Consider the following 115,343-nt stretch of genomic DNA (forward strand, 5'->3'; position numbering starts at 1 on the left):
GCGTATAGGCTGTAGATCTGATTGCCACTGGCGTATAACGTATGTAATCGGGTGAAGCCACGAACCACTTCTATGGAAGAGATGGAGTTGTTGCTGATGTACAGCCGGCCCAGTTCCTTCAGGTCAGCGAGTGCATCAATGGATGTAATATAATTGTTGCGGACATCGATTTCCCGGAGTTGTCCCAGATGCTTCAGCGGGGTCAGATCCTCTATCTCATTGCCGTATAGGCGAAGGTGAGTCAGGTTAGTCGCATACTCCAGTCCCGACAGGCTCTGTATACCTGCATTACTCAGATCAACAACGGTGAGCTGTTCCAGGTCGGACGTAGTTAAGGGTGAATCTACCGGTTTGTTCAGGATCAGTTTAAGTCCGTTTTCCAGTGCAGGATCTTCTATGATGCCTTTGCCTGAGTCCATCGTTGCGTAGGCCATGGCTTGCCCAGACGCGCCGATACTTAGAATGAATACTAGAAACAATAATGCCATTCTTCTCATTGCATGCATTCCCTCCGATACTTTTAAAATTCTCCTTGCTTTTATGTAGTCCATATCCAAAGTTAAAGTCAGAACAACAGGAATGAATCCTCAACATTTCTCTAGTTATTAACCCATCAGCCGAGAAAAGGAACATCAATTTCAGGGGACAGGTAATAACGCTACTTCTATTCTATATGAAACAAGCCTTGATCTGTACTCCTTCAGGTGAACTTTACCAAAAAAATCTTTTGGCCTGCGAGCCTTATTCATCCTACCCCGAGAAAGGGTATAGAAGAAGTAAATATGCAGGTGGAGGGGAGAGGCGGTTATGCGTCAAGCCATGATCATTAGCAATCCGTCATCGGGAAAAGAAGAGGCTCAGCAGTACGTGTCTGAAGTTCAGGCGATTCTGGAATCACAGCAATATCAAGTGAAGATTAATGAGACAGCTGGGGAGGGTGATGCAACCAGTTACTGTCTGGACGCCTGCCAGGGCGGCTGTGATCTGGTCATATCGATTGGGGGAGATGGCACGCTGCATGAAACCATTAATGGCATGATGGACCAAAATCATCGTCCCCGACTGGGTATTGTACCACTGGGTACAGTGAATGATTTTGCCCGTGCGCTCCAGCTGTCTCTCGATCCTGAAGAAGCCATTAAGCAGCTTGGTTCCAATCAGATTCGCAAGGTGGATCTGGGTAGAATTAATGATCGTCTCTTCGCCAACGTGGTGGCAGCCGGTTCTTTGGCTGAAGCATTATCTTCCGTCTCATCGGAAGACAAGTCGAAGCTGGGCTCCCTGGCTTATTTGAAGGAAGGATTGAAGGACCTCGTGTCCTCACCCGTCTATCCTTTGAAGATTGAATACGACGGGCTGACGTGGGAGGGTGAATCTCCATTGTTTCTTGCTGCGCTGACCAATTCTGTTGGGGGATTTGAGAAGCTGTCTCCAGACGCAGCGGTGGACGATGGACTGATTCATTGTTTTGTGATCCGCAATATCAGTGTGTTCAACAGCCTGACACTGGGAACCTCCTTGTTGTTTGGGCATCTGAAGGACCATAAGGATGTGGATTATTTTACGGCAAAAGAGGTTCGGGTAAGCTGCACTGAATCGGTTCGCACCAATGTGGACGGGGAGGAAGGGCCCGCATTGCCAATCCAGATCAGCGTTCTGCCTCAACATATTGAAGTGATTGTTCCTCAAGAAACGTAAGCCTGTCGGGAAATTGAGAAAAAACGACCATTTTTCCATATAAGATGTCTAAAAATCCATTGAAACCGATTGCAGATCTGTGTCACAATCAAAGCTGGAAGACAAGTATATACAATCTATCCGAATATGGAGGGAAATCACCTTGAGAACAATAAAACTTGGCAGCAGCTCACTTGAAGTACCAGTTGTGGCCGTAGGCTGCATGCGAATCAACTCACTCGGCAACAAAGAGGCAGAACAATTTGTTCATTCCGCCATGGAAGTCGGTGCGAACTTCTTCGACCATGCTGATATTTATGGAAATGGGGCATGTGAAGAGATTTTTGCAGAGGCGGTACAGATGAATCCCCAGGTTCGTGAAAATATGATTTTGCAATCCAAATGCGGTATCCGCAAGGGTATGTTTGATTTCTCCAAAGAGCACATCCTGAATTCAGTAGATGGCATTCTGCAGCGTCTGAAAACCGAGTATCTTGATGTTCTACTGTTGCACCGTCCAGATACTCTCGTGGAGCCGGAAGAAGTGGCAGAGGCGTTTGATCTGCTCGAACGCGAAGGCAAAGTGCGCCATTTCGGTGTATCCAACCAGAACCCGAACCAGATCGAACTGTTGAAAAAATACGTGAAGCAGCCGCTGGTAGCCAACCAGCTGCAGCTGAGTATTACCAACACAACAATGATCTCCAGCGGGATCAACGTGAACATGGAGAACGATGCAGCCGTGAACCGTGATGGCAGTATTCTGGATTATTGCCGTTTGCATGATATCACGATTCAGCCATGGTCTCCGTTCCAGTATGGTTTCTTCGAAGGTGTATTCCTGGGCAGCGACAAGTTCCCGGAACTGAATGCCAAGATTGATGAGATTGCAGCCAAGTATGATGTGAGCAACACCACCATCGCGATTGCCTGGTTGCTGCGTCACCCGGCTCAGATGCAGCCTGTAACTGGCACAACGAATATTGAGCGCCTGAAGGACTGTGTCAAAGCCGGAGATGTTCATCTTACACGTCAGGAGTGGTACGAAATCTATCGTGCTGCTGGCAACATCCTGCCTTAAATCTAGTTCACAAACAGAGTCGTAGAGTCTACTCTCTTCTACGAAAACACGAGCGTTTATTCTGCTCGTGTTTTTTTGTTTTTTCCTGATTTGATGCGAGTTAATTCCCGGTATAAAATAGAGAAACGGGGTTTATTTTATCAAAAGGATTAAATTGTAAGTAATACAAATTAGTTGAATTTATTATGTTGACCCTTTCTTTTGGATTACATATAATTACTTTTGCATACCGTTAATCCTGTATATGGCTTTTATTTGGGAGGGTGGTGTTCGTTTGGAGCCGACAACCACGATTCGCGATCATTTAGAGAATTACTTGAAGCGCGAGCAGATGTCCATCAGTTTTTTTTCGGAAACGTCAGGTATTAATTCGGGTACGCTGAGCAATATTTTGAACAAAAACCGCCCGATTGCGATGCAGCAGTTGGACCGAATCACTTCAGCCATGAAGCTTGAAGAAGGCCATTTCTATGAATTGTATATAGATGAGTGTTTCGTTCATGCCACCCCCGACTGGCGAAGACTGGGCCCCTTCCTTCACCGTTGTGCGGAGTTAGACAAGCTAAATTGTATTGAAGAGGTTATCCAATTAATGATGGATAATCTATCGTATATTCCCCTTTTATTTGATCTGGCCGAGGAGTTCTACCACGAAGGTAAATTTAAACCAGCCATTCTCTTATATGAAACGATCGCCGAGAGTGAGAAAATGCAGCATTCGGAGCGTCTCGCTCTATGTCAGTATCGGCTGTTCAAGCTGGGTCTGACCAATGACCAGCAGAGAAACCTGATCATCGCAGCCAAATTCGAGTATTATGTCGATCGCCTGGATGAACGATATCAGTTGGACGCTCTTAATGAACTGATCAATGCTTTTGGAGCATTACACCGATGGAGCAAAGTGCAGGAGCTGTCCGAGAAGCTGAAGGTGAAGGCAACCATCCATTATGAATTGAATGGCAGAAGAAAACAGGAAGAAACAAAAAGGCCTATTGTGTTCTACATCCTTTATTCCGATTTGGCTGCTGGAAGTGCATGCTATCATCTCAAGGATTACGATAATGCTTTAAAATTTGTTTCGTTATATGCAGATAACAGCTGGGTTAAAGATCCCGACCAGGATGAGATTTTGGTTATTAATCAGTTCCAAGAATGGGCTGAAGCAAATCGTTATATCTATCAATTAATGGCTGGGCAGTTCGAGGTACTGTCCTCCTATTTAAAATATATATCTACCAAGGAAAACGAAATTTTCCCTGCGCTTTGCGATATAGTCACCGCTGCTAATCGTTATGGTGAAGATATTGATTATGTTCTTGAACAGTATCAGTCCTATTTTACGTATCAGGAACAGAGTAATCGAATCGGGAAGGTTAGCAAGCAGGTTACAGATGATCGTTATTTACGTCTTTTAGCTGATCTTGGAGCGTATTATCTAAAGAAAGATGAGTATTTTAAAGGCTTGGGATATGTGCTTGATAGTTTGAGATTTTCTATTGAAATTAGCAGCGGCAGGGGTATGCTAAGAGGTATCGGACTGTTTGAACAGTATAGGGATTATGCGACCGATACAGCCAAGCAGCAGTACAAAATGATCATTAGTGAGGTGCAGAAACTCAATGAAGAGAAAGTTGGCTTTGCTGATAGCTACATGTAGCATTGTGGTAAGCATACTAACTCCTGCAAGTGAGCCTGACTTAAGTACGGATGCTCCGAACCCTGCAATTATGAGAACCGCTGATCATGGATTTGGCACTTAACCCCATTAGAAAATTGGAATGCTTCTGAATATTCATTCAGAGGCGTTTTTTTGTTTGTGTTTGTCATGAACTAACCGAACCTGCAGATTCAAAAAAATCAAGATGCGGGATATTCGGCTATTTACTTTTGGATATCTGTGTACTATAGTTAGTTGCATGAGTAACTAACCAATTAACCAATTAACCTAAATAACGAAAGTTGGATTGGCATGAAATCGACTTTGGATGAATCACAGCCCATATTTCATCAGATTGCCATGATGATTATGGATGATATTGTGGAAGGCAGATTACAAGCGGAAGAGCAGGTTCCATCGACCAATGAGCTCTCGCGGTTCTACAATATCAATCCGGCAACAGCGCGCAAAGGGCTGCAGGAGCTTGTGGACAGAGGAATCATTTATAAACAGCGAGGTGTTGGGATGTTTGTTGCCAAAGGAGCAAGAGATGCACTGTTGGTCGAGCGAAAACAGCATTTTTACGAAGAATACATTATGCCACTGCTCGAGGAAGCCAGACGGATTCATATGAATGAAGACATGATTATTGATCTGATTAAAGGCAAGAGAGACAAGGAGAGTGAGTCATGATTCGTATAGATCAGGTAAGTTATGGTTATCATCAGACACCTGTTTTGGACCATGTCACATTGCATGAAAGTGAGCCGGTCATTAGTGCGATCTGGGGGAGGAATGGCGCCGGAAAAACAACACTTATGAGTTTGCTTGCAGGGCATAATCGTCCTGATCAAGGCAGCATTCAGGTTATGGGGGAGGACCCCTACAATAATCTGGCTGCCCAGAAGCATCTCTGTTATGTTCAGGAGAATCATCCGCTGGGCAGGAATTGGACGATAAGTGACCTGGTACGATTCGGTCAGTATTTCCATCCGGAGTGGAATCAAGAATTTGCAGAGCGGTTAATTGACCTGTTTGAACTGCCATCCAAAAGGAAGATCGTCAAATTCTCCAAAGGGATGAAGACAGCAGCCCAGATGGTTCTTGGCCTCGCGAGCTATGCGAGTGTTACCATTCTGGATGAGCCGACCAACGGACTGGATGCAGAGAAACGCAAATTTTTCTATAATGCCTTACTTGAAAGTTATGAAGAGCATCCCCGTTTGATTTTGGTTTCTACCCATCATATTGAAGAGATTCAGCCGTTATGTGAGTCACTCATCGTGCTCCATCAAGGCGGCGTACTGTGTCATGAGCAGATGGAAGAGATACGTGAAAAGGGAATTCTTCTAACAGGGTTAATTCGTGATGTTGATCAGGTTACCCAAGGTGAAAAAATCATTGAGTCTGCACAGCTCGGGTCAACGAAAAAGGTGATGATTGACGCCTCTTACTCCAAGGAATGGAGAGATATTGCGCAGGCGCATGGTCTTTCCATCGAAAAAGCCACACTGCAGGACTACTTGGTCAACCTGACGCGGAAACAGGAGGTGCTTAAGGGATGAATGCAGTCAAAGGTACAAATCGATTGATTTTGGATGACATGCGCTGGTATCTCATGCTCTTCTCACTCATTACACTTATGCTTACGGCAGTATATCTGGCAGTGGGTTTCATATTTGATGTTGCGTTTACCACTCAGCTGTTCGGGCCCATGTACGGAGGGATCTGTGCATTTGCCGTGGCAGGCCTCATTACGCTGTATCCCGTTGCAATTGGACTTGGGAGCACCCGAATTCAGTTTCTGAAATCCTTCTACCTCATCTCTGCATGGATGGTGGTTGGTACCATTACCATTCTGAATGTGATCTATCTCATCATGCATCTGCTTCATGAAGCTGGATGGCTTGGAGTAACCTTTTATCAGCTGGGTAGGCTGCATTCAAGTGATTATCAATTCCTGTCCTATCTCTGGATTGACTTGATGATTGGATTTTTGGTCCTCGGGTTATCCATCTTTTTGACGGTTTGCTGGATACGGCTTGGGATGCGAAATTTCCTGATCCTGTTCTTCGGCTTGGGTCTGATTCTTACGCTGGCTTTCGTTTTGTCTGACCTGAGTGTTCTCGTAAAATGGTTTACGAGTATAAACATCCTGTTGTTTGCCACGGTCTTGGGGGCTGTGAGCTGGGGATTGATTCTATGCACCTATCCCATGATGAAGAATGCACCGCTTACGATGAAGGGCAGAAAAGAGTAGCAGAGTTACCCGTATACGTTAGAAGGCTATGTGGATCTATGGAATCAAACTTGAACAAACACGAGTGCATTCCTGCCTCGTGTTTTTCTGTGTATATAACTACGCCTGCAACTGTAATCTTCTTAGCGTGTTTCAAGTAAAATGCTTCGTCCGAGTTCCTTCAAGTGTTCCATGGCACTCTGATAAGGATAAGGTCCATAGCTTACCCGGGCTACCCCGAATCTCGCGAGCTGTGCTGGTGTTGGCTCATTAGATGTCACCATTACGTTTACTGGAAGCGGAGAACGTTCACATAATTCCTGAATGAGTTGTGAGTCCAGCAGACCTGGAACGAATAGCCCGCTGGCTCCTGCCTCTGCATAAGCGTGGGACCGTAATAGGGCTTCTTCCAGATGGAATGAGGTATGCTGCGCTGGGGCCGTTTGCAGAAATATATCCGTGCGAGCATTAATGAATAGGGGAATGTCCATCAGTTCAGCGGCTTCCCGAGCGGCTCTCAAGCGCAGAACGAATTCCTCAATGGCATAGAGGCCTGTTTCATCGGGAAGTTGATCTTCAATGTTAATGCCGATAGCACCATGCTCAATTACCCGGAGGACATTTTCCTTCACTTCTGACGCATACCTGCCATGCCCTCCCTCAATATCGATGGTAACAGGCAGTTTAGTGCTGGATGTGATTCGAGCCAGATTGGAAAGTACCCATTCAAACGGCATGTTCTCTCCATCCTGCTCACCATGAGCCGCAGCAACAGACCAGCTACCGGTGGCTATGGCTGCGGCTCCAATCGATTCAATGACTTGCGTGCTTCCAGCATCCCACACATTGATTAGCACGAGTGGATTACCTTTGGTGTGTAGCTGGTGAAATAGCTCTGCTTGTTCTTTCAGATTTTGCATAGGATGATTCTCCTCCGTTATAACGTTATAAATGGATTAAGTGAACTGACCATATCTCAATGATTTTGTTCATAAGTATTCTTCTCATGGGTTAACAGCCAGTTCTTGCGAGTCAGGCCACCGCCGTACCCACCAAGATCACCACTTGCATTAATGACCCTGTGACACGGGATCACAATGGCCAGTTGATTCGCTCCATTGGCCTTTGCGACTGCACGGCATGCGGATGGTTTACCCAGCGCGACAGCGATATCTTGATATGACCTTGTTTCGCCTAGCGGAATCGCCATAAGCTGTTCCCAGACGCTCTTTTGAAATGGTGTTCCTAAATAGAACAACGGGGTGCGAAATGTCGTTAAAGTCCCGTCAAAATACGCTGCCAGTTCCCTTTCTATGGAGCGAATGGGTTCAGTTACTCCAGGTACGATGGCGGACTTGGTTCGTTTCCGAAGGCGCTCCACTTCCCGCTCCAGACCTCTGCGATCCACAAATTCAAGCAAATATAGAGCTGTATCATCTGCCACAGCCATTATGGGTCCAAGACGTGTATCAAGCCAGGAAGCCTTTAATACTTGTCCGTCATGCACTTGAGTAGGAGCGGCGCCCATAATTCGGGAGAAGGCATCCCTGAAACCGCTGCTGGACTCATAACCGGTCGACAACTGGGCATCGATAATGGTGCGTCCTGAGCGGATGTTCTTCAAGGCCAGTCCCATGCGGCGTGCACGGGCGTACTCCACGAAGGTCATGCCGAACCGTTTTTTGAACTGGCGCCGTGCCGTAGACTCATCGATGGACAAATCCTTGAAATCCTGACCTTTCCAGCGCTTTTCAGGATTGTTCTCCACGGCCTCGACCAGAATTCGGACTACATCCGAAACCTGGTTAGGGTGGGATAATGGACGGCAGCGCTGGCAGGGACGAAATGAAGCGAGCAGTGCCTGCTGTGCAGTCTCGTAAAATTCACAGTTTTCAAATTTGGGCTTCCGTGCAGGGCAGGTAGGACGGCAGAATACACCTGTCGTTTTGACACCGACATAGAATAAACCTTCGTATTCCGAATCTTTGGCAACCAGCGCCTGATAATATTGTTCTTTCAGTTCAGCAGAGATCATTAAACGCACGTCCTTACGATTTTTGTTCCAGCCAGCAAGATGAAGTTCTTTCTGAAGTCACATCTTTCCTTGTTATTATAAAAAAACGATGCGCAGGGCATCGCCGAAAATCAGGCATGAATATTTTTATTTTGGTGCAATGTGTTTCTTTCCTCCAGTCCAGTTTAACAAAAAGATTCCCAGGAATATAAATAATCTGCCAATAGTACATTTCAGAACTCAACGAAGTGTGACTGTAACGATCATTTTTGGAGGGTTTACATATTATGGAGCTTCATGAGGGACGATATGGTGTAGTGATTAATAAGGCATATGTCGTTTTGATGGATTAGACCAAGATGGAAGGAGCTCCAATGATGAAGAAGAACACTAATACATTTGCTCTTTGGGCATCCGTGCTTTGCGTTCTGCTGCTGATCAGCGCCTGTGGCGCAAAAAATAACAATGAATCGGTTCAGGAGCATGCTTATCCGCAATCCAAGCAGCCTATTGAAGAAGCGGGAAACAGTTCGATTCCCAACTCGGATGCCAAGCAGGGCAATGAGGACCCGGCGAATACAGCGGATGGCGATGAAGGAAAACTGTCGGCTCAATCGAATTCATCCTCGGATGAAAAGGAACAGATCACCATTCAAATTGATCAGTCGGACAAGCCGACAGAGAATAACAACAGCTTTGACTTCTCCGTCAGTCAGGTGCCAGAGGGCTACACCCTCTCTGAATTGCGTTGGACATCCAACCAGATTACCATTATTAACTCGCCTGCAGAGGCTATTCAGCATGGTGGTGACGGTAAAGAAGGCTTCTATATTAGCGGGAACGGACAGTTCTCCGGCTTTATGTACTCGGATGAGATGAAGGGTGAACGGGGCAAAGTCACACTTGTCTACAAGAATGAAGCAGGCAAAGAGATCCTGGCAGAGCAGGAAGTTAAGTTGAAAAAATAAAGAAAAAGCAGTCGGAAACGGCTGCTTTTTGGTTTGCTTAGAGAGGGTGTTGAACACACTATCCATCTACATAAAGTCGAAGAAATAACGAACGACATGAAACATGACCGGTGACGTATAGGTCAGGCTGTCGACCCGGCTCAGATAGCTTTTTTTGAGTGCATCGAATTTATTGTCGTCCCCGATTAACAAGTCCCGCTTGAGTACAGACACTGTCAGACTTCCGAAGAAACCGGCAAGGCCGATCAATACACCGATAAAGATTCCGAATTGCCAATCGAACGGAGTCAGATAAGGGTGGATGAAATAGGAGGCTGCCGTTGTTATTACGAATGCACAGGCGAATCCTTCCCATGTCAAAAATGGATTGGCTGTGGGCACCACTTTACGTTTCCCCAGATAGAGGGAGACCAGATAGTGGACCACATCGTTAAGCTGTGTCAACACCACCAGGAACAGGACCAGCTTCGACCCATACTCCGGTGTTGCAAACGGAAAGTAGGCTAGATGGCTGAGCCCGAATACCATCAGCATCAACCCCCATTGCGTGGAACTTACACTTCGCAGGAAGCCGACCGTTCCCTTATTAATCAAGCGAGGAAGCGGCAGCACGAGGAAGACATACAGCGGAATAAAGACGATAAACATCCCATACCATCCAATATAGATCCAATAAAACTGCACCGGTATAGCGAGATAAGCCCACAGGAAAAGCCTGCGGTCAGCCTTTCGGGTGCTGCGAATCATGGAGAAATACTCCTTGAGCGCGAAGAACGCGAGTACCATGAGCGAGATGAGGGAAACAATCGGATTGAAGAGCGTAGCGAGACAGAAAATGACGAGCATGCCCCACCAGGTCTTGATTTTGTTGCCGATGCCCGAATAATCCTTATCCGGCTGAAGCTTGGCAATGATTTTATACACGATATGTATGACGAGTAATGCTGCAAAAATGAGCGTTAATGTGAAGAGCGAGCTGCTCACGAACCAATCACCTGCTTATTCCAGAAGTAAGATCCCATAATTGGGTACCTATGTTATTATGAAGGAATAGTGCCAACTTGATAAGGGGAAATTTCGTTATGACAGCCGACCGTTCAATCTACATCCTGCTTACGAATACAGGGACACTGTTTACCAAGGTTATTCAGAGTTACACCAGAGCACCCTATAATCATGCCTCGATCTCTTTCAACCGGGAATTATCCGAGCTGTACAGCTTCGGCCGCAAGCACCCGAACAATCCGCTGAATGGCGGTTTTGTGAAGGAGGATATTCAGACGGGTACATATAGCAAATATCCAAATACAACATGTGTCATTTATGAGCTTCAGGTTACGGACCGCGAGGTGGAAAAAATGAAACGCGTGCTGCAGATCTTCATCCGCAGCCGTCAAAAGTACATGTACAATCTGCTGGGAGTCATCGGCATTACCCTGAAGGAGCCAGTGGAATTCAGCAACTCCTACTTTTGCTCCCAGTTCGTGGCTGAAATTCTCCAGCGTTCGGGAATTAAGCTGTGGAATAAGCTGCCTGCACTGGTGACCCCGGATGATTTTCGTCAAAGTGATCGTCTGAAGCTGGTGTACGAAGGAAAGTTAAGCGACTATGAGCCAGTCACTTAAACGCAGAACAGCCTGCTGCCTCGGATCATTGAGCAGCAGGCTGTTCTTGTATATTACAGGGAAGATCTCACTGACTGATCAAAGTCCACTTCTTCAATAAACTCAATGACTTCGCCGTTAGGAGTATGAACCAGAGCATTTCGGACCTCCAGCGGGGGCTCGCCAAGAGAGATCCAATCTGGTTCAACATAAGCCTTGGCACCATGATTAAGCGCAAGCTGGTATATGGCATCAACATTTTCTACATAAAAGGCCAAATGCAGCAGTGCTCCATGTCTGACTTCCTCGGGGGAGGCTGCTGGCTCCCCTTCAGCGGGGATGACGGCACCGGGATCAAACAGTTCGATACAGGTTCGCTGATCCGGAGAGATCAGCATGCTCGCCTCAGTAATAGAGAACGATGGCAAGCTCCAGGAGTGACCAACCTTGAAACCGAGTACCTGGGTATAGAACGAAAGGGTTTCTTCATAATTACGTGCTTGAATGGCAACATGGGCAATACCTTTTACACTCATTCTGCATGACTCCTTTTATCTGTTGTTTCTTAAAGTATAAGGATATTGCCGAAGTGGATACATGCCATATCGAAGGATATAATGAAGAATGAGTTAGAGATTATAAGTTATTTTGTAGAAAAAAACTTAATAAACAAGCCTATATCGGAGGTCTGGCTTATGAATTATATCCCAGATGAGATTGATCAACAGATCATGCATCTGCTTCAGCATCATGCACGTATGCCCATAGCACAGATTGGTAAGGAGATTAACATGTCCCAACCCTCCGTCAAGGAGAGGATCCTCAAGTTGGAGGAAAAAGGCGTCATAACGGGATATTCGACCATCTATGATTTGGCTACGTTAAATCGGGGAACGACTACCTTTGTCCTGTTCAAAACCGAACGCTGCGAAGAGCTGGTCCGTTTCTGTGAACAGGCCCCAGAGGTTACGGATCTGCACCGCATTAGCGGTGAGTATAACTATTTAATCAAAGTAAGAACCGCATCCATCGAAGAGCTCGCCTCGTTCCAGGATGAACTTGTGAAGCTGGGCACATCCAAATCCCATATCAGTATGAAGACCATCATGGAGAATCGTGTACTCCTCTAAATGCAGATGGTGTAATCGTTGAACATAGCAGGGCAACATGTCTGTCCTGCTTATTCATTGTGCATATGCACAATGAATTTCGTCCTTTCATCAATATTTATTTGATGCGCTAGCCTCTATAATGAAAGCGTGTTCAACAAGAGCAAGGGGGCAATCACAATGGAAGCTTTAACTATTAGTTGGATTGGCGCACTGGCAGGACTTGCTATTGCCATCATATTGATCTTAAGGAAACTGAACCCGGTCTACTCTTTATTTCTGGGAGCAATTGTAGGCGCTTTAATTGGTGGAGCAAACCTGGAAGAGACCGTAAATATATTGGTGAATGGCACGCAAAGCGTCATGGGCACCGTGCTCCGCGTTCTTGCGGCAGGGGTTCTGGCAGGTGTCATGATGGAGTCTGGAGCAGCGGAGACCATAGCTCAGGCTATTGTGCGAAAATTTGGCGGAAGCAAAGCGATTTTGGCGTTGGCACTGGCCACGATGATTATTACAGCCGTTGGCGTATTCATCCCGGTTGCCGTACTTATTGTGGCACCAATCGCACTGTCTGTGGGTAACAAAATGGGCATCTCTAAGCTGGCCCTGATTCTTGCTCTATCTGGCGGTGGTAAGGCAGGGAACATTATATCCCCGAATCCCAATACGATTGCAGCGGCACGTGGGTTCGATCTGGATCTCAGCAATGTCATGCTGGCAGGTGTGATTCCAGCCATCTGCGGTTTAATTGTAACCGTTATTGTCGCTTCAATGCTCAAAAATAAAGGCGTAATGGTTACTGATCAGGAAGCGGAACAGGGTGAAGTGGATACCTCACAGTACCCGCCGCTGAAAAAAGCAATTGTTGCACCTCTGGTAGCCATCATTTTGTTAATGATTAACCCGATTGGTTCAATAACCGGGGTAGAGGTACTATCCACGTTCAAAGTGGATGCAATGTATATTCTGCCGCTTGCCGGCATCATCGGCATGCTGGCAATGGGACAAGGTAGAAACATCGTGAAGTACACAACTTCCGGATTAAATAAAATGACAGCGACCGTGCTTATTCTGATCGGCGCAGGTGGAATCGCAGGTCTGATCTCTGCATCCGACCTATCAGGTCAGGTGGTTAGTTTAATTGAAGCATCCGGCATATCAGGCACCTTCCTGGCACCGATTGCGGGTATTCTGATGGCAGCAGCTACTGCCTCTACATCAACCGGTGTCATTCTGGCAACGGGCTCGTTCGGCGACGCGATTCTGAACATGGGAACGGCTCCGCTTGCAGCAGCGGTTATGGTGCACACCGGGGCAACCGTCATTGATTCTTTGCCTCAGGGTAATTACTTCCATGTTTCGGCAGACAGCATGAAGATGACGATCCGGCAGCGGATGGGCGTTATTCCTTATGAAGCAATTGTAGGTGGGACGATGGCGATTGTAGCCACATTACTATACGGATTTATCCTCTAATAACAAGGATGGGGTGAGAAGAATGGGAGAGAAGACATTTGTACTGGCACCGGATTCATTCAAGGAGAGCATGACGGCGAAGGAAGTCTGTATTGCGATGGAAAAAGGATTGCGTAAAATCTACCCAACCGCCAGTTACATCCATGTGCCCATGGCAGACGGCGGAGAGGGGACCGTGCAATCATTGGTGGATGCTTCGAATGGTGCCATTCACCAGAAAGAGGTAAGTGGGCCGCTTGGTCAACCGGTCATGGCGCAGTATGGCATTCTGGGCGACGGCACAACGGCAGCCATTGAGATGGCATCAGCAAGCGGCATTCATCTGGTAAGCCCGGACAGCAGGGACCCGCTCCGCACGACCACTTACGGAACAGGAGAACTGATTCGGGCATGCCTGGATCTTGGCATCCGCAAAATCATTATCGGAATTGGTGGCAGTGCCACCAACGATGGCGGCACTGGCATGGCTGAGGCGCTCGGGGCGAGGTTTTTGGATGCCCAAGGGCAGCCACTTACCCGTGGCGGTGGGGCTCTGAACGAGTTAACCCATATCGATGTGTCGGGGCTGGACCCGCGTTTGCAGGAAGTGGAGCTTATTGTAGCCTGTGATGTGACCAATCCGTTATGCGGAGAGCATGGTGCTTCAAGGGTATTTGGGCCGCAGAAGGGGGCTACACCGGAAATGGTACAGCTGCTGGATGCCAATCTTGCTCATTATGCCGAAGTGGTGAAACAGCAGCTGGGCAAGGATATTCGGGATGTTCCGGGTGCAGGGGCAGCGGGTGGACTCGGTGCAGGATTGCTGATTTTTACCCAGGCTATTCTGCGTAAAGGCATCGAGATTGTCATCGAGTACACAGGTTTGCAGGGCAAGCTGGATCATGCAGATGTGGTGTTTACAGGTGAGGGCGGTATCGATTTTCAAACGAAATTCGGCAAGACTCCGTATGGCGTTGCACAGGCTGCCAAGAAAGCGGGCAAACCGGTCATCGCCATCGCAGGGTACGTTGGTGAAGGCATCGATACGCTGTACACGGAAGGTATTGATGCCGTATTCGGTATTGTACCGGGCGCAGCAGATCTGGGTAAGCTGCTTCGCGAAGGGCCGGAGAATGTGGAGCGGACCATGGAGAATATTGCGAGAGTGCTGAGGTTGGGTTTGTGATTTAGATGATCTGTAGGGATGAAATGATAAACGAGAATATAACGGAGACGGGTTGCGGATCTGCCAGAGTGCAGATGCTGCATGCCCGTCTCTCTTTGTTATGATGGCTGGTGTCACTGATGAAGTGAGAGCAGGCCATGTGTAAGCTCGATCAGTTCCAGCCAGTTGTGAGGGTCTCTGCCCGTAATGCTCTCTATGCGTTTGAGGCGATACTGCAGCGTATTGCGATGAATGTTGAGATCAGCAGCGGTTGTGGTCATGCTGCCGCTATGGTGGATGAAGCTGCGCAAGGTTTCCAGCAGATCTGCGTAATCCTCCAGCCTACTAATGATATTGGCTTGAGACGTCAGGCGAGCTTTGCTGAAACTTACCAGAAAGTGCACATCATCATAATAGAGGAGAGGAGTAGCTGGCTGAAGTGCCATCAAAATATTCATGACGGATCTTGCCTGCTCATAACAAACGGCGACGTTGGGTTCTTTTCGGCTGACCGAAATATAGCAGTGAGGCTGTTCTTGACGTATTCGCACAAGGAGTGAATCAAGATCTGTTTCACTTTGAATCATGATAATCTGTGCATCACCTTCGTCCTCTACGGAGAAAGAGGGAAACTGCAGCAATATTTTGCCTATACTTTCATTGAATTCAGGAGCATTTCCAGTAGCCTTGATGTGGAGGAGGACAGTTGGAAGCTGCAGATCGAGGTTGTACTGCAAGGCTTCCTTCCTAAACTTCAGGGAATAGGAGCCGTAATGATTCAGCAGGCGTTCCAGAAAGGCCTTCTTGCGCGATGTTTCATGAGCCAGGCTTTCCAGTTGGTTGCGTTGTTCAATAAGGAGTGCAACTGTTGTCCGTACAATATTACAGAACGGACGGACCTCGTCCGGATGGCCAGAGATTCCGATGACACCCACATGCTGGTTGTTGATCGTAATCGGTTCATTAGTGCCCATTTTCTCTAATTTCCCGTCCTTCCAGACCTCAATTCGGCTTCCTGTTGTCAGTGCCCGAACAGCGCCCTGATGAACAGTTCCGACCCGCTCTTTCTGGCCGCTTCCAATAATAATGCCCTGTTCATTCATGATATTGATGTTATACGGAATGTCCTGCATCATTTTATCGACGATTTCCTGTGCCTGTTTCTCGGTAAGCTGCAGCAACGCTATCCCTCCTTCCCATTCATTCATATCATCCACATTGTGCATATGAACGAAATTATAAATGATTGATAAGGCTTACACAAATGCTTCGAGTTACTATACGTATGCTCAGTCGTCATTTTGAGGAGATGGTTGCACATGTAATTCTTCACTGGCCGAACCTATAGTTCCGTTTAAATAGTCCATATGTGCCTTCCCCCAGCCGCACATGCCATCCAAAAGTGATCCGATCGTCTGTCCGTGTTCAGATAAGCTGTATTCAACTTTTGGTGGCACATCCCCATAAAGTGTGCGAACGATGATGTGATCCTGTTCCAGCTCTCGCAGCTGTTTCGTTAAGGTTCCTTGAGCTACATCGGGAATCAGGCGTCTTAACTCCCCGAATCGCTTCGTTCCTTCTTTCAATAATATAAATAAAATTAGCGGTTTCCATTTCCCGTTGATCGTCTCCAGGGTAGTCAACACACCTTGTAATCTTGGTTCCTGTAAATTCATAGTATTCACCTCGAAATATAGACCAATGTATAACTCCATCATACCTGAATTTTTTGTTCATGACTTGTCTCCACGTACAAATTAATGAAGTGATGTATCCATTGGAACGCCTCAATAGTACGAATATTCGTACTAGGTACGATTGAATTGCGTACTATTCAGCCGCGTGCATTTCCTCAATAATGGACAAAAACGTCGAGCAGACAAGACATTCCGACGAAGAGAAGGGGAAGATGAAGAATGGATTCATTCACATTGAAGAACAAGCGTGTCGTAATTATCGGGGGAAGTTCAGGCATTGGACTGGCTACGGCGATTCGTGCGGCTGAGTCTGGAGCTCATGTCATCATAGCCGGGAGATCCGCTGCCAGACTGGAGGAAGCGGAAGAGCAAAATTAAACGCGTTGTAGAGAGAGTTGGAGAGGTGACCATAGAAAGCTACGTATTGGATAATCAAGATGAACAGCAATTAGAGACATTCTTTGATCATATTGGAGCTTTCGACCATCTGTTTACGCCAGGGGCTGCTTATACTCGCGGACCACTGACTTCAGACAGAGAAACGGCTGAAAGCTCCTTCATCGGAAAGTTCTGGCCTCAATATTATGCAGCCAAATATGCAGCTCCATATATCTCGGCCACGGGTTCGATTACGCTGATGTCTGGAGGATTTAGTCAACGCCCGTTGGATGGAGGGGCCTCCTATGCAGCATGTAACGGAGCAATTGAAAGTCTGGGCAAAGCACTTGCGGTAGAATTGGCACCTGTCCGCGTGAACGTGGTATCTCCCGGAACCATATGGCGGGAAGGACAAGAAGGAACGCCGAGGGGCGAACATTTCGAAGATTATAAGCAGCTCTCCCTCTTAAAACGTGTTGGATATAACGAGGAGATTGCACACACGGTCACGTATCTGATGACCAATACATTTACGACAGGCAGCACGTTATTTGTGGATGGTGGCTACACGTTAATTTGATGGCTCGACAAAGAGAGAAGTAGGCCTTCAAGATTATATATTGATAAAAATATGATGAAAAATGACGAAAAATATAGAGATCCGACCTGATTTTTACCTTCAGGAAGGATCTTTTTCCATTTTTTAGATCGATTGTTCAGAATCCGTTCAGAGTTGTGTACTACAATAGACCTAAATTGCGGGCCATTTGAATTAAATGGAATAGAGAAGGGGAGGATACAGGTTTATGTTTTACAGAAAGCTAGTAAGCTGTTTATTAGTTGCAGTTCTGTTTTTGCAGGTTGTTGGTGTAGGAGGGGCAAGCGCGGATCTTGGTCCAACTCCATTGGAACAATTAAATGCAATCAGAAATTCAGTTCAGGATATTGAACAGGCTATTCCACAAGTTCAAAGTCTCATAGAGAACAGCAGTCTAATCGATGATAAAACAATGCTCTATGATGGGCTGGATGAAGAACAAAAGAGGGAACTGGCACGAGGAATGACTCTATTGCTGCCAATTGGGACAGATTATGTGAATCAAAATCAAGCTAACGACATTTTCTTCTTCTTATGCTTTCTAGTAGAATTGCCTAAAACGATGAATTCAAGTGAAGCACAGTTTTTTTTGGATAATATATATAATTTTTATTTTAGTCGGGCCAGAGATTTCCTACCTTCTGAACAAGCACAACCAATGGTTGAGGCGAGTGCTGCCTACAGCATGCTAAGAGGTGCTGATAAGGAAATATTCACAAATATTGTGATGTTTGGACCTGCTTTAGGTCAATACCAAACACCCATTGATTATAAGGGTCAGATTGAATTACTGAAGGAGCTAATGTCTGATTATCTTCCAATTAACAGACCCATCACTGGATCAGACATGGATGCTGCACTGAATAGTCTCTATGCACACTATCAAATGACTACAATGTTCGGCATGAGTCCCAATGCTACAGTTCAGCCTTTTCCAATCAACATGGAGGAGATGTCTACCATCCAGAGTAATGAGCAGAGACGGGCGGAACTGGCAGAATGGATGATTTATAAGAGACCCGGCGTTGAAGGATACAATACCGCAGCAGAAGTACAAGCCGCCTTCGACGCATTCTTCGCAGTGGCTGCACCAACAGTGACAGCGGATGATGAAGCCAATGCAATTGTAGGTGCGGACGATACAATGGAATACAGCACGAATGCAGGCTTAGTTTGGTTTGTTTACAGTTCTACTAATCCTCCTCAATTTGATGGTGCCCAAACGGTATGGGTACGTGTGAAAGCAACTGAAAGTACTCCAGTAGGTCCTTACGTGACATTGACCTTCACCGAGAATAGAGGAGCAGATCCACTTGAGGCACTAAACTTGGCAAAAAGTAATGAAGATGTAGCCGGCGTGCTCGCAGCAGTTCAAGACCCACAAGTCGGAGTAATTCTCCCTCAGGATTTTGGCAACTGGACCAAGGATGAGAAAGAATCCATGGCTGAGTTTCTAACGCTTATGAACGGCAGCAAAGGTTATGTAAGTAAAGATCAAGTGCAATATGTGATTGACCTGGTTGTTTACCCTCGGAACCTCCTTGAAACGCGTGATTTGCTGAGCGTGGAGCAGAGGATTACAACGTATTTTGACAAGCTGAGAGGTCTGCCTGACGTATTCAGTGGAAATATGGATTCCAGCATTCCGGAGTACTATAGCATCGGGAAAAAGTATAATAAGCTGTCGGCAGTAGATAAGCAGATTTTGGCGTACAATATTAAATTCGATATTATACGCAGTTCATTATCAGTATTTAAGTATAGTGAGCAGTTATCTGCTAATCTTTCAACGTATGGACCAATTAACAGTCTGACTAGTAAACCTCAAATGTATAGTGCACTGGTACGTCTTCGTTTATTACAGAAGGAATCAACACAGTATAACCGTGATTTGTCTACAACAGAATATATGGATGACTTCCCGCTTAACCTTAGTAAGATTGATGACATTACCAATGAAAAATATCAAGAACTCGCCCAGTGGATGATTGATAAACGTCCAGTGGAAGGTTACGCAGACTACCAGGCAATTCAACAAACTTTCAATGCTTTCTTTGGCCCATTATCACCATTGGAACAATTGAACGAGGCAGTGGATGCAGAAAATGTAGATGAGGTTCTATCTATTATCCGCAACAGCCCTGAGCTTGTAACACTTCCTGCAGGTTTCAATGATCTTACGCTTGAAGAGCAGTTAGCTGTAGCTCAAGCTGTGATCGATTTGCTTCCTGATAAGTATGATTATGAAAATGAAGGACAAGTAAGATATACCGTTGAGCTGGCATATGAAGCTGTGCTTGCCTATAAGGCAACCACTCAGGCCGAGATGCAAAATCATTTGGATCTTTTCTATTTGAAGCTTTCTCAAGTCAATGAATATATCTCAATAGAAGATTTCGAAGATTATGAAGAATTCAGAGTGCTTAGCAAAAAGTATGTAGATGGATCTGTTGTAGATCAGAAATTGATCGCTTATATGGCTCGCCTCATCTTCAAAGAAGAGGGTCTGTCAGTGGATAAGGCTGTGCTCGGCATGGTTATGATCTTGACCATTTCTCCGTCCCTTAATGTAAACACAACAGACGAGATGAGCCAGACCTTGTTTACACTTCTGATGATTCAACAAGAGGTGGAAGAGTACAACAAACAATCAGATCATGAAAAACTGGATGACTTCCCATTGAATTTCTCGAAATTAGCAGATGCATCGATTGATGAGTCTAAGATCGAAAAACTCGCACAATGGATGCTGGACAAAAAACCGGCTAACGGTTATGGAAGCTATGCCGAGGTTCAATCCGCATTTGACGAGTTTTTTGAACCTAAGACCCCGGTGGTCACTCCGCCAAGCAGTGGGGGAAGCGGCGGTGGTTCTTCATCCACACAGGTAACATCAACGCCTGCAACAAACCAAGAAACACTTACAGTAGATGTGAATGGTGCCAACGGAACCAATTTGGTGAAAACAACAATTACACGCACAACAGAACCAAATGGTAAAGTGAAGGACCTTGTAACGATGTCTGAAGCGACTGCCAAGGAATCCGTAGAAAAAGCGAAACAGCTTGGTATGGATACAGCGCGCATCGTGATTCCGGATGCCAAAGATTCCGTATCCGAGACTCGCGTTGAACTGCCAAAAGCAGCGGTAAAACAGCTGAATGACGGCGGACTTAAGCTGGAGATCTCGACAGAGAGTGCAATCATTTCGATTCCTACAGCTTCGACCGCTGGTTTCGACCAAGACTTGTACTTCCGTATCGTGCCAATGAAGCAGGAATCCGAGCGCAAGCAAGTGGAAGAACGCGCGAAGCAAGAGCAATTGATTCAGCAAATTACGCCTGATGCAAATGTAACCGTACTGGCTCGTCCAGTCGAAATCGAAACGAATATGCAGAGCCGTGAAGTAACCCTGACATTGCCACTGCGTGATAGTCTGCCGACAGATGCAGCAGCACGTCAGAAGGCCTTGGACAACCTGGCCATCTACATTGAACACAGTGACGGTACCAGAGAGTTACTTCAGGGCAAGCTGGTTCAGCTGAACGATGGCAGTGAAGGCATCGAATTTACAGTAAGCAAATTCAGCACGTTCACGCTGGTTGTGGTCGATGGACTGAAAGCGGCAGAAACGACGAACAAACCGTATATCAAAGGTTTTGGTGACGAGTTCCGTCCAGATGCATTCGTGACTCGTGCACAAATGGCAGCCATGCTGGCGCGTAACCTGACAGATCAATCTAAATCTATGATTTCCGGTAAATTTGCCGACGTAGCATCAACTCACTGGGCAAACAGCGAAATTGCACAAGCTCAATCCGCAGGCATCATGAATGGCATGAGCGCAACTCAATTTGTACCAGAAGGTTCGATCACACGTGCGCAGATGGCGACGATTGCATACCGCTGGATGCAGCAGCAATCGGGCAGTGCATCCGCAGCAGCGGAAGCCAGCGCATCCTTTACGGATGTGTCCACAGACTCCTGGGCTGCTGAAGCAATCGCGTATGTACAATCTTCTGGCCTGATGACTGGATACACAGATGGTACGTTCAAACCGGATAACCAATTAACCCGGGCTGAGGCAGTAAAAGTATTAAATGTATTGTTCAAGCGTACACCAGCAGCGAGTACAGGTTCACAATCGTTCTCTGACGTACCCGCGTCTCACTGGGCATACGCAGATATCGAAGCTGCAGCACAGCAATAATTAGCTGTACAATTGAAAATAAATAAGGCCACCCGAAAGGGTGGCCTTATTTATATTTAAAGAACGGAATGTATCTTATTAGTTAGATGCAAATTCTACATATTTACTGCTTTAATCATGTTCAACAGGAGCTTTGCCATAAAAACCACCATCCCGCAGCTGGTTCACAAATTCCTGCAGCCACTGATAATACTGCTCCGCATGCTGAAGTTTATGCAAGTCCCGCAAAGCTTCCTCCCGTTCCTCTGGCTTGGTTGTTCTGGCGAGGATAATCTCGGATAACTCCGGGATGACTTCCTGAAGACTCTCCTGCATAACGTCAATTTCCCGTTGGAGTTTGGCGCCAAAGAAGTTTTGAAATGTACGGAAAAAGTCTGTTTCCGCCAAATAAAGATCCTGCCGCTCGCGCTTTTCCTCCAGTTTGTAAACCATCTGTGACTCCGTAAGAGAACGGACCGCATAGCTCATATTGCTTTTGCTCATGTTCATCGACGTCTTCATTTCTTCCAATGTCATGGGCCGATCCTCGAAATACATAATGCCATACAGCTGGCCAAAGGAATGATTAACTCCGTATAAATCCATGGTATGGGCAATGGCGTCTATGACTTTCTCCCTGAGTTCCTGCCGATAGGACACCACCGTAGGCTCCTGTTCCCCGGCCAATTCTTTTCCCACAATCTCACCTCTGATATATGGATGGGATTTCCTTTTACGTCTTCATATTTTACATGACTTCCTGTGATTTTAACATAACCCGGAAATTGATTTTTCAAATGTATTATACAATCATTTTTGTACAGAAGAGAATAGAGAGCGTTTTTAACCGAATTTATCCCTAATGTTAAATAAAAATTGAACGACGAGGAGTGTGTGAATTGCGTGTGAAATTATGGAGGGAAACAGAGGCAATTCTGTTCACCCTTCCCGCTCTGGTCCCGCTGCTTGTTTTCTGGATGGGGCCACTGGGATACATCGTTTACCTAAGTTTTACGGATTGGGATTTTATGAGTCCGGACAAGCTGTTCGTTGGTTTGGAGAACTACAGTTATCTGCTGACCAACTCCGAGTTTTACAAGTCGCTCAAGGTGACCCTGCTGTTCGGATTAGGGAGTGTAATTCCTACTATCGTTGGCGGATTGGCACTGGCCATGCTCATGAACAGTCGAATCAAATCATCCGGTCTGTTCCGAACGCTGCTGTTTTCCCCTTGGGTTACACCGACGGTAGCCGTATCCATTGCATGGTCATGGATATTTGAACCCGAGGTTGGACTTGCCAACTTGATGCTGGGCTGGGTCGGCGTATCTCCCATCGGCTGGCTTAGGGATGCGGACTGGGCACTAGTGGCAGTGCTTATTGTAACGCTGTGGAAATCCATTGGCTGGTCCATGGTATTCTACCTGGTTGCACTGCGTAACCTGCCATCCGATCTGCTGGAGGCCGCATCCATTGATGGTGCAGGAAGCTGGGACAAGTTTCGAAGCATTACATTGCCATTGATCTCGCCAACCACGTTCTTCCTGTCGATCATTCTGACGATCCAGTCCTTACAGGCCTATGATCAGATCAATGTAATGACGCAGGGGGGACCTGCCGGATCAACAAGAACACTGCTCTATATGTATTATCAGTCTGCGTTTGAATCTTTCAATGTAGGCGAGGCATCGGCCATTGCTGTTGTCATTATTCTGATCTGCGTACTGCTGTCGGGTGTATCGTTCCTGCTCAGCAGACGCCTGGTGCACTACTAATGGACATGACCGCGATAAGTAAACAAACAAGTAAAGGTTCGAGTCGTGAAAATACGCAAAAAGAAAAGGCTCCCCGTGTGGGAAAAGTACTAGGTACCGCCATCCGATATCTGCTGCTGGCGTTTATCAGCCTGGCGATGGCCTTCCCTTTTTACTGGATGGTGATCAGCGGCTTCAAGACCAATGATGAGATCTGGCAATTCCCGCCGACCTTCTGGCCCGAGACGTTCCGCTGGAACAATTATGTGGATGCATGGCAGTCGGCCCCATTTGCCCGTTACATGCTAAACAGTACAGGTGTGGCGGCTGCGATCTGTTTATTCCAGATCATCAACTCCAGTATGATGGCTTACGCCTTGACTCACATGCGTTTTCGAATGAAGGGCATACTCACCGGACTTATTCTCGTCGGGTATATGATCCCGAGCACAGCAGTTTATCTGCCCAGTTATCTGGTTCTCAGCGAACTCAGACTGCTGGATTCCTATACAGGCCTGATCGTATCCAACTGTGTCAGCGTGTTTTCCATTTTCCTGATTCGTCAGGCATTCATGCAGGTGTCTCATGAGCTTGTGGAAGCTGGACAGCTCGACGGTGCATCGCACTTCCGCATTTTGTGGACCATTATAGCTCCACTGGTTCGCTCGACATTTGCCGTAATGGTATTGATTACGTTCATCGACCAGTACAACAACTACTTCTGGCCAATGCTGATAACGAAAGACCCGAATCTGCAGCTGGTATCCGCAGGTCTGCGCAGTTTCTTTGTAGAAGGCGGAGCCTATGGACTCGCGTGGCCGCAAATAATGGCGGCTAGTGCGTTCACTATTGCACCACTGCTCATTCTCTTCCTGTTTACTCAGAAAACGATCATGCAAAGTGTAAACATGACGGCTGGCGTAAACAAAAACTGATTTTTACAACATATTTATATAGGAGGAATCACAATGAATTGGAGTCTGGCGAGTACAGCGTGGAGGAAAAAATTGAAACTCAGGTGGAAAGGCGGCATGTCACTGGTACTGGCGGCGAGTTTTGCCCTCATTACGGCTTGTGGTTCCACAGCGGACAGTGGTTCAGGTACAGGATCAGATGCAGCAGCAAGCGGGGCAGATTCGGCGTCCAGCGGTCCGGTGGAGATTGAGTTTTGGTACGGCCTGGGAGGTAACCTGGGAGATAACATGAAAAAAACGATTGATGCCTTCAATGCCTCGCAGAACGAGGTTGTCGTGAAAGGTATTGTACAAGCGGACTATACGGAGACGGAACAAAAGCTGCAGGCAGCGATTGCTTCCAAAAAGGTACCCGCAGCTGTACTCAGTGCCAATATGGACTGGGCTCGCAAAGGATATTACGCATCCATGGACGAGATGATTGCTGCCGATCAGGACTTCAATAAAGAGGACTACGTCCAAACCTTCCTGGATCAAGGCAAAGTGGACGGCAAGCAGTACTTTTTACCGATGTACGGAACCACTCAAGTCATGTATTACCGGATGGATACCCTGAAGGAGAATGGGATCGACCCTGCAAGTCTGACAACATGGGAAGCGCTGGCGGAAGCTGCCGCGAAGATGACCAAGCAGGAGAGCGGCAAAACGACCTTCTACGGCTGGGAACCGATGTGGGGCAACGAAAACATGGTTGATGCCGTACTGGGCAAAGGCGGGCAAATTCTGAGTGATGACGGCAAGACCGTGATGATCGATTCACCGGAATGGGTAGAGACATGGGAACTGTTCCGCAAATGGATTCACGATGACAAGATCATGGGCATTCACTTTGGCGGACAAGGCTGGGAGTACTGGTACAAAACGATTGATGATGTCATGAAAAATAAAGCAGCAGGCTACACCGGCTCCAGCGGTGATCAGGGCGACCTGGACTTCAGTATCGTGGCAGCCATGGAACAACCGGGCTGGGAAGGTGTAGGACAAGGCAAACCGGTAGCAAGTGCAATCATGGCCGGAATCCCGGCTGCAGCAAGTCCTGAACAGCAGCAAGCGGCATACCAATGGCTGACGTATTTCTCGGAGACGGCCAATACAGCGGCTTGGTCCATGAACACAGGGTACATCGCCGTTCGCCAGTCTGCGCAGGAAGATCCGGATTTCAAAGCATTCAGTGAAGAGAATCCACAGATCAAGGTTCCTCTGCAGCAAGCAGCGCATGCTTCCGCTCCATTCCAGGATCCAACTGGTGGCAAGATCAACGAAGCATTGAAGGATGCGGCAGACCAGGTGCAGATTAACAATATGCCTGCTGAACAGGCCCTTAAGGAAGCCAAGGAAAAGGCTCAGAAGGAACTGGATCGAGTGAAATAAGGAGCTTAAACAAGATGTCTGAATTAAATTTGGGAAACCTGTCTACCCCGATTGAGGCCATTCTGTTTGACAAGGATGGAACCCTGCTGGATTTCACGGTGATGTGGGGGTTCTGGACGGATTGTGTCATGGAGAACTTCAGGGAAGAGCTCACCGCACGTGGTCTTCCGTTCGACAAGGACGAAATCCCCCATATTTGGGGGACACGCCACGACGAGAAGGGCCGGATGAATGGATATGATGTGCGGGGACCCCTCGCCATGGGCACCATGGAGGAAGTCTATGCCGTGCTGACGTGGCATGGGTACCGTGCAGGGCTGAGCTGGGCAGAAGCCAAAATCATTGTGAGGGAGTGTCTGTTGCAGGCGGAATATGCCATGAACAAGGCACGTCCCGTCCAGCCCCTTCCGGGTGTGCGTGCATTTCTGGAGCAATGCCGAGACAAGGGTTTGAAGATGGGGGTAGTTACTGCAGATGAGACGGAGAGTGCTCTCCGTCATCTGCAATGGATGGGTATCGAATCCTTTTTCTCCGTAGTGGTGGGAACCGATCAGGTTGTACGGGGCAAACCGTTTCCTGACATGTTATTGCTGGCCTGTGAGCGCATGGGTGTCTCGGTTAGCGAATCTGTTGTGATTGGGGATACGGACGGGGATATGGAAATGGCCCGCTCTGCAAGGGCAGCATGGAAGATTGCCGTAGGTGATCCTGAACAGATCCGACTCTCCGACCTGACGGTACGGTCATTTCATGAACTGCTCGAAGTTGGGGTGACTGGATGACGAGCCATGCCTATACAGGATGGGTATTGCTCGCGCTGGCCATCGGACTGGAATTGAGCGGTACGATTCTAATGCGAGTTTCCGATGGATTTACCCGCCTGTGGCCTTCTATTCTGATGTTTGTCTGTTATGGGGCAAGCTTTACCTTGTTGAATTTTGCAGTGAAGTATATGCCTCTTGGGGTTGCCTATGCAATCTGGTCGGGGGTAGGCATTACGCTGATTGGAATTGTAGGACACTACTTTCTGGGAGAACGCCTGAAGACGATGTCCGTCGTCTGGATGGGCTTTATCCTGATTGGCATTATTGGACTGAAATGGAGTGATTCCTGATGGAAAATGAACAACAACGTGAGCAACCGCTAGTCAGCTTCCAGGTCATCACGGACACTCATGTGAGAGATCAAGCTGATCACATTTACAACCGTCATCTGGAACAGGCACTAGCCGACATTACATCGTATGCCAAGGGCAGCAGCGGAATCATGCATGTGGGCGATGTAACGGATCGCGGTCTGCCGGAAGAATACAAGGAACTGGAGCGTATTCTGGATATGTACCGGAATGTACTACCGGAAATACGTTATACCGTAGGCAATCATGATATAGGAGCCATCCTCAGGCAGGATCCCCCGATTAATCTAACCACAATGACATCTCATGAGGTCAGTGAAGTGTTGGGCCATGTAGATCGGGTGTGGGAAAAGGAAAGCGAAATTACAGATGCCCTTATGACAACGGAAGGCATCTGGGAGAAACGATTGAATGATTTCACCGCCATTACAGGCATGAAAGGTTCATATCACGACCACTGGATTGAAGGTTATCATTATATCTTTTTGGGTTCGGAGCAGCCCCATCCGAAGGACTGTGATATGTCTGTAGAGCAGCTGAATTGGCTCGAGTCAGCATTATTGGAACAGGCATCTCCTGACCGGCCGATCTTTGTCTTTTTGCACCAGCCGCTAATGGATACCGTAGCGGGTTCGATGAAAGATCAGGGGTGGTTTGGTGTAAACCAGGATGCTGAGGTTAAGGCCATTTTAAGTCGCCATCCTCAGGCAATTTTGTTCTCGGGGCATACCCATTGGCAGCTGGAGGCACCGCGCACCATGTACGAAGGTGGTGGTCATTTGCCAGCGATGTTTAATGCCGCATCTGTAGCGTACTTATGGACGGATGAGGATGAGCATCTCGAGGGCAGCCAGGGTTTACAGGTGGATGTGTATACCGATCAGGTCGTCGTCAGAGGACGTGACTATGTGACGGGAACTTGGATTGAGGGTGCAGAGTATACGATCCCATATCCGGTGAAAGTACAGGTCGACATGTAGTTTAATAGAGCATAGGAGGCTTCGCCCGATCCCTTGGCGGAGTCTTCGTTGTGTGCATAAAAGTTCCACGTGAAACGTATGTAAACGGGTCCTTTTGGGTAAACTTGTAAATTGGTCTTGCGGGGCTCTATACTCAATAGTATGTAGAACATTTGATAGCAGAGAGGATGTATACGCCACATGAGAGAACTTCAAGTTAACACAGGGTACGGTACGGTTGAGGGAGAACATCTGCATGGAACGAGTGTATGGAAAGGCATCCCTTATGCCAAACCGCCAGTGGGCGAATTGCGCTTTCAAGCTCCGATTCCGCCTGAATCCTGGGATGGAATCAGGGAAGCGAAGCAGTTCGGACCTGAAAATATACAGCCAAGACATCATCAAGCAGAAGGGATATTCGGAGAGCCTCCTGCCGAGTCGGAGGACAGTCTCTATCTGAACATCTGGGCACCGGAAAAGGAAAGCCATCATCCTCTCCCCGTTATGGTATGGATTCATGGGGGTTCATTCACTTCGGGTGCGGGAAGCCAGCCCTTGTATGATGGAACCCATCTGGTATTGCGTGGCGATGTCATCGTTGTAACCATTAACTATCGTCTCGGTCCTCTTGGATTCATGCATATGGCCCCGCTTGGGGAAGGATTTGCAACCAACGTGGGCCTGCTGGATCAGATTGCTGCCCTGCAGTGGGTGCAGGATAACATCGCAGCCTTTGGCGGTGATGCGGGCAATGTTACTGTATTTGGTGAATCTGCCGGCAGTATGAGCATTGCTGCACTGATGGCCATGCCGGCGGCCAAGGGATTGTTCCACCGTGCCATTATGCAAAGTGGAGCATCGCAGTTCATGCCTGCAGAGCAGGCTGCTGAGATCCGAAGCGGTGTATTGAAGGTTCTGGGCGTAACCCAGGATGATCTGCATAAGTTGAAAGATATCCCGGCGGAGCAGATTCTTGCTGCTGGCGAAACGGTCAAAAAACACAGTGGTGCTGCCATGGCTTTGTTGTTCCAGCCCGTATTGGATGGAGTAACGCTCCCGCAGTCTCCACTTGAGGCTATACGTGCGGGAGCCGCCCAAGGCATCCCTGTATTGATTGGAACTACCCTGCATGAAGGTGCACTGTTCATTCAGCCGCATGTCCCTTATTCGGAAGAGATTGATATGGTGCAGGCCGTCGACTTCATGACGCCGGATCTGGAGAATCGTGCAGCGATTGCGGACAGCTATCCCAAAACGGCAGATGGACAGGCTCAGGTCATGACCGATCTGTTCTTCTGGCGCTCGGCGCTTCAATACGCAACTGCTCAACAGAAATATGCCCCCGTGTGGATGTACCGCTTCGATTGGGTTATGCCGGAGCATCCATTGCTGAGAAAGTCGATCCACAGCATTGATATCTTCTTTGCATTTAACACACTGCATGCGCTGAAATCCATGAACGCCGAACCGGATGCAGCAGCTGCAGAACTGGCGGGCAAGGTGCAGGATGCCTGGATCTCCTTTGCCAAGAATGGCCGTCCCGAAACGGCTGGTGTAAACTGGCCTCCTTATGAGGAGAATCGCGCGACGTTGATCTTTAATCATGAAATTGAAATTGCGCATGACCCAGAGTCATCCAAACGGGAACTGCTTGGCGTGTAAACGAGCCAATTATAGCGTCATGGTACACAGATCAAAGGCGTCTTCCATCATGCTTGATGGAAGACGCCTTTTTTTGCGCCCATTCATTACACTGCTGCTGACCGAAGTGCCAAATCTACTGCTCAATTCACTTACGGGAAGCTCTGATATTGGATACATGATCACAATAGAATGATCGGCTGCCTCTAGAGAACAGTACCCATATGACGTGAATGAAGAGTGCTCCGAACATGAGCATATAGAGACCGATCATTCCAATCGAGATCCATACTTTATACGGCTCAAGGCCCGAGTCATTATTGACAAAGGCAAAATCGTTGATAAGCCGAATCATGGTAAAAATGAGCCATGGCACATAAAGCGCGAGCCAGCGTTTAAACAGCGATGGCATGGAAGGTTTCCCTGTCTGCCTGCGAACATACCGGAAGCGCATAAGTGCGGAGCCTGGCGTGTTGCCATCCCGGACACTCGGAATAAAGAACAATACGATGAGCATCGCGATGGTTGTGTTCGCTGCACTGTTAATGACATGGGCACTGGATAGACTGAAGATCGAGAGCAGATTCGATAGAAATACCACCACAACACCGTCGATGATGAGTGCGAGCAGCTGAGGGATGGGGAACACCTGGTTTTGCTCCACAATTTGCTCACTTTTTGCCTGAATGCTGGCACGTGACGGGAATAGGGCAAGCAGGATCGGAGCTGCGAAGAATCCAAGTACCGCTCCTGACGTATTCGACAGCAGGTCATCGACATCAAACAGTCGATAAGGGCAGTCGTAATAGCCGTAGAATCCGGTGATTTGTGTAATCTCAAAAAACAGGGAAAGACCAAATCCGCCAAGCAGGGCATATTTCCAGTACGATCTCTTTTGAAAAAAATACCGGATATAGACGCCCAGAGGCATAAGCAGCAGCACGTTAAACAGAATTTGCAGAAAGGCCCTGCCTTGGATCATCCCCATGTAGGTGGACGGCTGGGACCAGACAATCGGTGTTTCTTTCATAATATCTTTGACAAAAGCAAAGGGAACGAGATTGTAATATACCGTATCAGCTGCCTGCTGGGCACAGGTATTGCGGGTCGTCGGAAAGGGCAGGATGACGAGACAATACGCAGCGAGAATATAAAAGATGAACGAAAAACTGACGGCAAAGCGTGACCAGCTGAAGAAGCCGTCTTTGCGATAGCCATAAAGCAGCCACGGAACAAGTAAAAACATGGCAATGATCACGAATATAAAGAAAGCTGTTTGTACAGGGAAAACATAAGAAGACATGGACATAGGCATGACAAGAAACTCCTTTTGAAAAATATATATGAATCTGAATCTGAATTTGATATGTCATGGAAATCTCTCCCGGATAGATATATCGTATAGGATCCGTTTTAAAGTAAGGAGAGGTGAACCTTAAATTTTGTTTAAATTCCATTAACCGAACGCAGAATGGGGCTAACATGGATTTAACGTGATCAATTCGCTGGAGGGAACATGAGGAATCCCGTATACTTGTGAGAAGCCCAAAAAAGGAATGGAGAGTTTAAACGATATGTCCAATTTACCTAACTGCCCCAAATGCAATTCCGAATACACATACGAGGACGGTAATCTGCTGGTATGCCCGGAATGCGCATATGAGTGGACGTTGGAATCCGAAACTGAGAGTGCAGAAGAAACCAAAGTAGTACGTGACTCGAACGGCAATGTTCTGAATGATGGAGACACCGTGACAGTCATTAAAGATCTGAAGGTGAAAGGTAGCTCGCTGGTTGTCAAACAAGGAACCAAAGTCAAAAATATCCGTTTAATCGACGGTGACCATGATATCGACTGCAAAATCGATAGTTTGGGTGCGATGAAGCTGAAGTCTGAATTTGTGAAAAAGATCTAGAAGGTTACATAGTGTATTTCCATGAACGAATCATTCGGGATGAATTGACAGGAAATATATGGATGATATATACTGTCTAAAATTTAACAGGCAAACGCAATGATCAGGAGTACTAAGGACGAAGGCTGGCTCAGAGAACTGCCGTATGGTGCAAGGCAGTCCAACCTATCCCCAACTCGCCTGTGAGCGGCAGGATTGAGCAGCAGTCAGACGGACTGAGATTAGATCCTGACGGCTAACCCCCGTCATCAGGCTCCTGAGTTTCTGTGGCCCGGTAGAGACAGAGAGATCTGTCATTGGCATGGTTCATGGATGAAGAAGAGTGGTACCGCGAAGGTCATACCTGTCGCCTCTTAGTTGAGGTGGCAGGTTTTTTGCATTTTTTGACCTCAATATGAAAAAAAGGAAGGTGTCGGAGGAATGACAAGAGACCGCGTCATTGACTATTACTCTGGGTTTGACGAGTGGGGAAGACTGGAGCGGGAGCCGCTGGAGTTCATCATTAACATGCATTACATCAGGGCCCATCTCCCTGCAGTGGGACTTGTTCTGGATAATGGCGCAGGGCCAGGGAAATACGCGATGGAGCTTGCGAGGGATGGATACCGAGTAACCCTGTCAGACTTGACACCTGCTTCCGTGGATATCGCAAGGCAGAAAGCTGAGGAATATGGGCTGACGAAGCAGTTCGAGGGATTCCACGTACTGGATGCAACCCGTCTGGAGGGGATGACTGACAATACATACGATGCATCGCTGATGCTGGGCCCGATGTATCATCTCCAGTCTGAACAGGAGCGGGTAGCGGCTGTGAAGGAACTGCACCGGGTAACGAAGCCGAATGGAATGGTGTATATAGCGATGCAAAGCCGAATGAGAATGGGCATTACTTCTCTCCAGTCTCCCCAGCAATGGAGACCAAATGATCATATGGGTGCCATTCGTGCTTTTGTGGAAAAGGGGACATTCGACCATCAGGATCAGGGACGATTCACAGGGGCTTATTATTTTAACATTCAGGATATTCAACCATTCATGGAGCAGCACGGATTCAAAACGGTGAATCTGATTGGATCATCCAGTCTCGGAGCCATGCTCACAGCAGAACAGCAGCAGTATTGGAAAGAGCACGGGGAGTATGAGGAGCTGATCCAATTCATGATTGAGAAGGCCGAAGATCCTACCATTCTGGGGATTTCCTCTCACCTGCTGTACATCGGGACCAAGAAATAATCATGGATGTCACAGAAATAGAGAATAATATTTCAAAATCATGCCCTCTGGAGTAAGAGGGCTCTTGTGTTTTTCTTCAAAATAGTTCAATATTAAGATACATAACAAAAGGTGATCTACTTACAATAGGTTAGATGAACGACGGATCGCTTCATAAACAGGGAGGAACAGAACATGGAAATCGGAATTAGTACCTTTGTAGAGACAAATCCGGATGTGAAAACCGGAGAACTCATAAGTCACGCACAGCGTATTCGTGATGTTGTAGAGGAGATTGTCCTGGCTGACGAGGTCGGTCTGGATGTATACGGCGTAGGGGAGCATCATCGTGCCGACTATGCGGCTTCATCCCCGGCGGTGATTTTGGCAGCAGCAGCTTCACAGACCAAGCGCATCCGGCTGACCAGTGCCGTAACTGTACTGTCTTCGGATGATCCGGTACGGGTATTTCAGGATTTTGCAACGCTGGACGGCATCTCGAATGGACGTGCAGAGATTATGGCGGGCCGGGGTTCGTTTATCGAATCCTTCCCTCTATTCGGCTATGATCTGAATGACTACGACGAGTTATTCGATGAGAAACTCGATCTGCTGTTAAAGCTTCGTGATTCGGAAAAAGTAACCTGGGAGGGCAAGCATCGTCCTTCCTTCAATAATCTGGGCATCTACCCGCGCCCGGTACAGGAGAAGCTGCCGGTATGGATCGGAAGTGGTGGTAATCAGGAATCGGTTGTCCGCGCAGGTCTGCTCGGTCTGCCGCTGGTACTCGCGATTATCGGTGGTCGTCCGGTTCAATTTGCTCCACTGGTTGAGTTGTACAAAAAAGCTGCAGCTCATGCAGGGCATGATGCTTCCAAACTGACAGTGGCATCACACTCTCACGGTTTCATCGCGGATACGATGGATGAGGCTGTTGAGAAGTTCTTCCCACCAGCACAGGCTGTCATGAACATACTGGGCCGTGAACGCGGCTGGGGACACTACAGCCGTGCAACATTTGATGCGGCACGCAGCCTTGAAGGTGCATTGTACGTTGGTGACGTAGAGACGGTGGCTCAAAAGATTATTTACCTGCGCAAGGAAGTTGGCATCACACGCTTCATGCTGCACACCCCTCTCGGTACGATGCCGCACAATGAGGTGATGAGAGCCATTGAATTGCTTGGTAAAGAGGTCGCTCCAATCGTTCGTAATGAAATTGCACGTTGGGAAGCGGAGAATGGTGAAGCGCGTTAATTCTGCTCGCCCATTGAGTAGAGAAATTAGAATATCAGTTGTATTAACGTAACAAAAGGAGTAGAGGCACAGCATACCAAGCTGGGTCTCCACTCCTTTTTTTGTGTTTCGGACGATCATTATTTATTGGTGTCTGTTCCAAAGAGAGATTGAACAATCATAGATAGCGTATGATCATAGAGCTTTTTGGCAGCGGCCTCACTCTCCAAGTGGCCTCCAAGGTACAAATGAATGACACCGTGCAGGGGGGCCCAGATCATTTGAACGGCAAGCAGGGAATCTTTCTCCTGAAGCATCTCCTGCTTATTTGCAGATTCCACCAAATTAATGAGTTGCTTCATCGCAGTTGCGGTTCCTTCCAGACTCTCTGCATCCGGTTTGAACTCGGCAAACGATCCGCCAAACATCAGCTGATAGAAGCTGGATTGCGTCATGCCGAAATCCCAGTAGGCATAGGCGAGTGCACGAAAATGCTGTTGGTATGAAGTTTGCTGCGGCACTACCTCAAAAGACTTAGACAGGAGTATGCACCCCTCCAAATAGAGATATTTGGCTAGCCCCTCTTTCTTGCCAAAGAGATTATAGATGATCTTGGTGGAGCACTCCATCCGTTCTGCCACTCGTCGTACCGTGACCGCTTCAGGCCCGTGTTCCTGTAATAGTGCAGCAGCAGCATGCACAATATTTTGTCGTAGATTTTCGGAATGCTGGAGTCTTGCTTCCTGAAAAGTCGTTACTGTATGAATGGATTCCTTAGAATTTGATGGGTGATCTTTCATTTATGTTCATCCTCGTAGCGTTATATTTGTTTTCTAATGGAAACTGCGTTTCTTATGAGTATTCTACTGTTTTGTGTCTGATATCGTCAATTTTCCGAATGTGAATTGACAGGATTAAAAAATGGAGATACTATGTTTTTATTAGGAAACAGTGTTTCCAATAAAAAACGATTGTATAAAAAGGTGGATGAAAAATGAAAAAGACTCAAAATCAATGGGCACTAATCACTGGAGCTTCCTCGGGTATCGGACAGGCTTTTGCATTGGAAATGGCATCAAAGGGAAGTCATGTTGTGCTTGTGGCCAGATCAGAAGCAAAACTGAAGCAACTGGCAGAACGCATAGAACGAACATATAAAGTGAGAGCAGAGGTCATCGTAGCGGATCTCTCTGAAGTAAATGCACCACAGCAGATCTATGATGAATGTAAAAATCGGGGCATACGGGTGGATACCTTAATCAATAATGCAGGCTTTGCAACACATGGTTGGTTCGAACAGGTGAACGGCTTACGTCAGCAGGAAGAGATCATGCTTAATGTACTGGCTGTAACTAACATGACCCATCTATTCCTGCCGGCGATGCTGCAAACGCGCAATGGAACGGTGATTAATGTCTCTTCCACGGCAGCCTTCCAGCCTGATCCGTTTATGGCTGTATACGGCGCAACCAAATCATTCGTTCTTTCTTTCACAGAGGCATTATACGAAGAGAATAGACAGCGTGGAGTTCGCTTTTTGGCCATATGTCCCGGTGCGACAGAGACGTCTTTCTTTGATGTTGTAAACGCCGAAGAAGCCTCTGTTGGAAAACGGGATACACCTGAGCATGTGGTAGAAGTGGCGATGAAGGCATTGGAATCGGGTAAGCCCTATGCTGTGCCGGGTGCATCGAATTACTGGACTGCTCAACTGGCCCGTGTTTTACCACGCAGACAGATCCTGCGCGTGGTTGGAGGGATGTTGACTCCGCGTCCTCAGAATGGCAAATCACAGAGGGCACGGGCCTGAAACATAGAAAAAACGCTGGCAGCATATATCCTTGCTGTCAGCGTTTATGTCATAACCATTTTTATTATGCCATATAAAATGCTGGCTCCTGCTGCACCAAGGGCAATCAGCTGTATTTTCAGGCCTAATCCATCAAAGCTGAATACTTTCGGAAGCAGCCAGTATAAGCTGATCATTGTCCAGAACGCGTACAAGACTGCTGCAGTTAGCAGCTGTCTCCCGGAGATTTCCCTGATCGCGGAACCCAGCATGCCAGGAAAGGTTGCATTACCAATCATTTTCAGATTCCAGTAGGAGAGAAGAAAATAAACAAGCACAACACCCATCGTTCCCACGATCATTAGCGTATCCTTGCTCAGCAGTAAACTGCCAAGAGTCCGGGACCTGTTCTTCATTTCTCCGAAACCGACCAGGAAAAAAATGAATCCTACCACCAGTCCTACACCGGCACCTGCCGTGCACAGTGTATGCAGAATGATACCGAGGATGCCCATTGCCCATAACATGTCATCACCTTCTTCAACAGCCTTACGAATTTCCACCCGCAGAATATACCATGCTGTCCATTCTACGCCTGAATGTATGGCTCATCAATGAAGGGTCTTCCCTGTTATCAGATTCCCGCTTTTGACCACCGTATAGTGAATGACCTCACCGCTCCAGAAATGAAAGGCCAGATCAATCTGCCCATTATGCAGTTCACTCAGCCATTCCGGCTGCAGAATCAGTTGATTTGTTTCATAAGAAGGTGCAAATGTAGTCAGGAATTCTTTGTAAGGAGTCCAGTTCTGCGGAGCAGTAAACTCTCCAGAGGAATAGACGGCTTCCATGGTGGCGAGCTGATCACCATGAAAGAGCGTTGGTATGGAGAAAGCCTCTGTAGTACCGAATGCATTCTCCAGCTCGGGCTTGGCCGATACGACAAACTTCCATGTCCAGTCTGCGCCTTGATTGAACTTCGCCGTGATGATGGCCTGTTTGCCGAGCTGGTCGCCCTTGCTAACCATACGGGATAATGCATCTGCTTGGATAACCAAAGTGCTTCCGCTGAATGAATAGTCTGCGTTAGGTTTCAATGGCTGTTCACCCGCATAGAGCGATACCAGTTTGTTTCCGTTTAACTTGATTGTCAGCTTCGTATCCTGAATAGGCTCACCTTGTCTCAGATACTGCAGATCCCGATCGCCAACAGCAGAACGACCTGTCCAGCCTGCCTGAATCATCTGGAACAGAGCCGGATCGGACCACACATACGTTTCCCGGTTTAGATGCTGGCCATTGTCCCACAATATGGACGTGATCTTTTTGTCCTTCAGCTCATGGCCGATAAATTCGAAATATTTTAGCTTCTCGCCCTGTTCAATAACATCCGTATGTTTATCGAATCCCAGAAGTCCATATTCACCGAGAATGACCGGAATTCCCTGCGTGACGAGTGTCCTGTATATATTGTTAAACGTGTTGGCAGCATCATTTTTGGTATCGGTATCAAACGTGGTATGCCCTGCAATATTGACGCTAAATGGCCAGTAACCATAGTAATGCACGGTGGCAATCAGGTTCTTGTCTTTCAGTACAGTGATGCTACGCCTCAGACTGTCCAGCCTAGCCTGTGTCGGTGAACCCTCAAGTGTAGGCAGCAGAAGTGGGCGCTCTTCGTTATTGCCACCAGTGCTGCGAATTAGCTTCACAAACGTCGTGTTCAATTCATGCAAAAGGGCAAGCTGCCGTGGCTCATCAATGTTGCTGCCAGCTCCCATGTCATCCGCCTGAGTGATTCCTCGATTGAAGCGTGGTTCATTCACACTTTCGAACATCAGCCTCAGTGGAGCATCCTTGAATTGATTCGCAATTTGGGTCCACACCGCAGTGTAACGAGCAAGTACCTGATCATGATCAGTCTCCAGCTGGCTGATCCAGAGATAAGAATCATGATGGAGATCAAGCACGACGTACAGATTGGCATCAAATGCCCATCCGATCACTTCCTGAACCCGTGCCATGTAAGAAGGATCTATCTGGTAATCCGGGGCGGCACCAATATGCTGGTCCCAAGTTACAGGAATTCGGATGCTTTTGAATCCCTGTGCTGCAATGTTCCCGAATAATTCCGGAGTAACGCGCGGATTGCCCCAGTAGGTTTCATCCGGACCTACCGTATCGAGTGAATTGCCCAGGTTCCATCCGGGCTGCATCTGATCCACAACCGTTTGCAGTGGGCCAAAAGCGGTCGTTTCATGCTGCCGGGCAAGCTCAGATTGAGCTGCAGACGCAGGTAATGGCAGCAGGATGAAAAGACAAATGGCGATGCATATCAGTGAAATGGAGATAGGGCGACTAGGTAATTTCATGAAGGCTCCTTTAGCTTGGGTATTCTTATTATGTTTTCGCCCTGTAGATCGACGTAATGCATTATATCAAAAGGAGTATTAGGATGAGCCATGTATTTTTTACCCAACTGCCTATTCGTTCTCGGATTCGTACTTTTCCCGGTGCTGCTTCTTCATTTCAATATAATCCGGGTCAGTCTTGGCAATCTCCCACTGCGCCTTGAATATGGCTGCGGCTTCCGCTTTCACCTTATCATTCTGATAGGGAAGGATTGAACCGTCCTCTTTCGAATATTTGCGTCCACCTTTATGGTTTGTATATCGTCTGGCTCGCGTGTACCCCATTTGCAGGAACTTGCGCGCCATATCCATGCCAACGAAATCATCCTTTTTCTTATATTCCAAAAACAGCTCGTAGATCTTCTCCGATGATTCGGTCGCGATCTCGGGTGTCTTAAAACGCCAATAGGGCAGAATCTCACTCTTGTAGGGTTCGACCATCAGTACGCCCTGCTCTCCCCGCCCGACGGTATATAGTTCGGGGTGTTTGCGCAGATCGAGCTCTTCGTAATTCAGGCTGTAATCGAATTTTTTCATCGGTGTGGTCCCTCCTTGAGATAATGATGTATGCGTATTGCGACGATTGAACATGGGATTTTGTAATAGTAATATATCTTCTACCTCTTTTTACCCCGATTCTTTTGGAACATGCATGGTTAATGGGGGACAAGAGGAGTAAACCCAAGGAGGGATCATGATATGGGAATGTCCGGTAGATATCTTGTGGTGACCGACGAGTTGATTGAATCGATCAAGTCAGGCGAGATCAGTGTGCATGACTGTTCCGTTGATCTGGATATTGATAAAACCTGGCAGATGCTTCAGTTCACCTTAACCGGTAACCTGGTGGACGGAGAGCCGCCTCTTGGATATGTGGTGCCGATGTCAGGGGAACAATATTTGGGGAATTATTCGGACATGGATCTGTTTCTGCTCTCGAACGAACAGGTGCTGGAAGCCTATATGGCTCTGGAGCAGCTAGACCCTGATGAACGAAAGGCACGTTTTGACCTGGACCAAATGGTTACGGAGGGCGTCTATCCGGTCATGGAAGGCTGGGATGCAGATGAGACATTCACAGAGATCGTTCAAGCAATGAATGACGTTCAGGCTCTATATCAGGCAGCTGCAGCCGCCGGGAATGGAATCGTCTTTTATATTTTCTGAAATCAGTCTAGATTGACTCTTGATGATGTTTGACCTGCTCCGATTCGGGTTATTGATAGAAACAAGGCTAATGCCTTGATGATCATCACGAAAATCCGGTAGAAGAGAGGGATTGCGATATGACACAGGACCAGAATGAAGAGAACAAAGCCATTCAAGACGACGAGCCGGATCAATTTGAAACCCCTGTAACAACAGAGGACAATGAACCGACTGAAGAGGTTGCCGAGGAAACCAAAGAGTAATATACGAGGTCGTCTAAAATAAATTTCTATCCAAAGGTCGGACACATTTCCGGCCTTTTTTGGCGTTTTTACGATCCACTGGTTTACAACATTTACCTGATGGCCTCATAATAGGAATGAACCACATTTTTCCTAAGGAGGAGATCGTATCAAAAATCGAAGGTTAGCCAAGTGGATCGCCGTACCACTCGTTTTGATGATGGTGGCGCTTACGGGATGTCAAGCTGTTGGTGGGGTGGATATTGGTAAAGCCATGGCCAACAGTACAAACGTAAAATCCGGTGAATCTAAACAGTCCATGCACATTAACATAGAGCCGGCTAAAGAATTTGCTACCGAGAAAGACAACGAAATGATTGATCTTATAAATTCCGTATCCCTGGACATTGAAAATGCCAAAGTGAAGGATGCCCAAACGGCATCGATCCAAGGCTCGGTAAGTTTCCAAGGTACTAAACTGCCTTTCCATCTTTCCATGGACGAAACCCAAATGGTGATTGACCTGGACGGTGCGCAGAAGCCGCTGTACATATCACTCGAGGCTCTGGAAGGCACGCAAACACTTCCGATGATGGATACCAAGGCTCTGGAAAAGCAGATCGAGGAGCTCTCTCCCAAATTGCTTTCTTTTGTCCTGAAGCATCTGTCCAATCCGAAAAATATCTCCGTTACGCCTGTACAGGAATCGGTTAACGGTGAGTCCCTCAGCCTCTCCAAGCTTCATATGGAGATTACGGGGGAAGAGATTCTTGCCATGGTTAAGCCATTCCTGACAAGTGTTGCCCAGGATGAGCAAGGACTCAAGGATCTGATTGGAGATCTGTATGAGGTGTTCTATCCACTGCTGACAGCAATCAACCAGGTGGAAGAAGTGGACACAGGAGCTATGACCTCCTTAATGCCAGAATCCAAAGAGGCAGCTGTTGCAGCCATGTACCCTATGCTTAAGGCGGGGCTCGACGAGCTTCTGGTTAACTATGATCAAGGGTTGAACGAATTGTTGAATGAAGTGCCGGAACTGAAGACAGTATTTGGCACAGATACAACATTTAAGCTCGATTTCTATCTCGATGGTAATCTGAATATCCGCAAGCAAAATGCCGAGTTGAAAGTGGCACTGCCAGCCTCCGAGGATCTGCCTTTGCAATCCGTGACTCTATACGCAGACAGCGAGCAGTGGAATATCGGTGGAGCGGTAACCGTGGATGCGGTTGATACAACAGGTGGCGTTATCGATCTGATGAAGGAAGACATTACTCCTGGACAGATGCTGCGCAACTTTGATTCCAATTCCGTCGTGTATCAGCTGCTGAAAGACGAAGCCGGTATCACTCGGAAGAGCATTATGCTGTATCCGGAAGATGAGATCTATGGCGCCATTACAGTGAAAAATACAACATTCGTTCCTCTGCGTTACCTGTCCGAGGAATTGGATGCTGAGGTGAAATGGACCAAGGGATCAGATACCATCGTTGTTATTGACGACATTACAGGCAATGAAATTGTCCTGACTGTGGGTTCCAAGAACGCAACGGTTGCAGGCAAGGAAGTAACCATGGTTGAATCCGCCTATGTGGGCAAAAACGGGAAGACTTATGTTCCACTGCGCTTCATGGCAGAGTCTCTCGGAGCAACCGTGGATAAGGAAAAAGAAACGGGTTGGATTTTTATCGATCGGCCTTAAGCTATAACATCTGTACGATATCTGTATGTGAGAGAGGGGATTTCAGAGTATGCCAGATTCCTTGTAATGGTTGAGAAGAGTACAGCGCGTAAAATTCTGTTAGAACATTAACGGGATACGTGTGTCCTTTTTTACTCATTACGAGGAGCTTCGGCGTTTCTGAAATGATGAAACGAATCGGGGAGTGCCTCTATTGGAGGTGCTCCTTTTTGTCGTGTCATCCCAAAAAAATCCCCAGAGGTGTTATATATGAAAAGTCAACTTATTATCCATTGCCAGAACATTACCCTGCGTCCATTCTCGTTGGGCGACAAGGCCATATTGCGGATGTTTACCCAGCAGCCTGAGATTACAGACATCCTTCCCGATTGGAAGATGAACGAGGAACAACTGCATGATTTCCTGCAGTTTGTCGTGGGCAGCTATGACCAGTTTAACCCGGCTGATGTACGTATTATGTTGGCCGTCGAACACAACGAGGATCAGCGGATTATCGGCTGGTGTGGCGTTTTTCCGAATGACATGCTGGACAGCAGTGATCGTGAAGTAGCCTACGCCCTCTCCAAGGATTACCGGAATAGGGGGTACATTACGGAAGCTGTGCACGCCCTGACGACGTATTTGTTCGAGCAAACCCAGCTGAATCGGATTGTTGGCATTGTGAAGCCGTTCAATGTACCATCCCGCAAGGTGCTTGAGCGCACAGGATTTCGTTATGTTTCCCGCAGGAGGCTTACCGACGGAGCAGACTATGATTATTTTGAACGGTTCACAGTGCAGAAAGGTGAATAATTCGGCTAATTATGGAAGCATACTAATCTGGTTAATCGGGTTGTCTGCATAGACCTCGGACTTGATTGGAGTAAACAACCAAACGGGTACTAAACATGTTGGGTAAGAAATTATCAAAAGGAGGTCAACGTTATGACTGAACGATTTGCAGGTAAAGTGGTCCTGATTACAGGTGGGGGTTCGGGGTTAGGCCGGGCTGCGGCTGTTGAAGTAGCACGAGAAGGAGCAAAACTTGCGCTCGTCGATGTAAACATGAAGGCTTTGGAGGAGACGAAACGTATCATCTCTGATGAGGTACAGAATGCCGAGTTTCTGTTGATTGAGGGCGACGTAGCAGTTGAAGACGCCGTGAAGAAGTATGTCAGCGATACCGTGAGCGGTTTTGGACGCATTGATGCGTTTTTCAATAACGCTGGAATTGAAGGCAAACAGAATCTCATTGAGAACTACGAGACGGACATGTTCAACAAGGTCATTGATATCAACCTGAAGGGTGTATTTTACGGATTGAAGCATGTTTTGCCTGTGATGAAAAAACAGGGAGAAGGCTACATTGTTAATACTTCCTCTGTAGGCGGCATCCGTGCCGTGCCAAACCAGATCGCTTATGGCGCGAGTAAACATGCCGTAGCAGGCATGACCAAGGATGCTGCCATAGAGTATGCCGAGCATGGCATCAGCATCAATGCAATTGCTCCAGGAGCCATTCTGACAGACATGGTTATTGGTTCATTTAAACAAATCAACCCGAATGACTGGGAGTCTGCATCCAAGGAATTCGTGAAGGATAATCCGGCGAAACGCCTGGGTGACCCCAAAGAGGTGGGACGCCTCGTAGCCTTTCTGCTGTCGGGTGAAGCGCCCTTTATCAATGGTGCCATTATCCCGATCGATGGTGCGCAGTCAGCCAAATATTAAGTGTTATCTTCATCACGAAAAAACGCCTGCACCCAGCAAAAATTGTTGGGGGACAGGCGTTTTATTATCCTTATTATCGAGCTTTAGGCATGTTGAAGAGCCTGCGGCTTTTTGCTGAATCCAGTACTCCCGGCGGTAAAGCCCATCTGGCGATAAAACTCATGTGCCGCTTCACGATCAGGGCGGTTACCGCTGTTCAGAGAAAGCGAATCTACACCTTGGGCCGCGGCCCATTGCTCTGCTGCCAGAATTAGCTGACGGCCTATGCCCGTGCCGCGGAACTGATCATGCACAATGAGTGCCATGATGCGGCAGTGCCGTCCGTTTTTCTCATACAGGTAAGATGTCTGCATGCCAATCAGTCCGACCACACGTCCACGGACCTCGGCGACGAGCGTATTAAAATTTGCATCAGCTGCAATGTGGGCATAACGCTCCTGCATTTCGGCATACGTCGTGGGATAGCCGAGTTGGTCCATGAGAATGACCATATCCTGCAGATCTTCCGTTGAACTGCTGCGTATTGTGACATCCTGGCTCATGATAGCTTTGCCTCCTTATTTCGTTCCTTCAGTGAGAGTTCAATGATGGTATCGAGCAGCTCCGTAAAGGAAATGCCCGCAGCGGCTGCACTTTTGGGCAGCAGACTGTTACGGGTAAGACCTGGAAGCGTGTTGACTTCAAGCACATACGGCATGCCATCCCGAATGATCATATCCACGCGGGCATAGACGCTGCATTTCAGCACCCGGTAACAGGCCAGTGCTGCATTTTCCACGCGCTGATGAATGTCGGCAGGAAGCTGAACCACCTGTTCTTCGGCACCGCCATCATTATATTTGGAACTATAGTCGAAGAACTCGGCGCTTGAACGAATGGAGATGATCGGGAGCATCTTGCCATCTACAATGGCACAGGTAATTTCCTCTCCTGCAATATATTGTTCTATCATGACCGTGTCATCCCACCCCAGTGCAGCTTCAACCGCAGCTTGAAGAGATGAAGGCTCTTGAACAACCTGGGTGCCGATGCTGGAACCGCCTGAGTTGGGCTTCACAACGACCGGATACGTTAATTGCTTCACCGCTGTAGATGACAGTTCTTCCAGATGATTCACCTGCACCCACTCTCCAGTAGGTATGCCCGCGTGGTGCATGAGCTGTTTGGACATGTCCTTATCCATACATACGCTGCTGGACAAGACGCCGCAACCGGTGTATGGGATGCCAAGCGACTCCAGGGTACCTTGAACTGTACCGTCTTCGCCGTATTTGCCATGAAGTGCGAGTAAGGCTACTTCAATACCTGCCGACTTGTCGATCAGATCCCGTTTGCTGCTTAGCTCAATGGGAACGACCTCATATTTATTCCTGTCCAGATGGGCAATCATCTCCTGTCCGGTGAGCAGGGAAATATCCCGCTCGGAAGATGTACCACCCATAATCACGCCAACCTTCATGTGTAATCCTCCCATGTTGTTATTCAGCCGTTTCAGCTCATCTGAGCCGCGGTCTCACCAATGATACGGATACCTTTACGAATATTCTCATCACTGACCCTGGAGAAGCCCAGGCGCATCGTGTTTAATCCCTGACCTGGTTCCAGATAAAAAGTATCTCCGGGCGTGAAGGTTACACCCTTCACCTTGCAGGCAGCAAGCAATTCCCGCGTCCGGTATCCCTGAGGAAATTGAACAAATAAATGCAAACCACCTTCGCCGGAGATCTGGCACATGGGCAGATGCTTCCGCAAGCAGCGCACGACCAGTTCGTATTTTCGCTTATATTCCGTACGGGCCCGCTTCAGATACTTCTCAAAATTGCCGTTGCTCAAGTATTGATAGAGCAGGGATTGGTCCAGTGTTGAGGTGTGAATGCTGCGAGCCCGTTTCATGCTTTCCAAATAATCAATCAGTGCTGCGTCCGCTATGACCCAGCCTACCCGCAGCCCAGGAAAGAGTACCTTGGAGAAGCTGCCCAGATAGACCAGTCCATTGCCCTTGCCTGCACTAGCAATGAGAGGTGAAACGTGGGAACCCGAATAACGCAGTTCCTCGTTGAACCCGTCCTCAATAATGGGCACTTCGTATTGATTCATTAACCGGATAATCTCTGCCCGTTTGGCTGGGGAAGTCACGGTTCCGGTTGGATTGTGATAAGAAGGTACCAAGTAAGCCAGATCGTACGAACTCGCAGCAAGCTCACGTTCCAACTGCTGCAAATTGAGCCCATCCGGTTCCATGTCCACGCCTGTAAGGTTGAATTCATGAAGCTTCAGATTTTTGATGGCCGTATGATGGGTAGGATTCTCACATAGAGCCCTGCCGCTCTGTCTGAGCAATGCACCTAGCACCAGATCGAAGCCTTCCGTGAATCCGTTGGTAATCAGAATATCCTTGCCGCTCAGATCGACACCCTTGTTCTCCATATACCGGAGCAGGTAGTTCATCAAGGGGCGATAGCCTTGCGCATATCCGTAGTTTAACAGCACTTCACCTTCAAGAGACATGCGATCAAGAAAGGCACGCTTTACGTTGTGAAGATCGAACAGCTTTTCGTCCGGTGCAATACTGGTAAACGAGATCTCGCCACGTTCCGCACCGGAACCATGTTTCATCAGGTCGTATTGTTCTGCCTGGATTGCATAGTCGCTTACCCTGCTCTTCCAATCCAGCTGCCAGCAGGTGGTCGGCTCAGGCGTTTCAATCATGGAGCTGACGTAGTTGCCTTTGCCTTTGACGGCATAGATCAGACCCTCCTCCTCAAGTTCGGCATAAGCGAGAAGGACGGTGCTGCGGCTAACCTTCATCAATGTACTGAGTTCACGGGTGGAAGGAAGCTTTTGCTTCGCTTGCAGTCCGCCTTTGAGCATCAATCGCTTCATATAATCTTTGACTTGTATATATACAGGGCGGTCCTCCGTCAGTTGCAGATCGGAATACATCCCATCACTCCCTCTGTTTGCTATCTTGCCATATTATAAACCCCACAGAAAGAACCACGATACCTCTGTTTCCCTCACAAGGTGGTTGGATATCCGTGGACAACGTAAAAAGCTTTGCACAGGAAAGGCAAGGATTCAGAGGAAGAGCCCGTCCGGCCTCTGTTTAATCGTGCTAATTTCTTTTTCGTTGCCTCTATTTTTCTTGCTTTTTCTATAGTAACCTATACTTTAGCATGACCGAAAACGCTTTAAATTTACTATGACGACACCGGAGGAAATCCCGCATGGCAAGAACGCTTTTCCCGAGACTTCGCGGCAATAGCCGAGGCTGCCTCGCTTTCGAACCGTTTTTCCTGATTCCGTACAGCATGATGGCGACTTACGCTACGCTGTACATGTATGAGCTGGGCGTTACCGAGACCAATATTGGCTGGATTACCACACTCGGGCTGATCGTGCAGGTGCTGTCATCATTCATGAGCGGGTATTTGACCGACCGAATGGGACGCAAGCGCGCCATCCTTATCTTCGATGTGCTCAGTTGGAGCGTGGCAATGCTGATCTTTGCCTTTTCGCAAAACGTCTGGTTCTTCGTCATTGCGACATTCATCAACGGGCTTCAGCGGGTTCCGCATGTCGCCTTTTATTGCCTGATCGTCGAGGATACACCGAAAAAGGATCGGACTTACGTTTTCACGCTGCTTCAGATCATCGGCGTAGTCGGCGGTTTGTTCGCTCCGCTCGGCGGTCTGCTGGTCGATTATTACGGATTGGTGGACGGCACGCGAATCATGTATGTGCTGTGTTCGATACTGATGACCTTCCAGTTCATCGGGCGGCATCTGACCACGAAGGAAACGGAAATGGGCTATCGAAAAATGAAAGAGACGAAGGAACTCGGGCTCAAAAAGAGTCTGATCGACTACAGCGGCGCGATACGAGACCTGTTTGCTAGCCGCAGCCTGATGCTGATCTTCGTTGTTTATATCTTGTTCAACTTCCAAATGACGCTTAAAACGACCTATCTTTCACTGTATCTGGCCGACTATCTGAAAGTGGACAGCGGACTGATCTCGCTCGTTCCTGCCGTTTCTTCTATTATTATGCTGCTTGCACTGTGGTTCATCATGCCAAAGATTCCGGCCGAAGGCGAAACGCGCTCGATGATGGCGGGCTTTGCGCTGTCGATGCTTTCGAACGTAATGCTGGTGCTGTGGCCGACGTCCAATCTGGCCTGGATCGGTCTGAGCACTGTGCTTGCCGCCGTCGGACTGATGATCAGCTCGCCGTACCTCGAAGCGGCTGTCCAGAACGCGATCGACGATGAAAAAAGAGCGAAGGTGTTCTCGATGCTTTCCGTCGTGATCCTGCTGCTTACTTCTCCGGCCGGCATCGTCGGAGGCTGGGCGTACGCACTCGATCCGCGGATTCCGATCTGGATCATTACGGCTTCTTTTGCAGCCGCTTTTGTGTTTTTGATGATTTATTTGAATCGGGGTAGAGGAAAGGCATATTTGTAGGGAGGTTGGGGTTCCCTTCGCTATCCCCTCGAATAAATGAATCTTTCTGAGTAATTTAAGAGGTGCCGCTTGGGCGGCATCTCTTTTTCTTTTAAATATACTTCGAACTCAATTTCAATGAAGTTAGATATGAGTATACGGGGATTGTTATAAATGGTTTAAGGCACTGAGGAGATGTGGCTTACGATAATCAGTTGATTATGGCGGTGGTTGGAAGCGGGAGCACAACGTAAAAAAGCCCTGGCTTCGTGCCGGGCTGGGGGTGTAGCTTGATCCAATTCTATATAGATCTGCTGTTATGAAGTTATGACTTACTAAGATTGCATGGCATGACCATTCTTCTCTTTCTAGGATCGATAGCTACCGGTTCTTCTACGTGTATCTAATTGTTCCTTACTGACTGGAATTGCAAGCTTTCTAATTCAAATCCACTTCTAGATCTACTTCTTTTCTACGTTAAAATCTACAAATAAGTCTTTCTACATTTGCTTGCTGCAAGGGTCGTATTGATGATGAGTCCTAAAAGCTATAAACTTGCGTACTTGCTAACTGTCCTCTTGTTGTGGTGCGCACATTACAGAATTCAGTATGAAAAAGATCATGATTCATAGGGTACAATAGACGGAAGTAGATATAAAGACGTATGTCTTAGTGCCCAATTTCTTCCTCATACCCCTATAGTACCACTTTGAATCAGGGAAGTTAACCTTTTTTTTGAAATTATTGTCGTAATAGTTGAAAATAGCGTGAATTGTGCATCTTATAGGATGAAATGGTTTCCTGTAATAATGTATGATAGGATGTAAGCCTATAGATAATGAGGAAGTGAGCCCAATGATTCAGATTACCGTACCAACACCGGATGTAACCATCACCAAACAGGCTAACCCGCAGCTTAGCCACATTTATGGTTTCACCGATTTTCACCTGATCACGCGTGAAAAGGGTGGAATCTTCATGTTTTACAATGCCGATGGAGAGCTGTTATTTGTCGGGAAAGCAAGAAAATTGAGACCGCGGATCAAGAAACATTTTGAGGATACCGTTTCTCCAATGAAGAACCACCGGGAAGAAGTGGCGACCATTGAAGTTTGTCTGGTGGAAGATGCCGTTGACCGTGAAATTTATGAGACCTATATCATTAATACGATGCGTGCGAAATACAATGTAGACAAAGTGTTCTATAACTAAGTTTTCTGCCTAGTACCTACAGCAATAACTAGCATTTAAAAGTCTGTATCAAGCTAAAAAAAGGTTTTACACCCTGGGACATATGTCCTACAGGGTTGTGACGATGGATAAGGATGTGATCGACCGATTGCATCCAAGTCTGTATTTGAACATAGAAAGATATGAATAGCAGATCACTGGAAATGTAGTAGAACATGAAGAACCTAAAGATTGGTTTCAAAGATTGACCCAATACATAGAAGAGGTGATTGTTTTGATCGGACGCAGTGGTAACCCCACACTCAAGGACAGTACATTTGAAAATGCCGGTGGATATGGAGATGACCGGTACCAGCGTTATATGACGATTAACGGCACAGTGAACAAGTCGTTCATTACGCTGGTGATCCTGCTCGGCAGTGCATTTGCGACATGGATGATGTTTTTCAACGGTCAGGAAGTTCTTCCTCTGGCCATCGGAGGTGCAATCGTCGGATTTATTCTGGCATTGATTATCTCGTTCAAACCTGTGGCAGCACCATATCTGGTTCCCATCTATGCCATCGCGGAAGGCATGTTCCTCGGCGCACTTTCCGCAACCTACGAGTCATTGTACAATGGAATCACCTTGCAGGCTGCTCTGCTGACCATGGCCGTGTTCATTGCTCTGCTGGTCGCTTACAAGTCGAGACTGATCAAAGCGACGGAGAACTTCAAGCTGGGAGTGGTAGCGGCAACTGGCGGCATTATGATCATGTATCTGCTCAGTTTTGTGCTGGGATTGTTCGGTATTACCGTTCCTTATCTGCATGACAACAGTCTGATTGGCATTGGGATTTCCGTCGTGATCGTTATTGTGGCGGCACTGAATCTGGTGCTTGATTTTGACTTTATTGAGAGTGGTGCTGAACAAGGTGCTCCAAAATATATGGAGTGGTACGGCGCATTCGGGCTTATGGTTACCCTGGTATGGCTGTATATCGAGATTTTACGTCTGCTCAGCAAGCTGCGGAGCCGGGACTAGGACCAATAAATACATTTGAGATAACGGATTAAATCCAAGAGCTAACGCGTGCATCGTCACGTCGTTGGCTTTTTTTATGCAGATGGAAGGTGATGCATTGAACTGAAACGGGTGCACATATTTCCATATATGGATTGACTGAGAGGAAAAGAATATGATACTTTAATTGATAATGATTATCATTGTCGATAAATGATGAATCAGTCATACTGACCTCAACGTACGCTGTACGCTTCATATTAAAATGATCAAACAGATCGAGAGGAGTGGCCTCATGTTACTGGAGAATGAATTGCACCGTGCTGTGCGAGCCCCCGTTATGAGTCGCAGCCCCAAGACGGACCTTGCTGAAGTAAAAACCTATATGGACGAGCATTACGATGAAGCATTGTCTATTGCCGATCTTGCTCAGAGAGCAAATATCAGTCCGAAGTATTTTGTCGATCTATTCAAAAAAACCTACGGTCTCAGCGCGATGGAGTATCTGACAGATCTCCGCATTAACCGTGCCAAGCGTTATCTGAAAGAATCCGGATATAAACTGCGTGATATTGCGCTGAGAGTCGGATACAGCGATGAATATTATTTCAGCCGCAAATTCAAAAAGGAAGTCGGCGTTTCTCCTTCCGATTATGCCAAGAACGCCAGAAAACGCATTGCCACCTGCTCCTCCAGCGTCATCGGACAGCTGCTAGCCCTCAATGTCATGCCCGTTGCTGCGCCCATCGATCCGAAATGGACAGCGTACTATTATAACGCACATCGCACGGAAATTCAGTCACATCTTAAACTAACAGATCCTTATACCAGCTGGAGGTTCGAAGCGAATGTGGAGCGGCTTGTACATATACGGCCGGACGCCATCATTGGTACCGATCAACTCAGTGAAGAGGATCAAGCAGGACTTGCCGATATTGCGCCTTGTTGTTTTGTCCCCAAGCATCAGACCGATTGGCGTGCACAGCTGCGCATGATTGCATCGTTCCTGGAACGGGAGGAACAGGCAGAACAGTGGATTGGACTATATAACAAGCGGGTAGAAAAAGCGCGGGAATCCGTGCAGAAGGAAGTGGGACGCGAGAAGATCGCCGTGATCCGGGTATATGGTCAGCGCCTCTATCTCTATAGTAATCCGGGGATCGAGGAGGTGCTCTATGGTGCCTTGCAGCTGGAGACATTTTCCGATGCCAGCACCAATACACCGCTGACGCTGGAACAATTAAATGTAATGAATCCGGACCGGATCCTGATCATGGTATGTCCCGAGGCCGTATCGCGGGCATACTGGCTCAGTCTGCAGCACTCGCCAGTATGGAGACAGCTGAACGCTGTTCGTCAGTATCAGACACACCTGATCACCGGCGATCCCTGGTTCGATTACTCCGCAGTAGGGGTTATGCGCATGCTGGATGAGGCATTGCTCATTTTCACGGGATATTGTCCAAATGTATATCTGGATAACGTCCATGGTGATTCAAGAGCGACATGACATATAATCCTTCTATCTAAATGAGAATGTTTATCAAGGGGGAACTATCATGCATCAGCAGGAAAAAGAGAACGGGCAACGCTTCACTCCAAGTAGGTGGATCAATAATCGGCTGTCAGCCTTGATTGCGCTGGTATTAATGGTGGGATTACTGGCGGCTTGTGGCTCCACATCAGAAAATGAAGGAGCAGCGCAGCAGGAGCAGAAGACAGCCGAAGCCTCCACAACAGCCTCATCAGAAACGGCCGTACAAGAAGAAGAGGCAGCAGAAACTGCGGCTGGCGAACGAACTGTAAAAGACGAAATGGGACATGATGTGGTCGTTCCTGCCAAAGTGGAGCGTGTATTTGCACCTTATCTGGAGGATTCCCTGCTTACACTCGGCGTCAAGCCCGTTGCTCAATGGGCCAGCGGCACCCAAGGGCATGTGTATTTACAGGATCAGCTAAGTGGCGTACCTACACTCGATTTCTCGAGTGGCCTGCCTTCGCCTGAAGCGTTGATGGCTTACAACCCTGATTTTATTATCCTGCACACGGCGAATTATGCCGAGAATGGTGTCTATGAGAGTTACTCGAAGATTGCACCAACCTATGTGTTTAACAATGCGTCCGGGGATGTAGAGAAGTCACTGGAGACCATTGCCGATCTGCTTGGCAAAACGGCTGAGGCTGAACAGGCAATCGAGACATATCACGCCAAGGTAGACGCGGCGAAAGCGGAGATTGCCAAGGTAGCGGACGGTAAGAAAGCGGCCATTATCCGCTTCGCTCCCCGCGGAATCAGCATGATGGGCGGAAACTACTTCAGCGGCTATGTTGTATACGAACAGCTGGGACTCGGCAAGCCTGCACTCGTTGAGACGGAGAACAGTGCCATGGTCTCCACCGAAGTGCTGCCTGAAATTGACGCAGATTATATTTTTACCGTGGAACAAGGACCAGGAAGTATGAAAGAGATGACGGATACCAAAGTGTGGCAGAGTATGCCTGCCGTTAAGGCGGGAAATGTATATGCTGTTGAGCCAGCACCATGGCTGGGTGGTGGATTGATTGCCTATGGTCATGTCATTGACGATACTTTGAAGGCATTGACGCAATAATCAGCGATGAAACAGCTCCTTCTCGGAGTGCCTGGAACCGGATATTATTCCTGTGTTCGAGGTGTCACGGGAAGGAGCTGTTGTTTTTTTGCCAAGACATAAATGGATTAAGGAAAATATGGAAATATGGAGATAATCAAAATGAATTCTGGATATCGTCCATGGGACAGCTGAAATCACTCTTTTATAATTGGTAATGAGAATCAATCTCATATAAATCGATACGATCTATATACACATAGCAATGTAAGTTGAACAACGAGGAGGATCCATCCGTAATGACGTTTCAGCCCAATCAATCAGCCTCAGGTACCCTTGAGCAGATGGCACGAAGTACTGTTCCCATTCCACGTTCGGAACAATGGACCATGAAATCACGAGCGGGGAATCACGCCTATCAGATCATGGTATATCAACCCACAGAGGCCGCCCCGCCGTCTGGATACCCTGTGATCTACCTGCTTGACGCTAACTCTGTTTTTGGCACGATGGTAGAAGCGGCTCGCATACAGGGACGCAGACCGGAGAAGACGGGAGCACTCCCGGCCATCATCATTGGAATTGGGTACCCGACTGCAGGCCCGTTCTCGCCTCATCGATATTACGATTTTACTCCGCAGGCCACGACGGAATATACCCACAAGTCGGATGGAACCCTTTTGCCTGAGCAGGGGGGAGCAGATGCATTTCTGCAATTTATTGAAGAAGAACTGAAGCCGGACATGGAGCAGCAGTACAACATAGATCGGAACAGGCAGGCCATTTTTGGCCATTCGCTTGGCGGGTTGTTTGTTCTACACACCCTTTTCACGAAGCCGGACGCTTTCCGTTACTACATTGCTGGAAGTCCTTCGCTTCATTGGAACCAGAAGGTGATGCTGGCCGAGGAACAGGCGTTCATCGCAGGTCTGGCACAGCATTCGGTCAACGCCAAGGTCTGGATTGGCATGGGCGAACAGGAGAAGAACCATCCTGCCCGCAACAATGACAAGGCATCGGGTTTAACGGAACGTCTATCTGCACTGAAACAGCCGGGGCTCGATATTCAATATACCGAGTTTGAAGAAGAGAATCATGTCTCGGTGCTGCCGTTTCTGATCAGTCGTACAATACGTTTGGCATGCAGTCCGGAAGCGTAGGAGCGGAAGTATAAGATGTTTGCTTGAGTCAGGACGGGATTGGCCGCTTTTGGATTGACTGAGATGGGCATGGATGATCCAATCGATTTCAACAATTAATCAGCGTTCAACAGGGCATCAGTCAGGGGAGGTATACAGCTTGAGTTATACAGGAATTCATGGAAAAGTGGCTCTGGTTACGGGTGCAGCACAGGGAATCGGCGAAGCGGTTGCCAGAGCGCTGGCTGAACAGGGTGCAATTGTAGCAGCAGTAGATATTCGGGAAGAGCAGCTTGATCAGCTGGCTGTGGATCTAAATAATCAAGGCCATCAGGCTGCTGCTTATCCTGCTGATATTGCGAATCGCCAATCGGTAGACGATACTGTACAGCGAATTGAGGCGACACTTGGACCGATTGGCATTTTGATCAATGCGGCTGGTGTGCTGCATACAGGTACAGTGGCATCCCTGAGTGACGAAGAATGGACAAGAACATTCGATGTGAATACCCACGGTGTATTTTATATGTCACGTGCGGTTGTACGAACTATGGCGAAGCGACAATCGGGAACGGTGATTACTGTCGGCTCGAACGCCTCGGGCGTACCCCGGATGCACATGTCGGCTTATGCAGCCTCTAAGGCGGCGTCCACCATGTTTACCAAATGTCTTGCGCTTGAATATGCGGAGCAGCATATCCGTTGCAATATTGTATCTCCAGGGTCGACGGACACTCCCATGCAGCGCGCGTTGTGGCAGGATGAACAGGGCGCGCAGGCCGTCATTACAGGATCACAGCAGGCGTACCGTCTCGGCATTCCTCTGAACAGGCTTGCATTGCCTTCGGATATCGCGGACGCCGTACTCTTTTTGGCATCAGACCAGGCGAGACATATTACCATGCATGATTTGTGTGTGGATGGAGGCGCCACACTCGGCGTCTGAATCAAGATAAGGAGATGATGAATATGTCAAAAGCGGGTGCAATCACAGCAACCTCCGCCTTACACCTTCTGGAACAATATCGAGAGGGGACGTCCTTTTTCTGGTCTTCACCGCAGCATACCTTGCTCGCTCAGGGCGAACGAATGAGGTTTCCTGTCTCCGCTGTTCAGCAGCAGGTGGAATATGATTCCTCAGGAAACATGAATTATGCCCATGGTAAACACGAAGAGGGGGTACATTTTGTTATCGAACAGGTTCGCAAAATGATTCAGGAAGCGCAGCAAACGGGCCTTCGGAAACCGATTGTGGTGGGAGCGATACCTTTTGATCCGAATCAGTCCTCTGCCGAGCTGTTGATCCCGGAAACGGTACAATGGGCAGAACCTCCAAGCCATGCTCTGAACGGATCATATGAGAGGCGCCCAGCGGCTACTGGCTGTGAGATTGAGGAAGTGCCTGGGGCCGAGACGTATCAACGAAGTGTCAATCATGTGCTGAGGCAGATGGAGCAGGGAGAACTCGACAAAGTTGTGTTATCCCGCACACTGCGTGTGGTCTCAGAAGATCTCGTGGACACACATCAACTTCTGCGTAATTTGTTCAGGGATAATGCACACGGGTATACGTTTGCGGTTCCCATGAGGAAAGTCCCTGAAACGGAAAGTACTATAACAACGATAAATCGCAATGATTATGAAGTGGATCACCATGGCGCACGTACGTTCATTGGCGCAAGCCCGGAGCTGTTGGTTACTCGAAAAGGTACCATTATACGGGCGAATCCGCTGGCTGGCTCCGCTGCCCGAAGTGATGACCCTGCTGAGGATCGCCACCGTGCAGAGGCGCTGCTGGCTTCAGCCAAAGATCGGCATGAGCATGCTGTCGTCATTGATGCCGTTGCCGCTGCACTCCGACCTCTTTGCAAAGAACTGATCGTTCCGGCAGAGCCCTCCTTGATCCAGACAAGCACGATGTGGCATTTGTCTACCGAGATTCATGGAGAATTGCTGGATAGAGATATTTCGTCACTAGAGGTGGCATTTGCTCTCCATCCGACCCCGGCTATCTGCGGAACGCCTGTATTAACGGCCAGAGGGGCCATTGGATCACAGGAACCGTTTGATCGCGGACTGTTTACCGGCATGGTTGGCTGGTGCGACAGCGAGGGCGATGGGGAATGGGCTGTAACCATCCGATGCGCGGAAGTGGAGGGCAATGAACTTCGATTATTCGCTGGGGCAGGCATCGTAGCGGGCTCCACACCGGAAGCGGAACTGGCAGAGACCTCCGCCAAATTCAGGACGATGCTGCTTGCCATGGGTCTGGACTCAACCGTATCCCGTTTGAAGGAGGAATAAAAGAGATGCTGCCAGGATATCAGGCTTGGCCTGAAGAGTTTGCAGAGCTTTATCGTCAGGAAGGTTGCTGGGAGGGCATTACATTTGGAGAATTGCTCCGGCAACGTGCGGATGTATATGGCAATCGTACTGCCATTATTAGCGGTGAAGAGCAATTCACCTATGCAGAGTTGGATACACGAGTCGACCGGTTGGCAGCAGGGTTGTATGCCAAGGGAATACGGCAATATGACCGCGTTATTGTGCAGCTGCCGAACATACCGGCTTTTATTGAAGCTGTCTTTGCACTGTTCCGTCTGGGAGCACTGCCGGTGTTTGCACTGCCTTTGCATCGGAAAAGTGAAATCGAGTACTTCGCCCGATTCTCTGAGGCTGTTGCTTATCTGATCCCGGATCAGGATGGAGGATTCAATTATCGCAAACTTGCGGCAGAAGTACAGGCTGAGGTGCCGAGCCTTAGACATATCATCGTGGCAGGAGAAGCCGGTCCATTTACATCGCTAGAGGACTTGTACATGGATCCCATTCAGCTGCAGGATGATCAACCTGTCTCTTCGGATGTAGCCTTTCTTCAGTTATCTGGTGGAAGCACCGGACTGTCCAAGATGATTCCACGCACCCATGATGACTATATCTACAGTCTGCGGAGAAGCGTCGAGGTCTGCGGATTGAGCTCCGAGAGTGTGTATCTTGCTGTTCTGCCTGTAGCACATAATTACCCTCTAAGTTCACCAGGAATACTAGGCACGCTCTATGCAGGAGGTACGGTTGTGCTGTCACGGGGGTCGAGCCCGGATGAAGCTTTCCCGCTCATTAAGGAGCATCAGGTGACCACCACAGCGCTGGTACCGCCGCTCGCCCTTATCTGGCTGAATGCGGCCGCTGCGAGAGGAACCAAGCTAACATCCCTGAAGGTTCTCCAGGTTGGTGGGGCCAAGTTGAGTGCGGAGGTAGCTGGACGCGTTAGACCTGTCCTGGGCTGCATACTACAGCAAGTCTTTGGCATGGCCGAGGGGCTGGTGAACTACACCCGTTTGGATGATCCGGAGCACATCATTATTAACACACAGGGCAAACCGATGTCCCCGTATGACGAGGTAAGGATTGTGGATGACGAGGACATTGCAGTGGAACTGGGGCAATCCGGGCATCTGCTGACCCGAGGCCCCTATACCATTCGCGGATATTACAAGGCCGAAGAACATAACTTGAAATCCTTCACCACAGACGGGTTTTATCGTACTGGCGATATTGCGAGCTTTACACCCGAGGGTTACCTCATTGTGGAGGGCCGGGCGAAGGATCAGATCAACCGTGGCGGCGACAAGGTAGCTGCCGAGGAAGTGGAGAACCATCTGCTGGCTCATCCGGGTGTTCATGATGCAGCACTGGTGTCCATGCCGGATGAATATTTAGGCGAGCGCTCCTGTGCGTTTATCGTACCCAGCGGCGAGGCTCCGGCTGCTGCCGAAATCAAATCCTATCTGCGCAATCGCGGTCTGGCGAGCTATAAACTCCCGGATCGAGTTGAATTTGTCCAATCTTTTCCCAAGACGGGTGTCGGCAAGGTTAGCAAGAAGGCACTGCGCGAGATGCTGACGATGAAGCAGCCCATATAACGATCATGATGCACGGCTACGTTGAAACGGTTTGTAATAAATAACGCTGAAAAGAGGGATATGGATGGCACTTCCAGTGATTAAATCATATGCAATGCCTGCAGAGTCGGAGCTTCCGGTCAATAAGGTAGCGTGGACACCGGATGCGAAGCGTGCAGTACTACTCATTCACGATATGCAGCAATATTTCATGAATGCTTTTACGGCTGGGGAATCGCCTGTAGTAGAGCTGATCGATCATATTGGGCAACTTCGTGCAAAGTGTCATGAACTGGGCATACCTGTGGTGTATTCTGCCCAGCCGGGTGGACAGACACCGGAGCAGCGCGGGCTACAGCTGGACTTCTGGGGAGCGGGCATTGATGGGGGACCTACGCAAAAGCAAATCATTGAACCACTGACACCTGCTCCTCAGGATACGTTTATGACCAAATGGCGGTACAGTGCGTTCCAGAAGACCGAACTGCTTGAATTGATGCAGGAGCAGGGACGGGATCAGCTGATCGTATGCGGCATCTATGCTCATATTGGTTGTCTGATGACCTCCTGTGAAGCGTTTATGAACGACATTCAGGCGTTCCTGGTTGCCGATGCGGTAGCCGATTTTTCAGCCGAAAAGCACCGTATGGCATTAACTTATGCATCCGAGCGCTGCGCAGTAACGCTAACCACCGGGCGATTGCTTGAATCGCTCGATGCCTCCGTTAAAGGAAGCGATTCGATCGGGGCTAACTTCTCGGAGGCGAGATCGCATACTGCAGCTTCGGTGGAGTCTGCTGAGACAAGTACAGGCAGCGGCGCCCAGGCGAGACTTGACACGTTGCGAGTACAGGTCGCCGAACTGCTGCAGGAGCAACCATCTCTGATCGGGGAGCATGATGATCTCATTGAGATCTGGGGGCTCGATTCCATACGCATTATGAGCTTGGCGGAGCGTTTTCGGGTGGAAGGAACAGAGGTAACCTTTGTCGATCTGGCCGAGCAGCCAACGCTCGCCTCGTGGGCGGTGCTGTTGAGTGCACAGCCTCCTAGGGTCATGCCGAACGGAGATTACTTTTGAACGGGGCGGTGAATTTGTCTCAGCGTCGGAATGGAACGTGGCCCATGTCGGCTGCGCAGTCCGGGATCTGGTTTGCTCATCAATTGAATCCGGAAAACCCCATGTACAATACAGGTGAATACGTGGTTATTCACGGGAGTGTTGATGTACAACAGTTTGAACAGAGTGTTCGTCAAACCGTCGCGGAGGCCGAAACCTTAAACATGGTTTATGGTGAAAATGAACACGGCCCCTACCAGACCCTTAACCAGAAGGGTGACCATTGGCCGTTTCATGTACTGGATGTTCGCAGTGAGCAGGATCCCCATGCGGCGGCTATAGCCTGGATGCACCAGGATCTTGCAAGCCCCGTCAATCTTGCAACTGGACCGGTATTTACAGAAGCCCTATTTCAAGTGAGTGAAGGTTGCTACTACTGGTACCAGCGAGTGCATCATATTGCGATTGACGGATACGGCGTATCGCTAATTACCCGTAGAGTAGCAAGTCTGTATACTGCCAGGGTTAAGGGTGGGTCAGGTGAGAGTGTCACGGAAACACGAGCATTTGGCCCGCTGTCCTCTGTCATTCAGGAGGATGAAGTTTATCATGAGTCTGCTGCAAGGGAGCAGGATCGCACATTTTGGCTGGAGCGTTATGCGGATGAACCGGACGTCGTAAGTTTGGGTGAAAAGGCTTCACGCACAGCGGACCATTTTCTGCGGCAGACTATTGAACTTGCACAGTCCGATCGGGATCGCCTTCAGGATGCTGCGGCCCGGTACGGGGTGACCTGGCCTGATCTGTTTATTGCAGCAGCAGCCATTTATGTGCATCGGATCACCGGCGCGCGAGATGTAATACTGGCTTTGCCTGTCATGTGCAGGCTGGGTTCGGCAGCCTTGCGTGTGCCAGGCATGGTTATGAACGTGCTTCCGCTGCGCTTGAATGTTGAGTCTGATATGCGTATATCTGTCCTGGCCGAACAGATTGTGCGGGAGATCCGGGCTATTCGCAAGCATCAACGTTACCGACACCAGGATCTGCGGCGTGATCTGAAGCTGTTGGGGGAAAATCGCCGATTATTCGGGCCGATGATCAATGTCATGCCATTCCATCATGAGCTGAATTTCGCAGGTCAGCGAGGAGTGATCCATAACTTGTCTACGGGTCCGGTCGATGACCTGTCCATTCATGTCGTGGACCAAGGGCACGGTCATGGACTTCGGATTGATTTTGATGCCAATCCTTCCGTCTACAGCGAATCGGATTTGCTGAGTCATCAGCTCCGTTATATGCAGCTGCTGAATTCAATGATGCAGGAGGGAACTGAAGAGCAGTATGTAGGTCAAATGGAAGTCCTGAGACCAGAAGAACGTGACTGGGTCCTGAACGGGTGGAATCAGACACAGCACGAGGCTCCTGAGCGGAACTCGGCGGCTATGTTCGAACAGCAGGTTCGACGCACCCCGTCTGCCATGGCGGCAACATTTGAAGCCGAATCTGTGACATATGCCGAGCTTAACGAGCGTTCAAACCGTCTTGCCCACGAGCTGATTCAGCACTACAAGGTGGGACCAGAGCAGATTGTAGCTATTGCTATGCCGCGGTCTCTGGAGGTCGTGGTTGCCATTCTGGCTGTTCATAAGACGGGAGCAGCTTATCTTCCGCTGGACCCGGATTACCCTGAAGAGAGAATAATCTACATGCTTGAAGATGCCAGACCGGCATGTCTGATTACGATGAAGCACAATCTGTCCCATTTGCAGCACATGTCCAATGTCCCTATGTTGGCCTTGGATGAACCGAAGGTAGCAGCGAGAATAGACCGTCAGTCCGGGAGCAATCCCGAACCAGAGGATCTCACAACTGATGCCTCGTTGCTGAATCCCTCTTATATCATCTATACCTCCGGATCAACAGGTAAACCGAAGGGGGTTGCCGTTACGCATCTGGGATTGTCCAATCTGCTTGAAGATATGAAGCTGAGACTGAAGGTCGGTCCGCAGGATCGCTGGTTATCGGTCACGACAATAGCTTTTGACATTTCTGTTCTTGAGGTATTCCTGCCTCTTACGACCGGAGCAAGGCTGGATATAGCCCGCAAAGAAACCATTCTTGATCCGGTGGCTCTGGCTGCACAGATGAGACGGCGGGGGACAACGATTATGCAAGCCACGCCAACGTTGTGGCAGTCTCTGGTGACCAGCAAGCCTGGGACATTTGACGGTTTGACAGTCATTACCGGCGGTGAGGCCCTCTCTGAGGAACTGAAGCTTTCCTTGCAGGAGATGGGATGTCACGTTCATAACCAGTATGGACCGACGGAGACCACGATTTATTCAACGGCTGCTGCCATGACGGCTGACTCAACGGGTAAGCCCTCGATTGGCGGACCGGTTCGAAATACGCAGCTATACGTGCTGGATGGGAGTCTGAATCCAGTTCCTCCGGGTGTTGTCGGAGAGTTATACATCGCGGGAGATGGGCTGGCACGAGGTTATCTGGGAAGACCGGATCTGACTGCCGAGCGTTTTGTTGCGAGTCCTTTCGGACAAGCAGGCAGCCGCATGTATCGTACAGGAGATTTGGCGAAGTGGCTGTCTGATGGATCAATTGACTATTTGGGCAGGGCAGATCACCAGATCAAAATCAGAGGCTTCCGCATCGAATTGGGTGAGATTGAATCCGTCATTTCCAGATATCCGGGCGTAGCCCAGGTTACGGTTATGGCACGCGAAGACCAACCAGGGAATCCACGCTTGGCCGCTTATGTCGTTGCAACTTCCGAGTACACGTCAGGCATGGATCTGTCGTTGCTTCGGGCACATGTGGCGGATGTACTGCCGGATTACATGGTGCCAGCTGCCTTCATGAACCTTGCCGAGATGCCGCTGACCCCCAATAAAAAGATCGACCGCAAGCAGCTGCCTGTTCCTTCCGTGCTGTCCCATGCCAGTGGACGTGAGGCAAGAACACCTCAAGAGGAGATGCTGTGCAGTTTGTTCGCTGAAATTCTGGGTGTTGCTCGTGTAGGGATCGACGATGACTTCTTCGAACTTGGTGGTCATTCCCTCCTTGCAGGCCGTATAACAGCCCGGATTCGGGATGTGTTTGGAGCAGAACTGAACATTGGCAGTGTATTCGAGTCACCAACGGCAGCAGGCCTCGCCAAGAGATTGGATCAGGTGGGTTCAGTCCGACCAGGGATACAACCTGTTCCCCGTCAAGTCGAGATTCCTCTCTCCTTTGCTCAGCGGCGGCTCTGGTTCCTGTATTGTCTGGAAGGACCGAGCCCCACGTACAATATTCCGCTTGTGGTGCGGTTATCCGGCAAACTTGATATACCTGCACTTCAAGCTGCCGTTCAGGACATTGTTGATCGCCATGAGACGTTGAGAACGTTATATCCGCCAGAGCTTGGCTCTGCAAGCCAGACCATTCTGGATGCAGCTGATGTTCGCGTAAACCTTCGAGTAAGTGCCATTGCTGAAAATAATTTGGCGGAACTTCTGACCGAAGCTTCCCGGTACAGCTTCGAGCTCTCAAGCGAACCGGGTATCCGTACGGAGCTGTTTACATCCGGTCCAGACGAGCATGTTCTGTTGTTACTGCTTCATCATATAGCTGGAGATGGTTGGTCCCTGTCGCCTTTGATGCGGGACTTGTCCCAAGCATACAGGGCACGTGTTCAGGGGGCGGCGCCATCCTGGGAACCTCTGCGCGTTCAATATGCAGATTACGCGGTGTGGCAGGATCGACTGCTTGGAGATGAAGGGCAGCCGGACAGCCTGATTGCAAGGCAGCTTGAGTTCTGGAGCCGTCAACTGGAAGGCTTGCCGGAACAAGTGACGTTTCCAGCCGATTATCCGCGTCCGGTGGTCTCCAGCTACCGGGGGGGAACGATCCCGTTTACCATTAGTCAGAAACTGCATGAACAGCTCTTGGCTGTGGCGCGGGAGAACAAGGTCAGTCTCTTCATGGTTTTGCATGCCGTATTGTCGGTACTGCTTACACGCATGGGAGCGGGTACGGATATTGCGATTGGTACCCCAATTGCCGGCAGGATCGACGATGCACTGGACGAAGTGGTGGGCATGTTCATCAATACCCTTGTGCTGCGTACAGACACTTCCGGGGATCCAACGTTCCGTGAACTGCTGGCACGTGTGCGGGAAGTGGACCTGGCTGCTTACGAACATCAGGATCTGCCTTTTGAGCGTTTGGTTGAAGTGCTGAATCCGTCCAGATCCCGCTCCAAGCATCCACTCTTTCAGGTGATGCTGGTCCTGCAGAATACGCCAGACGTTCAGCTGGATCTGCCAAGTGTGGTATCCCAAACGAATATGCAGGGCGTGGGTTCATCCAAATTCGACCTGACTGTGGAGCTCACGGAACAGCGTGAACACAATGGTTCACCAGCGGGAGTCGAAGGCGTGCTGGAGTACAGTACGGATCTTTTCCGGGAATCCACGGCAGCAGAACTTGTGGTCCGATTGATCCAGGTGCTGGAGGATGCCGTCCAGCAAACGGATGAACCCATTAGCTGCTTTAACGTGGTAACTCCCAAGGAACGTTCGCTCTTGGAGCAGCAGTGCTTTGCCGTAGCGGATGATGCTTCTTTACCTGGAATGACCATTGCTGAGCGCTTTGAAGTTCAGGCAGCGGCTACCCCCGATGCACCGGCTGTGAGCTTGGGAGACACGGTCATTAACTATCAAGAGCTCAATGAAAGAGCCAACAGGCTGGCAAGATTGTTGATTGCTGAAGGTGTGGGCCCAGAGCAGATGGTTGCACTTGCACTGCCACGTTCCACAGAGATGGTGGTCTGTATTCTGGCTGTGTTAAAAGCAGGGGCGGCCTATCTTCCGCTTGATCCGAATTATCCATCAGACCGATTGACGCATATGCTGACAGACGCAGCTCCGGGCGTAATGATTACCAACGAGGAAGTATCGTCCCTGCTGCCTCAGATGGAATCCGTACAATGGTTGAATCTGGACGACGCTCAAACCATTCAACGGCTGTCTGCTCAGGATGAACGAAATCCCGCAGATGGTGAGCGCAATGGACGCGTGTCTCCCCTCAGTCCGGCTTACATGATCTATACCTCGGGTTCCACAGGCAAACCAAAGGGAGTGGTTATTCCCCATGCGAATGTGATCCGGTTATTTGAGGCCACACAGCACTGGTTCCAATTTGATGCGAGTGATGTATGGACGTTATTCCATTCTTATGCATTTGACTTCTCAGTCTGGGAGATCTGGGGACCACTGCTGCACGGGGGCAGGCTGGTCATTGTGCCGCATGAGATTAGTCGCTCTCCAGGTGCATTCCTGCAGCTGCTTGCCCAGCAAGAGGTAACGGTGTTGAATCAGACGCCGTCAGCATTCTACCAGCTGATGCAGGCAGATCGGGAGCATCCGGAGTGGGGGCAGAAGCTTGGGCTCCGCTACGTGATCTTTGGAGGCGAGGCACTGGAGCTCGGTCGGTTGGAGGATTGGTATGGTCGCCATCCAGATAATGCACCAAAACTGATTAATATGTATGGCATTACAGAGACCACCGTCCATGTCAGCTATCAGGAACTGCATGCGAGCAGTGCCGCAGAAGGAGCCAGCAGCTGGATCGGCTGCGCCATTCCGGATCTGCGTGTATACGTGCTGGATGATCATCTCCAGCCTGTGCCTGCAGGTGTGACAGGTGAGATGTATGTGGCCGGGGCAGGCCTTGCCCGCGGGTATTGGGGCAGACCGGATCTTACGGCAGAGCGTTTCGTCGCAGATCCATACGGTCCTGCAGGAACACGCATGTACCGGACGGGAGATTTGGCCAAAAGACTTCATGATGGATCACTTGATTACTTGGGCCGAGCGGATCAGCAGGTGAAAATACGTGGTTTCCGCATCGAGCTTGGCGAGATCGAAGCGGTGCTGGCCAGACATCCCGAGGTTGCACAAGCTGCGGTCATCGTCCGCGAAGACCAGCCGGGAGATAAACGCCTCGTGGCGTATATCGTGCCAAACTCGAAGATGGGGCCCGAACCAGAATCGGCTATGCTTCGTCGTCATGCATCAGCGAGTCTGCCTGATTACATGGTGCCATCAGCGGTGGTCACCATGGAGGCTATACCGCTCACTGCCAACGGCAAGCTGGACCGCAAAGCTTTGCCTGTACCGGAAATGCAGCTGACTTCCGGTGGCCGGGCACCACGTAATCCGCAAGAGCAGATTTTGTGTGATCTGTTTGCCGAAGTGCTGGGATTGCGAAGTGTCAGTATCGATGATGGGTTCTTTGACCTTGGTGGACATTCCCTGCTCGCTGTTCGTTTGATGAGCCGAATCCGGGAGGCCATGGGCAAAGAACCGGGGATTGGCATTTTGTTTGAAACGGCAACAGTTGCCGGACTGGCTGAACGGCTTGAAATGGATTCGGATACGGGAACAGGTTCTCTGCAAGTGCTGCTGCCTCTCCGGACTCACGGAGCTCACCTCCCGCTGTTCTGTGTCCATCCTGCCGGAGGATTAAGCTGGTGTTATGCCGGGTTGATGAAACATCTGGGTATGGAATACCCCATTTACGGTTTACAGGCCCGCGGCATTGCCCAGTACGAGGATCTTCCGGCTACGCTGGAGGAGATGACGGCAGATTATATCCGTCATATTCGCTCCGTACAGCCTAAGGGACCTTACCGATTGCTGGGCTGGTCCCTTGGAGGCAATGTTGCTCAGGCCATGGCTGTACAGCTTCAGTCGGAAGGGGAAGAGGTGGAGTTTCTCGCCATGCTGGACGCTTATCCGAGTCACTATCTTCCGATTCGCGGGGAACCGGATGAGGAAGAGGCACTGACCGCCTTGCTTGCCCTTGGTGGGTATGATCCGGACAGTATCGGGGAAGGTCCGCTGGATATGGCAGCGGCCATGCGTATTCTGAGCAGTGAAGGAAGTGCGCTGGCCAGTCTGGATGAGGAGACGATCATGAAACTGCGGAAAACGTATGAAAATTCCGTGCGGATTCTGGGGGCTTACACGCCTTCCCGATTCGAAGGGGATCTGATCTTCTTCCGTTCTACCGTGATTCCGGATTGGTTTGACCCCATTGAACCAGAGATGTGGAATGCCTATATTGGGGGCCGAATGGAAAGGCATGATATTGCCTGCCGCCACAAGGATCTCTGCCAGCCTGGACCGCTGGCTGAAATATGCCAGACGCTGACGACCAAGCTAGAGATGCTGAATCAGCGCCAAGTTCATCTTAAATAGGAGGATAAGCCGATGAGCAACCCTTTTGAACAGGAAGACAGCAATTATGTGGTATTAATCAATGAGGAAGGGCAGTATTCGCTCTGGCCTGCATCCATTCCAGTTCCTGCAGGCTGGACCCAGATGCTGGGCAAGGCGAAACGCCGGGTGTGTCTTGATTACATCGCGGAGCAGTGGACGGACCTGAAGCCGCTAAGCCTCTGTGATGAAACGGGGATGCCCGGGGTGGTTCAAGAGGCTGGCGGATGAGACTCCGGCTGCACCCCAAGGCCATTGTCAGTATTGTCTACGTCCTGGCGATGTTTATGGTCGCCATGGATGGGACGGTGCTGAACGTCGCCCTTCGTACCATAAGCGAAGATCTGAACGTTCCACCTGCAGCATCTGGAACGTTGAACGTGGGATATCTGGTCAGCCTGGCTGTTTTCTTGCCTATAGCCGGATGGCTTGGTGACAGGTGGGGGAGTAAGAAAGTCTTCCTGTCGGCGCTCACCCTGTTTACGATTTCATCAGCACTCTGTGCTACGGCTGATAATCTGGGTACGTTAACGTTCTTTCGGATTTTGCAGGGAGCGGGGGGTGGCCTTCTCACACCCGTGGGCATGGCCATGCTGTTTCGAACATTTCCTCCGCAGGAGCGAGCCAAGGTATCCCGCATGCTTGTACTGCCTATTGCTCTGGCTCCGGCTCTCGGTCCGATTGTGAGTGGGCTGATTGTGGACCAATTATCGTGGCGCTGGATTTTCTATGTGAATCTGCCTGTGGGTATTCCTGCTGTACTATTTGGAATGCTGTACCTCAAGGAACATCAAGAGCCGGATGCAGGCAAGCTAGATGTTCCCGGGTGGTTGTTATCAGCGCCAGGGCTTGCTCTAACCATGTATGCCCTCAGCCAAGGGCCGCTGCGTGGATGGACATCACCGCTCACCCTCGGGACAGGCCTTACGGGAATTCTATTACTGGTGTTACTTGTTCAAGCCCAGCTTCGGGCACCCAAACCTTTGTTGGATTTGCGGCTGCTGAAGAATCGCCTGTTTCGTTACACGGGGCTCGTCTCCGTTTGTGGGGCTGGTGGTCTGCTGGGAATGTTATACGTATTTCCTCTAATGTATCAGCATGTACTGAATGCTTCTGCCTTGGAGACAGGGCTAACGACATTTCCCGAGGCGCTGGGGCTTATGATTGCATCGCAGCTTGTGCCTTGGACCTATCCGCGGCTCGGGCCGCGTAAATTAATAGCTATGGGCCTGATCTGTACGGCACTTATCTTTGTTACCCTTAGTCAGATCACAGCGGATACGAACCCGTGGTTCATTCGTTCATTATTATTTGGTGTGGGCATTTTCCTTGGACAGACGGTGGGTGCGGTACAGATTGCCTCGTTTGCCCAGATTCCGCCTCCATCCATGGGGCGGGCCTCCACCTGGTTCACGGTGCAGAACCGCTTAGGGTCCGCGATTGGACTCGCGGTACTGTCAGCCATATTGGCTGGCGTGGGTACAACCACTGCAAATGCGGCAGGCACCATGGAACCCAATGTGCTGGCTTACCGGCTGGCCTTATTGGGCGCTGCTGTATTTTTGCTAATCGGGCTTGTATTTGCTCTGAAAATCAAGGACACGGATGCAGCTGCAACCATTCGCAAATCGAGTGGAGGTGGACTTTTCCGGAGGCAGAGGCCGAAATCATCTCCACCGATATCGACAGAATCGACTGTGCAAACGAAAGGCTGATTACTCTGTTATAAGAGTGTAGTCAGCTAAATGAAATGAAGCGTTCGGTTTATGTAATATGCAAAGCCCCTGACGGAAAATGGTCAGGGGCTTATTAGCATGGATGGTGTTTAGTCTTAAACGATTTCTGTTCCTAGTTCAAAACATGGTATAAATCCTCAATGGTAATCACATTAGGTTTGGAGGGCGGTTCTATTTCTATGGAACTTGTGGTTGCCAGCATATGACCTTCATCCAGACGCTGGCTGAGAAAACGATAGGTCGGTGCTTCGGGACAATACCAGAGTCCGTCCATGCCACGCAGCATGGAGAAGGAGTCAAGCGGCATGGATAACCCCATACCGATGGCCTTGATATAACTTTCTTTCAGCGTCCACAGCCGATAGAAGGTTTCCAGCTGCTGGTCTGCGGGCTCTGCTAACAGATTTCGGCTCTCCAACGGAGAGAAGAAACGCTCGGCAATTGTCATGTCGATGGGGGATATTTTCTCTACATCCACGCCGAGTGGAGCGTGGCCTCCCGAAATAACTGCAACCCAATCACCGGAATGGGATACATTGAAGGGCAGGTCAGGGTGGCTGGTAAGTGAAGGCTTACCGTATGTATTGCGGATAAAGACAAGATCGCCCGGTCTCGAACCAGTCCACTTGCCTAATGTCATACGAGCCAGTGCTTCCCCAAGCACTGAGCGATAGGCATCGGCCTGATGAACAAATCGTGCTGCTTGCTGCCGCCGCTCAGCCGAGACGAGCGAGAGGAGCGAATGCCAAACTTCATTGGGAATTTCTGCTGGAATGCGCAGAAGTTGAATGTTTATCATGATTTATCACCTGACGAGATATTCGGCATGTTCAGTAGAATCCCCTTTACATTCCTTAGTCCTTCCGTTGGTTTTTTGCTCCCTATTTTACACCTGTTGCGTTCTCTTCCACTCCTCGTGTGCAACCCGAATGCGTTCCCACATCTCCACGCGCTCCAGTTCACTGTAGCGTACCAACGGTTCATGAAAGACTCCGTCCAACAACTCTCTCCAATCGGTGTAGCTCTGTATTTCGGTTTTATGAATGCCTTCTGCGGTATGCGTTCGCAGCATGCATCCACGCAGCTCGTTGCTGGCCACAGCATCCCTTTGGCGAAGTAGGAAAACATTATGCCATGGTGATTCAGCCGATTGACTGTAGAAATGATGTTTGGGGATAAATTCATCCAGGGTAAGAAGCACCTCCGGAGCATAGTCTACGCCTTCACTGGGTCCATGAGGTTCATATTCAAGCCGCCATCCCCCAGAAGCAACACTGGATGACGTTAAGTTGTAGGTGAATGGAGCTTCTCCATAAACCTCATAACGAAGTGGCAGAGGCTCGAAGGGCATGCCACCCAGGCCAACATCGACGATCCAGCGTTCGGTCCCAGATCCAGCTTCAGGTAGGAGAACTGACAGCCCAAGATGGAATGAGTTTACGCGCGGCTGCTCGCCATGGGGCTGGACACCGGCACGATGCCACTGTACTTTATAGCCGAGAGAATGAAGCAGGATGCTGAATGCACCATTGAGATGGAAGCAGTACCCGCTGCGTCCTTGCAAAACAAGACGGACTGAATGAGCAAGATCGATTGCTTCCGGGCGTCCTGTAAAGATATCTATTGTTTGCCATGAAAGGTACTGTACGCGTTTACGATGAAGTTCTGACAAAAATTCCAATGTTGGTGGTTTAATATCATCAATGTGGATTCGTTTCAGATAAGACTTCAGTTCTGAATCTGTCAATGTGTTCAAGCGGAATCACCTCAAATCGGTTAGTCGGCACTTCTTAAAGGAAGCAAAAGGCCATGATTTTATTGTAGGAGTGAACAGTTAAAATGGATACTCACGTTTAATCGGATTGTACCGGTACAATTGAGATAGCATATCTGTATGGTCGAGGATGAAATTCTTTTTTCGGGGGTATGTTAACCGTTTAGAGTGGATATAGGTTAGAATATAGATAGAAAGCAGGATTAGGAGATGGAAAAATGGCTAATGATGAAGTAATTTTGACACAGGAAGGCTTGGAAAAGCTGGAGGACGAACTGAGGGAATTGAAGACGGTGAAGCGTAAAGAGTTGGCTGAGCGTCTGAAGCTTGCAATCAGTTACGGTGACCTGAAGGAAAATAGTGAGTATCATTCAGCCAAAGATGATCAGGCATTTATGGAAACCCGCATTTTGATTCTGGAGAAGATGCTGACCAAGGCAAGAGTGATTAGTTCGGACAATATCGACTCCAACAAGGTGAGCATTGGCTCAATCGTGATGCTGAATGATATTGAATTTGCAGAGAAGATTGAATATCAACTGGTTGGTCCAGCCGAAGCCGATGTAGCGAATAACAAAATTTCCTACGAAAGCCCACTCGGCAAGGAGATTATGGGCAAAGAAGTAGGCAGCGTCATTCATGTCAATGCACCGATGGGTGTCATCAAATATGAGTTGCTTGAGATCAGATCGAACTAACTACAGATCAAATAAGGGTTACGTTGCTGCCATGGGGGTAGCGAGCGTAATCCTTTTTTTGTACCCAAAAACAGTCATTTAGAAGGTTATCGGAAGTATTCATGTTGTGTAATATAGTGCAAGGGGTTGGAGTGTGCATTTTTGTCCCATACTGGAATGTAGACGGAATGATTAATAAAAATAACCTCTTTCTCGAATGTAAATAAATAACATTTCGATTAATTTCGATTTTCGAATGACCTGACACGAGGTCTGTTATATAATTACGGGAAAACTTTAAAGTGATGGAGTAGATACGATGAATCAAAGTAAGTCAAACCTGGAGCAAGACAATACTGGCAAAGGTGAGCGCTTCTCACGCGCCGGGTTTATCCTAGCCGCCATCGGTAGTTCGGTTGGTCTAGGGAACATGTGGAAATTCCCTTATATTACGGGGGAAAATGGGGGAGCTGCGTTTTTCCTGCTCTTCATCGTCTGTCTATTGCTTATTGGTCTGCCTGTTCTGCTTGCAGAGCTTGCTATCGGACGCAGTGGCAGAGGCAGCGCCGCTACGGCATTTATCAAGGCTGGTGGACATAAGGGCTGGCTTGCGGCAGGTTTACTGCAAGTACTGACACCGTTTATCATCCTTTCCTTCTACGTTATTATTGCAGGTTGGACGCTGCACTATGCTGTGACCTCTTTTAGCGGTACATTGTTTGATAATCCGGATTATGCCGGGCAGTTTGGTTCCTTTGTAGGCGGATATTTGCCGATCATGTGGCAGCTGATTTCAGTGCTGATTACAGGCTGGATTGTAGCCAAAGGGGTTTCCAACGGGATTGAGAAATTCAACAAGGTCCTGATTCCGGCAATGTTGGTTTTGCTGATTATCTTGATGATTCGGGCAGTGACTCTGCCTGGAGCGGGTGCGGGAGTTTCCTTCTTCCTGAATCCCGATTTCTCGCAGCTGACGACTGAATCAGCGCTGGTTGCGCTTGGACATGCCTTTTTCTCCCTGTCACTCGGGATGGGTATCCTGGTGACTTATGGTTCCTATGTAGATAAAAATCAATCGCTGGGTGGAGCCACCATCGCTGTCGGTGCGGGTGACCTGCTCTATGCATTTATTGCCGGTCTGATCATCTTTCCAACGACATTTTCGTTTGGAATTGCACCAGACCAGGGGCCTTCGCTCATTTTCGTAGCTCTTCCAGCTGCGTTCTCGGCCATGCCACTCGGATTCCTGTTTGGTGGACTATTCTTCGTCCTGCTGGCAATTGCAGCACTCACGTCGGCTGTATCCTTGCTTGAAGTTCCGGTGAAATACTTCATGGAACGTTTGTCCTGGAGCAGAAACCATGCCGTATGGGTAATCTCGCTGGCTGTTTTCATCGTTGGCTTGCCTTCCGTACTGTCGCTGGGCTTGCTGCCTGAATGGACCATTGGTTCGAAGAGCGTGTTCGACTGGATGGACTTTGTAGCGTCCAACATTCTGCTGCCAATCGGCGGATTGCTTGTAACGATCTTTGCGGGTTACTTCTGGAAAAAGGCTGCAGAGGCTTCAGGCCTGAATGCAGGCTGGTTCCGGATTTGGTTGTTCATGCTGCGTTATGTGGCACCCATTCTCGTCATTCTCGTGCTGCTGCACACATCCGGAATCATTCACTTCTAACCGTGAAGACCGGGTAAGAGGAAACGATGTGCATTGTGCAGATTTGCCATAGCTAAAACCTCTTGGAAGAAATGCAAAAGCCCTTGTGTTCCCTCGATAATTTTGGGACAATACAGAGTAGAGGTTTTTTGGTAGGACCGATAAGCCATATGCTTTTTGCGAAAAGAGGACTATACAATGAACAAATCATCCATTTATGGATTAACATTAGAGCAACTTCGTTCCTGGCTGCCGGAGCATGGGCAGAAGAAGTCCCGTGCTTCCCGGATCTGGGAATGGTTATATCAAGAGCGCGTACATGATTTTCCTGAGATGAACGATGTGCGCCAGGAATGTCTGGATGTTCTCTCCGAACACTTCACGATGAACTCGATGAGTGAACACGTGAAGCAGGAGTCGGCAGACGGTACAGTGAAATTTCTGCTGCGGATGCAGGACGGCAACCTGATTGAGACGGTATTGATGCGCCAAAAATACGGTCTTACCGTCTGCGTAACGACCCAAGTGGGCTGTAATATTGGCTGCAGCTTCTGCGCGAGCGGATTGATTAAGAAAAGTCGTGACCTGTCCGCAGGAGAAATTGTGGAACAGATCATGCATGTACAGCGGCACCTGGATGCAGCGGGGCAAGGCGAGCGGGTAACCAACGTTGTCGTGATGGGCATTGGTGAACCGTTTGATAATTTCGAGAACATGAGTAATTTCATCGAAGTGATCAAGGATCGTAAGGGACTGGCCCTTGCTGCCAAGCGTATCACTGTATCCACAAGTGGTCTGCCTGACAAGATCAGAGAATTTGCAGACAGCAGTTTGCAAGTTAATCTGGCAATCTCCTTGCACGCACCGAATAACGAACTGCGTACACACATCATGAAGATCAACCGGGCCTTCCCGATTGAACAGCTGATGGATGCAGTAGATTATTATTTGGCGACTACGAACAAACGCATCATGTTTGAATATATTTTGCTTCGGGATGTTAACGATCAACGGGAGCATGCTGCCGAGCTTGCTGAACTGTTGTCCAGCCGTAAGAGCATGGTCAGTGTCAATTTGATCCCATACAATCCGGTTGATGAGCATAGTCAATATCAGCGGAGTACGGAAGAATCGATTCTGGGCTTCTATGATACACTTAAGAAAAATAACATCAACTCCACGGTACGTATGGAACACGGTACTGACATCGATGCTGCCTGCGGTCAACTGCGCAGTAAACAGATGAAAAATAATGCTGCCGAATCACAGCCAGACCGTCTGGCTATGGGGTAACCGTCCCCTGAGATGAAGGGTGAAGCATCGTTATAGTGCACGTAGGCAAAACGCCTCCGTATCTCACTGGAAAAGTGAGTACAGAGGCGTTTTTTAATATCTATTTGAGCTGTTTGATCATTAATAGATGGGGGATGCCATCTTCCATAAACACATCGGAGGCAGCGGCATATCCAAGACGTTCGTAGAACCCGGAAGCTTGAACCTGCGCATGCAGTTTAGCCTTCTCCAGCCCTTGATCCAGAGCCATTTGTTCCAGTTTGTCGATCAATACCCGGCCGAGGCCATGTTTGCGGTAATCCATCATCACACAGATCCGTTCCAGCTTGGCGACATTCTCCACAACGCGCAATCTGGAGGAAGCGGCGGGTACGCCGTCCACATAGAGGAGAATATGACGGGCTTCGGTACCGAGCGCATCATAGGCGTCGAATTCCTCTTCTGCGGAGACCCCCTGCTCTTCTACGAAGATAGCGGTACGAATGGCGAAGCAGGCATCGAGCAGTTCCTGATTATCAACTTCTACAATAGTGGTATTCATGAATGTTTCTCCTTTGGCCGATAGTAATGTCATTCTGGCATGGTAAACTGATACAAAAGCAAAATCGGATCCTAAAAAGAAGCAAAATTTCATCGTTCATTTTTAAGATGAGTTAATTTTAGTTATATCACTAATTATGTTGCGAATGCAACAAAATGATAAGAGGGTGTGCGTACAATGACTGAGAAAAAAGAAGTGCTGCGCGAGATTGGCATGATCGCACGTTGTTTGGATTCCATCAGCAATGTTGAATTTCAACATTTGAATCTCTCTCGTGGACAGTATCTGTATCTGTACCGCATATGCGAGAACCCTGGCATCATTCCTAACCAGCTGGCTGAGATGATCAAAGTGGACCGCACCACCGCAGCCAGAGCGATCAGCAAGTTGGAGGCGGACGGGTTTATCGTCAAAAAGTCGGCATTGGGTAATAAAAAGAACAAGCAATTATATCCAACGGAAGCCGGACTGGATGCCTGGGCTTTTATTCAAAAAGAGGGAGTGCATTCTGACCAGGTAACCCTGGAGGGACTGACAGAGGAAGAGATAGAGCTCGCCGTCAACCTTCTGCGGCGGATGCGCCATAATATCGAAGTGGATTGGAAGTTTGTCAAAAAAGGCGGCCGTCGGGCTTATATGAATGCGACCGAATGAGCAGAGCCTCTATCCTTGATCCTTACATCCCAGACCTTAGCCGAGCCAATTTCAAGGAGCAGAATCGTTATTCCACAGGATTAATAGCACAGGAGGAAATCATGAAGAGCATCAAGCGTAGAAGACTGACATGGCTGGTGACACTATCCGTTATTGCAGTCAGTATTGTGGCCTTGTCGTTTCTGTACATGAAGGAGAGGTTTGTGATGAACGAGGTGTCTCCGACGGTAGCATTTGTCCAGAAACATATGACCAATCCGAATGGCACGCTCGCTTCCTATTTGCAGGATGCTGCTTCAGAGCAGGCAGACATTGTTGCCGGCAGGGAGGCGTTGTCGGAATCACTCGGTTTGTGGATGCAATATGCGGTTGCCAAGAACGATCAGGCATTGTTTGAACAGAGCTATGAACTGCTGACGACTTATTTTCTGATGCCTCAGAAGTATATTGCCTGGAAACTGGACAAGGAAGGCAAGTCACACGTAACAACCAATGCACTTGGTGATGATTTTCGAATTATAGACGCTTTATTGAAGGCTGCGGATCAATGGGAACAGGGCAGAGATGTGAAGTTGACCACGGCTGCCGAGATCTCCCGTACCTTGAGCCAATCCGTACAGAATGAAGGGTACTTTGTTGATTTTCATGACTTTGCAGGAGGATATTCCCCGGATACGTTGAGCTTGGTATATGTGGACTTGCCGGCCCTCGAGCAGATGGAAAAACACGAGATGCTGCATCCTGGGACATACACCAAATATGAGAATTTGCTTCAAAACATGCCGGGTGACGGAGTGTTCTATCCCAAAACATTCAACGTTGTAACCCAGGAGTATACATATGATGACAAAGTAAACCTGATTGATCAGCTCATCATAGCGAACCACCTAGTCAACACCAGTCGGAATTCGGACGAGCTGATTTCTTTTTTGAAAAAGGAGTTTGAAACCCGTCATCAGCTGCCTGGACAGTATGTTCGTCATAATCGTGTACCTGCGGTAAGCTATGAATCGCCTTCCGTATATGGACTCGCCATATTGCTTGCCGTGCGCTCGGGTGATCCAAAATGGGCCAAACAGCTGTATAACCATATGATCACGATGCGTGGTCAGGATGTGGCTTATCCGGGAGGATATGTGTTTGATGGGAACACCCATATGTTTGATAATCTGTTCCCTTTGCTTGGAGAGACAGAATTACAGAAGTTCCTTAAAAAGTAATAGATTTGTAATCTTATTTGGGGTATAAATATGATAGGATATAAATGTCTAATCATGTCATAATTTGGCGGATTACTAGAAGACATAACTTAAACCATCGGAGAGAAGGAAACTATGAGAAACAAAGCACCTATCCAACGTATCGCATGGGGATATGCCAGTCTGATTGGATTAGCTGTTATTCAGCAACTCGTCATTTATCTCAAAATTTACATGAATCAGAGCTTTACCACACTTGATGTCGTATTCAGCATTGTGTCGCTTGGCGCGCTGGTCCTTGGTTTTGTGATACCTGTCGGAGTGTCTGTTGTCGCCGGGTTCGTATACCTGGTTTCTTATTTTGTATGGCTTGTGACCTACGCGAACGTGGATGTACTGACGTTCTCATGGTGGCTGCTGATTCCGGCCAATGTGGCGGTGGCTGCTTTCATTAAAGCAAGTCTGGTTCGAAGCGCACGAGTGATGGAGCGGCTGCAGGAACTGCAGGACCGCAATCCGGAGCTGGATCTGGATACCACTCTCGGCAACAAGGAGGCCCTTGCAGATACGGTTATCAAGCAAAGTAACCTGGCAAGAAGATACTCGGAGCAGTATGGATTCAGCATGGCCATGTTCAAGATTGAATTTTTGCCGCTGGTCCTTGAATCACTCGGATCTGTCCGGTATGCACAGTTTCTGCTTGAACTGTCGAACACCATTCAGAAGCAAATTCGGTTCGAAGATTATAAATTTTTTGTAGACCGGGGACGGTTCGTCATTATCTGTCCGATGACCAATGTGGAATATTTGCCTGTGCTTACAGAACGGATCAAAAAGGCCATGATGGATCTGCAATTTATCGATAAAAAGGGAAACGAGCTGCAGACGGTTATTCGCTCCGGTGCCCTTGTTTTTCAGAAGGAACAGTTCAGTAAGTACGAGGATATCGATGCTGTAATTGCTGCGCTAGAACGGAATACAGAGACAGATCTCATTGGAGAGTACATCTAGATGCAGGAGGAGGCATAGTCCGGTGAATTATTTAACATGGTTTGTTCCGCTCTGCATTATCGTCAGTAGTTTCTTCACGATCACCATACTTATCTTAACCGTTGCGACGCTGCGTTTTCGAGGGAAAATCAACAGGAAATATGATCGGAGGAAGTTGAATGGCTGATTTCCTGCTGCTGATGTCCATTCTTAGTATCTGGATATCAGTCACTGAATCTATTGTCATTATGGCCGGGGCTATTCGATTCATCAATAAACAAGAGAAAAAGGGAATTCAAATCCCGGAGAACATGGATGACTATCCAACGGTAACGGTCATGGTGCCTGCACATAATGAAGGCGTAGTTATCGTTTCTACGGTTGAGCATATTCTGCGTCTAAATTATCCCGAACATAAAGTTCAGGTCATTGTCATTGCTGATAATTGCACGGATGATACAGCTGAACGGCTTAAGGCGCTCAAGGCAAAGAGCAGCTATGCTGACCGCGATTTCACGATTCTGGAGCGGAAAGGCACAGGAGGGAAATCCGGGGCACTGAATGATGGCCTCGAACTTGCCTGGGGCGAATGGATTTGCATTTATGATGCAGATGCGGCACCTGAACGAAATGCATTAATGTTTCTGACACAGAAAGCGCTGGAGAACCCAGAGAAGCATGGTGCTGTATTTGGACGTAATAAGGCTCGTAACCGGGGACAGAATTTTCTCTCCCGCTGCATTAATCTGGAGCTTGTAACCGTTCAGCGTGTTCACCACACCGGGCTATGGGAGTTATTCAAACTCGGGACGATTCCAGGCACCAACTATATCATTAAGGCAAATCTGATTCGCGAAATTGGCGGATGGGATCCCGATGCCATTACAGAAGATACGGCTGTGTCGTTTGATATTCTTACCCGTGGTCAGCTGATTGCATTAGCGCCGCAAGCGGAAGCCTATCAACAGGAACCGGAGCAGTTGAAGGTTTACATGAAACAGCGCCAGCGCTGGTCCAAGGGGAATTATCAGGTCGTTATTGATAATGTTAAGCATCTGTTCGACCGTACAAGCTGGAGAATTAAACTCCATGTCCTGTACTATGCTGCGAGTTATTTCTGGTTTATGATCGCCATTATTGTTTCGGATATTATCTTTGTTTCTAACCTTGTATACCAAGTTATCGCATTGTTTAATCCCAACGTTATCTCTCCATTCCAGTTCTCCGGAGACGTATACGTGTATCTTGTGGTTGCTTGGGCACTTATGTATTACATTTATGTACTGCAAATTAATTTGGCGCTCTCTGCGGATATTGGACAGAGCAATACACAAAACTTCATTGTGGCCTGCCTTTCCTACTTCACATATGCCCAGTTGTTTCTGGTTATCTCCGTTAAGGCGTTTATCTCTCTCATTGGGGACAAACTGTTCCGCAGAGAAACCAAATGGTATAAAACGCAGCGATTCGGCTGAGTGCATTCATGTTAAAACAAAGGCTGTTTCTGACCTGTTCAGAGGCAGTCTTTTTTTGTTATGGAAAAACACATGCACAGTAGGTACAATCTTTCTATTCCTCTCTGCGAGCAAATAACACACAGGGTACTGTGGATAGATGGAATAACTTAAAGCAGCCAAGAAACCTGTCCACATGTGGATAAGTTTCTTGGCTGCTTTTGTACTCAGGCTGTGTACAGATGAGCCATTTTATTTATCGGCAGCTCTCACATAGACCCGATCTCCATGTCGGTCCACATCTACAGGCGCTTCAAAAAAGTCACTCAACACTTCGGTGTTCATCACCTCAGAGGTTAACCCACTGCTCACAACCTCACCTCGCCGAAGCAGGAGACTGTGACTGAACATGGGCAGAATCTCTTCGGTATGGTGGGTCACATAGATCAGGGAAGGAGAGTTCTTTCTCTGCGATAGTTCACTGATACTCTCCAGCAACCGCTCACGGGAGAACAGATCAAGCCCATTGCAGGGCTCATCCAAAATAAGAATTCGCGGATTCGCCATCAGGGCTCTTGCAATAAGAAGCTTCTGCTTCTCGCCCTGTGAACAGGTACGGTATTCGCGATCCCACAAGTGCTCACAGCCAAGAGTAGTCATCAGCTCCCGGGCCTGGTCCAAATCCTCATCGGAGAGCTTGTCATAGAGACCAATCGTGGCATGCTTTCCGCTAATGACGACATACTGGGTTCGGTCCGTGCCATGTAATTTTTCCTGTAGCGAGGAGCTAACCCAGCCGATGGTTTTACGCAATTCACGCAGGTCGACCTCACCATACGGATGTCCAAGTACCGAAATCGTGCCTTCGGTAGGCCAGAGATAACCGGTGATCATGTTAAGCAGCGTGGTTTTGCCAGAGCCATTGAGGCCGAGCAATGCCCAGTGTTCGCCGTCCTTAACCCGCCAGCTGACATCGTTCAGCAGGGTGATCGGTCCCCTTTTCCAAGTCACATGTTGTACATCAATAATCATGGCGTATTCCTTCCTTCTGTTTAACCTCTGTCTCGATAATCCTGACCTTATTGTAGTCACAAAATCACTGACGTTTCAATGGATTAGGCCGTTCTTGGCCGATCTCGGCGCAGGAATACAGCACACACCCCGAGTAGGGGCAAGAAGGAACATAGCTTGATGACGAATGAAATGCTGGTCACATCAATCAGCGAACCGAGCACAACAGAACCAAGTCCCGCCATGCCGAACGACAAGCCGAAGAACAATCCGGACACCGTTCCGATATGACGTGGCAGTAGTTCCTGCGCATACACAATAATGACGCTGAAGCCTGACATGAGAATTAGTCCGATGATGCCGCATAATACCATGGATAGAGCAGGTCCGGCATATGGCAGCAGTAATGAAAATGGTGCGGTACCCGCGATGGAGAACCAGATCATCGGTTTACGTCCGTAACGATCAGCCAGCGGGCCGCCGAGCAAGGTTCCGATCATCCCCGCAAATTGTAGAATGAACAGGCAGATCTGTGCCTGCGAAAGAGGCAGGTTGTACGCATCAGCGTAATAAAAGGCATAGTACCCGGTCATGCCGGCAATATATACGAATTTGGAAAACAGCAGCAGGATGAGGATTCCCATTGTAAAAGCGATGAATCCCCGACTTGCAGGCTGGGCAGTAGGCTGCCCGATGCCATTTGACTGTACAGGCTGTTGCTGACGGGTGTGGTTTTCTGCCAGCTTGTGTCGGTACCAACGGCTGACGGAAGACTGGATTATAATCCCGATCAGGGCAAAACCCATCAACCATAAGAAACTAAGCTGCCCGTGTGGCAGAAGAATAAAGGCAACGAGCAATGGCGCGAGGGCTTGACCCGTGTTGCCACCGACCTGGAAGATGGACTGTGCCAATCCGCGTCCGCGGCCAGCTGCCAGATGGGCGACACGTGAGGACTCGGGATGGAGAATGGATGAGCCTATGCCAATCAATGCTGCGGAAACAAGCAGCATCCATAACTCGGAAGACAAGGCGAAGCCGAGAACACCAATCAGGGAGAATAACATGCCTCCGGGAAGCAGGATCGGCATCGGCTTGCGATCAGACATATAACCGATCAGCGGTTGTAGAACGGATGCGGTAATATTCAATGTGAAGGCAATCCAGCCCATTTGAGCGAAACTGAGCTGCATGGTTTGCTGGAACAGCGGGAAGGCAGACGGGACAACGGTCTGCATCGCATCATTCAGCAGATGGGCGAAGCTGACTCCGGCAAGCGCCCAGTTGGCGGAGTGGTTGATTTGCATTTTGCTTACAGCGGCTTGAGCCACGGGAGATCACCTCGAATTATTTTTTATCATGATAAAAGATTCAGACAGCCATTGTCTTTGCGAAAAGTGCTTGGAAAGTGAGCACGATTTGCTATAATGTCTGCAGGTGAGGAAACGATGGAATTAAACATGATGTTGAATGGATTGGAATTGTGGAAGGCTTCAGGTGGTTTCTCCAATGAACCCCATGTGCATGATGACTGGTATCAGGTTACATTGCCAGTAAGAGGCGAGTGTCATCTGGTGCAGGAGCAGCAGGCTTATCCTCTGCAAGCAGGACAGGGCATAATTGCCCATCCCCAGACGGAGCACTTTTTCGAGATTGGTTCAGATTCGGCAGTTATCGTTATCAAGTTCCGCAATCCGCCAGGAGGTGGCTTAGGGGAATTAGATCGAAGAAGGGCGCAGACCGAATTTCGGCCCACACAAATCTTCGACCCAGCTGAAATCAGCAGACTGTTCCGAGGTTGGAGTGCCCTTTTGCTGGACGACGCGCCTGAATCGTTGCAAATACAGGAAATCGAATTAGCCGTAGAGACATATCTTTCACAAGTGCTGTCTGGTGCACAACAGAATAGAGGTAGTCTGACGATGGCAACCGCAGGAACTGAAGCCACTGGGGGTGCCGGGTCGAATCTGGTTTGTGAGCAACTTCAGAATTTGTTTGAGCGAACAACCAGCAACGGAGGCGCGTTCATTGATCCCCATCTCCGGCGCGTGCTGGAGTATATACACAGTGACTATACAAGTTCGATGGACATTGATTCTATGGCGGCAATAGCGCACCAGAGCAGATATCACTTTATGCGCTCCTTCAAAGCATTGACAGGTTCAACACCGTATCAGTATGTGCTGCATTTGCGTGTGGAGGAAGCCACCAGACGACTGCGTCTTACGACAGATTCAGTGACCACAATTAGCTTTTGGCTGGGATTCTCCAATGTCAGTCAGTTCTATAGAGTGTTTCAGCGAATAAAGGGTGTAACACCGATGGAGTATCGGAACCAGGTGTAGAGTTTGAAGTACTTGGCTCTGACTTTTCAGTCTAATATCTGAAAAAGCCCCCATCCCCCGCATATGGCGAGGGAATGGAGGCTTTTTGCTTCATTCAACTTAGAAATCAAAGTTGTCCGGGTCTGGTCCAACACGAACATCTTCGTTGAGGGCGCTGATCCGATCCATCTCATCGTTGGACAATTCAAAGTCGAAGATGGAAGAGTTCTCAATGATCCGATTTTCCTTAGTGGACTTCGGAATGGTAATGACACCGTTCTGAAGATCCCAGCGCAGGATAACTTGTGCCACGGATTTGCCTTTGGCTGAAGCAATCTCAGTAAGCACAGGGTTGTCCAGCAGTTGACCCTGCATCAGCGGTGACCAGGCTTCAAGCTGAATACCATGTTTCTCACAGAAGGCTTTGAGTTCGGCCTGAGTAAGGCGAGGATGATACTCGACTTGGTTAACCATTGGTTTCACTTGGGCATCCTGCATCAGGTCTTCAAGGTGATGGATCTGGAAGTTACTTACGCCAATCGCTTTGATCCGGCCTGCAGCATAGAGCTCTTCCATGGCTTTCCAAGCACCTTTGTATTTGCCTGCTTTTGGCCAGTGAATCAGGTACAGATCCAGATATTCCAGACCCAGCTTGTTCAAAGTTGTATCGAAGGCTGCAAGAGTCTCTTCATATCCAAGGTCTGCAGTCCAGGCTTTGGATGTGACAAACAGTTCTTCGCGCTTCAGGTTATTTTCTTTCAACGCTTCGGCAATCGCTTGTCCGACACCGGATTCGTTACCGTATATTGCGGCAGTGTCGATGCTGCGGTAGCCATGCTGGATTGCTTTTTTGACCGCTTCAATCAATTCCGCGCCTTCTTCTACTTTAAATACTCCTAGTCCAAACCAAGGCATTTGAACGCCGTTATGCAAAGCTACTGTAGATTGTAAGTGTTGTGCTGTCATGTGATGTCCTCCTAAGTGTGTTCGTAATTCAAAAAAAGTAATTCTCAGATCGTTCAATCTGATCCCGCAAAATTAAATGAGGGTAGATTAAATAGGGTCCAACGTACTATAATACTATACCATACGAAACCGGTTCCTTTAAACGAGGGCTCATGAGTCGCCAACGTGATCAGACCGAGAATTCAATTTTCGGTGTATCTTTTCCTAATATAGAATGCTTATGCAACTGATGATCTGCGTTCAAGGACTCTAGCCCATCCTGTCAGAAGAACGGCGGCAAGAACCATAATTGCACCGACCCAAGTCGTATGCACGAGCCCAATGGAGTCGGTAATGACTCCGCCCAGATATGCGCCTATGGCGATACCCGCATTAAAGGCAGCGATGTTGAAGGCGGAAGCTACATCCTTAGCCTGTGGCGCATAGCGTTCTGCAAGCGTTACGACATACATCTGAAGTCCGGGTACATTCATGAAGGCAAGCAGACCCATGCCGAGAATGGTGAGCAGTGCTGCCAGCTTGAACGGTACGGTAAAGTACAGTATGCCCAGAATGATCGTCTGAACGATAAACATATAAAATAATGCCTTCAGCGGATTACGGTTGGCCGCTTTGCCCCCAATGATATTGCCGATCGCGATGGCGATTCCGTATAACAACAGAATGGCTGCCACGGTTTGCTCGGAATATCCACTAATATCATGCAGAAGCGGGGACAGGTACGTGAAAACGACGAATGTACCTCCGTACCCAACCGCTGTGATTGCAAATGCCAGCAGCAGTCTTCCTCCCGTTACAAGCTTCAATTGGTCACGGAATGCTGTGCGTGTTCCGCGCTGCAGCGTGGAAGGAACAAGTACCATATTACCAATAAGGGCAATGATGCCGACAATAACAATGAGAATAAATGCAGCACGCCAGCCTAAGTGTTGACCGATCAGTGTACCCAGAGGTACTCCGGTCACGGTAGCAATGGTCAGGCCCGAGAACATAATGGCAATGGCACTGGCCCGCCGGTTTGCTGGCACAAGGTCAGCCGCTATGGTGGAACCGATGGACATAAACACCCCATGTGACAGGGCTGAAACAATCCGGGCTATAAGCAGCATTGTAATGCCGCTTGATAGCGCGGCCATCGTATTGCCTGCAATGAAAACAACCATGATGGCCATCAACAGTGTCTTGCGTGACACAGTTGAAGTTAATGAGGTCAGGATGGGCGCCCCGAAGGTTACACCGAGCGCATATAAAGTAACGGTCAGTCCCGCTGTAGTTACGGAAATGCCCAGGTCACCCGCAATGAGTGGCAGCAGTCCAACACTGATAAACTCAGTGGTGCCGATGGCAAATGCACTAATTGCCAGAGCAAGTAGGGCCCAGGTGCTGCGTTTTGAATCTTGTACCATGTTTCTTGTTCAACTCCCCGAATGTAGATTTACGTACCGGCAAATGCTATTATGAATTATTCGGTATAAAATGAATAGTACGTACTTTTTAGTACCATACGTACTTTTTGGTGCCTATATAGATAAGCTTGGCGAGTTCATCAGATGATTAGGGGAGGAAGCATATAATGAACAGAAAAAAATACAATATCTCGGTCGAGGCTACACTTGAGGTGATCGGCGGCAAGTGGAAGTGTGTCATTCTCTGTCATCTTACGCATGGCAAAAAACGCACCAGTGATCTTAAGCGTATTATGCCCGCCATTACCCAAAAGATGTTAACTCAGCAGCTTCGGGAGCTGGAGGATGACGGAATCGTGAAGCGGATCGTCTATAATCAGGTCCCGCCCAAGGTAGAGTATGAGCTCAGTGAATATGGCTGGAGTCTGGAGCCGATTCTGAATGCACTATGCAATTGGGGAGAGCAGCATATCGTGAAGGAGTACGGGGACAAATCAGCAATGCTCGAGGACAATGGATTGAACCATTTTGATTCGGATGAAAATAAGGAGCTGATCAAGCAATGAATTATGAGATTTTGCATGAAGGTGCTTTTGCCATGCTCAAGGTTCGTTTGCAGCGCGGAGAGCGATTCAAGGCAGAGAGCGGCGCCATGGTATCCATGACACCGACGGTTCAGCTGAAAGGATCTGCGGAGGGCGGCATGTTTGCTGGATTCGGCAGAATGATCAGCGGGGAGAAGTTCTTTTTTCAAGAGTTAACCGCTGTAGGAGGGCCTGCAGAGATTTTGCTGTCACCTTCCACCATGGGCGGTGTGGAGGCCGTTGAGCTGGATGGCTCCTATTCTTTGTATGTGCAGAAGGATGGATTTTTGGCCGGGACAGAAGGCATTCAGGTAAATAGTAAAATGCAAAACCTGAAGAAGGGTCTCTTCTCGGGAGAGGGTTTCTTCATTGTTGAGATCAGCGGGAGAGGCACGGTATTTCTGTCTTCTTATGGTGCAATTCACGCCATTCATCTGGCAGCTGGAGAAGAAGTCATTGTGGATAATGCGCACCTGGTTGCCTGGCCTCAATATATGGAGTATCATATCGAAAAAGCGTCGCAGGGCTGGTTATCCAGTGTGACCAGTGGTGAAGGACTGGTATGCCGATTCAGAGGTGAGGGTACAGTCCTGATCCAGAGCCGTAATCCGCAGGGATTCGGACAATGGGTGAAGCAGTTCATCCCTTCCCGCTGACAATTAGTCAGCAACCCGATTAACTCTACAATGCACCGCATACAACAAGTCCCAAGGCATCAGTGATGGAGGAATAATGAGATGAGTTCACAGTATAAAAACGCACATGAAAGTCCAGGACATCTGCTGTGGCAGGTTACAACGATGTGGCAGAAGGAAGTCCGCAGGGTGCTTGATCCATTGGGATTAACCCCGCCGCAATTTGTACTTCTGCATGGCTGCTTATGGCTGAATGAGAGAGATACAGAAGGAAAAGGCGTAACGCAGGTTCAGCTTGCGCATTTCGCCAACGTGGATGTGAATGTCACTTCTCAGGTTCTTCGAGCGCTTGAAAAGCGCGGATTGATCCATCGCAGTCGCCATCAGACCGATACCCGTGCGAACATCATTACTACAACGCCAGAAGGCACGGAGCTGGCCAACCGGGGAATTCAGCTTGTTGAAGAGGCTGACAGACAGTTTTTTGACCTGGTAAGCGATCATAAGGAAGAGTACATGGATATTATGCGGGAACTTATCAAAAATAAATCGGAATAGTCGTTGTATGGCATCCTACAATTTATTGAACTCATATATGATATACCCATCGAAGCAAGGTAAGATGAGTTGGCACCTGGCCTTCTACATACAGACATTGAAAACCTCCCCGACCATGAGCCGGGGAGGTTTTTTTATAAACTTCTTCTAATTCAGTCGATATGAGGCGAACGGCTCGCCATGACGAAACGAGTCACTAAGTTGATCCAGCTCCGTAATCATGTCCGGCGTAAGCTCCAGGCTTAAACTAGCCAGGTTATGCTCCAGCTGTTCGGTACGCGTGGCACCAACGATTACCGTCGAAACGGCTGGACGAGCCAGCAACCAGGCGAGCGACAGAACACTTGGAGAGCAGCCGTATTCTGCTGCTTTCTCGCTTACCTGCTCTCCTAATCTGACATTGTGCTCGAGCAGGAACCGGTTGAAGGATGGATCCGTATCGGCCCGGGAGCCCGAAGGAATACCAGCTTGTCCATTATATTTGCCAGTCAGAATACCGCCAGCAAGTGGGAAATAGGGGATAATTCCGACGCCTTGATCAAGACACATTGGTACCAGTTCCAGCTCTGGGGTGCGGTCTGCCAAGGAATAGCTAGTTTGAGTGGAAATATAGCGCACATGACCTTTTAGTTCGCTGATGCCGAGAGCTTTCATGAGTTCCCAGGCTGCATAGTTGGAGGCCCCGATATAGCGGACTTTACCGGAGGAGACCATGTCATCCAGTGTTCGCAAGGTTTCCTCCAGAGGAGTGTGCGGATCAAATGTGTGGATCTGGTAGAGATCCACGTAGTCCGTCTGCAGACGCCGGAGGCTCTGTTCCAGTTCTTGCTGCAGATGATAGCGGGAGGAACCCCGCCCATGAGGACCATCATGCCGGGGAAGTCCGGCTTTGGTTGCGAGCACAGCGTTTTCCCGCCGCCCCTGTAGGGCCTGTCCAATAATTCGTTCCGATTCGGTTCCAGCGTAGATGTTGGCGGTATCGATAAAGTTGATTCCCTGATCCAGTGCTGCATGAATAATGCGGGTTGAAGCCGCGTCATCTGCACGTTTACCAAAAGCATTCGTGCCGAGCCCAAGTGCAGATACACGCAAGCCGCTGTTGCCTAAACGTCGATATTCCATTCCTCATCGCTCCTTCTGTGTCAGTTCTTGTATAGCAGATTATAACGTAATCTATTGAAAACGTGTTATTAATATAGTTAAATGATTCTAAGAACCCGTTATTAAAGGAGATATGATGGAGAACAGTGCTGCACATTTAACCCGCCGGAAGCCGAAGAAACCGAAGAAGAGATGGAAGAAACCACTAATCATTACCCTAAGTGTGCTGATCGTGCTGGGAGGACTTGGATATGTCTACCAAAAACAACTTGTGCTGCTGGCATTTGACCTATTTGCCTCAGGTACAGTGAAGGAAGCCCTTGATGATTCCTACAAACCGGTTGGAGATCAGAATGCAGAAGTTCCTGTGGTACAACACACCGACCCATTCTCGCTACTGCTGCTGGGGATTGATCAACGGGATAACGAACCAAGCCGTTCGGATACGATCATCTATTCCGTTGTGCGTCCGGAAGACAATAAAGTGCTGCTGCTGTCCATTCCGCGAGACTCCTATACCGAGATTGTCGGGCGGGATGTAAAATCAAAGATTAATTCAGCCTATGCCCATGGCGAAGCCAAGATGGCTATGGATACGGTAGAGAATCTGCTGGAGAACAAGGTGGACTTCTATGCCGCAATTAATTTTAACGGACTTAAGGATATTGTCGATGCGGTTGGCGGCGTGGAGCTGCCGATTAAGAAAAATATCGAGAACAAGCTCAAGAGTCATGAGAAGCTATTCGTGGAGGCCAATAAACCCATCTATAGCGGCGAAGAAGCTCTTGGCTATGTCAGATACCGGGAGGACTCCGATTTTAACCGGACGATGCGCCACCGAATTTTCCTGAGCGCGTTCATGAATCGGGCGTTGGAGGTCAAAAATCTGACCAAGATCCCGGACGTCATCAAGATTGCCGGATCGAATTTTACAACGAATATGAGCTCGGATTTCATCGTGAATTTTGCCGAGTCCTTATATATGAAAGACAGTGCGCCAACAATCAGCAACTATATGCTGAAAGGTGACGGCGCAACCCGCAGTGGAACTTGGTATTATGATCTATCGGAGGATGATCTGCAGCATGTGCGGACCATGCTCAGCAATTGGCTGGACCCGGATGCCACCGAAATTATGGAACCTGAATCCGCAGATGGGGAAGAGAAAGATGCCGCATAAAGCCTTTATCATGTAGAATTATCTTAAGTTGTGTAACCCCGAGGAGCGAGCTTGCTTCCCGGGGTTTTTGCTGTGCATTTATCGCGGGTTAGGGTGCTCTTGGATGAGAAGATGCAACCTATCTCAATCTAGAGGATCATTTCATGGCATATGTATAGTAAAATATAGGGAAACACATCAACATCAACCAATGGAGGAACCTTATGAAGGACTTCAAGGACCGACTTCGCCAGGTTCAGGAACAGCAGAGGCAGCTGGTGAAAGAATACAACACGCTGCTTCAGGACTATCAGTCCGATGACCTGATTGTGCAGAATGAACAGCTTCGTGAGCAGGTGAATGCACATGAGCTGAAGCTGCGTCAGATCGAGGCACGTGCACGCAAGATGGAGGAGGAGAATGCCCGTCTTCGGATGGCGTTGTCTGAACAGATGCTGGATGAGAAACTGAATCTCATTCGCGTATCCCAAGAGAAAATGGAGACATACTTCCGCGGGAAAACAGCTGTACATAATGACCGGTTAGAAGCTCACGAACATCGTACCAAAATAAACATGAACGCTCTATTCAATAAGGCTTCGGAGGAGCTTCAGGAAGATGCGATGGAGTTCAAGGAGAGGATTGCTTATCTTGCTGCAGAGGTGAAGGAAAGCATCGAACGGCGTAGACAAACGCTACAAGAGCGGGAAGAAGCGGTTCGTAGGCAGATGCAGCTTGGCTATGAGCATATGGCAGAGGAAGGTTTGAGTGAAGAAACCATTCAGCGCCGAATTCGTCAGAACCGGATGGAGATGAAGATTGGGCTAAGCTGGATCAACAAGGTTGCCATCCTGCTTATTATTCTTGGCGTTGGTGCAGCGTTCCAGTATTCGTACTCCACGTGGTTCAATGATGAGATGAAGGGCGGTGCGTTCTTCCTGCTCGGCGTGCTGATGCTTGCCGGAGGGGAGTGGCTGTTTCGGCGGAAACGTCAGACGTTTGCGATGGGATTACTCGGAGGCGGAATCTCGGTACTGTTCGGCTCTATTTTCTACAGTTATTTTCTGCTCCATATTATCGGTCTATATACGGGTCTTGGCCTTTCTGTCCTTGTATCGGCGGTGTCCGTCCTGCTATCGCTAAGATATCAGTCGAGGACGATCTGCTCGCTTGGTCTGGTGGGCGGTTATCTGCCCCTGTTCTCGTATATGGCCTATTTCGGTCTCAGCGGGAACTCCGTGTATGTTGCCATGGTCTATTTGCTGCTTCTTAACGGCATAATTGTACTCATTTCCTTCGGCAAACGTTGGCCGATCGTGCATTATATCAGTTTTCTGTTTAATACACCGTCCATGTTGATCCTCCTGTGGCTATCGCCGAACAACGTTGTGGGTATGGTGTACTCTGTTGCTACGTTTGCATTATATCTGGGAATTACACTCGCGTATCCATTCAAACATCGGGTCAAACTGACCTGGTGGGACTTCGCCCTGCTGGCTATGAATACGAGCATCAGCTGTCTGATGCTGTATGTACTATTTGACGCAGAAGGCTGGGAGGATGCGCAGGGATTGCTGGCGCTTGTATTCTCCCTGGTGTATGTTGGACTCGCCGGGTGGGTACAGCGCAATATGGTTCAGGAGAAACAAACCATACTATTGTTCTATATCACATCCTTGACCTTTGCCATTCTGATGATTCCGTTCCAGTTTGGGGCGAAGTGGCTGTCCATGGGATGGTTAATCGAGGGGATTTTGCTTGTTATCCTAGGTCATCTGAAACAGTTCAGGTCAGTAGAACGTGCGGGGTGGGGCGTTGTAATCCTGTGTGTGTTCACCTTCGTATATTATGATGTGCTGGTGCTATACATGGTGGGAGAGCAATCCTATTTTATGCTGAAATACTCCTGTATTACGCTGGGTGCCCTTTTGATTACATCGTATTATGCCATGGTCGGCAGCGGGAAAGGGCTATTGTCCAAAACCAAAATTCATTATAGTGAGCTGGAGCTTGGCATGCTGAATATATTCAAGTATGTCACCCTCGGAAACCTATGGATATATGTTCTGTACGAGTCTAATGAACTCTATACCCGAGCAGTTAATGAGACATTCCTGCTCTACATGTTCTACAAATGGTTGATGTTTGCTGCATTAACCATCGCGCTGGCGTATGCCTTAAGCCGAGCTAAGTTATTCCATGACCAGATGGTGAAGTACTACACAACCTTTCTGCATGCAGCAGGCTGCTGTATTGCACTTGCAGTAACGTTGTCCATGCCGGCACTCGATCCTGGAGCACAGCAGCATACGGCTGCAGAGATTGTGGGATTGCTGGTTCTGATTATTTTTAATATTGGCGTGTTTTTCGCTGGAAGAGACTTGTTGATTGCGGGCATACGCGGACAGTTCAAGAGCGTGGAGTGGTACCCGGTCATGGCGGGAATCTACCTGCTGGGTGTCATCACGGTCTTCCTGACGGTGCAGTTTCAATGGGGAGACATCGGTCTGATGTTCAGCTTGATGTATCTGCTGCTGGCGATTCTCTATATTGCGTACGGATTCCGTAGGAGATACGTCATGATTCGTCGTCTCGGACTCGGTCTGACCTTGTTCTCCACGGGGAAAATGGTGTTCTACGATGTCAGTTTGCTGACAACGGGCAGTAAAATTATCGCCTATTTTAGCTTCGGTGTGTTATTGCTGGGCATTTCGTATCTGTATCAGAAGGTATCCAGTCGGATGGAGGAAGCTCAGGCGAAGGAGACCCCGCCGATTGAAGAATCGGATCGGTCTGAGTAAGTGCTTTTTAAATATGAACAATCGTCAGATCGCAATTTCAATTGCAAATTTCTAAGCAAAGCAAACAGGCCTCTTCCCGCTGTGATGTCAGCGTGTAAGGGGCTTCTTCATGTGGACTTATGCGATTATGACATTGGTGAAACGTTTATTACATGGATCGCGTTATAATAGAGTAAGCTCACGGCTGTGTGTTCAGTTGCAGCCATGATGTTTCAGAGGCTGGCGTGCCGTTCAATAATTCGCTGCTTTCGTCTGTCATGCGTGACAGGACAGTTAGTGTAATGGACAGGGTGAAAGCGAGCAGTACGTATATGAAAATCTTCTTTTTGTTCATGATGATAACCCTCTCTTGTTGATTAGGCTGGATGAAAGATCGTTATGAGAAAAAAAGCACAACGTCTGGTATAGTAGAGAAACGAATACATCATTGCCTGTATACACTATATAAATAGCCAGCAATGCAAACAATGGAACAAATCTGATGAAGTTATCATTATTCTTGAAACGTATAGAGCTAGAGTGAAAATCGAAGGTGGGAGATGAACATGCGGGAGACGGCAAAAATCGTCATTCGTACACCTGGGCAGGAGAGCGACGGTTCATTTGCTTACGTAAGCCAGGGACGCTCCATTACGGTGGGACGTTATACGGGCGGCGGTGAATCGGACTTGTCCGTGTATAATCAGTTGATTTCGAAGCGGCACTGCCGCATTCATTATGATGCACAGCGTCAGCTGTGGGTTGAGGATCTGGATAGCAAAAATGGTACCGAATTGAACGGGCAGCGGCTCGTTCCCTATGAGAAATACCCATTTGCCGAAGGAGACATTCTGACCATGGTCAATGGCTTGATCCAGCTTCGGACGGAGGGTGATCTCGAAGAAACACGCGAATACCGTATATCCGATCTGCTGGGTGAAGGAATCCGGGTGCATGACCACCTGCAGACTGTACAGATTGGCGAGGTGGAAATTCCGCTCTCGAAAAAGGAGTTCCAGCTGTTCAAGCTGCTGTACAGTCAGTTGGATCATTTTGTGACGAGAGAGCAGATCGTTGGCCAGGTATGGCCTGAACGAAGCATGCTGGAGAGCGATTCGGTAGGGATCGATGAGATCAACTCGCTGATCTATCGGACTAACCGCAAGTTGGGTGTCCACTTTACGATCAAATCCGTCTATAAAAAGGGTGTATACATGAAGTCACATGTGCCTGGTGTGATGGGCGGCATGATGTAACCAGTCTGTATGAACAAAGGGATGAGGCCATGTTGATCATTCAATTCATTCCATGGCTGATTGCCGTGGTGACGCTAATCGCTGTAATATCTATTGTGCTGGTCAGCTGGAAAAATGGAATCTCGCCCATGCCCACATCGAGAATGGTCCGGCAGGTGGTCATTCAGGAGGTTAATCGCATTCCGGGTTATGGGGATATCATTGAAGCAGGTTCCGGCTGGGGGACGCTGGGCGTGGACATCGTCCGTCATTGTCCGGGCAAGCGTATTACGGGCATTGAGAATTCCGTCATTCCCTTCTGGTTCTCTCAAGTCATGTCCAGCATGATGATTGGATTCAGGAAAGCCAAGGGCGAGCGGAATTCACTGAAGGGGCGGCTGCGGTTCATACGCGGTGATATCTACAAGAGCTCCTATGAACATGCAGATGGTGTGGTCTGTTACCTATTTCCGGGTGCCATGACCCGGCTCGTGGACAAGTTTAGCCGGGAGCTTCCACCGGGGGCACGGGTTATCAGTGTATGTTTCGCACTTCCAGGCAAAGTTCCTCTCCGAACGATTACGTGCAAGGATGCTTTGCGTACGAAGGTTTATGTATACACATTTTGAAGAGAACGATGGTTTTACCTTTCCCCAACGGAAAGCAGTGTGATCCTGTCACCAAAAGATGACGAAAGAAGGCGCCGAACTCACTTCTACAGTGGATTCTGCGCCTTCTATTGTTATCCTGGACAGGCGATTTATTTTATACCGCTCCGCTCAGTGCGTCATTACTTATTTTGCAGAGTTTTCGGAGCCTGTCGCGCTTGTACTCGTACTTGTGCTGTCTGTCGTTGTTCCGGATTCCGTTCTGTTTCGTCCGCCGCCGAATCCACCTTGGCCGCGGCCTCCACCAGGACCACCCATGCCGGTATTGGCAGTGGTTACACCCGATTCATTCACCCAGGTAACGTTGCTAGTGGATTGGAAGGCAACCACTTTAGTGCCGCCACTGTACGTACCGTCTGTGTACAGGCCATCCGTAGCTGTACCAGTCGATGTTCCGCCAGAGTAGATCTCATAAGAGCCGTCTTCTTTCAGGTCTGGAGAGCTGATGACAACGGATTGATAATCTTTTGCCGGAGCAAAGGTCAGGATGTTGTTGCCATCGCTATCTTGTATGTGAACCAGCGTTCCTGCTTTTTGCGTTTCAGGGAATGTTATTACGATTGTGTTTTGAGTTGAACTCTCAGATGTACCTTGAGCCATACCGGAGCTTCCAGCTGCGACCAGATAGCCACCGCTCATCTCGAATGTACCGTCATAATCCAGTGGTCCGTTGCCATTATCGGTTGGTCCGTTCACAATCACGGTTCCGCCGGTCATGTAGATAGAGCCATTGGAATCAAGTCCATCGCCACCTGCATTGACAGTAAGGGATCCACCGTTAATGTGAAGCTCACTGTTTCCAGCAGATTCACCCGGCATACCACCTGGAGCACCACCTTGTGGACGAGTATTGCCACTAGCTGTGCTTTGATCTGCTTGATCCGTATCTGTAGTTGTTGAAGTTGTTCCAGTCGTCTCTGTTACAGAGATGTTGGAAGCGTCAGTTGTTTCTGCTGCTTGAGTGCTGTCTTCTTCTGTGGTAGCCGCAGTATCCGCAGTTGTCGCAGTGATGTCACCCGAAGCATTGACGCCATCATCTGAAGAAGTTACGTCTACATCACCATCATTCAGTGTTATTGTTGCTCCTTCAAGTCCTTCATAGCTCTTCGCAATGACGATCGTTCCACCGTTAATGGTGAGTGCCAGATCAGCGTGAATACCGTCATCGCCGGATTCCAGGGAGATCTCGCCATCGTTGATCGTTACATTGCTGTTGCTGTGCAGGGAATCATCCATGGAATCAATGGTGTACGTACCGCCATTAACGGTAAGATCTGCCCCCGCTTTAAGTGCTTTGGCACTTGTCGATTCTGTTTCTGTGGAAGTTGTTGCCGCAGCATCTGCATCCGAAGCAGTAGTCGATGTCTTATCAGCGGAACTTGCCGGTGCTGTACCTGCTGCATTCGTTCCATCCGCTGCCGGCATATCAGCAGGCGGTTCACCATCTGGCGGAGTACCCATGTCTGTTGGAGGTGTTCCACCACCCCAGCCGCCGCCACCGCCGCCGAATGGTCCCTCTTCTACTTTGGCTGGTGCATTGGCACTACCGCCGCCAGTTACGATGTTAAAGGTTCCGCCATCCGTAACGAGCGCAGTCTCAGCCTGAATACCATCGTTACCACTTTGGATATCGAATGTACCACCAGCGATGGCTACGAATCCTTTTTCGGCATCAGTATCGTTGGTCGATTTCATACCGTCGCCTTCAGCGTCAACCGTAATGGTACCATCTTGGACTGCAAGCATATCTTTGCCTTTGATGCCGTCGTCTGCTGCCTTGACGTTAATGGTGCCACTTACAATGATGAGATCATCTTTACTTGTGATCCCTTCATTGTAGTTACCTGTTACGTTGAGTTTACCTGTGCCGTTAAACGTCAGATCTGCTTTACTGAAGATGGCTGCATCGGGCTCATCCGTTGCATCATCAGCGTATACATAGGTTGTACCATCCGAAACGGCATTTTCCGTTCCTTCTTGCAGGGTAATCACAGCTTTGCCAGCTTCCTTAATGTAGATGGCCGCACTGTCGTTATCGTGAATGGTTGCCCCATTCAGCACGAGGTGAACGGTTCCTTTATCGGTTACATTCACTACAATCTGCCCGTCTGTCAGTTCCCCGCTAAGCACATACGTACCTGCCTCGGAGATGGTTACCGATCCGTTCGCCGCTTTGGCTCCGGAGCCGGTAACGGTTGCTGTCTTGCCGCTCAGTTTAATGGTTGTAGAGTCGGTTTCACTCCAGCTTACATTGGTATCGTCTGCATCCAGGGAGACCAGATCCGCATATTTGACGGAGGTCTGCTCACTAACAGAAACGGTTTTGGTTGTACCTGTTGTTGACGTTGCGGCGTTGGCGGTTGAGTTGGTTGCTGCTGGAGCACTGCATGCTGCAAGCATTGCGGTAATCATCGCTACGGACCATAACTTGCTGCCTGTAATCCATTTTTTATTCATCATGTATCGTTCCTCTCAATTTATAAAATGTCTCGAATTAATATTCCGGCGTTGGTGCCATGTTGAGGGAGATATCCAGATTTCCGTTGCGAGTACGGACGGCATCAAGGAATTCCTTCTGATTGACGTGTTGGCCAAGGTGAACCAGATAGACCAGTTCATACAAGCTGCCAAGTTCGGTTGTTCTCACTTTGTTCAACTGATAATCAACATTGAATTTTTTGAATACTTCATCAAAGGCTTCTTCATAGCTCAGGTTTTCAGGAATGGTGACTTTGAGCAATTTTTGTTGGCTCTTTTTGGCTCCGAATTTGAAATGGCTCAGAACAAACATCAGTACGCACAAGATGATGGTAAACATTACCGCGTATCCAAATGCGCCGACGCCGCAGGCAAGACCGGAAGCCATGGTGAACAAGACGTAGGAGATATCTTTTGGATCACCAGGCGCGCTTCGGAAACGGATGATTGAGAAGGCACCGGCTAAGCTGAAGGCGCGGGCTACGTTGCTGCCGATCAGCAGGATAATGATCGCAACGATAACAGGCAGGACAACCATGGTTAATGTGAAACTCTGTGAGTATGTGTTTGCATTGGTTTTCATGTAGGTGAGACTGATAATTGCACCCATAAGGATGGCTAGGCCAATTGTGATCACGGCGCTGCTGAATGTCAGCGTAGTGTCGGTTAGAGCAGAACTGAAAATGGAATCAAGCATATACTACACTCTCTCTTTCTATGATCGTTTGATTTGGTTTCATGGCAGGATCGAAGTCGGTACCCGGAACGAGGATTCGTTCGCCCTGGTAGTTCAGGTTCGTCGTTCTGACGAGGCGTTTGAATTCGTTGCCGTATTTGGAGAAGCCTACACGGTACAAGCCGTGTTCAGACAATAGCTGGGATAGCCAGAACGGAACGGTTTTTTCCGCCTTGACCTCCATCAGCCAGCGACCGTCCTCCACCAGTGGTTCGCCGTAGTCACCCTGTTCCAGCTTCAGATCGTATCTGCGGCTGCGGATATTGGTGTCAAAGGTGATGCGGAGATCGCGGCTGTTCTTATCGAACAATGCTTTGCGTTCATAGGCCAGATACACTTTCGGTTCCAGGTTGTATAAGCGAAGGAAGTATTCGATCTCATCAACAACCTGCTTGTTCATGTAGTCTGCCAGCTCAGGCGCCTGTCCCGTACGAACGAATTCGTAAGCCTCATCCAGCATCAAGGCCGTTCTTCTTTTGTTCACCAGGCCAAACACTTTCTTTTTGATCTCCAGATACACCTTGGCATTTTCTTCAGGTACCCCGTAAGCCCGCAATCTCAGCTTCTCTTTGTATTTGGGCTTGGAGAGGCTTGCGCGGATCAGGGAATCCTGCGGAGTATCGAAGTACAGGTTGCTGATGGAGTAGAACTCGTGTTTCTTGTTGTATGCGTCCAGCTCCATGTACTTCAGCAGATCACGGTAGAAACGTTCATATTGCTCATCGGTCAGAAGATACTTGCTCTCATATCGGTTGAATACTTCAATCGCCATTTAAGATTCATTCCTTTCATCCATGGGTTGTATGTTTTGTTTCATCGTGTATCACTTCCATGTCTGTATCTTAGAGCGCCAACCTTGAATGAATCTTAAATGATTTTACATTCCGTTGATCTTTTTTTACCTTCCTATAATAGTTCTCGTAAAATAAATGAATTAAGATTGATTCAAGGTTCCGCAGGTAGAATGATTGATATAATAAAAGAAAGTGGCGACGAACAATTCAAGGCAGAGGAATGAATAGATCATGAGAATTTTAATTGCGGAAGATGAGGTTCATTTGGCAGAGGCCGTATCCCAGATATTGAAGAAAAACAATTACTCGGTGGACATGGTCCACGACGGCAGATCAGGACTCGATTATGCGTTAAGCGGTATATACGATCTGCTGCTGCTCGACATCATGATGCCGGAGATGGATGGAATCAGCGTGCTGAGGAAGCTGCGCAGTGAGGGAAATCACACGCCTGTCATCCTGCTGACTGCCAAGGGTGAGCTATCGGACAAAGTAACCGGACTCGATTATGGGGCGGACGACTATATTGCGAAGCCGTTTGCGACAGAAGAACTGCTGGCCCGGATTCGGGCAGCCCTTAGAAGGAAGGGCGAAGTTGTACCCGAGGATGGGTTGAAGTTTGGCGATATTGAATTGAATACAACGCAGTTGAAGCTGGCTGTGCAGGGCAAGGAGATTAAGCTTAATCTGAAAGAGAACGAGCTGCTGGAGCTGCTGATCACACGCAAACAGGCCATCACATCCAAGGAGCAGATTATCGAGAAGCTGTGGGGCTTCGATTCTGAAGTGGAATATAACAATGTGGAGGTATACATCTCGTTTTTACGCAAGAAGTTGACCTTCCTAAACTCCAAGGTCCGCATTAATACCATTCGGGGTGTGGGTTATGTACTTGAGGTGACGTCCTGTGTTTAAAAGACTTCGCAACCGGTTTTTGGTCGTCAATCTGGTATCGATCTCCATCATGATGCTGGTTGCTTTTGCGACGATCTATATCATTACGTACCAGAATGTGCAGCGGGAAACCAATATGGAGTTATTCAAGGTATCGGATTTCTATCACAGCCCATATAATTCGTCCAAGATGCCGCGTGGGGACGATGCTATCACAGGTAATCTGCCAACGGACGTGCAGCAGAACGGCCCCGGCGGAGATCCCAATTCTCCACCAGGGCGTTCCGTCTCGTTCATGGTGAAGACGGATAATGAATGGAACATTACGGATTCGCAATCCAGATTCAGCATGGAGGAACCATTTTATGCAGAGGCACTGGAGAAGGTGGACAAGGCTGATTATGCAGAGCGTAAGACCGGACAATTTGCGCTAAATGGAACGAACTGGGCGTACGTCATTGATCCGAGCAGCGATGGGCATATGGTTGTATTCATTGATGTAACTGCCCAGCAGGGCATTCTTACGAATCTGATCTATACCTTCACCATCGTAGGCCTGTTCATGTTGATCGTCATTTACTTCCTGAGCCGTTACTTTGCCAATCGTTCCATTGCTCCGGTCAAGGAAGCGTTCGATAAACAGAAACAGTTCATCGCGGATGCCTCCCATGAGCTGAAGACACCTCTGGCCATCATTAATACCAACACCGACGTGCTGCTTGCCAACCGGGAGGATACCATTGATAATCAGTCCAAATGGCTGCATTATATCAAGTCAGAGACAGAGCGCATGTCCCGGTTAACGAGTGATCTGTTATATCTGACCGAGATCGATGATTCACGTTCCACGATGATCCACTCCAAGTTTGATATGAGCGATGCGGTAGAGACCATTATTTTGACGATGGAAGCTGTTATCTTTGAGAAAAATATATCTCTCGACTACAGCATTGAGCCGGAGCTCATGGTCCATGGCAATAGTGAACAGATCAAACAGGTCATTCTGATTCTGCTGGATAACGCCGTGAAATATTCCAAAGCGAAAGGCGCGGTCAATGTTTCTCTGAAGAAGCATAATCATGAGGTGGTACTAGCCGTCTCCAATACAGGGGAAGGTATTGCACCAGAGCATTTGGATCGTATCTTCGATCGGTTCTATCGTACGGATGCATCCAGAGCACGCAAGCATGGTGGACATGGACTCGGTCTGGCGATTGCCAAATCCATCGTGGACCAGCACAAAGGTCAGATCTATGCTCGTAGTGTAGTAGGAGAGGGAGCGACGTTTTATGTTCGTCTAACTTAGATCTGAATAAGGCATGTCTGTTATGGGTTAACCTATGCTACAATGGCAACAGTATGTATGAACCAAGGAGCTGAACTGAACGTGACGGAAGCGAATTCGATTAATGAGCAGGAAATGATGCAATATATCGCGGACAAAACCAAAGCGAGCCAGGCGAATATTTCGCTTGTCCTGAAGCATGAGCAAGCCTACATCAACAAAGCGCATGAAAATGCCAAGGGCGAAGTAGACATTGATGGCGATGATCTGGCTGACTACATCCTGAGCCGCAAAGATGTGAAGCTGGATGAATTGACGGTAGAAGGCATTCTGGATGCCGAAATGGACTATCTCATGGAGAAGGGCCACGCTGGATACGTAGATTAAGATCATTTTGCACGTAGTAATCAATGTACTGGAAAAAAAGACCCCAACCTCCACGTAAATGTGGGTGTTGAGGTCTTCTTTTATATTCCTGTGAAGGGTCTTAATGGATTACCCGAAGTTTGGATAAAAGATTCGTACAGCTTCTTATTGACCCATCATGCCGCCATCTACAGTGTAGAGGGATGCTGTTACATAGGAAGCTTCTTCGGACAAGAGGAAGTTCATCACTGCTGCCACTTCTTCTGGTTCGCCATAACGTCCCAATGGAATGCTGGCTACGGTAGCATCTTGATAGTTTTCCACGTCACCGGAGTTTGCTTCGATTTGACGCATCATGCGAGTGTTAATCGTTCCTGGCAATACCGCGTTTACTCGGATATTAAATGGAGCAAGTTCATTTGCAGCGGTACGAGTGAGACCAACTACGGCATGTTTGGACATAATATATGGAGATACGGCTGGAGCACCCATCAGACCTGCAAGGGAAGATGTATTCAGGATCGCACCTGATTTTTGTTTTTTCATTACTGGAATGACATTTTGCAGACCAAGGAATACGCCACGAACGTTAACGTTATATACCGTATCCAGTGCTTCAACGCTGAGGTCTTCGATCAGACCGGTTGGACCTTCGATACCTGCGTTATTGGCAAAGTAGTCGATTCTGCCAAAAGCATCAAGTGCTTTTTGAACATAGTTTTTCACGTCTGCTTCTTGGGATACGTTTGCTTTAACTGCAATCACGTGCTCTTTGTCGAGATTCAGATCGGTGATGGTTTGTTGAATAGCCTCTTCGTTCAGGTCTACCAGAACCAGATTAATTTTGCGTTCAGCCAGTCTGCGTGCCAATTCTTTACCAATGCCTCCGGCAGCTCCTGTAATTACTGCTGTATGTGTATAAGTACTCATGATATATTCGCTCCTTATTAATTATTGGCAGGTTTTTCTCTAAAAAAAGTTTCAACCTGTCGTCTATCTTTCCTGTCTCAATGTTAAGATATACATAACGGTGTGACAATAATCATTGACAGCGTATATGTCTGGTATCGGACACAGATGTAAGCGGTGTTCATTTAGGTTACAATAATGGACAAAGGAGGCGAAAATGTTGATTATCGAACACCCCCAGGACCGGAGAGCACGAAGAACGCAGGATGCAATCATCGCTGCGACGGTTTCATTAATATTGGAAAAGGGAGCCGACGCCGTCACCATCCGTGACATTACAGAGCGTGCAGATTACAATCGGGGCACTTTTTATTTGCATTTTCCTGGCAAGCCGGAACTGCTTGAATTCATTTTGGAGGATTTCATGCAGGGAGTGGGCCAAGCCTATGCCAAACCGTATGCTGAATTAAAGGAAGTGGATATGACCGGATTACTTCCCTCTACTATGCCTGTATTTGAATATATCGAAGCTCATCAGGATATCTTCCGTGCCTTGATTACAATGCATGGCGATATGGCCTTAAGACTGTGCAATATGTTCCGGACTTATTTAACCGAGGATTTCGTGCTGGTAACTGAAGATAGCGAGTACACGATTAATTATGATATTATGCTGAGCTACCTGATATCTGCGACGGTAGGTGTCATTATGCACTGGGCAGAGATTGGATTCAAATATTCTGCGCATTATATGGGGGAGCAGTTGACGGCATTAATAAACATCAAACCGACCCGTCTGCTGATAGAACCAGGACAGAAGGGTCGGACCATTCACGAACGTATGCTGTTGGATTAAGAAAATGGAAGGGGCAGCTATCCCGTCATAGAGGTGTCTGCTGCTTGCTGGAGCTGAATCAATTGTTCGCGTACGAGAACGGCCTCGCCAACAATGATTAGCGCGGGATTGGTCACCTTTTCCGAAAGGGAAAGAGCATGAAGCTGGCCCAGTGTACCAGTAATGATTCGTTCCTTGGCGGTGGTTCCGCGTTCAATTAAGGCTGCGGGTGTACTGCTGCTTTTGTCGGATTGTAGCAGTTCACGTTGAATGTGGGGTAATTGGCTAATGCCCATATAGATGACCAGAGTGTCCACACTATGGGCGAGCAGATCCCAGCGCACGGAAGATACACGGCCATCACTCCCTGTACCTGTGACACATGCGAAGGTCGAAGCCACTCCCCGATGGGTTAGCGGAATCAGGGATGAAGCGGATGTGCCCACAGCGGAAGTGATGCCAGGAATGACCTCAAAAGGAATTCCGGCTTCAGCTAGCACAAGTGCTTCTTCACCGCCACGACCAAAGATGAATGGGTCACCGCCTTTGAGCCGAACCACCTGTTTACCTTCCGCTGCGTGAGCAACCAGCAACCGACCAATCATCTCCTGACTCATGGAATGCAGCCCAGGGGCCTTTCCACAATAGATTCGGAGTGCTGATTCAGGAGCTTCGGCAAGCAAGTCATCATTTACCAGTCGGTCATACAGCAGTACATCTGCCGTTTGAATGCGTCTCAGAGCTTTCACCGTAATGAGTTCCGGATCTCCAGGTCCAGCGCCTACGATACTTACCAGGCCCCGGCTCATGATCGTGTCCCCAGTTTGGACGCAGACTCTGCATTTGCCAATCCTGAACGACCGCCATGGATGGTTGCGAGTTTGGATGGCATCGGGATGGGGCTTCCCCAGCGATGTGCAGCGTACAGCCCTAACCCGGTAAATAGGGCACCACCAATGAAATTACCAAGCAGTACCGGAATCTGATTCCACAGCCACCAGTCGGCAATACTGACATCAGCACCCAGCATCATGCCCGCCGGGATGACAAACATATTTACAACAGCATGTTCGAATCCTTGAGCAAAAAATATCGTAATCGGCAGCCACATGGCCACAATTTTACCGAGTGTAGAGGTGGACGTCATCGCCATGACTGCACCCAGTGTCACCATCCAGTTACATAAAATAGCCTTAATGATCACCAAAACAATACCTGCGCCGCCCAGATGTTGATATCCGAGCGTCTTGGCTTCGCTGGTCTGAATCAGCGTTTGAACGAGGGGACTGCTCATATCAGTTCCCATCTTCGTCAGCGTGAGTTCATATAACAGAGCGTAGAACAGACATCCAAGTATATGGCCTGCAATTACCCAGAAGTAATTACGGAGCATATCCATCAGTGTGACTCTGCGCTTCATAACCGCAAGTGGAATCATGGCGAAGCTGCCTGTCACCAGCTCAAGTCCGAGCAGAATAATGATCACGAACCCTGCAGGGAATATCAGTGCACCTGCCAAACCAACGGAAGTTTGAGATACAGCGGTATATGCCAGCGTTGTTGCAAAAGCGAGAATCGCGCCGGCCAGAAAACCACGGATTAACATCTGCACCCGGTTCATTCTGGCTTTATTCTCACCTGCGTCCACCATCGATTGCAGTACTTCTGCCGGTTTAACAAAATCCATAGTGCACGCCTCCCTGATTCATGATGTCAGGCATATCTTCTGGTTAAAGACTAACCTGCAATGGTAATGTAGATCTCGCCGCTATGATCATCGACCTCGGTTTTATATGTGTTCAGACATCCATCGTCCGGCTCGTGTACCTTGCCGCTGCGGAGGTCAATTTTCCAGTCATGCAGCGGGCAATGGACAGCCGTTCCGCATACCATGCCTTCTGACAGCCTGCCGCCCTTATGAGGGCAGCGATTCTCAACGGCGTGCAGCGTTCCATCACTCAATTTGAAGACGGCAATCTCGGTGTCCAAGACCGTAAACGTCCGTGCTCCCTTTTCATCAATATCCGCAAGATGTCCAATTCGCAATCGATTCATCGCTGATCCTCCTCTTCTAGTGGGCTGCCGGCTGGGTGCCAGCGAGTGGTGTGAAGTTTTTACGCAGCTTTTCGTCTTCAATAATTTCCTTCCATGGATCAACGGTACGGCCGAGTGTCAGTTCAAGCCGTTCGACCAGAGCCAGGCGCTCTTCGCGGTCTTCGAGTGCCTTCTTCACATGGTCCAGACCGACACGTTCAATCCAGGCTGCCGTTCTCTCATTCCAGCGTGCGTTCTCTCTATAATATTGAAGGTAAGCATAAGTCCACTCTTCAACTTCGGCATCGGTTTTCACGGTGCACAGTAATTCTGCTGCGCGGACCTTGACCCCGCCGTTGCCGCCAACGTGCAGTTCCCATGCACCGTCAATCGCGACAACACCCAGATCCTTAATGGTGGCTTCCGCGCAGTTCCGTGGGCATCCGGAGACCGCAAGTTTCACTTTGGCTGGAGCAACCATTTTATCGAGTTTCTTCTCCAGACGAATGCCCATCTCAATGGAATCCTGAGTTCCGAAGCGGCAGAAGGTGTTGCCGACGCATGTTTTTACCGTACGCAGTGCCTTGCCATAACCGAATCCGGAAGGCATATCGAGCTCTTCCCAGATCTTCGGCAAATTTTCCTTTTGTACACCGAGCAGGTCAAGGCGCTGTCCACCTGTGAATTTCACCATCGGCACATCATATTTCTCGGCAACGGTCGCGATCTTGATCAGTTCTGCCGGGGAAGTGACACCACCGTAAATTCGAGGAATAACGGAATAGGTTCCGTCTTTTTGAATATTGGCGTGATATCGTTCGTTCGTGAACTTGGATACCCGCTCATCTTCGTACTCAGCTGGCCAGATCATGCCAAGGTAATAGTTAAGGGACGGACGACACTTGGAGCAGCCTTCCGGTTCATTCCAGCCAAGCACATTCATGACTTCCTTGACGGTTTTCAGCCCCATCTCTTTGATCTGGGCAACGATCTCGTCACGGTCGTAGGAGGTACAACCGCAGATGCCCTCCTTCACCTGTTCCAAGGCAGCATCCCCTGCATAATGGACGAGCAGCGATTCAACAATGGGTTTACATCCTCCACAGGAGGCGGAAGCTTTGGTACAAGACTTGATGGCACCAAGTGTGTTGCATCCTTTGTTCAGCACTGCGTCTCCAATGGCAGCTTTGGTAACACCGTTACAGCCACAGACAATTTCATCGTCTGGCATAGCAGCCATCCGCTCAGCAACAGATGGGCCGGACCCTGAACCACCGGCGGATACCCCGAGCAAGATTTCCTTTTCACGTCCACCGATATTCTCTCCGCTTTTAATGAGGGAGAAGAGGGAAGCGCCATCTGTGGTATCTCCGAACAGTACAGCTCCGATAAGCTGTCCGTCCTTCAAGACCATCTTTTTGTAGACCCCGTCTACGTCGTCCTGGATACGAATGCTGCGCGTATCTGCCGCATCCTTGAATTGGCCTGCAGAGAATACATCCACGCCGGATACCTTCAGCTTGGTAGACGTCACAGACCCTTCATACCCTTCGGTTGCTGCACCGGCCAGGCGTTTGGCCAGAACCATGCCCTGTTCATACAGCGGAGCTACCAATCCATATGCGATGCCGCGGTGCTCTGCACATTCACCGACTGCCGAAATGCCAGGAATACTGGTGTTCATGTAATCATCTACGATGACACCGCGGTTCACATTCAGGCCTGCCTGACGGGCCAGTTCAACCTGAGGGCGAATGCCGACAGCCATGACAACCAGATCAGTCTCGAGCACCGTCTGATCTGTGAAGCGCAGTGATTTCACGCGATGTTTGCCCGTAATTTCTTCTGTATGTTTTTTCAAAAGAAACTTCATGCCCTGCTCCTCAAGCTCCCGTTGAAGCATCAAGCCTGCAGGCAGGTCCAGATTTCGGTCCATCAGATGTCCGTTAATATGAATAACGGTGACATCCATTCCCAGATTGAGCAGTCCGCGTGCGGCTTCCAGACCAAGCAGTCCACCACCGATTACGGCCGCTTTGCGATACTTTTGCGAGGCTGCCATCATCGTCTCACAGTCCTTGATATCACGGAAACCGATGACACCTTCCTTGTCTGCTCCGGGTAAAGGCAGAATGAACGCCTGTGATCCTGTTGCCAGAATCAGCTCGTCATATGAAGCGCGGACACCAGCCTGGGACACCACTTCCTTGCGCTCGGCATCGATTCGAATCACGGGATCACCTGGGTACACCCGAATGCCGTTATCCTCGTACCAGCTCCATTCGTTGATTACGATATCTTCAATGCTCGTGCCGCCTGCAAGTACAGAGGAGAGCATGATGCGATTGTAGTTGGGGTGCGGTTCAGCACCAAAAACCGTAATTTCATAAGCATGCGGAGCGAGTTTAAGAATATGTTCAATTGTACGAATACCTGCCATACCATTGCCGACCAGCACCAGTTTTTTCGTTGTACTCATTGTGATTAGCCCCCTTGGATCCATTCTGCGAACTGCCTCGCTTTTCGTTCCGGAAAAATAGAAAAAGCCTGTCATGCCTCGGGGGACTGCGCATATGCATACGCATGCCATGGATCCGAGATTGCAAAACAGGCTTCATTGCCGTTTCAACCAGCTACGCCGTTGTAACTGTGATCGTTCAAATATGGAGTTGTTATGGCCTAACTATAAAAGATCCTTCCTTTCATGTCAATATAGTTGACACAAAAAAGTATTTGAAATTTGAAGTTAATTATGTTTACATGTGTGTAATGGAAACAAGAACTGAACGATGAACGAACAGCCTGTATTGCAACGTGCAAGCTAACAGCCGTGGCGGTTACAGGGAAGAAGAAGCATACAACCCTAGGCAATAACAAGAGACGGAGTTAGAAAAGAACCTTATTTATGATTATGGTAATTAGCCCAATAGGTTACCGACATGCATCATTGGTTTCAAACATGTATATTTTCAACTTAAGATATTGTCAGGTTATATAACATCTTAACTTGATGAACTATTTTAGGTGCTTAAGCTCTAACCATTCTGCCTATGCATTAGGGAGGGATTGATCCATCATGCGATCTTTATTGGTCATCCGTGTAGAACCAACAATTGCTGCCTCATCCGATGCAATCCCTCTAACTCCTGAGAGATTGCTGGGGGCAAACGGGTACCATGTGCAGGTGACTGACAGTGAGAAGGAAGCTCTGAAGCTGGCAGCTGAAGCAGAGGCATCCATCCTGCATCTGTCGCTGGCGGATGTGGAATATTGGGTACGATGCCTGGGAAAGGGGAAGGTGAACACCCCATTGATATGGTGGTGCGCACCGGATACAGCCTCTTCCTCGGTAGAATCCTGCGAGGTAGAGGCCTCGTTGGATGGAATACTGACCCCATCCATGATTGGGCCTGAAATTCACTGGACGCTGCACTTTGCAGCCAAGCGTTATATGGAGCGCCAGCAGTGGGAGCAGGAACGGAAGCAGCTGCAGTCCAGGCTGGAGGATCGAAAGTGGATTGATATGGCGAAGGCCATTTTATGTGATCTGAAGCAGATCTCCGAGTCGGAAGCCTATGACCTGTTACGTAAGAGAGCCATGGATGAACGTAAACGGATGGTGGATGTCGCCACGGCAATCGTGAAGGCGCATCAACTGCTCCAGTCGTAATTGAAAGGAGGACGCATCATGGATATGTCTGAGATTCTCAGGGAGGTTGGACGTGGAAAGCGCGGTTCGCGTGATCTGAATTATGCCGAGGCGCTGGCTGTAGCTGAGCACATTCTGAGACAGGAGGTGTCGCCTGCTCAGACAGCCGCTTTTCTAATGGCGGAGCGGATGAAGATGGAGAATGTCGAGGAGCTGGAGGCCTTTGTTCATGCATGCCGGAACAGCGCAGACCGCCTGTCCGTATTTCAGGATGGACTTGACTGCGCAGGTCCTTATGATGGACGTACCAAATCATTCATGGCTACCTTTCCGGTTGCCTTTGTACTGGCAGCAGCTGGGCTTCCGGTGACATTGCACGGAAGCGAGCCTCTGCCGCCCAAGTGGGGGGTAACCCTGTCCACGGTGCTCAGGGAAGCGGGTATTGATACAAGGAAAATGGATCGGGAAGAAGCCAGGGTGGCGGCGCAGAGAACGGATGTCATGTACGTATCCTCCGAAGACTGGTGCGGTCCACTTCGGCAGCTAAGACCGCTTCGTGAAGAACTGGGCTTTCGTACCGTGTTTAATACAGCGGAGAAGCTGATTGATTACAACCATTCGCCCTATCTTGTTTTTGGCGTATTTCATAATACATTTCTGGATCGGATCGCGAAGCTGCTTACCCGCTTTGGATACCGCCGTGCTTATGTGGTGCAGGGAATGGAAGGCTCGGAAGACCTGTATATTGATCGGCCTACACGTGTTTATGCTGTGGAAAACGGAGATACAAGACTGGAGCTGGTGGACCCAGCAGCTTATGAGCTGGATATTCCTGTGCCCGAGATGGCATGGACAGCTGCGAAACAGCTTGAAGTGGCACAATCGGTGCTGAGCGGAGAAGGGCATATCGCTTTTGTGAATCAGGTGTTGTTGAATGGTGGCTTCCGTCTGTATGTAACAGGCCGCGTCAATTCGATTGAAGAGGGCATCTATACCTGCCAAGGTTTACTGGATAGCGGTGCAGCGTATCGGAAGTATCAACAATGGACCGTCTCCATGGGTGGGGAACTACCGGATAGCAGAACAGTGTCCACGTATCCGGCTACCTCCAGATGATGTTGTAAACTACTCCCAAGGATAGGTGACGGTAAGGAAGTCAGCAAATTTCTTGCTCTCTTCCCGCCGCTGCTTCCGCATGGCCGCCCGACTCGGAGCGGTCTCATATAGTTTCTTCTCTTCTTCCGTTTCCGGAATGATTCGGGGAACGATGAGTTTTCGATTATTTTCATCCAAGGCCACAAAGGTCAGAAATGCTGTTGCCGCTATCTTTTTCTCCCCTGTCTTCAAATCCTCACGAATGACCTTCACAAAGATCTCCATGGAGCTGCGTCCTGTCCAGGTTGCAAAGGATTCCAGTGTAACAGAATCGGTTGGGTTAATGGGATACAGAAAGTCGACAGAATCCGTCGAAGCTGTTACTGTATTGACCCGGCATAGTTTGGAGGCGGCAATGGATGCTATATCATCAATGTAGGACATCAACTTGCCGCCGAATAAAGTGTTATGGTTGTTCACATCGGTCGGGAATACTCGTGCGGTCTTGAAACAGCGCGTCTCACGCACATATTTTTTCTCCGCTTGTTCAGACTCTGTAGCTTTAGGTATCTCTCTCATGTTTCTTCCTCCTGACCCTCTGGCTGCTGCGTCTCCGCAGCATGTGCCAGGTCTATCGTCTATTATGTTATCCCTAGTATAGGTGCCCGCCAAACTCATATTCAAATGAATTCATGATTGCCAAAAAAACCGCCAGGCGCGGACCGGCGCGCGGGCGGTTTGGTGCTGCTGTATATTAAGCCTTGGCTTTGAAAATGCCGGACGGTTTGCCTACTGGCAGGAAAGTATATCCGAAATGAGCATTCAGTACAGAAGCTCCTGTGCCGTAGAGCGACACGATACCAATACCCATTTCAGCATATGCTGCGATGGTATGGAAGACGTGAGGAGCTACGCCGAAAGCATCAAACGTCAGGCCAAGGAACAGGAAGTCAATCAGAATGAAAATGATGAGCAATACTTTATTGGCTTCGACAGCACCCAGCGTCATGAACAGGGTGAATACGAGGTATCCGGCAAAAGCAAATCCGAGCTGCTTACCGTCAGCCTGTTCTGCCAGGGTGGAGCCAAACACGCCCATTTTGATTAGCCAGTTGGCACCCATCGCAAACCAGAAGAATGCGTATGCGCCAAAAGCAGTCGTGCCAAATGTATTATTGCGTTTGGAATCTTGGATACAGGCGAACAACTGTGCAAATGCACCCAGGAAGATCGCCCATGGAATAGCATAGCTGAGTCCGTCCGTAATGCCGAGTTTCTGGGAGGAAGCGACCAGGGTCACAATAGCCAGCCCAAATAATCCCATTGCGCTGGGATCGGCGTTTATGATTTTAACTTGAGTCCGTGAATCGGTTTGCATGGTGTTGATGAGCCTCCAATGATATCAAATCAGGATGGTATACAAGAATACGATCCTCTATTAACTTTCGTATCCGCCGGGTCCGGACACACACATCGCCCTATTGTACCTGAATGGTTCGGTTATGGAAAGGAATTTGTTCACCATATGAATCCGATAACCTGAACGATTACACACCTCTCTATAGCATGCGAGTTGATTTTTTTTGATCAGTTTGCCTGCTGAAGGGGTGTTTTTGTCGTCCATTTTCCAAAATACACAATAAAGACACATTCATACAAGAAGTAGGATAGGGGAAGAAAATATGGATGCAAAACATTCGTATAACCACAGAAATGGCCTGGTAGCGCCATTTTTGCAGCTTCCGAGCAAATATGGTGATTCATAACTTTCAAAATCTGGGGAAGGATACAAAACATCCATGCCGACTATGCCATATGTTAATCCAACTATAGATTGACAGTAAAAACTAAAATATAACACAGAAATAAGGAGGTCAAAGGCATGGTCATGAGTTTGGATTTAAAAAATCAAATCGAAAAAGCCAGACATAACCTTCATATGTTGGTAGAGCTTAACGAAGGTGGACTTGGGCATCCGGATGTCATCAGGCAGTCCATGGCATTGGATGAATTGATTAATGAATATAATCGAATGAATCGAAGTCAAAAAAGGACTTGAGCGATTCATATAATAGGACAACCATAGATGAGTACATACGACGATGCGGGCATGAACATAACCGGAAGGACAGCATTAATTACGAAGCTGCCTGATTCCTGTTAATTCATGCCCGCATGTTTTATTGGGAGCTTTTCAATGTAAAAGCCGTTTGGCCTCCATGTACAGTACCTGAACGAATTTTTTGGTGTTAATTCGCGTCTGGGACAACGATGGCTCCACATTGTTCTGCAGCTCCAGCATTTTCTTGCGAATTTCTGTGAAATCGAAGAATTTTGACGCATAGTTCTCGAATTTGGGATGAGTATAATCCGTTAATCCCAGGGATACCACATGACTTAACGTCTGAAATATCGCCCGGCGAACACGTTGTTCTGATGCCTTGACCTCTTTGGTTATCTCGGTGGCGGAGGCATCCGTTCCCAGTTTGCGTATCGCAATATTCTGAAAAATATCCTTGAGCGACGGGAACGTATAAGGTGAGATGGTGTGATCTTCAGCTTCAATCTGTTCCAGATATTCCAGCATATCCAGCAGATCCTTGCTGCCTGTCTCACCGATCATGCCCATCTCCGACAGAAGGAAATGTCCAGCGGTGGCAATCGTTTTGTTAGGGACAGGTGCGGTATGGCGGCCGGCAGACTGAATGCCGGTCAATCCTTGCAATGTCCGCTGAATATCTTGAATGGACTGCTGCATCCGCAGACGTTCTTCGACCAGACGGAGAACGGATAGAATCTCTAGACGATTAATCGGCTTCGTAATGTAGTATTCAATGCCTAGTGAATAGGCTTCACCAATCATGTTTTTCGATTCAATTTGGGAGATCATCACGATCTTGCCCTCGAATCTTCCTTCCAGTGCGCGTACGGTCTGAATTCCATCCCGATGGGGCATGAGCAGATCAATCAGGAGCACGTCCACCTTCTGTAACTCCAGCAGCTCGGCATGAATGTGAGCCCCGTCCTCTGCCTCTCCGGCAATCTCACCTAATCCCTCATCTTCAATAATATCCATCAGCATGGAACGAACGCCAGGATCATCATCCACGATAAAATAACGCATGTTTTCGGTATCCTCCTTTCTCTTTGGCGGATGTAATTGGGCCAATGTATGCTGCAGACAGATGAACTGCCCTGAGTTGGGTTCATTTTAATTCCTATCTTACTTCGTAGTTTCCTTTCTGCATAGAACCAGCCGAGCAGCAATAAGCCAATATGTCAGATAACGTAACAGAGTTTCGCCGAAATCCGCTTTTTTATAAAAAAAATCCAATGTTTGTTGTAGGAAAGTGTCGTTTTTCGTAGATAGGACTGTAGTATAAGTAACATCTGAATGAGCTGGCTATGAATTGTGTGGAATGGTACAAATGCCAATCGGAACGAAATATCATCATTCAGAGTTATGCCCTGGGATTCTATATGCAATAGTATGGGAATTTTACGCTCAGACATGCAAACGGAATGCTGTTTATCAATATACGAATAAAAGGAGTATTGCTAATGGAGCAAACAATACAAGATATTGTCGTTGTTTTCAACGATTTTTTATGGTCCAAGCTGTTGATCCTATTGCTGGTAGTATGTGGAGTTTACTTCACGACCAAGACCCGTTTCATGCAGTTCCGCATGATCGGGGATATGGTCAAGGTGCTGGCCGAACCCAAGAGTAAGGAAGCGGATAAAATCTCGCCTTTTCAGGCGTTCTGTATTAGCATGGCTGCCCGAGTAGGTACCGGTAATATTACGGGAATTGCACTGGCTATTGCCCTTGGGGGACCGGGTGCTGTGTTCTGGATGTGGATCATTGCAATTATCGGATCAGCCTCCAGTTTCGTAGAGAGTACACTCGCACAGATCTATAAAGTGAAGGATAATGGGGGCTTCCGCGGAGGACCGGCTTATTATATGGAACGTGGGCTAGGCAAACGGTGGATGGGGGTATTGTTTGCCATTCTCATCACGCTATCGTTCGGTCTTGTCTTTAACGCTGTGCAGTCCAACACAATCACTGTAGCATTCCAGAACTCGTTTGGACTTGATCGGTTGACAGTAGGTATTGTAATGGCGGTGATCTTTGCCGGAATCATTATGGGCGGTGTCAAGCGGATTGCCAAGGCTTCCGAATACATTGTGGTTGTCCTTGCTGTGCTGTATATCGGAGTTGCTGCATTTGTTGTGCTTGCGAATATCACCCAGCTTCCAGCCATGATTGCGTTGATTGTAAAAAATGCCTTCGGCATTGAACAGGTCGCCGGCGGTACATTGGGTGCTGCGCTGATGAACGGCGTCAAGCGTGGATTGTTCTCCAACGAGGCGGGAATGGGTAGTGCGCCTAATGCCGCAGCTACGGCGGATACGACACATCCGGTCAAGCAGGGACTTATTCAGGCTTTTGGCGTCCTGACCGATACACTTGTCATTTGTACAAGTACGGCCATGATTATATTGCTGTCCGGCGTCTATCAAGGCTCCAATCTGGGGGGCATCGAATTGACCCAGGCGGCATTAAGTGTGCATATCGGATCATGGGCATCAGGCTTTTTGGCTGTTATGGTATTCCTGTTTGCCTTCAGTACACTCATCGGGAATTATTATTATGGGGAGACCAATATTGAGTTTATCAAGTCCAATAAAATGTGGCTTTGGGTGTACCGGATTGGCGTCATCGCCATGGTGTTGTTTGGTGCAATAGCAAAAGTGCAGCTGGTCTGGGATCTGGCGGATCTCTTTATGGGGCTGATGGTCGTCGTCAATCTGATTGCGATCCTCATGTTGTCCAAAGTAACGTTTGAGGCGCTGAAGGATTACAAAAGACAGAATGCTGAGGGGCGTGACCCTGTCTTTACCCGTGATCTTATCCGTATTCCGGGTGAGGTGGAGTGCTGGGAGTCTGAAGCTGACGTAACGGGAACCAAAGAGATGAAGATTGCGAAATAGGATGAACCGAGCTCGACTATAAGAGCCGGGGAGTATAAAGAAATATAAAAAAACAGGACACCGACGATGCCCACATAGGGCGAACGGGGTCCTGTTTCATTTCGTATATGTCCAGATACATAACGAGCATTTAGAATACAACTTTACTTGGTATGAACAGAGTAACTGATCAGTTGATCTGCCAGCATTTTCATTCGGTCGCCCGTTTCGTTCAGTTTCTCGATGACATCGGTGAAGGAGGATACAAGGGTAGCTTGTTCCTGTGAAGAGGCAGCAATCTGCGAAACTTCCACTTCCATCTGTTTAATGACCTGTTGAACGTCTTTCAGACTTGCATCAATATCAGTCGTGGCCTGTTTGGCATCCACGGAGAGCTTGCGTACTTCGGAAGCAACAACGCCAAATCCTGCACCGGCCTCACCTACACGTGCTGCTTCAATAGCGGCATTCAGACCAAGCAGGTTGGTTTGTTCCGAAACCTCCCGGATGAATCCGGCAACCTTGTTGATCTGAGAGGAGTTTTGCACTGCAAGGCGTGTATTCTCCAGAATTTGTTCACTGGTAGCCTGCAATTCCTCGGCATGAGCAGCCACGTGCTGAACCATCTCCACCAGGTTGCCATTAATGGTTTGATTTTCTTGTATAATGGCTTCTAGCTGATTCTGGTTGGATTGATCGTAGGATACACAGAAAATGGCTGCGACCTCGTTATTGTCATCAAAGATGGGGATATTCAGAATATCTAGTTCAATCCCGTATACTTCCGCAGGCAGGTGGGTGAGTGAAGCTTCACGTCCATTGGTTAGAGCCGTGAAGTTTTTATAATCATCCAGAAGTGGTTCTCCTTCTTTGAACCCGAGATTGAATCTCTCGGTGGGGACAGCGTACAATACTTTCTCATGATCATACACAGTCAATCCGGCTGGTTCTCTAAGAATCAGGCTAATATAAGGCATAACTTTCAGAAGTGCATCTACAACATTCATGGGTCGAACCATCCTTTCATTATTCCTATTTTGCGATTGAATTCAAAAAAACGTACATAATGCTTTAATTATCATCGGATAAGAGTGCGCTATCATTAACTCCATTTTTAAATAAAATGATGACGAATTACGGACGAAATCTGAGGATTTTTCCATGTAAAATGATTTATTGGATATAAGTGTTAGTTGTAACTATTTTTATATCAGGATAATGGAGATGTCTGATGACTGAAATTGGGACATATGTCCATTTGTATACGTTAAATACTTGGGTGGGGGTTACCGGGAATGAGAGAAATCATGGATTTTGGTCGAATGCGTCAGCTGGCACGGGAACATGGCCTGGATCAGGTGCTGGATGAGCCTGCACTTGCGGAATTAAGACTGCTGGAAGCTTCCAAGGGTGAGATTATATGTGCAAAGGGGGAACGGCCGGAACGGTTTTATTTTCTTGTTGAAGGCAAACTGAAGATTTATACGACACTGCCAAACGGCAAGTCACTGCTGCTCCGTTTTAGCACGCCGCCAGCGCTTGTAGGGGATCTGGAATTGGTGAATGGAAAGGAAGCCAAAAATACGGTCGAATCCGTCAACAAAAGTCTGCTGCTGGGCGTTAGCTATCGTTATCTTCAAAACACGTATGCGGATAATCCGAAATTTCTCCATTTCATGCTTAGTCATGTGACCCATAAACTGTATACTTTCTCTAATCTATCAAGCCTGAATCTGCTGTACCCGGTGGAAAGCAGGTTTGCCAGTTATCTGTTGTCAACGATGGAACAGGGCGAGCAAGTGACGGAAGAGATCCAAACGTCCAAGCTGACCGAGCTGGCAGATATGCTGGGGACGAGCTACCGACATCTGAACCGGGTAATCCATGATCTCTGTGATCGGCAGATTATCCGCAAGGAACAGCGCAAGATTGTCATCTGCCATCTGGAACAATTGCGGGAGATCGCCGGAGGCAATATGTATGAATGAGATTCGGTCCCATGGACGTGAATGTTTCCAATGTAATGCAAAGAGCACCCTATGCCTCAAGAAATGGGTGCTCTTTGCTATCTAAATAGTGTAATCGATGTATGGTGGCTATGATTAAATATCGCCGCGCTCTTCAAATAATTGAGCGATCCCCACGATCACTTGAGTGGCTTTCACCATGTTATCAACCGAAACATATTCGAATTTGCCGTGGTAGTTTTCGCCGCCTGTGAAGATGTTTGGTGTAGGCATGCCCATGTACGAGAGCTGGGAACCGTCAGTTCCTCCGCGGATGGGGCGAATAATGGGCTCAATGTCCAGACGAGTCATGGCTTCATGCGCAATATCAACAATCTGGCGAACAGGTTCGATCTTCTCACGCATATTGTAGTATTGATCATTCAGCTGAACAGTGATGCTCTTCTCTCCGTACTTGCCTTGAAGTTCTTCCGCAACCTTCAATACATAGGCTTTGCGCTCTTCAAACTTCGCCCGGTCAAAATCACGAATGATATAGCTGAGCTGCGTTTGCTCTACGTCGCCTTCAATGGATATAAGATGGTAGAATCCTTCGTACCCCTCCGTGAATTCAGGAGCTTCTTCGGCAGGTAGGCGGCGGTTGAACTCCATAGCGATTTTGGCTGAATTGACCATTTTGTTTTTCGCGGTTCCGGGGTGAACATTTGTACCTTTGACTGTGATTTTGGCTGCAGCCGCATTGAAGCTCTCATATTCAAGCTCTCCCAGTGGGCCGCCATCTACCGTGTAGGCATACTTGGCTCCAAAAGCAGGCACGTCAAACTTGTGCGGCCCGCGTCCAATCTCTTCGTCGGGAGTGAAGGCAACCCTGATCTTTCCGTGTTTGATCTCCGGGTGATCGATCAGATAGGCCATCGCTGTCATGATCTCGGCAATACCTGCCTTGTTGTCCGCACCCAGCAAGGTTGTGCCATCTGTTGTCATGAGGGTGTGGCCCTTATATTCACGCAGTTCCGGGAAGTCAGTGGTAGACAGCACCACATCCAGCTCCTGGTTCAACACGATATCCTGACCATCATATTGGTCGATGACCTGTGGCTTTACATTTTTGCCAGTGAAGTCTGTCGCTGTATCCAAGTGAGCCAGGAAGCCGATTACGGGAACATCCTTATCCGTGTTGGATGGCAGGGTAGCCATGACATAGCCGTTCTCATCCATCGTTACATCCTGTAAACCAATAGCTTTGCATTCGCCTACAAGGTATTCGCCCAAGGCGAGTTGG

The 115,343-nt window shown here is 48.5% G+C and carries 104 protein-coding genes and 1 pseudogene (1 of these 105 running past the window's edge); 67 read left to right on the forward strand and 38 right to left on the reverse strand.

Annotated features, from left to right (window positions below; all coding sequences use genetic code 11):
• A partial coding sequence (locus MH144_RS13595; protein WP_239300791.1) for a leucine-rich repeat domain-containing protein occupies nt 1-497 on the reverse strand: 497 nt, incomplete at its 3' end.
• A 310-nt stretch (nt 498-807) separates the two neighbouring features.
• Between MH144_RS13595 and MH144_RS13600 the strand changes: the two genes are divergently transcribed.
• The 6 genes from MH144_RS13600 to MH144_RS13625 all read left to right on the forward strand — a co-directional run bounded on the left by MH144_RS13600 (nt 808) and on the right by MH144_RS13625 (nt 6,675).
• On the forward strand, nt 808-1,698 hold the full coding sequence (locus tag MH144_RS13600; RefSeq protein WP_239300793.1) for a diacylglycerol/lipid kinase family protein: 891 nt from the start codon (nt 808-810) through the stop codon (nt 1,696-1,698).
• A 142-nt stretch (nt 1,699-1,840) separates the two neighbouring features.
• Nucleotides 1,841-2,758: an aldo/keto reductase gene (locus MH144_RS13605; RefSeq protein ID WP_239300795.1), complete on the forward strand. Its 918-nt coding sequence runs from the start codon at nt 1,841-1,843 to the stop codon at nt 2,756-2,758.
• A 274-nt stretch (nt 2,759-3,032) separates the two neighbouring features.
• Complete coding sequence (locus tag MH144_RS13610; RefSeq protein WP_239300797.1) at nt 3,033-4,415, forward strand: transcriptional regulator; 1,383 nt, start codon at nt 3,033-3,035, stop codon at nt 4,413-4,415.
• Between the two features lie 312 nt (nt 4,416-4,727).
• Nucleotides 4,728-5,108 carry a GntR family transcriptional regulator gene (locus tag MH144_RS13615; protein ID WP_095290679.1) on the forward strand — a complete coding sequence of 127 codons (381 nt, stop codon included), beginning with the start codon at nt 4,728-4,730 and terminating at the stop codon, nt 5,106-5,108.
• Nucleotides 5,105-5,980 (forward strand): ATP-binding cassette domain-containing protein, encoded by an 876-nt coding sequence (locus tag MH144_RS13620; protein ID WP_239300799.1) that lies wholly within the window; start codon nt 5,105-5,107, stop codon nt 5,978-5,980. Before MH144_RS13615 ends, MH144_RS13620 begins: the two co-directional genes overlap by 4 nt.
• On the forward strand, nt 5,977-6,675 hold the full coding sequence (locus MH144_RS13625) for a hypothetical protein (RefSeq protein WP_239300801.1): 699 nt from the start codon (nt 5,977-5,979) through the stop codon (nt 6,673-6,675). Before MH144_RS13620 ends, MH144_RS13625 begins: the two co-directional genes overlap by 4 nt.
• Nucleotides 6,676-6,797: 122 nt before the next feature.
• Here the strand turns inward: MH144_RS13625 and MH144_RS13630 are convergent, their stop codons facing one another.
• Together MH144_RS13630 and MH144_RS13635 are read right to left on the reverse strand one after the other, a co-directional pair.
• Complete coding sequence (locus MH144_RS13630) at nt 6,798-7,574, reverse strand: isocitrate lyase/PEP mutase family protein (RefSeq protein ID WP_239300803.1); 777 nt, start codon at nt 7,572-7,574, stop codon at nt 6,798-6,800.
• Nucleotides 7,575-7,630: 56 nt separating this feature from the next.
• Nucleotides 7,631-8,689, reverse strand: a complete 1,059-nt coding sequence (locus MH144_RS13635) for a bifunctional transcriptional activator/DNA repair enzyme AdaA (RefSeq protein ID WP_239300805.1) — start codon at nt 8,687-8,689, stop codon at nt 7,631-7,633.
• A 356-nt stretch (nt 8,690-9,045) separates the two neighbouring features.
• Between MH144_RS13635 and MH144_RS13640 the strand changes: the two genes are divergently transcribed.
• Nucleotides 9,046-9,636 (forward strand): hypothetical protein, encoded by a 591-nt coding sequence (locus MH144_RS13640; RefSeq protein ID WP_239300807.1) that lies wholly within the window; start codon nt 9,046-9,048, stop codon nt 9,634-9,636.
• 66 nt (nt 9,637-9,702) lie between these two features.
• Here MH144_RS13640 and MH144_RS13645 read toward each other — a convergent pair whose 3' ends face one another.
• Nucleotides 9,703-10,620 carry a phosphatidate cytidylyltransferase gene (locus tag MH144_RS13645; RefSeq protein ID WP_239300818.1) on the reverse strand — a complete coding sequence of 306 codons (918 nt, stop codon included), beginning with the start codon at nt 10,618-10,620 and terminating at the stop codon, nt 9,703-9,705.
• Nucleotides 10,621-10,718: 98 nt separating this feature from the next.
• Here MH144_RS13645 and MH144_RS13650 point away from each other — a divergent pair, with 98 nt between their 5' ends.
• Nucleotides 10,719-11,261: a hypothetical protein gene (locus MH144_RS13650; RefSeq protein WP_239300820.1), complete on the forward strand. Its 543-nt coding sequence runs from the start codon at nt 10,719-10,721 to the stop codon at nt 11,259-11,261.
• A 53-nt stretch (nt 11,262-11,314) separates the two neighbouring features.
• Here the strand turns inward: MH144_RS13650 and MH144_RS13655 are convergent, their stop codons facing one another.
• Nucleotides 11,315-11,776, reverse strand: coding sequence for a VOC family protein (locus MH144_RS13655; RefSeq protein ID WP_239300822.1), 462 nt, complete (start codon nt 11,774-11,776; stop codon nt 11,315-11,317).
• A 159-nt stretch (nt 11,777-11,935) separates the two neighbouring features.
• Between MH144_RS13655 and MH144_RS13660 the strand changes: the two genes are divergently transcribed.
• The 3 genes from MH144_RS13660 to MH144_RS13670 all read left to right on the forward strand — a co-directional run bounded on the left by MH144_RS13660 (nt 11,936) and on the right by MH144_RS13670 (nt 14,990).
• Complete coding sequence (locus MH144_RS13660; RefSeq protein WP_239300824.1) at nt 11,936-12,370, forward strand: Lrp/AsnC family transcriptional regulator; 435 nt, start codon at nt 11,936-11,938, stop codon at nt 12,368-12,370.
• Between the two features lie 129 nt (nt 12,371-12,499).
• On the forward strand, nt 12,500-13,825 hold the full coding sequence (locus MH144_RS13665) for a GntP family permease (RefSeq protein WP_343226060.1): 1,326 nt from the start codon (nt 12,500-12,502) through the stop codon (nt 13,823-13,825).
• A gap of 22 nt (nt 13,826-13,847) precedes the next feature.
• Nucleotides 13,848-14,990: a glycerate kinase family protein gene (locus MH144_RS13670; RefSeq protein WP_239300826.1), complete on the forward strand. Its 1,143-nt coding sequence runs from the start codon at nt 13,848-13,850 to the stop codon at nt 14,988-14,990.
• Nucleotides 14,991-15,103: 113 nt separating this feature from the next.
• Here the strand turns inward: MH144_RS13670 and MH144_RS13675 are convergent, their stop codons facing one another.
• Nucleotides 15,104-16,150, reverse strand: a complete 1,047-nt coding sequence (locus MH144_RS13675; protein ID WP_239300828.1) for a CdaR family transcriptional regulator — start codon at nt 16,148-16,150, stop codon at nt 15,104-15,106.
• 108 nt (nt 16,151-16,258) lie between these two features.
• Nucleotides 16,259-16,645, reverse strand: a complete 387-nt coding sequence (locus tag MH144_RS13680) for a winged helix-turn-helix transcriptional regulator (protein ID WP_239300830.1) — start codon at nt 16,643-16,645, stop codon at nt 16,259-16,261.
• A 240-nt stretch (nt 16,646-16,885) separates the two neighbouring features.
• Between MH144_RS13680 and MH144_RS13685 the strand changes: the two are divergent.
• A pseudogene (locus tag MH144_RS13685) lies at nt 16,886-17,624 on the forward strand (SDR family oxidoreductase).
• Between the two features lie 226 nt (nt 17,625-17,850).
• Nucleotides 17,851-21,852, forward strand: coding sequence for a DUF4073 domain-containing protein (locus MH144_RS13690; RefSeq protein WP_239300832.1), 4,002 nt, complete (start codon nt 17,851-17,853; stop codon nt 21,850-21,852).
• A gap of 111 nt (nt 21,853-21,963) precedes the next feature.
• On the opposite strand, the gene MH144_RS13695 is transcribed toward MH144_RS13690, so the two are convergent.
• Complete coding sequence (locus MH144_RS13695) at nt 21,964-22,530, reverse strand: GbsR/MarR family transcriptional regulator (RefSeq protein WP_239300834.1); 567 nt, start codon at nt 22,528-22,530, stop codon at nt 21,964-21,966.
• A gap of 200 nt (nt 22,531-22,730) precedes the next feature.
• Here MH144_RS13695 and MH144_RS13700 point away from each other — a divergent pair, with 200 nt between their 5' ends.
• From MH144_RS13700 to MH144_RS13730, 7 genes are all read left to right on the forward strand, one after another.
• Nucleotides 22,731-23,606 carry a carbohydrate ABC transporter permease gene (locus MH144_RS13700; RefSeq protein WP_095360264.1) on the forward strand — a complete coding sequence of 292 codons (876 nt, stop codon included), beginning with the start codon at nt 22,731-22,733 and terminating at the stop codon, nt 23,604-23,606.
• Nucleotides 23,607-23,611: 5 nt separating this feature from the next.
• Nucleotides 23,612-24,520: a carbohydrate ABC transporter permease gene (locus MH144_RS13705; protein ID WP_239300836.1), complete on the forward strand. Its 909-nt coding sequence runs from the start codon at nt 23,612-23,614 to the stop codon at nt 24,518-24,520.
• Between the two features lie 33 nt (nt 24,521-24,553).
• Nucleotides 24,554-25,930, forward strand: a complete 1,377-nt coding sequence (locus MH144_RS13710) for an ABC transporter substrate-binding protein (RefSeq protein WP_239300838.1) — start codon at nt 24,554-24,556, stop codon at nt 25,928-25,930.
• A gap of 14 nt (nt 25,931-25,944) precedes the next feature.
• On the forward strand, nt 25,945-26,712 hold the full coding sequence (locus MH144_RS13715; RefSeq protein WP_239300840.1) for an HAD family hydrolase: 768 nt from the start codon (nt 25,945-25,947) through the stop codon (nt 26,710-26,712).
• A complete protein-coding gene (locus MH144_RS13720; RefSeq protein ID WP_239300842.1) occupies nt 26,709-27,044 on the forward strand; it encodes a DMT family transporter in 336 nt (111 codons plus the stop codon). The genes MH144_RS13715 and MH144_RS13720 overlap by 4 nt, the downstream gene beginning before the upstream one ends.
• Complete coding sequence (locus tag MH144_RS13725; RefSeq protein WP_239300852.1) at nt 27,044-28,045, forward strand: metallophosphoesterase family protein; 1,002 nt, start codon at nt 27,044-27,046, stop codon at nt 28,043-28,045. The genes MH144_RS13720 and MH144_RS13725 overlap by 1 nt, the downstream gene beginning before the upstream one ends.
• Before the next feature lie 180 nt (nt 28,046-28,225).
• On the forward strand, nt 28,226-29,686 hold the full coding sequence (locus tag MH144_RS13730; RefSeq protein ID WP_239300854.1) for a carboxylesterase/lipase family protein: 1,461 nt from the start codon (nt 28,226-28,228) through the stop codon (nt 29,684-29,686).
• A gap of 127 nt (nt 29,687-29,813) precedes the next feature.
• Here MH144_RS13730 and MH144_RS13735 read toward each other — a convergent pair whose 3' ends face one another.
• The gene (locus MH144_RS13735; RefSeq protein ID WP_239300856.1) at nt 29,814-30,980 is read right to left on the reverse strand and encodes a VanZ family protein; all 1,167 of its coding nucleotides are present in this window, start codon (nt 30,978-30,980) and stop codon (nt 29,814-29,816) included.
• Nucleotides 30,981-31,239: 259 nt separating this feature from the next.
• Between MH144_RS13735 and MH144_RS13740 the strand changes: the two genes are divergently transcribed.
• The 3 genes from MH144_RS13740 (at nt 31,240) to MH144_RS13750 (ending at nt 34,050) form a co-directional block, all read left to right on the forward strand.
• Entirely contained in the window at nt 31,240-31,581 is a 342-nt protein-coding gene (locus MH144_RS13740; protein WP_239300858.1) for a zinc ribbon domain-containing protein YjdM, read from the forward strand.
• Nucleotides 31,582-32,001: 420 nt separating this feature from the next.
• Nucleotides 32,002-32,814 carry a class I SAM-dependent methyltransferase gene (locus MH144_RS13745; protein WP_239300860.1) on the forward strand — a complete coding sequence of 271 codons (813 nt, stop codon included), beginning with the start codon at nt 32,002-32,004 and terminating at the stop codon, nt 32,812-32,814.
• A 174-nt stretch (nt 32,815-32,988) separates the two neighbouring features.
• Nucleotides 32,989-34,050: an LLM class flavin-dependent oxidoreductase gene (locus tag MH144_RS13750; protein WP_095360258.1), complete on the forward strand. Its 1,062-nt coding sequence runs from the start codon at nt 32,989-32,991 to the stop codon at nt 34,048-34,050.
• 119 nt (nt 34,051-34,169) lie between these two features.
• Here MH144_RS13750 and MH144_RS13755 read toward each other — a convergent pair whose 3' ends face one another.
• On the reverse strand, nt 34,170-34,829 hold the full coding sequence (locus tag MH144_RS13755) for a TetR/AcrR family transcriptional regulator (RefSeq protein ID WP_239300862.1): 660 nt from the start codon (nt 34,827-34,829) through the stop codon (nt 34,170-34,172).
• Nucleotides 34,830-35,023: 194 nt separating this feature from the next.
• Between MH144_RS13755 and MH144_RS13760 the strand changes: the two genes are divergently transcribed.
• A complete protein-coding gene (locus MH144_RS13760; RefSeq protein ID WP_239300863.1) occupies nt 35,024-35,839 on the forward strand; it encodes an SDR family NAD(P)-dependent oxidoreductase in 816 nt (271 codons plus the stop codon).
• 44 nt (nt 35,840-35,883) lie between these two features.
• On the opposite strand, the gene MH144_RS13765 is transcribed toward MH144_RS13760, so the two are convergent.
• From MH144_RS13765 to MH144_RS13775, 3 genes are all read right to left on the reverse strand, one after another.
• Entirely contained in the window at nt 35,884-36,381 is a 498-nt protein-coding gene (locus MH144_RS13765; RefSeq protein ID WP_239300864.1) for a hypothetical protein, read from the reverse strand.
• Nucleotides 36,382-36,429: 48 nt separating this feature from the next.
• Nucleotides 36,430-38,190 (reverse strand): cellulase family glycosylhydrolase, encoded by a 1,761-nt coding sequence (locus MH144_RS13770; protein WP_239300865.1) that lies wholly within the window; start codon nt 38,188-38,190, stop codon nt 36,430-36,432.
• Nucleotides 38,191-38,301: 111 nt separating this feature from the next.
• Nucleotides 38,302-38,766 carry a DUF4385 domain-containing protein gene (locus MH144_RS13775; protein ID WP_239300866.1) on the reverse strand — a complete coding sequence of 155 codons (465 nt, stop codon included), beginning with the start codon at nt 38,764-38,766 and terminating at the stop codon, nt 38,302-38,304.
• A gap of 162 nt (nt 38,767-38,928) precedes the next feature.
• Here MH144_RS13775 and MH144_RS13780 point away from each other — a divergent pair, with 162 nt between their 5' ends.
• The 5 genes from MH144_RS13780 (at nt 38,929) to MH144_RS13795 (ending at nt 43,035) form a co-directional block, all read left to right on the forward strand.
• The gene (locus tag MH144_RS13780) at nt 38,929-39,396 is read left to right on the forward strand and encodes a DUF1877 family protein (protein ID WP_239300867.1); all 468 of its coding nucleotides are present in this window, start codon (nt 38,929-38,931) and stop codon (nt 39,394-39,396) included.
• Nucleotides 39,397-39,515: 119 nt separating this feature from the next.
• Entirely contained in the window at nt 39,516-39,641 is a 126-nt protein-coding gene (locus tag MH144_RS30780) for a hypothetical protein (RefSeq protein WP_261779986.1), read from the forward strand.
• 196 nt (nt 39,642-39,837) lie between these two features.
• A complete protein-coding gene (locus MH144_RS13785; RefSeq protein WP_239300868.1) occupies nt 39,838-41,325 on the forward strand; it encodes a copper amine oxidase N-terminal domain-containing protein in 1,488 nt (495 codons plus the stop codon).
• Between the two features lie 249 nt (nt 41,326-41,574).
• Nucleotides 41,575-42,117 carry a GNAT family N-acetyltransferase gene (locus MH144_RS13790; RefSeq protein ID WP_239300869.1) on the forward strand — a complete coding sequence of 181 codons (543 nt, stop codon included), beginning with the start codon at nt 41,575-41,577 and terminating at the stop codon, nt 42,115-42,117.
• Between the two features lie 132 nt (nt 42,118-42,249).
• A complete protein-coding gene (locus tag MH144_RS13795) occupies nt 42,250-43,035 on the forward strand; it encodes a glucose 1-dehydrogenase (protein WP_239300871.1) in 786 nt (261 codons plus the stop codon).
• Nucleotides 43,036-43,118: 83 nt separating this feature from the next.
• Here the strand turns inward: MH144_RS13795 and MH144_RS13800 are convergent, their stop codons facing one another.
• The 3 genes from MH144_RS13800 to pdxR are packed head-to-tail and all read right to left on the reverse strand — an operon-like array spanning nt 43,119 to nt 45,978.
• Nucleotides 43,119-43,577 carry a GNAT family N-acetyltransferase gene (locus MH144_RS13800; protein WP_239300874.1) on the reverse strand — a complete coding sequence of 153 codons (459 nt, stop codon included), beginning with the start codon at nt 43,575-43,577 and terminating at the stop codon, nt 43,119-43,121.
• Nucleotides 43,574-44,494: a D-alanine--D-alanine ligase gene (locus tag MH144_RS13805; RefSeq protein WP_239300884.1), complete on the reverse strand. Its 921-nt coding sequence runs from the start codon at nt 44,492-44,494 to the stop codon at nt 43,574-43,576. Before MH144_RS13805 ends, MH144_RS13800 begins: the two co-directional genes overlap by 4 nt.
• A 32-nt stretch (nt 44,495-44,526) precedes the next feature.
• Nucleotides 44,527-45,978 carry a MocR-like pyridoxine biosynthesis transcription factor PdxR gene (gene pdxR, locus MH144_RS13810; RefSeq protein ID WP_239300886.1) on the reverse strand — a complete coding sequence of 484 codons (1,452 nt, stop codon included), beginning with the start codon at nt 45,976-45,978 and terminating at the stop codon, nt 44,527-44,529.
• Between the two features lie 284 nt (nt 45,979-46,262).
• On the opposite strand from pdxR, the gene MH144_RS13815 reads away from it, so the two are divergent.
• From MH144_RS13815 to MH144_RS13875, 13 genes are all read left to right on the forward strand, one after another.
• Nucleotides 46,263-47,498 (forward strand): MFS transporter, encoded by a 1,236-nt coding sequence (locus MH144_RS13815; protein ID WP_239300888.1) that lies wholly within the window; start codon nt 46,263-46,265, stop codon nt 47,496-47,498.
• 834 nt (nt 47,499-48,332) lie between these two features.
• The gene (locus tag MH144_RS13820) at nt 48,333-48,689 is read left to right on the forward strand and encodes a nucleotide excision repair endonuclease (RefSeq protein WP_095290710.1); all 357 of its coding nucleotides are present in this window, start codon (nt 48,333-48,335) and stop codon (nt 48,687-48,689) included.
• Nucleotides 48,690-48,942: 253 nt separating this feature from the next.
• On the forward strand, nt 48,943-49,692 hold the full coding sequence (locus MH144_RS13825) for a Bax inhibitor-1/YccA family protein (protein WP_239302239.1): 750 nt from the start codon (nt 48,943-48,945) through the stop codon (nt 49,690-49,692).
• Nucleotides 49,693-49,966: 274 nt separating this feature from the next.
• Nucleotides 49,967-51,181, forward strand: coding sequence for an AraC family transcriptional regulator (locus tag MH144_RS13830; RefSeq protein WP_239300897.1), 1,215 nt, complete (start codon nt 49,967-49,969; stop codon nt 51,179-51,181).
• A gap of 49 nt (nt 51,182-51,230) precedes the next feature.
• On the forward strand, nt 51,231-52,283 hold the full coding sequence (locus MH144_RS13835; protein WP_343226061.1) for an ABC transporter substrate-binding protein: 1,053 nt from the start codon (nt 51,231-51,233) through the stop codon (nt 52,281-52,283).
• Between the two features lie 278 nt (nt 52,284-52,561).
• Complete coding sequence (locus tag MH144_RS13840; protein WP_239300899.1) at nt 52,562-53,422, forward strand: alpha/beta hydrolase; 861 nt, start codon at nt 52,562-52,564, stop codon at nt 53,420-53,422.
• Between the two features lie 139 nt (nt 53,423-53,561).
• Nucleotides 53,562-54,347 carry a 2,3-dihydro-2,3-dihydroxybenzoate dehydrogenase gene (locus MH144_RS13845; RefSeq protein WP_239300901.1) on the forward strand — a complete coding sequence of 262 codons (786 nt, stop codon included), beginning with the start codon at nt 53,562-53,564 and terminating at the stop codon, nt 54,345-54,347.
• Between the two features lie 23 nt (nt 54,348-54,370).
• Nucleotides 54,371-55,705, forward strand: coding sequence for an isochorismate synthase DhbC (gene dhbC / locus MH144_RS13850; protein ID WP_239300903.1), 1,335 nt, complete (start codon nt 54,371-54,373; stop codon nt 55,703-55,705).
• Between the two features lie 5 nt (nt 55,706-55,710).
• Nucleotides 55,711-57,324 (forward strand): (2,3-dihydroxybenzoyl)adenylate synthase, encoded by a 1,614-nt coding sequence (locus tag MH144_RS13855; protein ID WP_239300905.1) that lies wholly within the window; start codon nt 55,711-55,713, stop codon nt 57,322-57,324.
• A gap of 64 nt (nt 57,325-57,388) precedes the next feature.
• Nucleotides 57,389-58,384, forward strand: coding sequence for an isochorismatase family protein (locus MH144_RS13860; protein WP_239300917.1), 996 nt, complete (start codon nt 57,389-57,391; stop codon nt 58,382-58,384).
• Nucleotides 58,385-58,398: 14 nt separating this feature from the next.
• Nucleotides 58,399-65,625 (forward strand): non-ribosomal peptide synthetase, encoded by a 7,227-nt coding sequence (locus tag MH144_RS13865; RefSeq protein WP_239300927.1) that lies wholly within the window; start codon nt 58,399-58,401, stop codon nt 65,623-65,625.
• A 12-nt stretch (nt 65,626-65,637) separates the two neighbouring features.
• The gene (locus MH144_RS13870; RefSeq protein ID WP_239300929.1) at nt 65,638-65,874 is read left to right on the forward strand and encodes an MbtH family protein; all 237 of its coding nucleotides are present in this window, start codon (nt 65,638-65,640) and stop codon (nt 65,872-65,874) included.
• Complete coding sequence (locus tag MH144_RS13875; RefSeq protein WP_239300931.1) at nt 65,871-67,358, forward strand: MDR family MFS transporter; 1,488 nt, start codon at nt 65,871-65,873, stop codon at nt 67,356-67,358. The genes MH144_RS13870 and MH144_RS13875 overlap by 4 nt, the downstream gene beginning before the upstream one ends.
• 133 nt (nt 67,359-67,491) lie before the next feature.
• Here the strand turns inward: MH144_RS13875 and MH144_RS13880 are convergent, their stop codons facing one another.
• Together MH144_RS13880 and MH144_RS13885 are read right to left on the reverse strand one after the other, a co-directional pair.
• Nucleotides 67,492-68,178 (reverse strand): 4'-phosphopantetheinyl transferase family protein, encoded by a 687-nt coding sequence (locus MH144_RS13880; protein WP_239300938.1) that lies wholly within the window; start codon nt 68,176-68,178, stop codon nt 67,492-67,494.
• 87 nt (nt 68,179-68,265) lie between these two features.
• The gene (locus tag MH144_RS13885; RefSeq protein ID WP_239300940.1) at nt 68,266-69,135 is read right to left on the reverse strand and encodes an arylamine N-acetyltransferase family protein; all 870 of its coding nucleotides are present in this window, start codon (nt 69,133-69,135) and stop codon (nt 68,266-68,268) included.
• A gap of 236 nt (nt 69,136-69,371) precedes the next feature.
• Here MH144_RS13885 and greA point away from each other — a divergent pair, with 236 nt between their 5' ends.
• The 3 genes from greA (at nt 69,372) to rlmN (ending at nt 72,777) form a co-directional block, all read left to right on the forward strand.
• Nucleotides 69,372-69,851 carry a transcription elongation factor GreA gene (greA, locus tag MH144_RS13890; protein WP_095360233.1) on the forward strand — a complete coding sequence of 160 codons (480 nt, stop codon included), beginning with the start codon at nt 69,372-69,374 and terminating at the stop codon, nt 69,849-69,851.
• A gap of 298 nt (nt 69,852-70,149) precedes the next feature.
• Nucleotides 70,150-71,505 carry a sodium-dependent transporter gene (locus MH144_RS13895; RefSeq protein WP_239300942.1) on the forward strand — a complete coding sequence of 452 codons (1,356 nt, stop codon included), beginning with the start codon at nt 70,150-70,152 and terminating at the stop codon, nt 71,503-71,505.
• Between the two features lie 177 nt (nt 71,506-71,682).
• Complete coding sequence (gene rlmN, locus MH144_RS13900) at nt 71,683-72,777, forward strand: dual-specificity RNA methyltransferase RlmN (RefSeq protein WP_239300953.1); 1,095 nt, start codon at nt 71,683-71,685, stop codon at nt 72,775-72,777.
• Between the two features lie 100 nt (nt 72,778-72,877).
• Here the strand turns inward: rlmN and MH144_RS13905 are convergent, their stop codons facing one another.
• Entirely contained in the window at nt 72,878-73,318 is a 441-nt protein-coding gene (locus MH144_RS13905; RefSeq protein WP_239300963.1) for a GNAT family N-acetyltransferase, read from the reverse strand.
• Nucleotides 73,319-73,495: 177 nt separating this feature from the next.
• On the opposite strand from MH144_RS13905, the gene MH144_RS13910 reads away from it, so the two are divergent.
• The 5 genes from MH144_RS13910 (at nt 73,496) to MH144_RS13930 (ending at nt 77,636) form a co-directional block, all read left to right on the forward strand.
• Entirely contained in the window at nt 73,496-73,972 is a 477-nt protein-coding gene (locus MH144_RS13910) for a MarR family winged helix-turn-helix transcriptional regulator (RefSeq protein ID WP_239300973.1), read from the forward strand.
• Between the two features lie 101 nt (nt 73,973-74,073).
• The gene (locus tag MH144_RS13915; RefSeq protein WP_239300985.1) at nt 74,074-75,192 is read left to right on the forward strand and encodes a glycosyl hydrolase family 8; all 1,119 of its coding nucleotides are present in this window, start codon (nt 74,074-74,076) and stop codon (nt 75,190-75,192) included.
• Nucleotides 75,193-75,306: 114 nt separating this feature from the next.
• The gene (locus MH144_RS13920) at nt 75,307-76,182 is read left to right on the forward strand and encodes a diguanylate cyclase domain-containing protein (RefSeq protein ID WP_239300997.1); all 876 of its coding nucleotides are present in this window, start codon (nt 75,307-75,309) and stop codon (nt 76,180-76,182) included.
• Between the two features lie 22 nt (nt 76,183-76,204).
• The gene (locus tag MH144_RS13925) at nt 76,205-76,348 is read left to right on the forward strand and encodes a hypothetical protein (RefSeq protein WP_167301716.1); all 144 of its coding nucleotides are present in this window, start codon (nt 76,205-76,207) and stop codon (nt 76,346-76,348) included.
• Nucleotides 76,341-77,636 carry a glycosyltransferase family 2 protein gene (locus tag MH144_RS13930; protein ID WP_239300999.1) on the forward strand — a complete coding sequence of 432 codons (1,296 nt, stop codon included), beginning with the start codon at nt 76,341-76,343 and terminating at the stop codon, nt 77,634-77,636. The genes MH144_RS13925 and MH144_RS13930 overlap by 8 nt, the downstream gene beginning before the upstream one ends.
• Before the next feature lie 231 nt (nt 77,637-77,867).
• On the opposite strand, the gene MH144_RS13935 is transcribed toward MH144_RS13930, so the two are convergent.
• The gene (locus MH144_RS13935) at nt 77,868-78,647 is read right to left on the reverse strand and encodes an ABC transporter ATP-binding protein (RefSeq protein ID WP_239301001.1); all 780 of its coding nucleotides are present in this window, start codon (nt 78,645-78,647) and stop codon (nt 77,868-77,870) included.
• Nucleotides 78,648-78,730: 83 nt separating this feature from the next.
• Nucleotides 78,731-79,957, reverse strand: a complete 1,227-nt coding sequence (locus tag MH144_RS13940; protein ID WP_481857360.1) for an MFS transporter — start codon at nt 79,955-79,957, stop codon at nt 78,731-78,733.
• Between the two features lie 117 nt (nt 79,958-80,074).
• Between MH144_RS13940 and MH144_RS13945 the strand changes: the two genes are divergently transcribed.
• Nucleotides 80,075-80,971, forward strand: a complete 897-nt coding sequence (locus tag MH144_RS13945; protein WP_239301010.1) for a helix-turn-helix domain-containing protein — start codon at nt 80,075-80,077, stop codon at nt 80,969-80,971.
• 99 nt (nt 80,972-81,070) lie between these two features.
• Here the strand turns inward: MH144_RS13945 and MH144_RS13950 are convergent, their stop codons facing one another.
• Nucleotides 81,071-81,916: an aldo/keto reductase gene (locus MH144_RS13950; protein WP_239301012.1), complete on the reverse strand. Its 846-nt coding sequence runs from the start codon at nt 81,914-81,916 to the stop codon at nt 81,071-81,073.
• 218 nt (nt 81,917-82,134) lie between these two features.
• Nucleotides 82,135-83,322, reverse strand: coding sequence for an MFS transporter (locus MH144_RS13955; RefSeq protein ID WP_239301014.1), 1,188 nt, complete (start codon nt 83,320-83,322; stop codon nt 82,135-82,137).
• Nucleotides 83,323-83,489: 167 nt separating this feature from the next.
• On the opposite strand from MH144_RS13955, the gene MH144_RS13960 reads away from it, so the two are divergent.
• The 3 genes from MH144_RS13960 to MH144_RS13970 all read left to right on the forward strand — a co-directional run bounded on the left by MH144_RS13960 (nt 83,490) and on the right by MH144_RS13970 (nt 85,099).
• On the forward strand, nt 83,490-83,888 hold the full coding sequence (locus MH144_RS13960; RefSeq protein ID WP_239301016.1) for a winged helix-turn-helix transcriptional regulator: 399 nt from the start codon (nt 83,490-83,492) through the stop codon (nt 83,886-83,888).
• The gene (locus MH144_RS13965; RefSeq protein ID WP_239301018.1) at nt 83,885-84,562 is read left to right on the forward strand and encodes a TIGR00266 family protein; all 678 of its coding nucleotides are present in this window, start codon (nt 83,885-83,887) and stop codon (nt 84,560-84,562) included. The genes MH144_RS13960 and MH144_RS13965 overlap by 4 nt, the downstream gene beginning before the upstream one ends.
• A gap of 81 nt (nt 84,563-84,643) precedes the next feature.
• Nucleotides 84,644-85,099 carry a MarR family winged helix-turn-helix transcriptional regulator gene (locus MH144_RS13970; RefSeq protein WP_239301027.1) on the forward strand — a complete coding sequence of 152 codons (456 nt, stop codon included), beginning with the start codon at nt 84,644-84,646 and terminating at the stop codon, nt 85,097-85,099.
• Between the two features lie 147 nt (nt 85,100-85,246).
• Here the strand turns inward: MH144_RS13970 and MH144_RS13975 are convergent, their stop codons facing one another.
• On the reverse strand, nt 85,247-86,221 hold the full coding sequence (locus MH144_RS13975; RefSeq protein WP_239301037.1) for an aldo/keto reductase: 975 nt from the start codon (nt 86,219-86,221) through the stop codon (nt 85,247-85,249).
• A gap of 112 nt (nt 86,222-86,333) precedes the next feature.
• On the opposite strand from MH144_RS13975, the gene MH144_RS13980 reads away from it, so the two are divergent.
• Both MH144_RS13980 and MH144_RS13985 read left to right on the forward strand, forming a co-directional pair.
• Entirely contained in the window at nt 86,334-87,380 is a 1,047-nt protein-coding gene (locus MH144_RS13980) for an LCP family protein (protein WP_343226062.1), read from the forward strand.
• Between the two features lie 203 nt (nt 87,381-87,583).
• Nucleotides 87,584-90,160 carry a DUF2339 domain-containing protein gene (locus MH144_RS13985; protein ID WP_239301039.1) on the forward strand — a complete coding sequence of 859 codons (2,577 nt, stop codon included), beginning with the start codon at nt 87,584-87,586 and terminating at the stop codon, nt 90,158-90,160.
• Nucleotides 90,161-90,338: 178 nt separating this feature from the next.
• On the opposite strand, the gene MH144_RS13990 is transcribed toward MH144_RS13985, so the two are convergent.
• Complete coding sequence (locus tag MH144_RS13990) at nt 90,339-90,494, reverse strand: hypothetical protein (RefSeq protein ID WP_153980384.1); 156 nt, start codon at nt 90,492-90,494, stop codon at nt 90,339-90,341.
• A gap of 211 nt (nt 90,495-90,705) precedes the next feature.
• On the opposite strand from MH144_RS13990, the gene MH144_RS13995 reads away from it, so the two are divergent.
• Together MH144_RS13995 and MH144_RS14000 are read left to right on the forward strand one after the other, a co-directional pair.
• Entirely contained in the window at nt 90,706-91,395 is a 690-nt protein-coding gene (locus tag MH144_RS13995) for an FHA domain-containing protein (RefSeq protein ID WP_239301049.1), read from the forward strand.
• Between the two features lie 29 nt (nt 91,396-91,424).
• Nucleotides 91,425-92,003 (forward strand): class I SAM-dependent methyltransferase, encoded by a 579-nt coding sequence (locus MH144_RS14000; protein ID WP_239301051.1) that lies wholly within the window; start codon nt 91,425-91,427, stop codon nt 92,001-92,003.
• 165 nt (nt 92,004-92,168) lie between these two features.
• Here MH144_RS14000 and MH144_RS14005 read toward each other — a convergent pair whose 3' ends face one another.
• Genes MH144_RS14005 through MH144_RS14015 form a run of 3 tightly spaced genes read right to left on the reverse strand, consistent with a single transcriptional unit; the run spans nt 92,169 to nt 96,028 of the window.
• On the reverse strand, nt 92,169-94,502 hold the full coding sequence (locus MH144_RS14005; protein ID WP_239301053.1) for a carbohydrate-binding domain-containing protein: 2,334 nt from the start codon (nt 94,500-94,502) through the stop codon (nt 92,169-92,171).
• A gap of 34 nt (nt 94,503-94,536) precedes the next feature.
• Nucleotides 94,537-95,217, reverse strand: a complete 681-nt coding sequence (locus tag MH144_RS14010) for a DUF4956 domain-containing protein (RefSeq protein ID WP_239301055.1) — start codon at nt 95,215-95,217, stop codon at nt 94,537-94,539.
• On the reverse strand, nt 95,210-96,028 hold the full coding sequence (locus MH144_RS14015; RefSeq protein WP_095290755.1) for a polyphosphate polymerase domain-containing protein: 819 nt from the start codon (nt 96,026-96,028) through the stop codon (nt 95,210-95,212). The genes MH144_RS14010 and MH144_RS14015 overlap by 8 nt, the downstream gene beginning before the upstream one ends.
• 253 nt (nt 96,029-96,281) lie before the next feature.
• On the opposite strand from MH144_RS14015, the gene MH144_RS14020 reads away from it, so the two are divergent.
• From MH144_RS14020 to MH144_RS14030, 3 genes are read left to right on the forward strand one after another with little or no spacing between them, the layout of a single operon-like run.
• On the forward strand, nt 96,282-96,965 hold the full coding sequence (locus MH144_RS14020; protein WP_239301057.1) for a response regulator transcription factor: 684 nt from the start codon (nt 96,282-96,284) through the stop codon (nt 96,963-96,965).
• A complete protein-coding gene (locus tag MH144_RS14025) occupies nt 96,958-98,250 on the forward strand; it encodes a sensor histidine kinase (protein ID WP_239301059.1) in 1,293 nt (430 codons plus the stop codon). The genes MH144_RS14020 and MH144_RS14025 overlap by 8 nt, the downstream gene beginning before the upstream one ends.
• A gap of 42 nt (nt 98,251-98,292) precedes the next feature.
• Nucleotides 98,293-98,616 carry a hypothetical protein gene (locus MH144_RS14030; protein ID WP_227780152.1) on the forward strand — a complete coding sequence of 108 codons (324 nt, stop codon included), beginning with the start codon at nt 98,293-98,295 and terminating at the stop codon, nt 98,614-98,616.
• Between the two features lie 144 nt (nt 98,617-98,760).
• Here the strand turns inward: MH144_RS14030 and MH144_RS14035 are convergent, their stop codons facing one another.
• On the reverse strand, nt 98,761-99,525 hold the full coding sequence (locus MH144_RS14035; protein WP_239301061.1) for an SDR family NAD(P)-dependent oxidoreductase: 765 nt from the start codon (nt 99,523-99,525) through the stop codon (nt 98,761-98,763).
• A 199-nt stretch (nt 99,526-99,724) separates the two neighbouring features.
• Between MH144_RS14035 and MH144_RS14040 the strand changes: the two genes are divergently transcribed.
• Entirely contained in the window at nt 99,725-100,360 is a 636-nt protein-coding gene (locus tag MH144_RS14040) for a TetR/AcrR family transcriptional regulator (RefSeq protein ID WP_239301063.1), read from the forward strand.
• 17 nt (nt 100,361-100,377) lie between these two features.
• Here MH144_RS14040 and cobA read toward each other — a convergent pair whose 3' ends face one another.
• The 4 genes from cobA to nirB are packed head-to-tail and all read right to left on the reverse strand — an operon-like array spanning nt 100,378 to nt 104,852.
• A complete protein-coding gene (gene cobA, locus MH144_RS14045; protein ID WP_239301065.1) occupies nt 100,378-101,148 on the reverse strand; it encodes a uroporphyrinogen-III C-methyltransferase in 771 nt (256 codons plus the stop codon).
• On the reverse strand, nt 101,145-102,026 hold the full coding sequence (locus MH144_RS14050) for a formate/nitrite transporter family protein (RefSeq protein WP_239301066.1): 882 nt from the start codon (nt 102,024-102,026) through the stop codon (nt 101,145-101,147). The genes cobA and MH144_RS14050 overlap by 4 nt, the downstream gene beginning before the upstream one ends.
• 50 nt (nt 102,027-102,076) lie before the next feature.
• Nucleotides 102,077-102,394 carry a nitrite reductase small subunit NirD gene (gene nirD / locus MH144_RS14055; RefSeq protein WP_095360200.1) on the reverse strand — a complete coding sequence of 106 codons (318 nt, stop codon included), beginning with the start codon at nt 102,392-102,394 and terminating at the stop codon, nt 102,077-102,079.
• A gap of 16 nt (nt 102,395-102,410) precedes the next feature.
• Entirely contained in the window at nt 102,411-104,852 is a 2,442-nt protein-coding gene (gene nirB, locus MH144_RS14060; protein WP_239301068.1) for a nitrite reductase large subunit NirB, read from the reverse strand.
• A 597-nt stretch (nt 104,853-105,449) separates the two neighbouring features.
• On the opposite strand from nirB, the gene MH144_RS14065 reads away from it, so the two are divergent.
• Together MH144_RS14065 and MH144_RS14070 are read left to right on the forward strand one after the other, a co-directional pair.
• Nucleotides 105,450-106,043: an ANTAR domain-containing response regulator gene (locus MH144_RS14065; RefSeq protein ID WP_239301076.1), complete on the forward strand. Its 594-nt coding sequence runs from the start codon at nt 105,450-105,452 to the stop codon at nt 106,041-106,043.
• 18 nt (nt 106,044-106,061) lie between these two features.
• Nucleotides 106,062-107,138: an anthranilate phosphoribosyltransferase gene (locus tag MH144_RS14070; RefSeq protein ID WP_239301078.1), complete on the forward strand. Its 1,077-nt coding sequence runs from the start codon at nt 106,062-106,064 to the stop codon at nt 107,136-107,138.
• Nucleotides 107,139-107,147: 9 nt separating this feature from the next.
• Here the strand turns inward: MH144_RS14070 and MH144_RS14075 are convergent, their stop codons facing one another.
• Together MH144_RS14075 and MH144_RS14080 are read right to left on the reverse strand one after the other, a co-directional pair.
• Nucleotides 107,148-107,696, reverse strand: a complete 549-nt coding sequence (locus MH144_RS14075) for an acyl-CoA thioesterase (RefSeq protein WP_239301080.1) — start codon at nt 107,694-107,696, stop codon at nt 107,148-107,150.
• Between the two features lie 175 nt (nt 107,697-107,871).
• Nucleotides 107,872-108,495 carry an acetate uptake transporter gene (locus tag MH144_RS14080; protein WP_239301082.1) on the reverse strand — a complete coding sequence of 208 codons (624 nt, stop codon included), beginning with the start codon at nt 108,493-108,495 and terminating at the stop codon, nt 107,872-107,874.
• Between the two features lie 504 nt (nt 108,496-108,999).
• Here MH144_RS14080 and MH144_RS14085 point away from each other — a divergent pair.
• Nucleotides 109,000-109,176 carry an aspartyl-phosphate phosphatase Spo0E family protein gene (locus MH144_RS14085; protein WP_239301084.1) on the forward strand — a complete coding sequence of 59 codons (177 nt, stop codon included), beginning with the start codon at nt 109,000-109,002 and terminating at the stop codon, nt 109,174-109,176.
• A 135-nt stretch (nt 109,177-109,311) separates the two neighbouring features.
• Here the strand turns inward: MH144_RS14085 and MH144_RS14090 are convergent, their stop codons facing one another.
• On the reverse strand, nt 109,312-110,241 hold the full coding sequence (locus MH144_RS14090; RefSeq protein WP_183523203.1) for a response regulator: 930 nt from the start codon (nt 110,239-110,241) through the stop codon (nt 109,312-109,314).
• Nucleotides 110,242-110,678: 437 nt separating this feature from the next.
• On the opposite strand from MH144_RS14090, the gene MH144_RS14095 reads away from it, so the two are divergent.
• Nucleotides 110,679-112,115, forward strand: a complete 1,437-nt coding sequence (locus MH144_RS14095; protein ID WP_239301086.1) for an alanine/glycine:cation symporter family protein — start codon at nt 110,679-110,681, stop codon at nt 112,113-112,115.
• A 143-nt stretch (nt 112,116-112,258) separates the two neighbouring features.
• On the opposite strand, the gene MH144_RS14100 is transcribed toward MH144_RS14095, so the two are convergent.
• Entirely contained in the window at nt 112,259-113,101 is an 843-nt protein-coding gene (locus tag MH144_RS14100; protein WP_239301098.1) for a methyl-accepting chemotaxis protein, read from the reverse strand.
• Nucleotides 113,102-113,389: 288 nt separating this feature from the next.
• Here MH144_RS14100 and MH144_RS14105 point away from each other — a divergent pair, with 288 nt between their 5' ends.
• Entirely contained in the window at nt 113,390-114,082 is a 693-nt protein-coding gene (locus MH144_RS14105) for a Crp/Fnr family transcriptional regulator (RefSeq protein ID WP_095290788.1), read from the forward strand.
• A gap of 114 nt (nt 114,083-114,196) precedes the next feature.
• Here MH144_RS14105 and pepT read toward each other — a convergent pair whose 3' ends face one another.
• A protein-coding gene (pepT, locus tag MH144_RS14110) for a peptidase T (protein ID WP_239301099.1) crosses the window boundary here: on the reverse strand, nt 114,197-115,343 show its 3' portion. The gene runs 92 nt beyond the window's last position; the window shows 1,147 of its 1,239 coding nt (coding positions 93-1,239); its start codon lies beyond the right edge, outside the window — the gene reads right to left on this strand; its stop codon occupies nt 114,197-114,199.

This window comes from Paenibacillus sp. ACRRY (assembly GCF_022346995.1).
In the GTDB taxonomy this organism is placed as follows: Bacteria; Bacillota; Bacilli; order Paenibacillales; family Paenibacillaceae; genus Paenibacillus.

Bases quoted from the DNA above. Each gene is read 5' to 3' on its own strand.
- MH144_RS13600 (WP_239300793.1), top strand. From the start codon at position 808: ATGCGTCAAGCCATGATCATTAGCAATCCGTCATCGGGAAAAGAAGAG.
- MH144_RS13615 (WP_095290679.1), top strand. From the start codon at position 4,728: ATGAAATCGACTTTGGATGAATCACAGCCCATATTTCATCAGATTGCC.
- MH144_RS13620 (WP_239300799.1), top strand. From the start codon at position 5,105: ATGATTCGTATAGATCAGGTAAGTTATGGTTATCATCAGACACCTGTT.
- MH144_RS13625 (WP_239300801.1), top strand. From the start codon at position 5,977: ATGAATGCAGTCAAAGGTACAAATCGATTGATTTTGGATGACATGCGC.
- MH144_RS13630 (WP_239300803.1), bottom strand. From the start codon at position 7,574: ATGCAAAATCTGAAAGAACAAGCAGAGCTATTTCACCAGCTACACACC.
- MH144_RS13635 (WP_239300805.1), bottom strand. From the start codon at position 8,689: ATGATCTCTGCTGAACTGAAAGAACAATATTATCAGGCGCTGGTTGCC.
- MH144_RS13640 (WP_239300807.1), top strand. From the start codon at position 9,046: ATGAAGAAGAACACTAATACATTTGCTCTTTGGGCATCCGTGCTTTGC.
- MH144_RS13650 (WP_239300820.1), top strand. From the start codon at position 10,719: ATGACAGCCGACCGTTCAATCTACATCCTGCTTACGAATACAGGGACA.
- MH144_RS13655 (WP_239300822.1), bottom strand. From the start codon at position 11,776: ATGAGTGTAAAAGGTATTGCCCATGTTGCCATTCAAGCACGTAATTAT.
- MH144_RS13660 (WP_239300824.1), top strand. From the start codon at position 11,936: ATGAATTATATCCCAGATGAGATTGATCAACAGATCATGCATCTGCTT.
- MH144_RS13670 (WP_239300826.1), top strand. From the start codon at position 13,848: ATGGGAGAGAAGACATTTGTACTGGCACCGGATTCATTCAAGGAGAGC.
- MH144_RS13680 (WP_239300830.1), bottom strand. From the start codon at position 16,645: ATGAATTTACAGGAACCAAGATTACAAGGTGTGTTGACTACCCTGGAG.
- MH144_RS13690 (WP_239300832.1), top strand. From the start codon at position 17,851: ATGTTTTACAGAAAGCTAGTAAGCTGTTTATTAGTTGCAGTTCTGTTT.
- MH144_RS13705 (WP_239300836.1), top strand. From the start codon at position 23,612: ATGACCGCGATAAGTAAACAAACAAGTAAAGGTTCGAGTCGTGAAAAT.
- MH144_RS13710 (WP_239300838.1), top strand. From the start codon at position 24,554: ATGAATTGGAGTCTGGCGAGTACAGCGTGGAGGAAAAAATTGAAACTC.
- MH144_RS13715 (WP_239300840.1), top strand. From the start codon at position 25,945: ATGTCTGAATTAAATTTGGGAAACCTGTCTACCCCGATTGAGGCCATT.
- MH144_RS13720 (WP_239300842.1), top strand. From the start codon at position 26,709: ATGACGAGCCATGCCTATACAGGATGGGTATTGCTCGCGCTGGCCATC.
- MH144_RS13725 (WP_239300852.1), top strand. From the start codon at position 27,044: ATGGAAAATGAACAACAACGTGAGCAACCGCTAGTCAGCTTCCAGGTC.
- MH144_RS13730 (WP_239300854.1), top strand. From the start codon at position 28,226: ATGAGAGAACTTCAAGTTAACACAGGGTACGGTACGGTTGAGGGAGAA.
- MH144_RS13735 (WP_239300856.1), bottom strand. From the start codon at position 30,980: ATGCCTATGTCCATGTCTTCTTATGTTTTCCCTGTACAAACAGCTTTC.
- MH144_RS13740 (WP_239300858.1), top strand. From the start codon at position 31,240: ATGTCCAATTTACCTAACTGCCCCAAATGCAATTCCGAATACACATAC.
- MH144_RS13745 (WP_239300860.1), top strand. From the start codon at position 32,002: ATGACAAGAGACCGCGTCATTGACTATTACTCTGGGTTTGACGAGTGG.
- MH144_RS13750 (WP_095360258.1), top strand. From the start codon at position 32,989: ATGGAAATCGGAATTAGTACCTTTGTAGAGACAAATCCGGATGTGAAA.
- MH144_RS13755 (WP_239300862.1), bottom strand. From the start codon at position 34,829: ATGAAAGATCACCCATCAAATTCTAAGGAATCCATTCATACAGTAACG.
- MH144_RS13760 (WP_239300863.1), top strand. From the start codon at position 35,024: ATGAAAAAGACTCAAAATCAATGGGCACTAATCACTGGAGCTTCCTCG.
- MH144_RS13770 (WP_239300865.1), bottom strand. From the start codon at position 38,190: ATGAAATTACCTAGTCGCCCTATCTCCATTTCACTGATATGCATCGCC.
- MH144_RS13775 (WP_239300866.1), bottom strand. From the start codon at position 38,766: ATGAAAAAATTCGATTACAGCCTGAATTACGAAGAGCTCGATCTGCGC.
- MH144_RS13780 (WP_239300867.1), top strand. From the start codon at position 38,929: ATGGGAATGTCCGGTAGATATCTTGTGGTGACCGACGAGTTGATTGAA.
- MH144_RS30780 (WP_261779986.1), top strand. From the start codon at position 39,516: ATGACACAGGACCAGAATGAAGAGAACAAAGCCATTCAAGACGACGAG.
- MH144_RS13785 (WP_239300868.1), top strand. From the start codon at position 39,838: ATGATGGTGGCGCTTACGGGATGTCAAGCTGTTGGTGGGGTGGATATT.
- MH144_RS13790 (WP_239300869.1), top strand. From the start codon at position 41,575: ATGAAAAGTCAACTTATTATCCATTGCCAGAACATTACCCTGCGTCCA.
- MH144_RS13795 (WP_239300871.1), top strand. From the start codon at position 42,250: ATGACTGAACGATTTGCAGGTAAAGTGGTCCTGATTACAGGTGGGGGT.
- MH144_RS13800 (WP_239300874.1), bottom strand. From the start codon at position 43,577: ATGAGCCAGGATGTCACAATACGCAGCAGTTCAACGGAAGATCTGCAG.
- MH144_RS13805 (WP_239300884.1), bottom strand. From the start codon at position 44,494: ATGAAGGTTGGCGTGATTATGGGTGGTACATCTTCCGAGCGGGATATT.
- pdxR (WP_239300886.1), bottom strand. From the start codon at position 45,978: ATGTATTCCGATCTGCAACTGACGGAGGACCGCCCTGTATATATACAA.
- MH144_RS13815 (WP_239300888.1), top strand. From the start codon at position 46,263: ATGGCAAGAACGCTTTTCCCGAGACTTCGCGGCAATAGCCGAGGCTGC.
- MH144_RS13820 (WP_095290710.1), top strand. From the start codon at position 48,333: ATGATTCAGATTACCGTACCAACACCGGATGTAACCATCACCAAACAG.
- MH144_RS13830 (WP_239300897.1), top strand. From the start codon at position 49,967: ATGTTACTGGAGAATGAATTGCACCGTGCTGTGCGAGCCCCCGTTATG.
- MH144_RS13835 (WP_343226061.1), top strand. From the start codon at position 51,231: ATGCATCAGCAGGAAAAAGAGAACGGGCAACGCTTCACTCCAAGTAGG.
- MH144_RS13840 (WP_239300899.1), top strand. From the start codon at position 52,562: ATGACGTTTCAGCCCAATCAATCAGCCTCAGGTACCCTTGAGCAGATG.
- dhbC (WP_239300903.1), top strand. From the start codon at position 54,371: ATGTCAAAAGCGGGTGCAATCACAGCAACCTCCGCCTTACACCTTCTG.
- MH144_RS13855 (WP_239300905.1), top strand. From the start codon at position 55,711: ATGCTGCCAGGATATCAGGCTTGGCCTGAAGAGTTTGCAGAGCTTTAT.
- MH144_RS13860 (WP_239300917.1), top strand. From the start codon at position 57,389: ATGGCACTTCCAGTGATTAAATCATATGCAATGCCTGCAGAGTCGGAG.
- MH144_RS13870 (WP_239300929.1), top strand. From the start codon at position 65,638: ATGAGCAACCCTTTTGAACAGGAAGACAGCAATTATGTGGTATTAATC.
- MH144_RS13875 (WP_239300931.1), top strand. From the start codon at position 65,871: ATGAGACTCCGGCTGCACCCCAAGGCCATTGTCAGTATTGTCTACGTC.
- MH144_RS13880 (WP_239300938.1), bottom strand. From the start codon at position 68,178: ATGATAAACATTCAACTTCTGCGCATTCCAGCAGAAATTCCCAATGAA.
- greA (WP_095360233.1), top strand. From the start codon at position 69,372: ATGGCTAATGATGAAGTAATTTTGACACAGGAAGGCTTGGAAAAGCTG.
- MH144_RS13895 (WP_239300942.1), top strand. From the start codon at position 70,150: ATGAATCAAAGTAAGTCAAACCTGGAGCAAGACAATACTGGCAAAGGT.
- rlmN (WP_239300953.1), top strand. From the start codon at position 71,683: ATGAACAAATCATCCATTTATGGATTAACATTAGAGCAACTTCGTTCC.
- MH144_RS13905 (WP_239300963.1), bottom strand. From the start codon at position 73,318: ATGAATACCACTATTGTAGAAGTTGATAATCAGGAACTGCTCGATGCC.
- MH144_RS13910 (WP_239300973.1), top strand. From the start codon at position 73,496: ATGACTGAGAAAAAAGAAGTGCTGCGCGAGATTGGCATGATCGCACGT.
- MH144_RS13915 (WP_239300985.1), top strand. From the start codon at position 74,074: ATGAAGAGCATCAAGCGTAGAAGACTGACATGGCTGGTGACACTATCC.
- MH144_RS13920 (WP_239300997.1), top strand. From the start codon at position 75,307: ATGAGAAACAAAGCACCTATCCAACGTATCGCATGGGGATATGCCAGT.
- MH144_RS13930 (WP_239300999.1), top strand. From the start codon at position 76,341: ATGGCTGATTTCCTGCTGCTGATGTCCATTCTTAGTATCTGGATATCA.
- MH144_RS13935 (WP_239301001.1), bottom strand. From the start codon at position 78,647: ATGATTATTGATGTACAACATGTGACTTGGAAAAGGGGACCGATCACC.
- MH144_RS13945 (WP_239301010.1), top strand. From the start codon at position 80,075: ATGGAATTAAACATGATGTTGAATGGATTGGAATTGTGGAAGGCTTCA.
- MH144_RS13950 (WP_239301012.1), bottom strand. From the start codon at position 81,916: ATGACAGCACAACACTTACAATCTACAGTAGCTTTGCATAACGGCGTT.
- MH144_RS13955 (WP_239301014.1), bottom strand. From the start codon at position 83,322: ATGGTACAAGATTCAAAACGCAGCACCTGGGCCCTACTTGCTCTGGCA.
- MH144_RS13960 (WP_239301016.1), top strand. From the start codon at position 83,490: ATGAACAGAAAAAAATACAATATCTCGGTCGAGGCTACACTTGAGGTG.
- MH144_RS13965 (WP_239301018.1), top strand. From the start codon at position 83,885: ATGAATTATGAGATTTTGCATGAAGGTGCTTTTGCCATGCTCAAGGTT.
- MH144_RS13970 (WP_239301027.1), top strand. From the start codon at position 84,644: ATGAGTTCACAGTATAAAAACGCACATGAAAGTCCAGGACATCTGCTG.
- MH144_RS13975 (WP_239301037.1), bottom strand. From the start codon at position 86,221: ATGGAATATCGACGTTTAGGCAACAGCGGCTTGCGTGTATCTGCACTT.
- MH144_RS13980 (WP_343226062.1), top strand. From the start codon at position 86,334: ATGATGGAGAACAGTGCTGCACATTTAACCCGCCGGAAGCCGAAGAAA.
- MH144_RS13985 (WP_239301039.1), top strand. From the start codon at position 87,584: ATGAAGGACTTCAAGGACCGACTTCGCCAGGTTCAGGAACAGCAGAGG.
- MH144_RS13990 (WP_153980384.1), bottom strand. From the start codon at position 90,494: ATGAACAAAAAGAAGATTTTCATATACGTACTGCTCGCTTTCACCCTG.
- MH144_RS13995 (WP_239301049.1), top strand. From the start codon at position 90,706: ATGCGGGAGACGGCAAAAATCGTCATTCGTACACCTGGGCAGGAGAGC.
- MH144_RS14000 (WP_239301051.1), top strand. From the start codon at position 91,425: ATGTTGATCATTCAATTCATTCCATGGCTGATTGCCGTGGTGACGCTA.
- MH144_RS14005 (WP_239301053.1), bottom strand. From the start codon at position 94,502: ATGATGAATAAAAAATGGATTACAGGCAGCAAGTTATGGTCCGTAGCG.
- MH144_RS14010 (WP_239301055.1), bottom strand. From the start codon at position 95,217: ATGCTTGATTCCATTTTCAGTTCTGCTCTAACCGACACTACGCTGACA.
- MH144_RS14015 (WP_095290755.1), bottom strand. From the start codon at position 96,028: ATGGCGATTGAAGTATTCAACCGATATGAGAGCAAGTATCTTCTGACC.
- MH144_RS14020 (WP_239301057.1), top strand. From the start codon at position 96,282: ATGAGAATTTTAATTGCGGAAGATGAGGTTCATTTGGCAGAGGCCGTA.
- MH144_RS14030 (WP_227780152.1), top strand. From the start codon at position 98,293: ATGGCAACAGTATGTATGAACCAAGGAGCTGAACTGAACGTGACGGAA.
- MH144_RS14035 (WP_239301061.1), bottom strand. From the start codon at position 99,525: ATGAGTACTTATACACATACAGCAGTAATTACAGGAGCTGCCGGAGGC.
- cobA (WP_239301065.1), bottom strand. From the start codon at position 101,148: ATGAGCCGGGGCCTGGTAAGTATCGTAGGCGCTGGACCTGGAGATCCG.
- MH144_RS14050 (WP_239301066.1), bottom strand. From the start codon at position 102,026: ATGGATTTTGTTAAACCGGCAGAAGTACTGCAATCGATGGTGGACGCA.
- nirD (WP_095360200.1), bottom strand. From the start codon at position 102,394: ATGAATCGATTGCGAATTGGACATCTTGCGGATATTGATGAAAAGGGA.
- nirB (WP_239301068.1), bottom strand. From the start codon at position 104,852: ATGAGTACAACGAAAAAACTGGTGCTGGTCGGCAATGGTATGGCAGGT.
- MH144_RS14065 (WP_239301076.1), top strand. From the start codon at position 105,450: ATGCGATCTTTATTGGTCATCCGTGTAGAACCAACAATTGCTGCCTCA.
- MH144_RS14070 (WP_239301078.1), top strand. From the start codon at position 106,062: ATGGATATGTCTGAGATTCTCAGGGAGGTTGGACGTGGAAAGCGCGGT.
- MH144_RS14075 (WP_239301080.1), bottom strand. From the start codon at position 107,696: ATGAGAGAGATACCTAAAGCTACAGAGTCTGAACAAGCGGAGAAAAAA.
- MH144_RS14080 (WP_239301082.1), bottom strand. From the start codon at position 108,495: ATGCAAACCGATTCACGGACTCAAGTTAAAATCATAAACGCCGATCCC.
- MH144_RS14085 (WP_239301084.1), top strand. From the start codon at position 109,000: ATGGTCATGAGTTTGGATTTAAAAAATCAAATCGAAAAAGCCAGACAT.
- MH144_RS14090 (WP_183523203.1), bottom strand. From the start codon at position 110,241: ATGCGTTATTTTATCGTGGATGATGATCCTGGCGTTCGTTCCATGCTG.
- MH144_RS14095 (WP_239301086.1), top strand. From the start codon at position 110,679: ATGGAGCAAACAATACAAGATATTGTCGTTGTTTTCAACGATTTTTTA.
- MH144_RS14100 (WP_239301098.1), bottom strand. From the start codon at position 113,101: ATGAATGTTGTAGATGCACTTCTGAAAGTTATGCCTTATATTAGCCTG.
- MH144_RS14105 (WP_095290788.1), top strand. From the start codon at position 113,390: ATGAGAGAAATCATGGATTTTGGTCGAATGCGTCAGCTGGCACGGGAA.